Below are 90614 nucleotides of genomic sequence, written 5' to 3'. Positions count from 1 at the left end.
GCGTGCCTTTTGTAGAATGAACCGGCGAGTTACGTTCCCATGCAAGGTTAAGGTGAAGAGCCGGAGCCGCAGCGAAAGCGAGTCTGAATAGGGCGAATGAGTATGTGGACGTAGACCCGAAACCGTGTGATCTACCCCTGTCCAGGGTGAAGGTGCGGTAACACGCACTGGAGGCCCGAACCCACGAATGTTGAAAAATTCGGGGATGAGGTGGGGGTAGCGGAGAAATTCCAATCGAACTCGGAGATAGCTGGTTCTCCCCGAAATAGCTTTAGGGCTAGCCTCGGAATTGAGAGTCGTGGAGGTAGAGCACTGATTGGGTGCGGGGCCCGCCAAGGGTTACCAAGTCCAGTCAAACTCCGAATGCCATGTACTTATATCCGGGAGTCAGACAGTGAGTGCTAAGATCCATTGTCAAGAGGGAAACAGCCCAGACCATCAGCTAAGGTCCCCAAGTGTGTGTTAAGTGGGAAAGGATGTGGAGTTGCAAAGACAACCAGGATGTTGGCTTAGAAGCAGCCACCATTTAAAGAGTGCGTAATAGCTCACTGGTCGAGTGACTCTGCGCCGAAAATGTAACGGGGCTAAACACACCACCGAAGCTATGGCTTGATGCGTATGCATCAGGGGTAGGGGAGCGTCGTGTACAGACTGAAGTCAGACCGTAAGGACTGGTGGACCGTACACGAGTGAGAATGCCGGTATGAGTAACGAAAAGACAAGTGAGAATCTTGTCCGCCGTAAGACTAAGGATTCCTGAGGAAGGCTCGTCCGCTCAGGGTAAGTCGGGACCTAAGGCGAGGCCGAAAGGCGTAGTCGAAGGACAACAGGTTGATATTCCTGTACCACCGTAAGCCGTTACGAGCAATGGGGTGACGCAGAAGGATAGTGACGCGGACTGATGGATGTCCGTCCAAGCAGTGAGGCTGATGTGTAGGCAAATCCGCACATCGATAAGGCTGGGCTGTGATGGGGAGCGAAAATTGCAGTAGCGAAGGTCATGAGTTCAGGCTGCCAAGAAAAGCCTCTAGCCAGGTGAAGGTGCCCGTACCGCAAACCGACACAGGTAGTCGAGCAGAGTATGCTAAGGCGCTCGGAAGAACTCTCGTTAAGGAACTCGGCAAAATGACCCCGTAACTTCGGGAGAAGGGGTGCCTCGGTAGGGTGAATAGCCCGAGGGGGCCGCAGTGAAAAGGCCCAAGCGACTGTTTAGCAAAAACACAGGTCTGTGCGAAGCCGTAAGGCGAAGTATACGGGCTGACGCCTGCCCGGTGCTGGAAGGTTAAGGGGAGTGGTTAGCCGCAAGGCGAAGCTATGAACCGAAGCCCCAGTAAACGGCGGCCGTAACTATAACGGTCCTAAGGTAGCGAAATTCCTTGTCAGGTAAATTCTGACCCGCACGAATGGCGTAACGACTTGGGCGCTGTCTCAACGAGAGATCCGGTGAAATTTTAATACCTGTGAAGATGCAGGTTACCCGCGACAAGACGGAAAGACCCCATGGAGCTTTACTGCAGCTTGATATTGGACTTTGGTACGATCTGTACAGGATAGGTGGGAGCCTTGGAAATCGGAGCGCCAGCTTCGATGGAGGCATCGTTGGGATACCACCCTGATCGTATCGGAGTTCTAACCTGGTACCGTAATCCGGTACAGGGACCGTGTCAGGTGGGCAGTTTGACTGGGGCGGTCGCCTCCTAAAATGTAACGGAGGCGCCCAAAGGTTCCCTCAGAATGGTTGGAAATCATTCGTAGCGTGCAAAGGCATAAGGGAGCTTGACTGCGAGACCTACAAGTCGAGCAGGGACGAAAGTCGGGCTTAGTGATCCGGTGGTACCGCATGGAAGGGCCATCGCTCAACGGATAAAAGCTACCCTGGGGATAACAGGCTTATCTCCCCCAAGAGTCCACATCGACGGGGAGGTTTGGCACCTCGATGTCGGCTCATCGCATCCTGGGGCTGAAGTAGGTCCCAAGGGTTGGGCTGTTCGCCCATTAAAGCGGTACGCGAGCTGGGTTCAGAACGTCGTGAGACAGTTCGGTCCCTATCTGTCGTGGGCGTAGGAAATTTGAGAGGAGCTGTCCTTAGTACGAGAGGACCGGGATGGACGCACCGCTGGTGTACCAGTTGTTCCGCCAGGAGCATCGCTGGGTAGCCAAGTGCGGACGGGATAAGCGCTGAAAGCATCTAAGCGTGAAGCCCCCCTCAAGATGAGATTTCCCAGTATGTAAGACCCCTTGAAGACGACGAGGTTGATAGGTTCGAGGTGGAAGCGCAGCAATGCGTGGAGCTGACGAATACTAATCGGTCGAGGGCTTATCCAAGAACATCTCGTTTCAGCCAAGGTGAAACAAGGTTTACCGTCTTATGGCGGTAATACAAAGTTTCATTCCGGAGAATTCTAGGCTAACATAAGGTGAAACTTATGATTCCTAGAATTTAATGTAAGAAACCTTCGCAAAGGTTCGTATCCAGTTTTCAGGGTGTAACCCAACTGAGTAAAAGGAAAGGACATGATTTCTATCATGTCCTTTCCTTTTTTGCTTTTTAAAGTACAAAGCCGGTGGCTGAACGAGCAGAAAGAGAAGAACCGTAGTTGCTACGGTTCTTCTCTGCGTTATGGAGATATGGCCGATGCATGAGTTCAAGACTAGGCCAACATAATTTCAACCAGCACGCTGCTGCCTTTCGAATCGGCGCAATCCACCGTGTAGAACCCGGATTCACGTTGGACTTTCGCATGCTCGCCATTGATAAGGACGGCTGCAGGTTCCGTATCGCAGGCGAATCCGAGCAGGCCGCCTTCGCGCAGCGCAAGGACGGTTCGTCCGTTCGCTGACCAGCACGATTCAATCGCGGCAGGCGAGACGTATTTGTCGACGAGGCCGAAGCAGGCGATGCCGTCCCGATACGGAACGACTGCGAACAACGCAGGCTGCCCGCGTTCGACGGAGAAGGCATGTGAAGCTGTCTGGTCCAGATTGAACGCTTGGCGGTTGAAGTGATCCAGCACGGCATAACGTTCTTCCGCGAGACCCGGGACATCGCCGATCCGCAGCTTGCCGCTAACCGTTTCTGCCTCGCTATGAAGGTGGAAAGCCGCAAGCAGGCCGCAATCGCCGGAGCGATTCCAAACTTTGAGCGGCACGGGCTGTTCCACGGGGTTCGTGAACAGGCAGTCTTCAGTCGGGAGTCCCGGGCGGTCGGCGCGCAGGACGCGACCATTCGAATAGATGAGCGGCCGAAGCTTCGAGGCATCGGTCGTGCCGACGGGATCGCTGATATACACCGGACCGCCGCTGACGGCACGCAGCACGGCATGGCTCACGCTGTCATCATGCGACGTCCACCACATGTCCCAATCGCCCCAATACAACGTGCCGTGATAGACGGAATTGTAGGCGTTCTGCAGCGCATGCTCCCGGAACCAATCCGGCTTGCTCGGGTAGAAATCGTCACTGTTGCGCGAGATCGCCGTATTGCCGCGATTCCACACGTTCTCCTGGGCCATTCCCATGCAATTGATCAGACGTCCGTCGAAGAATAGGGCAGCTGATGCTTCGAGCGATTGATGCAGTCCCGCTGCCGCGCGCCCGAGCGGCAGTTGACCTTGAACGAATTGAACCAGCGAGCTCTGGCTGTCGACCTTGATCATATCGATACCTTGACGAGCAAGGCTTTCATGCCATGTTTTCCAGAAAGAGAGCCCCTTCGCCGGATCCGGGTGTGGAATCAAGCGCCCCGCGTGGTCGGCGAATAAAACATCTCGCATGTCGCTTGCCAATTCGCTCCCCGGCTCGATCCCATGCCAATAACCTGTAAAAGCATGCCAGACGCCGACCCATTTGACGCCATAATGATTCTTCAACGAGCGGACGGTTGCAAGCAGTCCATTCGGGAATTTCTCCGCGTTCGCACCGAGGGAAGATAACGTCTTGTCCTCCCGCACGGGGGACCAGCCGTCGTCAATCATTACCCAGCGGACGGGAACGTCCTTCTCCTGCAGCTCGGCGGCTTTAGCTTCGATGCCATGCTCCGAAACCTCGTGATAGAACGCGTCCCACGTGCACCAACCCAAATAGTCAAATGCTTCGGGATACGATTTGGACTCCCGCGTGCGGACAGGCTTGTCCATGGCATGCAGCATTGCCGCCGCCGCTTGCTCCGCCGCAATATACGACGCGTCGCTTTCGCTCAGCACGTAGAGCAGCTGGCGTCCGCTGCGAAATCCGCGCACAAGCGGGGAGACGACGATGTCGAACCCGTCCCCGTTGCCTTGGAGCGTCGTCTTGCACACATCTGAGCAGGCTGGGAACAATTGGGTGTAACGTCCGCCGGCCCGCCAAAGCAGCGTCTGCGTCTGTGCTGGCAAAGCGCTCGTTCCCTCCGCAATATAAGGGCGCGTCCACCATTTATAGTGGTTATAATGCGCCAGGATGCCTTCCGCACCGACGGGATCGCTGACCGAGAAGCGGAGACCGGCTTCTGGAGCAAGCGCATGCGTGACGCCGAAAACATCTTGCTTCAGCTGGACGGATACATAAGCGAGGACAGTGCTGGCGTAACATTTCAGCTCTAACGTGATTGAATCGCTTTCTTCCTCTCCGCGGAAGGCCAGCGTCCGTGTCCGGTAATCGCCGAGCGCATCCGTGCCGGAAGGCCCGTCACTCCAACCGCCGGCTTGAAACGAAGGCCGTTTGCCGTTATCCAGCGTAACGGACAGCGCAATCGGGTTCAGCAGGCCGAAACCATTCTTATCGTGAAAATCGTTCATATTCGTCAATGTTAGAAACTCCTTTCGGATCGTCGATGTGCCATGACAGATTCGCGCACCTTCATCATAGCGAATACAAGGTGAGGCCGCGAGATAATTCCGTCCGGCATTGGCGGAAAGAAGTACGTATTTTTGAGGATTGCGCGCGATAGGGGGAATTTCGTACGCTGGAGCCGACAGAAGGGTAGAAATTCGTCTTCTGCGCTTGCTCCATTCCTGAAAATGGATTCGAACGCGCCCGGATTGCAGACGAATTTCCGCGTCCTTCCTAGCGGTAAACGCTTTATAATGGATAGGAGGATGAACGCATCCTAAATTACCCACGCACTCGTCAGGAGGAGTTCGATGAACGGCATGCAACCTTGGCTGCAACTGATCGAGAAAGCTTCGCTTCAAATTTTGCAGCATGATCTTCACAGACGTTCGGAGCTGCAGCAGCGGAACCGCGTGCTTCCTTTTTACGTCGTGTCATTTATAAAAGAAGGATCCTGCCGGATGCGGCTTGGCGGACGCGATTATCACGCGAAGCAGGGCGACGTCCTCTTCGTTCCGCCGGATGCGCTGCATGATCACGTGAAGGATACGTCCGAAGAGACGGTTTTTATGTGGTGGCATTTTACGCTCAATATCGCGGACTGCATGGACGCGCTGCAGCTGTTTCATTTTCCGCCGGTCTTCCGGCTTCCCGATCCGGAACGCTTCGAGGAGGTCTTCTTGGAATACCGCCGCTGCGCGGAGCAGCCGGCTTCGCTCGCCGACAGCCTTATGAAGGGGGCCAAAGCGCTTGAACTTATCGCGATTCTCATCGATGCGGCGCTGCGGCAGCCGGACGTCCGGCTGAAGGCGGTGTACGCAGATTCGTTCACGACCATGCTGAACGAGCTGCTGGAAAATCCGGAAACCCGCGTCGATTTGGCCGAATTGGGAGAGCGCTACCATATGCATCCGACGTACATTTCCAACCAGTTCAAAAAGATATTCGGCATTACGCCGATGCAGCTTCAGCTCCAACTTCGGCTGCAGAAAGCCAAGCAGCTGCTGGAAACGGAGAAACGGCCGATCAGCGAAGTGGCCAAGCTGACCGGTTATGAGGACACGGACGATTTCTCCCGCTTTTTCAAAAGCAAAACCGGCATTTCACCGCTGAAGTACCGTAATGAGGGCAAGCAATGGACGGGGCTATAAACGAGCATACAGCTTAGCTGTTCGTCGACTGTCCGTCGACCGCCGCGATGGACCGCCTGCCTCCGCCTGTAGAAATCACAATAACGGCTGTAGACTTGTACTGTACGGCAGAATCCGTCAGCCATATAATGGACGTATTGTCTTCAGATTTGCTAACAGGCCGTTCATGGCCAATGTGATGGGATAACCTGCGGAGGTGCGGAAAGTGGAGAAACAGATTCGGGTCGGTATTATCGGACTAGGCGGTATGGGCCGCGCGCATGCGAAACATTTGAGAAGTTTGTCCGGGGTCGAGATTACGGCCGTATGCGGGCAATCGATGGAGAAGGCGGAAGCGTTCAATGCGGAGCATGCGGGCGGCACGGCAGCGGCGTATGATCGCTATGAAGATATGCTGGAGCAGGAGACGTTGGATGCGGTCTATGTGTGCATCCCGCCTTACGCGCATCGGGGCCAGGTGGAAGCCGCAGCCAAACGAGGCTGTGCCGTCTTCGTAGAGAAGCCGATCGCCTTGGATTCGGAAACGGCGGCTAGCATGGTTCTGGCAGTGGAGCAAGCGGGCGTTCTGTCCCAGGTGGGCTACCATAATCGCTTCGGCTCCGCGGTGCGGGAGCTGAAACGGATGATCGACGACGGCACGGCCGGCGTTCCCACGCTGTTCGACGGGCGTTACGACTGCAATTCGCTCCATTCGCCATGGTGGCGAGATCGCAGCCTCTCCGGCGGACAAGTGTTCGAGCAGGCGATACATACGTATGACCTGGCGATGCATCTGTTCGGCACCCCGACGCGCGTCAGCGGGTTGACGGGGAATCTGGCCCACCGCGAAATATCCGACTATACCGTCGAAGATACGAGCGCCGCGATCGTTCGTTTCGAATCCGGCGCGATGGCGTCGATCTGCGCCTCCAACTGCGCGGTGCCGATGGAATGGAACAGCTCCTTCACGGTCGTTTGCAGCAAGGCGACCGTTTACTTCATGGGGCCGAACAAGGCGGAATTCGTCCTGACGGGCGGTGCCGAGCCGGTTCGCCGGCTGTTCGAGGAAGAGGTCGACGTTTACTTGGAGGAGAACATCGCGTTCATCGCGGCGCTGCGCGGCGAAGGACCCGAGCTGTGTCCGATCGGCGATGGACTTGCGAGCCTTCGGCTCGTCGAGAAGGTCATGCAATCGGCCGAGCTGGACGGGACGATGCTGCAGTTCGAATAGTCGGCAGGTGAGCGAAATGCCGATTCAGCTGTCAGCTAACGAATGCGATACTCACACGGATTACGGTAGCGATAACTAAACCGACAGGTCGAATTTGCGCGGCATTTCGCCGCATTCATACCGCCGTAAAGCAAGCCGTTTGGGGGATTCTCCCTTGACGGCTTGTTTGTCTTTGGCGATGAAGCGCCGGACTCTGGTTTGACTCGGCTGGCTGCAACGTACCCGCGGCGCAATCTTGCAAGAGGATTAGCAGCGCGCGTGTGGAAATAGTGAATAGTGCAGGTACGAACGATCTGCGACGAGTTATTTTGCAAGCGCTTACTAAGGATTCGGACTTGATCGTCCGCTATGGTGCTGCATCTAATTCTATCGGACGGCAATTCAATGAAAGCCGGACTATGCGCCGCGGTTTCCATTCGTTACGATGCAATTAAGCACGATTGCGGCGCGGCCTTTGGGTCTGAACGATACTTTACAGAAGGCGAGCGTTGGAATTATGAGATGGACTTCGAGGCTGTTATCCCCGTTCCGATTCCGCAAAGTCAGAAGCCGCTTCATGGCGGCCATGGTCCTGCTGGCCGTGCCTCCGCTGTTCCTCCTCGGCTATATTTCGTTCAACATCGCCAAAGACACGCTGACGCGGACCATCTCGCAGACGAACCTCGATCATCTGGAGACTTCCAGCGAGGTAGCTGATTTGCTGTTCCGCAACATCATCAGCCTGAACCGTTCGATCGTCTTGAACGACGAGATCCGAGGCGACCTGCGGAGCAGCGAGATCAATACGAGCGTGCAGCAGAGCGAGATGAACGCCACCACCAGCAGCAGGCTGCAGTGGGTTATCAACAGCGATTCTTACGATTCGCGCTATGTCAATTCGCTCTGCGTGCTGGACCTCTATTACCAAACGTATTGTCTCGGCAAATCCGACGATGCGGGCATCTACGAGACGCCGACGAAGAAGCGGGACATCGAAGCGTCGGATTGGTACAAGCGCGCGGTCGACGCCAAGGGCAGGGTGGTGTTCTTCGACTATAACGTGCTCGGCGATGCGCCCAACACGTTCTCGACGGTCAAACTGTTCCGTGACTCCGGCGACCCGAACGGCCGAACGCTCGGCCTGCTGATCGTGAACCTATCGAAGACGATGTTCGGCAGCGTATTCAGCGAAAGCCATAATAATGGCCTGTTCATGGCGGTGGACTCCTCGCGGGACCAGCTTAAGGTGGTCTATCCCGAGGAGAGGCCGCCGGATCTGCCCAAGATGGCGGGCAGCTTGACCGATACGGAGAACGAGCTGCGCAAGCGGGGTTACCTGGTCAGCGAGTATCGGAACCAGTCGACGGGCTGGATGCTGCTGCACGTAATGAAGAAGAAGGAGCTGCTGAAGCAGTCGAACCGGATCGGTACGGCGACCACCTTGATCGCCTCGCTCATCGCGCTGGTGGCGCTGCTGCTCTCGGTGGTGATCTCCGGCACGATCACGAAGCCGCTCATTCAAATCAAGAAAATGATGGTCGATTGGAACAAGGGAGCGCGGGAATTCGGCGACAAGTTTCCGCAGGACGAGGTGGGCACGATCGGGGAGACGTTCAAGCGCATATCCTCGGAGAACGAGGAGCTGTCCGCGAGACTCGTCCATTCGGAGCTGAAGGAGAGGGAAGCCGAGCTGCGTGCGCTCCAGGCGCAGATCAAGCCTCATTTTCTGTATAACACGCTGGATTCGATCTATTGGATGGCCCGCTTGCAGAAGAATCAGGAGGCTGCCCAGATGGCGCTTTCGTTGTCCGAGAGCTTCAAGCTCAGCCTGAATAAGGGCAAAGAGACGATTCCCGTCTATAAGGAGCTTCAGCACATCGATCATTATATGACGATCCAGAACATTCGCTATAATAACCGGTTCACGTATCATGCGGACATCGACGAATCGATCATGAGCATCGAGATTCTGAAGCTGATCGTGCAGCCGCTCGTGGAGAATGCGATCTATCACGGTCTCGAGCCCAAGCTGGGAACGGGGAAGATCGAGGTAACGGGGAGAATGGAGGGCGAGTATCTCGTGTTCGTTGTCGAGGACGACGGGGTAGGCATCGTCGATATGTCGGTAGTCGATAAAGGGTACGGGCTCACCAATGTGAAGGACCGTATCGAGCTCTACTACGGGGCGACCAGCATCTTCCGAATGACAAGCGAAGCGGGCGCAGGCACCAAGGTAGAAGTAAGGTTCAAACCCTGTCGCGAGGAGGCGTAAACGATGCTTAAAGCCGTCGTATTTGACGATGAATATATCGTGATCGAAGCGCTGCGCATGCTCATCGATTGGACCGGCTTGGAGGTTGAGTTGGTGGGCACGGCCGGTGACGGGATTGCCGCCCTGGAGTTATTCAGGCAAGAGAGACCCGATATCGTGCTGACCGATATCCGGATGCCGGGCATGGACGGCCTGCAGCTGATTCGGGAGATCATGCGCGAAGCCGAGGATACTTGCTGTATCGTATTCAGCGGCTTCAACGAGTTCGAATACGTGAAGGAGGCGCTTCAGCTTGGCGTGACCGATTACTTGGAGAAGCCGATCACGGATGAGAGCGTGGAGCGTTCCCTGCGGAAGGCGGTGTCCAAAATCGGCAGTCAGCGCGAAACGACGGAAATTCGCCGAAAATGGGAAGAGAGTCAGCGGGAGCTGCTGGATAAGGCGCGTTTGGATGGCCAGGCGTTGGATGACGGGCTTGCACCGAAGACTTCCGCGGTCGGCCGGGCGCGTACCTATATCGTGCAGCACGTGAACCGCGATCTGTCGCTGCAGGAGGTAGCCGACCACGTTGGCATGAATGCGGCTTACTTAAGCGTATTGTTCAAGGAAGAGACGGGCGAGACCTATATCAAATTTCTGACCCGCTACCGGATGGAGCTTGCCAAGATGCTGCTTCGCAAGGGCTTGAAGGTGAACGAAGTAAGCGAACGGGTCGGCTACCATACGTACCGGCATTTCTCGGAGGTATTCAAGAAATGGACGGGGACCACCCCCGGCCATTACCGGGACCCCATCTAAAAAAAACGGACGCCGAACAATGAAATGACGCACTGAACGGCAGAGAGAGCTGCGTTTATAATGACGATATGGGTACCCGGGCCCTCTATCAACGATCGATCATCCTATAGGGGGAAACTGTTCATGACGATTGCGAGCGCAGGAAATACGAGAAAATACGTGGCGATCCTGTCGGGCGTGCTGTTGCTCGGAGGCTTGCTAGCCGGCTGCGGCAGTTCGAACGATAACGACAAGGCTTCATCTTCCGCGAATAACTCTTCTTCCGATAATCAGCCGTCCGCCGCGAATAATTCGTCGAACGCGAATACGAACGCGGATGCGAATGCGCCGTCGACGAACGATACCGACAAGCCGCAGGAGAAGGTCAAGCTCACCTTGCTTATCGATAACCAGCAAGACACGGTTAACGTGGCCAAAGCTTTGGTCGATGCCTTCCAAGCGAAGAACCCGAACATCACCATCGAGACGGAGACGCGTCCGGCCGGCAGCGAAGGCGACAACTTCGTGAAGACGCGCCTATCGACCGGCGATATGAACGATGTCTTCTTCTACAACTCCGGCTCGCTTATGCAAGCGCTTAACCCGGAGCAGAATATCCTGGACGTGACGGGCGAGCCTTGGGAAGGAGACGTCATCGACTCCTTCAAGCAAACCGTTACCTTCAATGGCAAGCAATACGGCGCTCCTTATAACTCGTCGATGGGAGGGGGCTGGTTCTACAACAAGAAGATCTACGCGCAGCTCGGGCTAAGCGTACCGAAGACGTGGGACGAATTGATGGCGAACACGAAGAAGATCAAGGAAGCAGGCATTACCGCCATCATCGGAACGTACAAGGATTCGTGGACGTCGCAGTTGATCATGCTGGCCGATTACTACAACGTGCAGGCCGAAGCGCCGACCTTCGCGGCCGACTATACCGCGAACAAAGCGAAGTATGCGACGACGCCCGCTGCGTTGAGAGGCTTCGAGAAGCTGCAAGAAACGGCAGGCTACATGAACAAGGATTATCTGGCTGCCAACCTGGATGCCGGACTCAAGATGCTGGCAGAAGGAAAAGGCGCGCAATATCCGATGCTTACCTTCGTCATCCCGACCATCGCGCAGAACAATCCCGATAACATCAACGATATCGGTTTCTTCGCTCAGCCGGGCGACAGCGCGGACAAGAACGGATTGACGGTTTGGATGCCGGGGGCGGCTTATATTTACAAGAACGGACAGCATCTCGACGAGGCCAAGAAGTTCGTAGCCTTCATTGCCTCCCCGGAAGGAATGGCGGTGGTCGGCACGGTGTCCAAACCGACCGGACCTTACGTGATTAAAGGCGCCGCGATTCCGGACGATGTCCCGCAGGTCGTCAAAGACATGCTTCCGTACTTCGATTCCGGCATGACGGCTCCGGCGCTCGAGTTCGTCTCTCCGGTCAAGGGGCCTAACCTCCCGCAGATCACGGTCGAAGTCGGCTCGGGCCATAAGAAGGCGGCGGACGCGGCTGCCGATTACGACAAGGACGTAGAGAAGCAAGCGCAGCAGCTTGGACTCGCCGGCTGGTAAACGGCTGGTAAAGCCAATAACGTCAAAAGGACATCTTGATGCTGTCCTTTTGACGTTTTATAGAGTCGATTCATAGGATCAACCGCAATCAACCATACCGACAAGGGGGATCGCAATGAACAAGGTTTGGAAAAGAACCTACTCCTATTACTTCCTGCTGCCTGCGGCGATCATCTACTTGGTCATCTTTATATTGCCGACGTTCATGTCCTTCTTCTTCAGCATGACACGTTGGACGCTGCAGGATTGGACCTATACCGGACTCGAGAATTTCAAGACGTTCTTCGAGGAGTCCTCGCTTAATATCGGCTTCAAGAACACGTTCGTCTACGCGGCCGTCACCTGCGTGCTGAAGGTAATATTCGGACTGCTGCTGGGCGTCTTCCTCACGTCGAAAATCAAGACCAAAAACTATCTCCGATCCGTCGTGTTCTTCCCGACCTTGGTGAGCACGATCGCCGTCGGCATCGCCTTCAGCACGCTCATGCATCCGACGGAGGGATTGATTAATACGACGCTGGCCCAGCTAGGGATATCGGGACCGGACTGGCTCGGCGATACGCGGTATGCGTTGTTGTCCGTCGCTTTCGTGGACGTCTGGAAAGGCGTAGGCTTCGCAACGGTCATCTATATCGCGGGCATCATGTCCATACCGGCGGAATATTACGAGGCGCTGCAGATCGATGGAGGCGGATCCTGGCACAAGTTCTGGAGCATCATCCTCCCGCTCAGCCGTCCAGCTACGAATACGGTTATTATTTTAGCGTTCATCGGCGGCTTGCGCAGCTTCGACATCCTATGGCCGATGACCGGGGGAGGACCCGGCTTCGCGACGGACGTCATTGCTTCCATTATCTATAAACAGTATCAGGCCGGCTTCTATGGGCTCGCGACAGCGGGCAACGTCATCCTGTTCTTATTCGTGTCCGTGCTTGCCTTCCCGCTATCGCTCTACTTGAACCGAAAAGAGGTGGACCTATGATCCGCCGCATCCGTCTATTCAGCATAGAAGCAGGAGCGGTGCTCGCTTCGGTCGTTATTTTCTGGATTCCGCTCTATTTCGTCCTGGTCAACGCCATGAAGGATGAGAAAGGCGCATCCCTGCGCAGCATGTCGTGGCCGGCCGCGAACCGGCTGTGGAGCAACGTCAAAGAGGTCATCCGGGCCCGTGATCACATGCTGCTTCACGCCTTCGTCAACAGCGCGACGCTGACCGTATTGTCGATCGCCGTTCTGCTGATCGTGTGTTCCATGGCCGGCTTCGTCATGCAGAGACGCTCCGATCGGTTTACGCCGTGGATCAGCTTCTTCGTGCTCGCGGGTTTGATTATTCCTCCGGCGATCGTGCCTACGATCTGGGTGCTGGAGAAGCTGCATTTGTTCAAAACGATGCTGGGACTCATTATGGTAGAAGTTGCCCTGGCGTTTCCGTTCGGCGTCTTGCTGTACCGCGGCTTCATGGGGGCGATTCCGAGAGAGATCGATGAAGCGTCCGTGGTCGACGGCTGCGGCGGGCTGCGGTTGTTTTTCCAAATTATTTTCCCTTTGCTGAAGCCCGTGAACGCGACGATCATCGTCACTTCATCGGTAGCGATCTTCAACGATTTCACCAATCCGCTCTACTTCTTCCCGGGCTCCAAGAACGCGACGGTGCAGCTCACGCTCTACAACTTCATGAGCCAGTTCATCTCGCAATACAATTTGCTCTATACGAACATCCTGCTGATCACGATTCCTCCGCTCGTGCTGTTCATCGTCTTCAACAAGAAGATCGTGTCAGGAATAACGGCGGGAGCCGTGAAGGGATAAGGATTAAGCCGGATAGACAATCGATGAATAAGCTAGTTGGATCCATCCATTGATCCGATTGGCTTTTTTGTCATGCAAGGAGAGAGGAGTTCGCGCGGGCCCTGCCAAACGTGTCGGGAATATCATCCAACTGCTGCCGATAAATATAGCTTTCCATGAATCGGATTATTTGTTATTTATAGAATAACTGGCCCGGCGGCGATCAAGGCGCGTGCCGCTAAGGTTCGTCGGGATGCCAAACAGGGGAGCTGGGGATGGAATGCATATCAGGGAAGCCAGGAAACAAGATGCCGCAGGTATCGCAAACGTTCACGTGGCGAGCTGGCAGACGACGTATCGCGGGTTGATGGCCGAATCGTATCTGGCCAATCTTTCCGTCGAGGGTCGGCTTCGGAGCTGGCTCTGGACGTTCGACAACTTGAAGAAGGACGAGATCATCTATGTAGCGGAAACCGGCGAGGGGAAGATCGTCGGTTTCTCCAGCGGCGGCCGAAGCCGTCATGACGACAGCCGTTACGAAGGCGAGCTGTACGCGATTTATTTATTGCAGGACTTCCAGGGGATGGGGCTAGGGAAGCGGCTTTTTCAACAAGTCTCATCGTCCTTGAAGGCAAGCGGCTGTTCGTCGATGATGTTATGGGTGCTTCGGGATAATCCGGCCGCGGCCTTCTACGCAGCTATGGGCGGCCGCGTATTCGATCGGAAAACGGAGACGATCGGCGAGAGCGATCTGGAAGAGCTGGCTGTCGGGTGGGAGCGGATGTAAGCTTCCAGGGCTCTTGCGTACCGCTGCGCAGCGCCGTCAGAATCGGACGTGCAGCTAACCCGAGTTATATCGTGCATGCGCGTAATACATCGCTTCGTATGCATTCATCTCAACGTCGAGCGACGGCAGGGGCATTTCGTCGATGCGGGCTTTCAGCCCGTTGATCATTGCGGGTCTGCGGAGGAGCAGCTTGAGCCGCGCCGCCAAATGACGGGCGTCCCCGACCCTGAATGTAAACCCGTTCAACCCGTCGGTGATCTTCTCGGCCATTCCGCCGATATTGGAGGCGATAACGGGTACGCGGGAGGCCAGCGCTTCATGGAGCGTCAGCGGATAATTCTCGTACCATACCGAAGGCACGATGGCGATGTCAGCCTCTTGATAGATTCGGGCGGTATCCGCTTCGGTGTACGTCCCCCGGAACGAGATGCGCTTGTCACGGTACGCTGCCCGGCGGAGCGATTCTGTATATTCAGGCGGGCCGGCTCCGTAGACATGAAGCCTGAGCCGGCGGGATGGTACCATGGCCATGGCGGCAAGCAGGACGTGGACGCCTTTATGCTCGCCGAGCGAGCCTCCGTACACGAGCGTGATCCGGTCGCCTGCCTGATAGGTTTTTCTATTCGGAGCGATCCACTCATAACGCATCCCATGCGGTACGACCTCGACGTTCAACGGGGGCATAACGCTCTTCATGTAAGCTGCCAGAAAAGCGGACGGGGCCGTGACGCATGCCGCCGTTTGAAGGAGAGGCATAAGCGCCTGCAGCCGTTCGCCAGCATACGGAATCTGGCAATGCGTCATGCATGCCGCTCCGCCTTCCGGTCCTGCGCATAGCTGACGATCATTACGGATTAAGGTGGATTTTGGACAAGCAAACCAATAATCGGTCAACGTCATTACGTACGGGATGCCGAGTTTACGGGCGGACTGCACGAACGCCGCGCCGTACATGGCATGCGCGACATGCAGCAGGTCGGGCTGCTCCCGCGTCAATAGTTCATCGGCGAAAGCGGACAGCCGGGGATCGCCGCCGTCAAAGGAGGATGACGATGCCGGATCCTCTTGCGAAGGGCTGCGATACGTGAGAACCGGGATGCCTTCATACATATATTCTTGGCTCGCAATTGCGGCGTTCTCGGCCGGCTGCTCTGGAATCCGACTGCTGCAGGCGATCACTTTCACGCGATGTCCGCGCTGCTGCATCGTGCGGGCTGCCTGCAGCACGAATTTCTCGGTGCCGGTGTAAGACTCCGGATAGAACGCATGTACGAGGTAGACAATGGCTAGCTTGGAGCCGGACGCCTGGCGGGCGCTGGGCTGCGGAGCATAATGCGATACGGCGGGCAGATTGAGAACAGGTACATGCAGCCCGGCAGTTTGCATGGTCTGTGTTGGGCTCGGGACGGCGCTACGCGTTTGTCGCCTGCGCCGCGCGCCATGCTTCCGGGAGCGCGGGCCGGAGCGCGCCGATGCTCTTGCATAACGCTTTCCGCGATGGAGACGCAGGGAGGAAGAGCTCCCGTTCTTGGCTGCCTGCCGCGTTCGTTTGACGAGCGCAGTTCCTCGTTTCCCGGTTGCTGAGCGTCGAAAGCGATTGCGAATTCTTATCAAGGGGGACACACCTCCCGAAGGGCTATGCGAAACGGTTGCTGCGTTTATCATATGTGCCGTCCATTCGGTTGTCCCGGGCGGGCAGGGGGATGCTGTCTGGCGGAAGTACGTCCGATCAGTCATTCGGACATCGAGTGTCATGGAATAGATAGACAGACCGCCCCGGTTAACGCTATACTATTGACCCTCGAGCTTCGGTGGAAGCTTGGTGCAGATCCCTTAACTAAAGGAGCGTGAAAATAATGCCTGCCGAGATGCGAGAAACCTTCAATGAAGTTGCGGCACTGTACGATCAAGTGCGCAATCATTATCCGGGCCAGCTGTTCGAGGATCTATTCGCGTGGACCGACTTGCCTGCCCGCGCCCGCGTATTGGAGATCGGTGCGGGAACCGGCATTGCAACCCTGCCGCTTGCCGAGCATGGCTGCCGCATCACGGCAATCGAGCTAGGCGCCGAGATGGCAGACATTGCAAGAGCTAAGCTGGCCGGGTTTCCGGACGTAGAGATCGTCACCGCCCCTTTCGAAACATGGGAGGCGCCCGAGGAACCGTATGATCTGGTTGTATCCGCAACCGCGATTCATTGGATAGATCCGGGCATGCGCTGGAAGAAACCTGCTGCCTTGCTTCGCCGCGGCGGGCATGTCGCCGTCCTTAATTACGTGCATGCGGAAGGCGGGGACCGGCTTTTTTTTGACCAGGTTCAGCGCTGCTACGACATGTTCATGCCCGCCGGCAAGCCTTCGAACAACAATCCTTATGGGCAGGAGATAGCCATGAGCGGTTATTATGACGAGCCGCGGGTTCAAGCTTACATGACGGAAGAAAGCTACGATCGAGAGGACTATATTCGGCTGATTTCAACTTATTCGAATCATCGGATGTTGGACGAAGCTGCTCGCGGGCAGCTGTTCGCCTGCATTGGATCGTTAATCGACAACGATTATAACGGAACGATTCGCAAGTGTTATCGGAATGAACTCATCGTAGCCCGGAAGAAGTAGGAGCTGATCGTCGTGAAGAGAAAATACGGGGACCGAGCGGATTGGCGGCGGGTCGTCGAGCGGAGATATGCGCAAGCATACCTGGAAACGGAAAACTTCAAAGGACATGTCACCCTGCTTGAATTAGGCAAAGTCACGGAACCGTTATGGGTCGACTACGCCGGCACGAAGGTGTGCATTGCGAATGACGGCTACACGTGGCTGCAGCAATTTCCGATCGGTCTGCATCATGCCGTGACGACCATGTTTGACGAGAAGGGACAGATCGTCCAATGGTACGTCGATATCTGTTATCGGAACGGCATCAGCGCGGAAAACGTGCCTTGGATGGACGATCTGTTCGTTGACATCGTCGTGCTGCCTTCGGGAGAAGTCGTCCATAAGGATGCGGATGAACTCGAAGATGCGCTGGCAAGCGGCATGATTGACCGATCGTTGTATCTGCTCGCCAAAGCAGAGGAGGAGCGGCTTCATGCGCTCATTGAAAATGGAAGTTTTCAGCTGCTGGGGCTTGCGGCGGCGCATCGCGAAAGGCTGCATAAGAAGCTTCAATGACTAGGCGAAAGGAGAGGGCGCAGATGAAATTCGCGGGGATTGACATTGGTACGACATCCATCGGTCTTGTCATCGTTTCGGCTGAACATGGCGAGACGGTAAGCGTAGATACGCAACCGAACGACGCCGTACTTCAGAGCGCCAGAAGCTGGGAACGGATTCAAGATCCGGAACGGATCGTCGAGATCGTCCGCGGGCTGATTGCGAGTTGTGCTCGCGATTGGGCAGAGGTATCCGCGATCGGCATCTCATGCCAGATGCACGGCATGCTATACGTAGATGCTGACGGACGCAGCATCGGTCCGCTGTATACTTGGCAGGACGGACGAGGCGATCTGCCGCAGCCGCATGGCGAAGGCGCCACTTACGCCGAACGGCTTAGCCAATTAACCGGCTATGCCGTGAGCAGCGGTTACGGCTTGGTGACGCATCATTACAACAGGCTGACCGGGGGAGTGCCAGACAATGCGGCCTCCATGTGCACGGTCGGCGATTATGTCGCCATGAAGCTTACGGGGGCTACGGCGCCTGTCATGGATGCATCCAATGCGGCCAGCTTCGGCTTGTTCTCGAATGGGGAGCGTGCTTTCGATGCGGCGGCTATCCGGCGCGCCGGGATGGCGTATTCCCTGCTGCCGCGGGTAATCGAGGCGGGCGGCATTGCGGGCTTGACGAGCGACGGGAAGCGGGTCGCCTGCGCCATCGGCGATAACCAAGCGAGCTTCATCGGCGCCGTGCCGCAATTGAAAGGGACGCTTCTCGCCAATATCGGCACGGGGTCGCAGCTGTCATTGTTCGCAGAGCAGTACGAGGAAATTCCGGGGCTTGAGACACGTCCGTTCCCGGGCGGCGGTTTCCTTCTCGTGGGCGCGCCGCTCAGCGGCGGCAAATCGTACGCGCTGCTGGCGCATTTCTTCAGAGCGGTCCGTGGTTCGTTCGGCGACGCGAAGATCGACGAAGCGGAGATGTACGAGCGGATGAACGCGATGGCCGAACAGGCACTGGACGGCGAGCAGGCGCAGCTCCGGTTCGGGACGCAGTTTTACGGCACGCGCCAAGATCCGCTCGTCCTTGGGAGCGTGGCTGGCCTCAGCCCTGACAATTTCACGCCAGGGCATTTCGCGGCGGGAGTGCTGGCCGGCATCGTCGATGAGCTGATCGGCTTCGCGCAGCTGCTGCCGGACAGGCTTCTGGGAGCAGTTACAAGTGCTGCGGGATCCGGCAACGGCATTCGCCGCAATCCCGTCATGCAGCGATTGCTGCGCGAACGGCTGCAGCTGCCGCTGCATCTGGCGGAGGCCAAGGAGGAGGCGGCCTTCGGCGCAGCTGTTTACGCCGCCGCGGCGACGGGGGCATTCCCGGATTTGGACGCGGCGATGGTTGCGATGAAGCGATGAAGCGAAGAGATGTGTCGCTTAAGCAATGATTTTCGTGCATGTGTTCCTGGTGCAAACTAAAAAAGCAGTGGCAGTCACGGACCTGAAATAAAGTCCTAGGCTGCTACTGCTTTTTTAGTTAACCCGTTAACTGGTGACTATGAGAGCAATCGAAAAAATGACTTGAATAAAAATTCACATATACGTATATTTATGATATTGGAAATTTCCGGAGGTGCTGTTTTTCATGTATCAAATTAGGAAAGCAACAATGAACGATACGGATATTATGCATCAACTGATTAATGCTTACGCTGACGAGGGCAAACTCCTTCATCGGACATATAGCTCTATTTATGAAAATCTCCAATGTTTTTATGTTGCTGAAAGCGACGGTGAAATTGTCGGGACTGCAAGTTTGCATATTTTAGATAAAGAACTCGCGGAAATACGTTCGCTGACTGTCTCGACAGATCATTTTGGAAACGGTATCGGAAAAAGACTTGTTCAAGTCGTCGTTGATGAAACTGAAATGCTGGGCGTTAAGTCTCTATTGTCGCTAACTTACCAGGTGGACTTCTTTAGAAAATGCGGTTTCAACCTCATCGATAAAAGTAAATTGCCGATGACGAAGATATGGAAAGATTGTAAACACTGTTCCAAATATGCGAATTGCGACGAGAATGCCATGATTATCGAGATTCATGAATGATGCCGGCATTCCCCTTTCAAAGCAGGCGTTCAAAGAAAGCGCGAAGCGGGTTCGTCATGCCGGATGAGGATTGTAAACGTTCGTGGACAGCGCGAAAATCCGTGTTGTCGCTGATTTGGTCTATGCCGCCGAACTTAAATGCAGCAAGCTTGCGCAGCGATGAATCCTCGATTTTAGAGACTAATGCTTCCGCGAAACGATCCCCGCGAATGACCGTGAACGGTCGATCGAAGAAGAGCGTTACTTTCGCTTCAATGGGTTCGGTCAATTGCAGTTCGTTATGCATCCGTGCGACGATTTGATAGGCTGCGGCCAGTGCTTGCTCTCGTTCTCGCCAATCTTCTGCGGTGTGCTCCGCTATCAGGACGGGCAATAACTCCTTGGCGCAAGCAAGTTGCCGAAAGGCGGTGCCGAACCATTTTGCGTAAGGGGCATAGCGCCGTTCGATCAGGAAACAAAGACTCATGATGTCCCTGACGAGTCGAGACGCAATCAGAGCCGCCCCCAGTTCATCCCCCGCGAAGCCTGCTCTGGGCATAAGATGCTCCTCTTGTCCGATCCGGTTCCAAATCGCTGCCATTAGAGAAAGCCATATATCCTGCGGGTAAAAACGGAGGTGGTTGCGGGCGCGTGTCAGCTCGCCGAGATCATCCCGGAAAACGGTTCCGCCCGTAAGCTCTGCCAATGTCTGAGACGGGATCGTCAGCCAGTCCAGCGGTTCCAACTCCTCGAACCATTCGGCGGGGGAGCGTCCTAATCGTCTGTTGAAATAAGCGGATACCGTGGTAACGATCGTCTGATCGACTTGAAGCGGAAAACCATAAAACGCTGCTGGCGCTGCCCTATGCAGAGCCTCGAAAATGGCTTCACGCTGAGAAAAGTCGGCTTCACGGACGAATAGCAGTACGCGCGGTCCCCAGTCGTGGTCGCGGGACATCGGCGTATCGAAACCAAGCACCTCGCTGCCCGGGCCGATAAGCGCGGATGCATACGCTAGAGCAGGCAGAGCAGACGATAGACGAGGCACGATATAATTGTCATGAAATTGTTGGCTTAATTGAACGCCTGAGCTTTGCTCGCTCACGATCTGCCACTCCTTTCGTCAAGAGGTTACCGGTAAATCTAGACTCAGATCCTCCATCTGAGCATAAAGCCTGAACTTCTAATCGTTGTATAGACGACAGAAGAACGGAATGGTTGCGTTTCGCCTGCCCGTCGAGGGAACGCGATTGGCTGCAACAGGGGATTGTTATCGAGGGGTTGAACGGATGAACGGTTCCTTTATAATGAAATGGGAGCGCTTATATTATCGGCTTGGCAGTCTTGGCAGTCTTTATTCATAGAGAGGGAGCGCAGACATGGAAAATAACTTGAATTGGGCCGGAAATTATCGGTACGGGGCCACGGAGCTTCTTGTTCCGGAGACGCTGGAGCAAGTGCAAGAAATGGTCGCCCGCGGCAGCCGGATGCGGGTGCTCGGCACGCGCCACTCATTTAACGGCATTGCCGATTCGGCGGAAAGCCTGCTATCGCTGCAGAAGCTGAACCAAGTAACGGAATTGGACCGGGTGAACAATACAGTGACGGTCGAAGCCGGCATCCGGTACGGCGAGCTGTGCAGCTATCTGCACGAGAACGGGTACGCGCTGCACAATTTGGCCTCGCTGCCGCACATTACCGTCGCGGGCGCGATCGCCACGGCGACGCATGGTTCCGGTGATCGCAACGGAAATCTGGCAACGGCGGTTCATGCACTGGAAATCGTCCGCGCGGACGGGGAGACGGCCGTCTTCTCCCGCGATCAGCAGGATGGAGACTTCGACGGAGCGGTCGTCGGCCTCGGAGGCTTGGGTGCCGTTACGAAAATCACGCTCGACGTGATTCCGGCTTTCCAAATGCGGCAGCATGTCTATGAGAACCTGCCGCTGTCGCAGCTTCGCGAGCGAGCCGAAGCTATTTTCTCCAGCGGCTACAGCGTCAGCTTGTTCACGGATTGGACAAGCGCGTCGATGAATCAGGTGTGGCTGAAGCAAGCTTGCACGGAAACAGCCTCTTCTGCGGATGGCGCTGCTGAAGCAGGGCCCGACTTTTACGGTGCGGCTCTGGCGACTGCGAAGCTGCATCCGGTACCGGGTCATGCGCCGGACAATTGCAGCGAACAGTTGGGTATTCCGGGGCCGTGGTACGAGCGAATGCCGCATTTTCGGATGGATTTCACGCCGAGCGCCGGAGAAGAGCTGCAGAGCGAATATTTTGTGCCCCGCCGGCACGCGTACGAAGCATTGCGCGCCATTGAACAGCTGCGGGAACGCATCGCGCCGCTGCTTTATATTTCCGAGGTGCGCACGATCGCGGCAGACAAGCTGTGGATGAGCATGTGTTACGAGCAAGACGCGGTTGCGATCCATTTTACGTGGAAACCGTATTGGGAGGCCGTGCGGCAGCTGCTGCCTGCTATTGAAGAGCAGCTTGCGCCGTTTCAGGCTAAGCCGCATTGGGCGAAGCTGTTCACGATGGAGCCCGATCGGGTGAAGTCGCTGTACGCGAAGCTGCCCGACTTTAAGCGGCTGCTTCTGCAATGCGATCCGAACGGCAAGTTCCGCAACGCCTTCTTGGATACTTACGTGATGTAGCACGGATTTGAGACAGCCGCCGCCGGCTGTCTTTTTTCTTGCCCGAGGAGGCGGCATTCGGGGCGGCGAGAAGGAAAATGGTCGGCCTCTTGCGCGGCGTGACAGACGTTGTCCGGGGGAAGTGCTTGCAATGATGGGGGGAATTGGAAGGATTGCCCCGCTCGCCGTCGAATAGTGGACATGGATGCAAGAGGACGCTGGATAAGGAGTGGTGACGATGGAACGGATTAAGGCGGTGTTGTTCGACCTGGACAATACGATTCTGGATCGTACGCGCATGTTTAGCGGGTTTGCGGGTTATTTCTTCGAGACCTACTTCGGGCATATCGCGGATCGCGGGGCGATGTTCGAACGCGTCATCGAGCTGGATCGGGACGGCTACAAGCCGCGGGAAACGCTGTTTGCCGAGCTCCTGGACGAGCTCCCTTGGGAGCGGAAGCCTTCGCACGAGGAGCTGGCGGAGTTCTACCGGGGCGCCTACTTGCGCCATGCCGTGCTGATGGAGCAGGCGCGCGAAGTGCTTGCGCATGCAGGGGCGAAGTACCGGACCGGGCTCATTACGAACGGCAGGATGGCGACCCAATACGGCAAAATCGATCTGCTGGGCATCCGGGACGCGTTCGAAATCATTCTGGTTTCGGAGGAAGCGGGCATCAAGAAACCGGACAAGCGGATCTTCGAGCTGGCGGCCGATAAGCTTGGGCTGCAGGCTGAGGAATGTTTATTTATCGGGGATCATCCCGTAAACGATGTGGAAGGGGCGGCCCGATTCGGCATGGCGACGATTTGGGTGCAGGCCAATCATGCATGGCCGGCAAGCAACGAAGCGAAGCCGCTGCATACGATTAACCGGCTGGGCGAGCTGCTGGCGTTAATTTAAGCTTGCGGCCGGGCGGCGCAAGGGCTGCTGCGGCGAAGGTGGCGAGGTGGCGAGGTGGCGGATTGGCGGACAACGGACGCTGTTTCTGTTCTGAGCGCGGCTTGGCCACGGAAGAAAGAACGGCCGGATGAACGCGTAGATCCGCGCCATCCGGCCGAGTTTGCGGTGAAGGAAAGGACCAGCTGCCCTGGCACGAGGGCAGCGGCTGGCCGCCGTTCGGGTCAACGCGTTGCGCGGCCGCACGCACGGGCGCTGAAACGCGCCCGAGGAGCTGCGCACGGCGCGAATCGGGATAAGGATCCGGTCCGCCTTCTTATTTCTCGCAGGCGATGCCGTCTTTATCGCGGTCGCTCTTGGCGTTGGCGTCGTACAGCGCTTGCGAGACGAACGGCTTGTATTTCGTCTTGCCGCCTTTGTTCTTGACGGAAGCGGAGCGGGCGACGCCGCCCTTGTAATCTTTGTTCAGTTCGGTGCAGTTGCGGTAGGTTTTGGCGGCGGCGCTTGCGGTTCCATGAACGGCGGAACCCGCGGCGAGGCTCAGCAGCAGCGTCAGCGCCAGCCCCAGCGAAATGGTTTTTGCTTTCATTATGGCGGCTCCTTCTCGATTCGTTTCGGCTTCGGCAAACGTTCGCCGGCCGATTCGGTCAGACTGCCTCTTATTTTAGCACACGATCCGGGAATGGGAATATCGCAAACAATGAAAAATATGTTGGCAATTATCTATTAAATTCGACAACCCACTGAAGGAATGGCGGCGCGGCCAACTCCGGGAAAGCGGCGGTTCAGAACGGCATTCGCCGTCTGGATCGCCGCTTTGTTGTTCCGCGGCGCGGGGAGCGTGGATGCAACCAGCAGCTTATACGAGCGGATTTTGTCGAATTATGGTCGATTTTGGCAGACTTCATCTGATAGAATAGAACCATAGGACTGATTTCAGAGGGAGTGTCTACATATGGGGAATAAGAAAGCGAGCGGGAAGCTTGGGCATAATCGTCTAGGCGTAGGCAAGAAAACATCCGCCTTGCTGCTCGCCGCGGCATTGGCAGTCGGGACGCCGGCGGGGATGACTGGGGAGGCGTCGAAAGCGTACGCCGACGTCGAAGCTTCGGTGACGGCAATCGGCGGAATCGGCAGCGTCACGATATCGGGTACGCCCGGAACGACGCTGAATCTGTATCGGATGCCTAATGTATACGTGACCAGTTACACGCTGGGCAGCGGAGGCGACAGCACGGAGAGCAGTCACGTCTTCGCCGGCCTGGATCCGGACGTATATTACGCGACGCAGACCAGCGGAGGGTACTTGTACGGGGCCAGCAATACCGTTGCCGCCAAGCCTTCGGCCGTGACGGTCGCCGTCGGCGTGGAGCAGATCGTCGTGAGCGGCGCGACGAGCGGTGCGACGATCAAGCTTTATGCTCCGGACGGAACGGAGGCGCAGCATGCGGAGCTAGACGACGGGGATACCGGTTATACGTTCTCGGACGTCCTGCCCGCTTGGAATTATTACGCCACGCAAACGGTCAACGGCATTGAGAGCCCGGAGTCGAATTATGCGCCCGCGCGGCCTTCGGCGGTAACGGCCGTCGCCGGCAATGGATACGTTGACGTCAGCGGCGCGTTTGCGTCGGCCGAATTGACGCTGCACAATGCGAACGGCACGGTGGCAGCAACGCATACGCTGGAAGCCGGGGAACATGACTATCGCTTCGCGGGCGTGGCCGGGATATTCTACGTCGTGCAGACGGTGAACGGTGTCGTGGGCATGGATTCTCCCCTGGTAACGGCCATGCCGCCGTTGTTAGCCATTAACGGAGGCAAGCGGACGGTGACCGTTACGAATCCGCTAGCAGGCGCGACGCTGCAGTTGTACACGTTCAACGGAACTCCGGTCGGCGCGCCGTATACGCTTGTTGCCGGTGAAACCAGCCACGTATTCAATAACGTCCCGCCGGGGATGAACTATTTCGCGGGGCAAACGGTGAACGGCATCGTAAATGAAGGCTCCAATCTCGTGACGGTCGCGCCTGTGGAAGTAACGGCGACGGGCGGCGTGAAGCAAGTCGCCGTGACCGGCGCAGAGCCAGGCGCGGAGCTGAAGCTGCATCGCGCTGACGGGACGGCGGCGGCCAGTTATCCGCTCGGTGCCGGCGAGACGGCCTACACGTTCGCTAACGTGGCGCCGGGAACGAATTACTACGTGACCCAGACCGTCGGGGGCGTCGAAAGCGAGGGCTCGGCGCCCGTAACCGCTGCTGCGGGGGAAGTAACGGCGACGGGCGGCGTGAAGCAGGTCGCCGTGACCGGCGCAGAGCCAGGCGCGGAGCTGAAGCTGCATCGCGCGGACGGGACGGCGGCGGACAGTTATCCGCTCGGTGCCGGCGAGACAGCCTATACATTCGCTAACGTGGCGCCGGGAACGAATTACTTCGTGACGCAGACCGTCGGGGGCGTGGACAGTATCGCTTCCGGTCTCGTTACCGTATCGCCTCCGGCGGCCGAGGCGAACGGCGCCGTCGGCAGCGTCGCCGTGACCGGCGCAGAGCCAGGCGCGGAGCTGAAGCTGTATGATGCCGGCAACCATGTCTTGGACACCCGCATCCTAAGCGGCGCGGAGACCGGTTATACGTTCGAAGGCGTACTTCCCGGACTTGGTTATTACGTCACGCAGACGGCAGGCGGCGTCGAGAGCTTGAATACGAATACGGTGACGTCCTCGCCGGAGAAAGTCACGGTTGAAGGCGCGGCAGGACAAGCCGCGGTAAGCGCGGCAACGGCAGGCGCGACCTTGCGTCTGTACGCCGCTGATGGCACGGAGGCCGCCACGGCGCATACGCTGGGCGCCGGCGAGACGAGCTATACGTTCACGGGCGTGACGCCGGGGACGAACTACTACGTCATCCAAACGGTGAACGGAGCGGATAGCGTTGGTTCGGTTCCATTCACGGTATCGCCGGCAGCGGTCATCGCGGATGGCGGAGCGGGAAGCGTGGCGGTGAGCGGAGCGACGCCCGGCGCCGTGCTGAAGCTGTATGCGGCAGACGGATCGTCGGCGCTGGATCCTTACTCGCTGACGGGATCCGACACGGCGCATACGTTCACCGGGCTGGCCCCGGGCATGAACTATTATGCCGTGCAGACCGTCGGCGGCGTGGACAGCATGGCTTCCAACCTCGTCTCCGTCGAACCCGAAGCGCCGGAGATTCGCGGAATAACGCGCAAGATCGAAGTCAAGGGCGCAACGGCGGGCGCGATTCTGACGCTCTACCGCAAGGATCTTTCCGTTGCGGATTCGTATACGCTGACCGGGGAAGAGACGAGCCACGTATTCACGCAACGGATCGTCACGGGAGCGGAATATTTCGCATCTCAGACGGTGAACGGCGTTGAAAGCGAATGGGCCGGTCCTGCCCGGGCTCATGCGCCGGCCGACGTTGTTGAAGAAACCCAAGATACTCAAGAGGCCGAAGGTAACAGCTTCGACGTGCTGGTGAACGGGAAGGCGGAAAGCATGGGCGCCGCCAAGAAATCCATGCGCGGTGAGCAACCGGCACTCACGGTAACCATGGATGAGAAGAAGCTGCTGGATAAGCTTGCTTCCGAGGGCCCGAACGCGGTCATTACGATCCCGTTCGGTCCGGGCTACGATATCGAGGCGGGCGAGTTGAACGGGCAGATGCTCAAGGAACTTGCGGGCAAGCAGGCGGTCATCGTCATCCGCACGCCGGACGGTTCTTATTCGCTTCCGGCGCAGCTGCTCGACATCGAGGACATCGAGAAGCGGCTTGACTCGGCTGCGCTGGAGGCCATTACGATTCGCATTGAAATGGCGAAGCCGGATGCCATGGCGGCGGCGCTTGCTGCACGCCGTGCTTCGGCGCTGCAAGGCGTTACCCTCGCGGCGCCTCCGCTGGTCTTCGCGGTGACGGCAGAAGCGGGCGGCAATACGATCGTGGTAAACCGATTGGGCGGATACGCAGAGCGAGCGTTCGCCATTCCGGCCGGCGTCGATTTGAGCCAGATTACGACGGGCGTCGCGATCGATGAGGATGGCACGGTAAGGCATGCGCCAACGCGAATCGAACAGATCGACGGCAAGGCATACGCGCTCGTTAGCAACGTGTCGAACGGCGTTTACGCGCTCGTTAGCCATCCTGTCGCTTTCCGTGACGCCGCAGGTCATTGGGCCAAGCAGGCGATCAATGATATGGGCGCGCGAATGGTGATCGAGGGCAATGGTACCGGACTATTCCAGCCGGATCGAAGCATTACGCGTGGAGAGTTCGCGGCGATTCTGGTACGGGCGCTTGGATTGAAGACGGACGGCGAGACGTCCAAGTTCTCTGACGTGAAAGCTTCGGACGGATTCGATGCGGTAATCCGCACGGCGGTCTCGTACGGGCTGATCGACGGGTTCGAGGACGGCACGTTCCGCCCGGCGGACCCGATTACGAGGGAGCAGGCGATGGCGATCATCGCGAAAGCGATGAAATGGACGGGGCTGTCCGCTGGTCTTTCCGAGGACGGAGCGGGACGCTCGCTCAGTTCGTTCAAGGATGAGGGCGACGCGGCCGGATGGGCTCGCGAAGCGATTGCGGATTGCCTGGAAGCCGGCGTGATCCAGGGCAAAACGTCGACGCGGCTTGCGCCGAAGGCCGCGATTACGCGGGCGGAAACGGCTGCCATCGTGCAGCGGCTGCTGCAGCGGTCGGCGCTGATTTAACGATATCGAACGACGGGAACCGCAAGCGATCTGCATGGATCGCTTGCGGTTTTTTGGTTGACTATGCGCGCGAAGTCCAGGCAACTTGTCATAGATAGACAGACAGCTCTTTGGGAGCGATAGAAATAATTCGATTGCATGAAGGTCAGCGCCAGGATCGGATCGAAAAGTAAAGAGAGACCAAAAAAAGCCCGAAGGAGCGAAGGAACAACAATGGAGCCTAGTCGCAAGGCGGTCAATTTACTTCCCGATTTCTCTGGCGAAGCGTGGCAATCGTGGGTGCCGCGTCCAGAGCTTGCGCCTGTATTCGACAAGCGATTCGACGGCGATCGGACGCAGTTGTGCATTTCAGGCGAAGGGCGTTTCGAGGCTTACGGTGCATGGTGGTGCGAAATTTCCGGCATCGAGGGCGGCGCTGCGTATAACCTAATGGCGGCATACGGGTCAGAAGGGACCGGCAGCCACGCGGTGAGCATCAATATGATCGTGACGTGGATGGATAACAACCGGAACTGGCTGCGGCGCGAATATGTCGATGACTATGCGGTACGCGAAGACGGGCTAAGCGAGCTGAACAAAACCGTTCAAGCCCCTTCGGGAGCGCACGCGGCGAAAGTTGAACTTGAATATCGCTGGTCGGCCGCGGGCAAGGTGTTCTGGCAGAAGGCAGCGATAACCGCAGGCCAAATGGCGCAGCGTAAGAAAGTGAAGATCGTGACGACTTATATTTCCCCCAATACGGAAAATCGGCACCAGCTGTCCGACAACCTGCAGTGCATGTTGGATACGATCGAGAGAGCCGGAGAACTCCAGCCTGATCTCATCTGTTTCTCGGAAACCATGTACGACCGCTGTTCGGGCTATCCGCCCACGGAAGTCGCCCAAGCGATTCCCGGCGAATTGACGCAGGCGATCGGCGGCAAAGCCAAGCAGGTCCGGTCCTACGTCGTGTTCAATATGCATGAAAGAGAAGGCGGCTGCGTTTACAATACCAGCATTTTATTCGATCGGAACGGCGACATCGCCGGAAAATACCGCAAAACCCATTTGCCTCTGTTCGAAGCGCAAGACGGGATCACGCCAGGGAACGACTATCCGGTATTCGATACGGATTTCGGTAAAGTCGGTCTGCTCGTCTGCTGGGATATTTCGTTCCCGGAACCTGCGCGCCTGCTCCGATTGAAAGGGGCGGAAATCGTCTGCCTGTCGACGGCCGGCGAAGGGCGGGCCCAGCAAATCGCCAGAGCGGTCGATAATGGCCTGTATCTGGTCGTATCCGGCATCAACGGAGCGATTATCGTGGACGGGAATGGCGAATCCATGAGCGATCCCGCCAGCAAACCAAGCCGGATCATCAATCCCGCAGGGGAAGTGCTTGAAGAAATCGGACGTCATGATAATGGGATTGCGTGCGCCGAGATTGATCTGAATCGAAGATTCGAGGAGTTCTGGATGTCCGTCGGACCCGCGTACGGGGAAGCGCGAAGTTTATTCGGCAGGGAACGCAGGCCGGACACGTACGCGATGTTAGCTCAAAGCCAGGCAACTAACGAATAGATAACGGAGGGAAAGAGAGATGGAGTTGACTTATCGGCAGAAGCAGCAATTGATCGAGCAGGGCTATGTGAAGATTCCGGGCGTCGTTCCGAAAATCATGGTTCGGGAAGCGATGAAGGCGATCAACCATGCCCTAGGCAAAGGCGTTCCGGACGGGCAGCACGGCGCGAATTATTGCAAGGAGCTTGAGAACAAGCCCTGCATCACGGACCTGTATAACCGCACGCCGGCCAAAGCGATCCTCGATTCGCTGGTCGGGGAGGATGAATACCATCCGATCGGCATGGGACAAATCGCGCTTCGATTCCCGAGCTACATGGATAACCCGCCGGATGATCTCGGGGCGCATCTGGACGGCGTTCTCCGCGTCAAGGATAGCATCGCGCAGAACTTCACGGCGCTTGTCGGCGTCGTTCTGTCCGATCAAAGCGAGCCGGATCACGGGAATTTCACGGTGTATCCGGGCACCCACAAGGCATACGAGCAATATTTCCAGGAGCATGGCGCGGAAGTGCTGTTCCGCGATGAAGGGTTTCGCACGATGCATCGCTCGGCGAACGTTCCGCTTCCGAAGCCGGTTCAATTGACGGGCGAGCCCGGGGACTTGATCATCACGCATTACCAATTGATCCATGCGGGCGGCATCAACCTGTCGGACCGGATCCGGTATTCGATTTATTTCCGGGTGGATCATAAGGAGCGCCGCAACGATTGGCAAACGCCGCTCGTCGACATGTGGCGCCACTGGCCCGGCATCCGGTAGGCGCTGACGGGACCGGAGGCGGTAGCCGGAAGGGATCGTACGGGGAGAATGCCGATCCGTTTCGTGAAATAATGACAACGCATTCATCATCGTTATGATGGTTCGAAATCGACAACTCCCTGCGCGCAAATTAGCCGTGCGACGACGCCAGCGGCGGTTCGGAACGAAGACAACGTTCTGAACCGCCGCTTTTTTGCCGTTCCCGGGCGGCTGCGGAAATCGGTACGAGCAGGGAGATTTTTCCCTTGCATTGGGAACGTACATTCGGTATATAATAAGAACATACGAACATATATTCGCTTTCTCGAGGGGGTTCATAGATGTCGAGGCAAATTTTCCTGATCGACGGACAGTCCTTCTACGCTTCTGTGGAGAAGGCGGCCCATCCGGAATATCGCGACAAACCGGTTGCCGTCGGAGACCCTGTAAGGATGAACGGCATCGTGCTCGCCGCATGTCCGATCGCCAAGTCGCGCGGCGTGACGACGGCGTCGCGCGTCGGGGAGGCAATGGCGCTATGCCCTGACCTTGTCGTCATTCGGCCCCGAATGGGGACGTATATCCAGATCTCTTTATTGATTACCCGCATCTTCGAATCATATACGGAGCTCGTGGAGCCGTACAGCATCGACGAACAGTTCTTGGACGTAACGGGTTCGCTCGCCTTCTTTGGCGGTTCGCCGAAGGAGCTGGCCGCGCGGATTCAGCAGCACGTGCTGCAATCGACCGGCGTCTGGTCGCGGGTCGGCATCGGGCCGACGAAGATTCTGGCGAAGATGGCGACCGACAACTATGCGAAGAAGAACGACGAGGGCGTGTTCGAGCTGTCCTACGACAAGCTGGAGTCTACGCTCTGGACGCTGCCTGTGCACCAGATGTTCATGGTCGCTTCCGCAATGACCAGGCACTTCACCCGGATGGGCTTATCTTGCATCGGCGACATCGCCCGGATGGATTTTGCTGAATTCAAGCGGCGCATGCGGCGCGAGATGGGCAAGCAGAGCGATATTCAAGCAGGGTACTACTGGCAGACCGCCCGAGGAATCGATCCAAGTCCCGTGGAACCCGGCATCCGGCGCCAGCTCAAGTCCGTCAGCCACGGCAAGGCGCTGCGCTGGAACCTCTACCGCGAGCTGAAGGATATCGAGGTCGTGCTGCTGGAACTGGTCGTGGAGGTGTGTCAGCGTACGCGGCGCAATCGCTTCCTGGGGTCGGTCGTATCCGTGGCCGCGGCGGAAACCGACGGCGTCCGCTCCTGCTGGTTCAGCCGGCAGGTGACGTTACAGCAGCCGACGTCCTTGAGCCACGAAGTGGCGTCCGCCGCGCTGACACTGTTCCGGGAGCATTGGCACGGGCTGCCGGTCAGCCGGCTCAGCATTGCCTTGTCGCAGCTGACGGATGACAACGTCATTCAGTTGACACTGTTCGAGGACCGCTCCCGCGCCTATTGCAAGGAGCGGACCATCGACGCCATTAAAGAACGGTATGGAAGCACGGCTATCATGCGCGCCTCGTCATTGTTGGAGTCCGGCGTGGCGCGGGAAAGGGCGGAACAAATTGGAGGACACTACAAATGAGCAGGCTGGACGGCAACGAGCGCTGGAAATCCAAAATGTTATTGACCGAGCACGTGGAGCGGTACGACGAGCATCACGCGGACGGGGACGCGCAGGGCGCCGTATCCGCCGTGCAGGAGCGCGCGCCTAGGGAACGGAACATCATTACGACAGAGGAGCGGGCGATGCTGCGCGACTTTATCCTGCTGCCCCATATGGAGAAGATGGTGGAGAAGAGCATTGCCGACGTGGAGAACGGCACGAATATTCTCAGGCGCGCGCATCTGATGGCCGGACAGAAGATTCTGGACCGGATCGTGAAGGACTTGTACGGCTTGCGGCGGGAGCTGAAGCAGCGGAACATCCGGATTTTGAACGAGGAGCATGCGGACCTTGTCGTCTATCACCGCTACTTCTGCCGCGGCTACGAGGATCGCTTCGGCATGACGCGGGACGTGATGCGCTCCGAGATCAGCGTGAGGCTGGCCCGGTATACCTCCGAGCTGGCGGCGCTGCTGAAGGAAGGCGCCATGAAGTAAGCTGCCTATAGTCGCTTGCAATCGCGTGCCTTACCCGAGGGAGCCTGTCCATGACGGGCTCCCTTTGTGCGTTTATTCGATCCATGCGCGGTTATCCGGCTTCCGCCGAAGAGGCAGCGAAGCCGCTCGCGGGTCGGGGGGATAATCGCGGTGCCGGGAGATTAAGATTGAACATGAAGGAAGAGGCATGTAAGATTAGAGGAGAGGCATGTAAGATTAGACATACCAACAGCAAGAAGAAAGGCGCACCATGTGGACCTATACCGTACAATTAGTTCGTGATTTATCGCCTGGCGTGAAGCGTTTCATCGCGACGGAAAGCTTATTCGGCATCGGGGCGGGAATATTGGGCTTGATTCTGAATTTGCATCTCTTGGAGCTGGGCTTCTCCAAGGCTTTCATTGGCCAGATTACGTCGCTGGGAGCGCTGACGGTCGGCTTGACCAGTCTGCCCGCCGGCTTGATCGTCAAACGCGTCGGGCGCAAAACGACGCTTGTGTCCGGAATGATGCTGGCTTTTGCCGCGCTGATCTTATTCGGAATCGGCACGACCGCGGAGACGGTCATCGCCGCGCAGCTGATTTGGTCGCTTGGCATCACGGCGGTCGTCAATTCGGAAATCCAGCTTATTTTCCAATATTGCCGCAGCAAGAAGGAAGAGACGAGCGCCTACTCCCTGCTGTTCGCCGTGTTTACGTTCTTCACCGGCGTCGGCACGTGGCTGGCCGGTTATTTGCCGGATTGGCTGCCGGGCCATACGACGCTATACCAGTATGCGTTCTTCGCGGCTGGCGCCTGTCTGGCAAGCGCGGGCATTCTGCGCGGACTGCTGCTTCCGTCGACGCATGCAAGGGCGGAAATCGCCGCGGGCGCAGAGGATAACGGCACCGGCCAGGCCAAGCCGCCAGTTCCATCGGAGCCGTCAGGAGCGCCCGGGCATTCCGGCCGGGCTTCGGAGGCAGCGAAGGCCGCAAAGCCGCAGAAAGCAAAAGGAAAAGCCTTCAATTTCCTGCTGCTGCTATCGCTGCTGATCTTCATCTCCGGCTTCATGTTCGGGCTGCTGAGCCCGTTCCTGAACGTCATTCTGAAGTTCAGGTACGACATGGAAGACAGCATGATTTCCGGCTTGCTCGCGCTGTCGGGTTTCTTCTTCTTCGTCGGCTCCATCACGATGCCGTACATCGTCGAGCGCTGGGGCAGCCGCAAGACGTTCGTCATCTTGTTCCTCTATAACGCGCTGATCGTGGCGCTGATGGCGATGGTCATGCCGGCTGCGCTGTTCGCGGTTCTGCTGCTCATTCGCGGGACGGGGTTTACGATGCTCAACAATTTGATGGACAGCGAATGCATGTCGGCTGTCAGCGAGGACGACCGCAACTTGTTCGCGGGAATGAGAACGGTATCGCGCAGTATCGGCAATACGATCGCGTCGTATTGGGCGGGCTATATTTTGGCGGGCGATCATTATTATTTGCCCTTCCTGTTGACGGCGGCATCCGTCCTCGCCGGCTATGCCGTGTATGCCAAGTTCGTGCAAGGGAAGCTGGATCACCATCATCAAGCGATGACTTGACGCGGCTGGACGGCTGTCGTTCATGCCCGCAGGAGGAGCGATGACCATGGATCGCAAGGTTCCGGAGACAATCACCCGCAGGGCGTTCTTGAGCACGACCGCCAAAGCAGTGATCGGCGCAGCCGGGCTGGCAGCCGGCAGTTCCGGATTGTTCTATTACGGGGCAGTGAAGCACCGGACGATCGGCAGCGACGCGCCTCCGAACAATATCGTGAAGCTCGGCGAGATAGCTGATCTGAAGCTGCTGCGCGGCGTGGCGAAAGTGGCTTACGAGGCAACGTACATCGATGCATGGTACACGAAACCGGTGAGCGGCTTCGTCTATGTCACGGTCGGCGAGAGCGGTCAGCTGCTCATTATGTCGCCCGCTTGCAGCCATTTGGGCTGTACGGTCGTGCCGGCGTCGGATGCGCAGCAGGACGGGAACAAGAACATGTTCTTCTGGTGCCCCTGCCATGGGGCGGGCTTTGACAGCGAGGGCGGCGCGGTTTATGCAGTTAAGCGGGGCTTGGATACGTATGAACCGATTATTTCGGACGGCAGCGTATATTTCGATATCATGAAGCCAATGCCAGGCGCAACGATCGATTAGTTATGGTGTAGTAGCAGCAGAAAACAGAAAATGAAAGCAGACGCAGGCGAAAAGAGCAAAAACAAATCATCGGCAAGGAGCGTGCGGCATGAACAGTAAAGAACGATTTTCCGATCGGGTGGATACCTACGTCAAATATCGTCCGAGCTATCCGGCGGAGGCGATTGATTATTTGTACGGCGAAGTCGGTTTGAATGCCGGATCGACAGTTGCGGATATCGGCGCAGGAACGGGAATCTTCTCCCGGCTGCTCCTTGAACGCGGAAGCGAAGTCATTGCGGTAGAGCCTAATGGCGAGATGCGCTCGGCCGCGGTCGAGGCGCTGTCGGAAGCGCCGAACTTTCATGCGGCAGCCGGTTCTGCCGAAGAGACGACGCTTGCGGAGCATGCCGTCGATTTCATCGTCTGCGCCCAGTCGTTCCATTGGTTCGACCGGACCGCGGCGCAGGCGGAATTCCACCGGATCTTGAAGCCCGGCGGCAAAGCGGCGCTGATCTGGAATTCACGGTTGACGCAAGGCACGCCGTTCAGGGAAGGGTACGACCTGCTCCTGAAGAATTACGGGACGGATTACGAGAAAATGACGCATAAGAACATTTCGTCGGCCGACCTGGCCGCATTCTTCAAGCCGGGCAACATGCGGGAAGCGCGCTTCACGATGAGCCAGTCGTTCGATTTCGAAGGCCTGAAAGGGCGGCTGCTGTCTTCCTCCTACTCGCCGATGCCGGGTCACCCGAACTATGAACCGTTGATCGCGGGGCTGCGGGAGCTGTTCGACAGGACGAGCGTAAACGGGGAAATCGATTTCGACTACGAGACGGAAGTGTATTGGGGCGAAGTTTAAATCCCGCGTCGGCCGCGAGCGGAGCTCGTTTGCCGGCGGCGACTCCTGCCCGAGGATGGCAACCGCCCGGGGAGAATACGAATTTTCGAAGGGGGGCCCGCATGGCGCCTATTTGGTTCGATCCCGCCGCCCTCACGGTCAGCTGCGGACCGGAAACCGCGACGCTGCTCGCCCAGGAGTATGCGCTGCTTAAATTCCTGTACGACCGGCGCGGACAGGTGTTCTCGCGCGAGCAGCTGCTCGACCGCGTCTGGCCGGACCGCTACCCGGACGAGCGGACCGTGGACGACCATATCTACCGTATCCGCCGGAAGCTCGTCCGCCTGCCGCAGCTCGAAGTCGTGACCGTGCGAGGCAGCGGCTACTGCCTGCGGATGGCAGAAGCGGCCGCGGCGCCGAACCCGTCCTTCATGGACGAGGAAATCCGTTCCTCCGTGCAGGGCCTCTTCCGCAAGTACCACCTTTTCGGCCAAGGGCGCTCCATGCTGACGCTGGCCGCGCAGCAGGATGCGCTCGGCATCGAGGTAGACGCTTTCTATGAGGTATACCTGCACTTCATCCGGGGCGACCTGACATGGTTTCTGCATACGGACGAGGTCCCGCGGGCCCATCGGCTGTATTGGGTGCTGCTGTTCTACGCCTACGCGGCGGACGCGCGCGAAAGCCTGGCGATGTTCGAGCGGGCATTGGAGCTGGACGTGCTCGATCCGGAGCAGAAGCGCGAGCTTTACATATTGAACATCGTCGATCTGTACGCCGACACGGGGCAGATCGCGAGGGCGGAGGCGAGGCTCGCCGTCGCCCATGACGTCGTGGACCGCGACTGTCTGACCGGCTTTGCGATGCCCGTGGCGCTTGCGGAGCTGTATGTCCGAATCGCCAAGGGCGACCGCGCCGCCGCCGCGAGCAGCATGCGGCAGTTGGAACGGATGCTGGCGGAGGCCCCGTACCTGCGGGAAATCGGCCGGTTCCACATGCTGCGGGCGATGCTGCTGCTGCACTCCGGCGAGACGAAGGAAGCGGCGCAAGCCGTCGATACGGGACTGCATGTCCTTCGGCAGTCGCAGAACGTCCCGCTCCTCCTGATGTCGGTCCGCCAGCTGCTGCTGTGCCTCGAACGGCCGCCGGCCGCAACGGCGGACGTCAAACGAGACGCGCGAAGGATTGCGCTTATGCGGAAGCTGGAGGCAGAACGGGCGGATCTCGAACGGGAGCATGGCTTCAGCCGGCTTCTCGGCAAGACGAGGGAGATGCTGGAGCAGGAGTTGAAGTAACGAACGCCGGTGCGGCGGGGTCGTCTGACAGTCCTCTGATCTTCCTCCGATACAATGACGTCGTAAGATGAACGACGACAACGGTATCGGAAGGGGAACGACAGGATGACCACGAACCCGGCGAGCGGGAGAAGCACGGACAGTATATGGAAAAATCGCGTTTTCACGAGAATGTTTGCCGCCTACGCCGGCGCGGCGATGGGGGAATGGTTCGACGGCATCGCCATACAGGTGCTGATCGTCTATCGATGGGGAGTCGGACCGGTGACGCTGTCCTGGATTCCGGTGGCCATGGCGCTTCCCGGCCTGCTGCTCGGCACGTTTGCGGGCGTCGCCGCCGATCGGTTGCCGCGCATCCGGCTGATGCTGCTGAGCGATCTGTTCACGGCGGCCGTCACGGCCGCGATTCTGCTGGCGCCGAACATCTACGCGCTGATCCCGCTGCTGGCGCTGCGCGCGGGCGCCGCCGCGTTCGTTCCGCCGGCCCAGCAGGCCATGATGCGGCATATCGTGCCGGAGGACCAGCTGTTTCGGGCGACAACGTTGAATGGCATGCTGCAGCAAGGCGCCAAAATCGCCGGACCGCTCGCCGGCGCGTTCGTCCTCGCGGTATTGTCGCCAAGCGCCTGCATCGTCGCCCATGCGGCCGCGCGGCTGCTATCGGCCGGGCTGCTCTGGACGGTCCGTTCGGCCGAATCGGGGGCTTCGCCTGACCGGGAGGCGGAGAAGCGCCGGTCGGTGGCGGCGGAATGGCGCGAGGGACTGCGGACGATCGTCCGCGTTAAGCCGGTGCTGCATACGCTGCTCTTCGGTTGTGTCGGGCTGATCGCCATTCTGATGGTCGATTTTCAGTTCGCCACGCTGTTGCGCGAGCTGGCTCCGGGCAGGCCGTCCTTGCTGGGCTGGCTCATCGCGGCGATCGGCGCAGGCTCGGTCGCGGTCATGCTGCTTCTGAACAAGCGGAAGCGCGCCTCGTCCCGCTGGGGATTGGGCGGCGGCTACGTCATGCTCGGCGCCGCGCTCGCGGGACTCGGCCTGCTGAGTCCCGGCGCGCCGAATGCGGCCGTGCTGGCGCTGGGCCTGCTGCTCGGCATCGGGAACGGGGCATGCATCGCGACCAAAACCTATCTGCTGCAGCGGGAAATGCCCGCGGCGCTGATCGGCCGCGTGTTCGGCGTCGATCAGGCGCTGACGAGCTTCGTCATGCTTGGCGCGCCGCTGACCGGCGGCCTGTTGATCGCAGCGCTGGGCGCGCGGCCGGTGTTTGCGATGTTCGGCTGGGCGACGGCAGCCATCGGTCTGGTCGGTATGATATGCGCGCCGGCGCTGTGGGGGCGAAGCGGCGAATTCGGAACCGGGTCCGCCCGGCAAAAGGTATGACATCGCATGTGAGAATAAGAGGAAGGAGCCGCGGCTGATGCTGCGGTTCCTTTCTTTTTATGCGGTTTGCGGCATCCGATTGTTCTTTCAAACGCGAATATTTTAATCCATAGACTAATAAATTTGGGTAAGACGTTCAATTGTGAAGGAAGTGTGGCTATATGGGGAGATATCGATGGAAAAAGTGGCGGAAAATTCTCCTCTGGCTGCTGGTGATCGTAGCGGTGATCTGGTACGTCGTTACCGGCGGATCTACGGTCCAGTCGGTTGCGATAGGGATCCTCAACCTGCTGCTGCAGCTGCTTTTTGCCATGATGTTCATGATCGTGCAGTTCGTCGCGCTCTTCTGGTTTCTGGCGAGGGGCCGAACGTACTGGGTCCTGCCCGGCGAGACGGGCGCCACTTGGGACGATTATCGGGGCAACCCTGAAATCGTGGACAACGCGAAGCGGATCGTAACCTTGCTCAGAGGCGTCAAGGATTTCAAGGAAATGGGCGGCGAGGCGATACGTGGCTTCCTGTTATGCGGTCCGCCAGGCACAGGGAAGTCCTATCTGGCCCAGGTTATAGCGAACGAGGCGCAGGTGCCGTTCGCCTATGCTTCGGCGCCGAGCTTCCAGAACATGTTCTTCGGCGTCGGCAACATGAAAGTCATGAGGCTGTACAAGAAGGCGCGCAATCTGGCGAACGTCTACGGGGCATGCATTATTTTCATCGACGAGATCGACGCGATCGGCATGAAGCGCAACGGCGGGGGCGGCGGGGCGATGATGGGCATGATGGGCATGGGCGGCGGCTCGGGCCTGCTCAATGAACTGCTGCTGCAGATGGATCCGCCGAACCTCGACAACGGCAAAATCGCGAAGCTGCTCCGGCAGCTCGGCTTGCGGCGCAAGAAGGCGGAGCGTCCCGCGGTGCTGACCGTGGCGGCGACGAATTTGCCCGAAGTGCTGGATTCGGCGCTGCTGCGGCCTGGACGGTTCGACCGGCAGCTGTGGGTCGATGCGCCGGACTATGACGGCCGGATCGATATCTTCCAGTATTACTTGAAGAAAGTGAAGAGCGACGACACGCTGACGCCGGAGAAAGCCGCACTCGATACGATCGGCTACAGCCCGGCGCAGATCAAGCATATCGTGAACGAATCGGTCATCATCGCGCATCAGCGGGGCGCTTCGCTCGCCAGCTATCTGGATTTCCGCGTCGCGATGGAAACCTACGAATGGGGATTGAAGCAGCCGCTCCGTTCCATGAGCGAGGACGAGAAGCGCAATGTCGCTTATCATGAAGCGGGCCATGCGGTCGCGCAATATTTGCTCAAGCCGCATGATCGGGTGTGGAAGGTCACGATCATCCGCCGCGGCAGCGCGCTCGGCCTTGCCGCAACGAAGCCGACGCACGAGCGGTACAATCGGAGCGACAGCGAAATGCTGGCTGCGATTCAGGTGTGCTTGGCCGCCCGGGCGGTGGAGGAAGAGTTTCTCGGGAAGAAGCTGAACGGCGTCACCTCCGATCTTCAGCAGGCGACCAACATGGCGGGGGCTTATCTAGGCGCGGTCGGGATGGGCGAGGAGCTGTTCAGTTTCCTGGCGGCGGGCTCGCATCAGGAAGCGCTGAAGACGCTGCGTCCGAAAATCAACGAATTGCTGAGGGATCAGATGCAGCAGGTGAAGAAGCTCGTGCGGGATCATGCCGAGTTCGTGCATATCATTGCTGAGGATCTTCTGAAGCAAGGTGATCTGACGGGCGAGGAGATCGAAGGGATCTATCTCTCTATCTATGGCCGGACCCGTCCGGAGCCGCCGAAGGTGACGACGCATGCCGTGAAGGAAGCGGAGCCTGCAGCGGTGCAGCAAGCGAAGCCCGGGCAAGAAGCGAAGCCGGAGCAGGAGGATGAGCCGAAATCCGACGCGGAAGCGACCGAAGAAAAGGCGGATGAACCGGAAGAGGCGGAGACGGAAGACGGGGATGGGGACGGGGATGTCCATGGTCCGGATGGCAACGGGGAGAAGGACTGAGCAAGCTGGCTGCGCGCGGTTGCGAACGTGAGCGTGCTTCCTTGGCCATAAGGCTCCCATGAGCCATCATACAAAGTCATAATGTGATCAAAATTTGAGGTCAAATGTGATGTCATAACGCGAAGAACCCGCCAATTTGGCGGGTTCTTCGTCATTCGAAGCGACTTATCGTTGACACCGAGGAGGGGCGCGAGCCGATTGCTTGCGCATACCGCCGATCGGTTATCCAGCGGTTACTCCTGCGTCAAAGCAACGGAGACGGCTTGACCCTGCAGCTTGAACCGTATCGCGTTTCCTTCGAGAGCGAACGACTCGATCCGGTCTTTCTTGCCGGTGGCGATATCGATCGCATACGCCTCGTATGAATAACTGCCATCCGCATTGCCAGGGTATTGGCTGACGGAAACGTAGATGCCTTCCGGCTCCAGGATGCCGTAACTGTACAAGTAGCCGCCGGAGACATGAAAGTCAAGCAGCGCCCGCGGGTGCGAAGGATCCGAGAGCTTCAACGCCCACGCCTGGTTGTGCCCGGATTGGGCCATGCCGATTCCCATCGCGTAAGTGAGATAGACGATGTAATCGCCTGCGCCGGCGACATCGGCAACGTAAACCCGGCCGGTGCCTTCTTCGAGCGGAAGGGCGTACAGCTCCTTGGCGCGAGCCGCGTCCAGGGTCGTTTGATCGGCGGGGCTCAAATAGAACGTGAACGGCTTCGAAGGCACGAAGACGGAAGCATCCGGACGGGCGGCATCGGCTTTGGGCACCGGCGACCATACGACGCCCGCGTTCGTAAGCACGGCATGATTAAAGTTGGAAAATTTCTTATTTTGAACCGGGAGCAGGTAAGTTTGACCGTCCAGAACGAACGGTACGGTTGGGGACGGGGGAGCGGCCGGCGGTTTCGTTGCAGCCGGTACTGCTGCTTGGGCGGCGTCGGGATGGAGAAGGCTTGTCGCTTCCGCATCGTTCCCCGCATGAGCATTGGAGCATCCGGCGGCGGCGAGCGAGACGGCCAAGAGCAAGGATTGAGAAGCCAGTAAGGTTCGGCGCTTCATCGGCGAGGAACTCCCTTCGATTAAGAAATCCATGGGCAATCATTCCAAATGGCAGTTATCATAGAAGACGCTGTGCGCGCGGCGTATGTTGCGCGCGCAATGAAAAAACCTCCGCTTGCGGCCGTGCGGCCGACATGCGGAGGCGATCCAGGACGATCGCTAACTAAGCAACAAAAGTCGTTAACGTTCGCAACGGGAACCGCTAGCTTTCATACAGAATCTCGCCCGTCCGGGAAAGGTCATAGCCGGATATCGCTTCGAGCTCCTGCTGAAACGCATCGGAGCGGAGGATGCGCAGCAGCGCCGGCAGCCAAGCGAGCGATGCGGGCGTCTTCATGACGACGAGATCGTACTGCTCTTGAATGAGCGGGACGAAGTCGATGCCGCCCACGAGGGAAGCGGCTTTCTCGCTGCCGACGCCGACGTCGGCGCTGCCGGAAGCCACTTGAGCCGCGACGCCGAGATGGTTCGTCTGCTCCTGCTCGTAGCCGAGCAGGCGGTCGGCCTTCATGCCGTGCAGCCTCAGCTGCTCGTCCAGCAGCACGCGGGCGCCCGATCCGCGTTCGCGGTTGACGATGCGAATGCCCGGACGGCCGAGGTCCGCCCAGCCGCGCAGCTGCAGCGGGTTGCCGCGCGCAACGTAAAGCCCCGCCTGCCGCGACAAGAGATTGACGACCATGAACGATGTCCCTACGAGCAGCTTGCGGATGTAGGGCAGATTATAATGGCCGGAATCGCCGTCGAGCAGATGCGTGCTTACGATATCGGCTTCGCCTTTATACATCGAGATGAGGCTGTCCATGCTGCCGACATGCGCGCGCAGCGGCCGTGTGCCGGGGAGCTGTTTCTCGAGGTGCTTAGCCAGAATGTCCAAGCTGACATCCTGCCCGGTGATCACGATCGGCCGCGCGCCGGCCGTTTGCGCCGAAGGCGAGAAGCGGGCCGTAAGCTCGGCGGCTGCCAGCGGCGAGCGCTCCGATGAAGCGAAGCCTTTCGCGCGCTGCTTGTATGCCTCGAGATCCGCGGCATCGACGCGCATTTGTTTGCCGACGCGGTAAGATGGAAGCTCGCCTTTTTTGATCAAGTCGTAGACGGTCAGTTTGGATATTTTAAGCAGCTTGGCGATCTCTTCGGTCGTGTAGGAAACGTCGCTGGCCATGATGAAGCTCCCCTTGCGGTTGGAATGGATAGGAATGGATTGCGTTCATTGTACCATATTGCGGCAGATCGGGGCGTGCTGGCCGTTGTCTAGTCCATCTGCAGACCGGATGAAAATCCGAATTATGGAAAACAATATAGAAAATTCCCTTCCTAAAGGTGCGTGAAGATGAATACGTTTAAAATTTCTCTCGTGCAGGCGTTTCTGCTGCTTACCATTACTTCGGCCGTCACGAATCAGACGACCCTCATTCCGCTAATCCTGAAGGTTTCGGGCAGAGACTCCTGGATCAGCGTCCTCATGGCCTTCGTGCCGGGCATCATCCTACTCCTCATGCTTCAATTTATTATGAATGCCACGATGAAGGAATCCATCATCCCTTGGGTTAAGCGTCATTTCGGCTCGTTCGCCAGTTGGATGATCGCGCTGCCGATTATGATCTACTTGCTGTCCGACAGCCTGATTACGTTGAAGGATACGACGAATTGGGTAGATACGACTTTTCTGCAGGAGACGCCGCGTTTCGTCATCGCGGCTTCGCTGACGCTGCTGTGCTACATGACGGCGCAAGCGGGCATCTGGTCGATCACATTATGTGCAGGCGTGCTGCTGCCGGTCTTCATCTTGCTGGAACTCTTCTTGTTGCTCGTCAATATGCAGTATAAGAACTACCAGTACGTGATGCCCGTATTAGAGCAAGGGTTGACCCCGGTGTGGCACGGGACGATATTCTCTACGCATACCGTGATGGAAGTCGTGATTGTGCTGTTCATCCAGCACCATATCCAAGCCAAAATTCGGCCTTCCTTCGTACTGCTCCTGATTGTCGTCCAGGTCGGACTCGTGCTCGGTACGCTGCTGGATATATTAACGAACTTCTCGCCGGGAGAAGTAGCCTTGCAGCGATACCCGACCTTCGAGCAGTGGGGACTGGTTACGTTAGGCAAAAACGTTGCCCACCTTGATTTTCTATCGATCTACGAATGGCTGAGCGGAGCCTTCATCCGCTTATCGCTTTGCATGTATATCATCATGGAGTTGTGCCAATTCAAGAGCAAGCGGTCTCGGACAACGGCGCTCCTCGCCTTGACCCTGTTTATGTTGATCACGTCGCTGTTTCCGATCGGCGATCCCCTGTTCGTCTGGTTTCTGCGGGAGAAATTTTATCCTTTCGCGTTGATTTTCGTTTTCGCCGTGCTTGGCCTGCTGCTAGTATTTGCCGTCATTGTTCGCATTAGAGAGAGGGGAGGCCATAGCCATGCAGTCGGATCAAACTCGACCTCTTGAATCCGATTTGCGGCAGCTGTTCGAGAAATGCGCCGATGTTAACTTCCAGCCTGTTCAGCTGATGAACGAGGAAAGCCGGTGGGGCATCCTGTTCGTCTATTGCGAAGGATTGATCGACGGCAAACGCATTGACCAGTCCATCATTCCGCAGTTGGAGAAGCTGACTGCCGATCAGGTGGAATCGGGCGAGCTAGGGAACCTGTCGTTCCAGCCGCTCGATAAGGACCAGCAAGCCATTATAGATGATGTATTCTCCGGGAAACTGCTGCTCGTCTTCGACCGTCTCGATAAGCTCTATACGTTGGATATATCGGACCCACCGCAGAGGCAACCGCAGGAATCCAATACGGAAGTGTCCGTGAAAGGGCCGCGCGACGGCTTCACGGAGCAGGTATCCATGAATATTGCCCTCATCCGTAAACGCCTTCGCACGAAAACCCTATGCTGCGAAAGCTACGTGATCGGCAGAAGGAGCCGCACCAAGGTAGCGCTTCTGTACGAGAGCGATATTATCGATCCGACATTGATCGAAACCGCCCGCAAGAGGATCGGAAAAATCGACGTGGATGCGCTCGTCAGCAGCGAGGAGCTGGCGGAGTACATCTCGGATTCTCCTTTTCGCCTATTTCCTTTAATCGATTATATCGGAAGGCCGGATTTTGCGGTTGAAGCGCTTCTACGGGGCCGATTCGTCATTATTGTCGACGGCACGCCGATGGTGCTTATTGCTCCGGCAACGTTGACGTCCTTGCTGAAGACGCCTGAAGACATTCATGCCTCCTATATCTTCGTGGCGTGCGAATCGCTCTTGCGGTATCTTGGACTCTTCATGGGTATTTTTATTCCCGGCTTCTATGTCGCGCTTACATCGTATCATCTGGACCAAATACCGATTACTACGTTGGCGACGGTCATTAATGTAAGCAAAGGATTGCCGATCCCCGCGCCTTTAGAAGCTTTTCTCATGCAGATCACGTTCGAGTTGTTCCGGGAAGCAGGGATCCGGCTGCCCAAAGGGGTCGGACAGACGGTTACTGTGGTCGGGGGGCTATTCATCGGTCAAGCGGCGATCGAGGCAGGCTTAACTTCCCCGGCTATGCTGGTGGTGACCGCCTTATCCATGGTGTCGACCTATACCTTGGTCAATCAATCGTTGAGCGGCTTGGTGACCTTGCTGCGGCTGTACATCTTGGCATGCGCGTCATTCCTTGGCATGTACGGCTTCTTCTGGGGCATGTTCGCTCTTCTTGTGTACCTGACCCGAATACAGTCCTTCGGAGTGCCGTATCTGGCGCCGATATCGCCGCCTGTCTTTAAAGATATGCTGATGGCGTTGCTCACGAAACCAAGAATCTCGATGCGGACAAGACCGCTCATTTATAAACCGGCCGATGTGGACCGAAAGGAGGGAGAAAAATGAAGAAAATAGTCGGTACCGCCGTTACGCTGTTCGCTGCCGGTCTTGTGATTACGGGATGCTGGGATGTCAAGACGGTATCCGACTATAACTTCGTGACCGCGATGGGGATCGATTATAATGCTGGCAAGTATACGATCTACGTGGAGTTGATGGATTTCGGCGACATGGGCAGCCAAGAGGAGACGTCGGCCGACGACAGGTCGAAGGTGTGGGTCGGTAAGAGCGAAGGCGAAACCTTGTACGAGGCTATTAACGAATTGTACAAAACGTCGCAGCAAAACTTATACTGGGACCATCTCATGGCCATCGTTTTTAGCGAAGGCGCGTTGAAAAACGAAATCAACGTCTTCTTTGACTCGATCCCGCGTTTTCCTCAGATTCGTTATAATACCTGGGTCTTCGGTACTCGCGAACCCATCGACGACCTGTTCAAGAATTCAACGTTTTTTAATCTTTCGCCGATTTCGAACCTCTTGCATAATCCGAAGGTGCTTCATAATCAACTGTCCTACATTTCGCCGATTCGGCTGAATACCGTCTTAGCCAACGCGGAAGAAAAGGGGGAAACCGATCTCATCCCGAGGTTGACGCTCAAGCCGAAGAGCTGGGAGAATGAGACGAAGTTTCAAACCGTCCTGAAGATGAGCGGCGCTTATGCGCTGAACAGCGGGAAAGCGGAACAGAAATTCAATGAAAAGCAGCTGGAAGGCATACGATGGGTGAATCTCAAGACGCGGCGGGCGGTTGTGCCGATCAGCAAGGACGGCAAGCGATTAGGGTCGTTATTGGTTATAAAGCCCAAGAAGAAAACGAAAATCGTTTTGCAAGCGGGGAAGCCCGTCATTTCCCTCCATATAAAATTTACCGGCGTGGTCGAGGAAGTATTAATGCCGTCGAAGGCCAAGCAGTTCAAGGAAATCGCAGAGAAGAAGATTGCGGAAGAGGTCCTCGAAACCTATCGGACAGGCATAACGAAGCATGCCGATGTCTACGACTTTCAACAATACTTGTACCGCCGTAAACCGAAAGCCTATCGAACGTTAACGGCCGCAAGCGCGAATGACGGACTGTTCTTAACCGAGGATTCGTTACGAAACGTGAAGGTTACCGTTAACATCGCCCATTCGAGCATGTACGATATGGAGCCTTAGCTGGCGGCGGATAGCGATCGATGGCTCGATTATCGCATACGCCTAATATCCAGGCTGACAACTTGTCCGGCGACGAATTCGAGTATGCGTCGACTTGGTATCGTTAATCGAGGATATTTATGTTAGATTATGGAGAAAAGAAGCGAAGGCAGGTACAACCACGATGACCGATCATTCGAAAATTATGGGGATCCCGGTGCCGAAACTAACGATGGCGGAGACTGTGGCCAGAGTGCAAGCCGTTATCCAAGCCAAGAAACAGAAGCTGTACCATATCGTTACGCTGAATCCGGAGATCGCGATGTCCTGTCAGCAGGACCAGGAGCTGCGCGGCATTATCGACGAAGCCGACTTGCTGACGGCGGACGGGATCGGCATCGTCATGGTCTCCCGCATGCGGCGGAATCCGCTTCCCGAACGCGTGACCGGGTGCGATCTGCTCTTCGAGCTGCTGGAAGCCGGCAACCGGCGCCAATGGTCGTTCTATTTGCTCGGCGGCAGCGAGGAAACCAACAAACGCGCGGCGGAAGTCATGCAAGCGCAGTATCCCCGCGCGGTCGTAGCCGGCCGGCAGCACGGCTTCTTCGATCCGTCGGAAGACGAGCGAATCGCGGCGGACATTACAGCCAAACGGCCGGACGTGCTCGTCGTCGCGCTGGGCGCGCCGAAAGCAGAACGCTGGATCCATGCCTACAAGGACAGGCTCGATGCCTCCATTGCCGTCGGTGTAGGAGGCAGCTTGGACATCGTTGCCGGAACGGTCAAGCGCGCCCCGCGAATCTGGCAGCGGCTGCACGCGGAATGGCTCTTTCGGCTGATCAATCAGCCGTCGCGCTGGCGCCGGCAGCTGATATTGCCGCGGTTTGCGCTGAAGGCGTTGTTCTACAAGGAACGCGGGGAATTATCCTGAGGCGTTAAGTATGGAAATGAATCCGTTTCGTATGCGATAATCAAGAACGGTTCATCCGAATGATGATGAAGCAGCCCGCGAGGCTGCTTTTTTAATGGCTAATTGCGGCTGTTCATGCATACCAGGCCGATTAAAAGGCTCCGGCAATGAACTTTTTGCGCTCCTGCATGCTCTTAACTATGAAAGGGGAGAGATCTTGATGGTAAGCCGTCTTGTCAGACAAGCCCAAAAAGGCAACAAAGAGGCTCTATTACAACTAATCATGGCCGACCGGGACGCTTATTATCGTCTTGCCTACACCTACATGGGGAACGAGCATGACGCGATGGATGCGATGGAGGATATGATTGTCACGCTCTATGAGAAGATCGGGCAATTGCAAAAGGGGGAAGCGTTCTATAGTTGGAGCAAAACCATTCTGGTCAATCGATGCAAAGCGCTGCTCCGCAAGAACGGGAAATTCCAGCCGTTGGAGGAAGAACTCGAAACGTCGGTGCCGGCACTAACGGAGGCCGATCCGTACCGGATTACGGAATCCGAAATGGATATGCAGACGCTGCTCGCCCACTTGAACGCGCAGCAGCGGGAGGCGATCGAGCTTCGTTACGTGCATGACTTTCCCTATCAGACGATCGCGGATATGACAGGCGTGCCGTTAGGCACGATCAAGTCGCGAATTTCGCAGGGCATGCAGAAATTGAGAGACATCGTCGGAGGTGAGCGCTATGAATACCATTGAAGAGAAATTCAATCAGCACAAAGAAAACTTGAATCAGATCAAAGCGCCAAGCGAAATGGAAGATCGCCTGCGGCAAGCGCTGCATCGCGTCCCGGCGAAGAAGCCAAAGCGGAAACGCGCATGGACATGGAGCCTGACGGCGGCCGCGGCGCTGATGCTGTTCGTCCTCGTGTATCAATATCCGGCCTTTGCTTATTACGGGGGCAAGCTGCTCAATCGGAACGATCTGTACTCGCTTAGCTTCTCCGAACTCGCCGAACAAGGGTATGGACAAACCGTCGGCAAAAGCAAAACGCTCAAGGACGGTACCGTCCTTACTATTAACGGCGTCATCGCGGACGATAATGCTTTTCTGATGTATTATACGATCGATCTCCCGGAGGGCCAGACGTTTAAGATCGAAGACGCCAGCCGGTTCGATATTTACAAAATAAAAGGTTTCCTGACGGATTCCCACTCGACAGAGGGCGGAAGCAATTTCAATAAAGATCGGACCCAACTGCAGGGTATTCAAAAATTCGAGCCGGTCAGCCCGTTCTCGCGGACGTTAACGGTCGAATTCAGCGAGTGGCTGGAAGCCGGTACAACGGAGAAAGCCGGCAAGAAGGCGACCTACCCGATCTCGTTCAAATTCGAGGCGAATAAGGCGATGAAGAGCATGATTCAAAAGGATCTGGCGATTTCCGTGCCCGTCGACCAAGGCAAGATCGTGTATGATTCGATCACAGCTTCGCCCACTGCAACGGTGATCAAAGGGCACTACGAGATGGACAATGGCGAACCGCCGAGATATCCGGGCACAACGAAGCTTACAGTGAATGGGGGCGAAGTGAATTCCGTAGGAATGAGGACCAAATTATTGCTGGATAAGATAACGGATTTCGAACTCGATTACGACGTGCTGCCGAGCGACAAAATTGAATCGATGGACATCGTACTCGAGAACTTCACCGGTTACCAGAAGGTGACGGAGCCGATCTCGCTGACATCGCCTTCGGATCGATCGATCCGAATCGGCACGGAGAAGGTATTCGTTCGAAGCGTGACCAAGACCGCGTCCGGCTACGATATCGACATCGCAAGGGCACAGTTTACGCAGTTAGACACCGACCACTTATTCGTACAGGCCGGCGGCAAGCAGGTGCCGATTGCATCGATATCGCAGGCGCGTCCATGGGATTTGGGAAACAATAACGTGTTCTGGGAGCAGACGTATGCCGTGAAGACGGCGGACAAGCCGGAATTGCTTCTGTTAACCGGCTTCCACTACATTAAGCCGTATAAGAAGACGGTATCGATTCCGATCGGCACCGACAAGTAGAACGCCGCAGTAAGGATGCAGAGCGACAGGCAGATAACGGAAACAACGGGAGCCGGTCATTTGACCGGCTCCCGTTGTTATTGGTTCTGATCGGTTTCGTTACGCGGCTACCAGCCGGAACGCATCATCAGATACGCGATCAAATAGGCGGCGGACGTCAGGCCGAACAGCGCGTAGATACCTGGCGTGCACGCCAGGTACAGACTGATCGGCAGCGACCAGATGAAGGAGGCGAGCAGCAGGTAGGGCTTGGCGAACCAGGAGGCGCCTGCCGCCAGCACGGCAGGAAGCAGCAGCGTCCAACACGTTCGAATCAATACCGCGTGCGCGTTATCTCCCGATTCGGCGTACAGGTTGGCGAAGTTGAATGACAACCACAGCAGGATGGACGCTGCGGCCGCGGTCAGCCCGAGAACGGCGGATTTGAGCATGCCGTTACGTTTAGTCGAGATGGTTTGCATCATTCTTGACAACCTCCTTCCGTGGCACCGTGTACCCGGCATCATTGCTAACCGTCCGTCTGTTCGTAACTTTATTCCGCTACGCGCACGTAGACTCGCTCGCCGTGCTTCTCCACCGCGACCGGCGATTCGAAGAATTCGCTCAGTCCATCTGAAGTAAGCACGTCCTCCGTAAGGCCGCTCCGCACGACCTCGCCGCCCCGGATGAGGAGCGCATGCGTAAACGCCGGCAATATCTCTTCCGTGTGATGGGTGACGTAAATCAAGGTCGGCGCGTCGGGACGCTCGGCCAGATACTTGATGCTTGCGAGCAGTCTTTCGCGGGAGAAGAGGTCCAGCCCGTTGCACGGTTCGTCCAGAATGAGCACGCGCGGCTGCGCCATCAGCGCGCGGGCGATGAGCAGCTTCTGCTTCTCGCCCTGCGAACAGGTGCGGAATTCGCGGTCCCACAGATGGGCGCAGCCCAATGTTTCCATCAGGGAGCGGGCGGTATCAAGATCCGCCTCCGAGACCTGGTCGTACAGCCCGATCGTCGCGTGCTTGCCGCTGATGACGATGTTCTGCGTCCGGTCCGTCGCGTACAGTTTCTCCTGCAGCGACGTGCTGACCCAGCCGATTTCTTTGCGCAGCACGCGCAGGTCGACTTCGCCGAAACGGTGGCCGAGGACGCTGACGGAGCCTTCCGACGGCCAGAAGTAGCCGTTCACCAAGTTCAGCAGCGTCGTTTTGCCGGAACCGTTCAGTCCGAGCAGCGCCCAATGCTGACCGGGAGATACTTGCCAGCTCACGTCTTTCAACAGCGTGAGCGGCCCATTGCGCCAAGTGACATGTTGAATATCGATAATCATATGAAGTCCGTCATGCTCCTTTCAAGATGCCTTGCCAGTATAAAGGATGAACATTGCTGCTTCCATTGTACGCCTGTCAGCCCGATTCCTCAATTATTAGCCCCTGTATTCGCTTCGACCGATTACGCGGCTTCCGTATGTCCCATCAGCTTGGAATCGCGCGGCAGCAAGAAAGCGCAGATGCCGAGCAGGGGCAGGAAGGAACAAAGTCCGATGACGAAATCGCCGCCCATTCGGTCCATGAGCGAGCCGAGCAGCACGGAACCGAGTCCTCCCATGCCGAAGGCGAGGCCGAAGAACAACCCGGAAACGGTACCGACATGACGCGGCATCAGCTCCTGCGCATAAACGATGATGACGGAGAAGCCGGACATGAGGATCAGTCCGATCGCGCAGCAGAGCAGCATGGCGGCAGCCGGGCTGACGTAAGGGAGCAGCAGCGAGAAAGGCGCCGTGACGGCGATGGAGATCCAGATCATCGTCTTGCGGCCGAACCGGTCGGCCAGCGGTCCGCCGATCAAAGTGCCGACCATGCCGGCGAACTGCAGCGCGAACAAGCAGATCTGAGCCCGGGATAAAGGCAAATGATAATGATCCATGAAGTAGAACGAGTAGAACCCCGTCATGCCGGCAATATAGACGAATTTGGAGAAAAGCAGCACGATCAGCAGCGCCATCGCGCCTGCGATGAACAGCTTCGAATGGACCGGACGATCCGTCCGGCCGGCGCCGGATGCGCCTTTCGGCTTGGCCGGAGCAGCGGCAAGCTGGCTGGCGTACCAGCGGCCGATGACAATCTGCACGGCGATGCCGATGACGGCCGCGATGGTAAACCATAGGAAGCCGGTTTGGCCGTGCGGCAGCAGCACGAAGGCGACGAGCAGAGGCGCAAGCGCTTGGCCGGTGTTGCCGCCGACCTGGAAGACCGATTGCGCCATGCCGCTCCCCCGGCCCGCTGCCATGCGGGCTACGCGCGACGATTCCGGGTGGAGCACGGAAGATCCGATGCCGATCAGCACCGCGGCACCAAGCAGCATCCAGAGGGAGCCGGCGTACGCGAAGCCGAGCACGCCGATCAGCGAGAAGAGCATGCCGAGCGGGAGCAGGTTCGGCATCGGCCTGCGATCGGACAGGTATCCGATGAACGGCTGAAGCAGGGAGGCCGTAATATTGAGCGTGAACGCCACCCAGCCGATCTGGGTATACGAAAGCTGCAGCGAAGATTGGAACAGCGGGAAAGCGGAAGGCACGGCGTTCTGCATCGCATCGTTGAGCAGATGGGCGAAGCTGACGCCGGCCAGCATCCAGACGGCGGGATTGCGCGGCGCGGCGATCGCGGCGGTTTGAGACATGGGTCATGACCCCTTTCGATTTTTCTACATTGTAGCGGAATCGAAGAAGGGGGTCGTTGCGAATAGTGCTGCCTAGCGAGCAATTTTTGCTATACTAGGTGCAGGTGAAGCCGATGGAGATGAAAGCAGAGACAGAATGGATCGAGTTGTGGCAGGGCAGCGAGGATTTCAAGAACGTTCCCCATGCGCATGAAGATTGGATGCAGGTGACGCTGCCGATCCAAGGAACCTGCCACTTTACGCAGGAGGCGCGCAGCTACGCGCTAGAGCAGGGCAGCGGTCTCATCCAGCCGCCTGGAACGAATCACCATTTTCAGATCGGCGCGCGCACGTCCGTCATCATTCTCAAGGTTCGCGAACGCGGGATTGGCGGCATGAACGCGATTCAGCCCCGTTTCGAGGCGGGTGCGCGGCAGGATATCCGGCAGTCGTTCGTTGCGGACGACATCGTGAGCCGGTTCCGGCAATGGATGCTTGCGCTGATTCAAGGCCAGGCATTGGCGGATCCGCTGGCCGTGCAGGAAGTGGAGATCGACGTCGTGCGTTATTTGGGCAGGTTAACGGGCGTGACGAGCGGCGTTCCATCCCCGGAATCAGGTTGGGGCGCAGCAGGGACAGCGGGGACCGCGCTGCCGATCGGAGGGATCGATCCCCACTTGCGGCGGGCGCTCGCATATATGCATGATTGTTACGAGAACGCGATCAGCATCGATGATTTGGCGGGAATCGCGCTGCAAAGCCGGTTTCATTTCATTCGTACCTTCCGCGAGACGATGGGGACGACGCCGTATCAATATCTATTGAAGCTGCGCATGGACGAAGCGATGAACCGGCTGCGGCGCTCGGACGCGACGGTCGGCCAGATCAGCGCGGATCTCGGGTTCTCCAGCACGAGCCAGTTTCACAGGGCTTTCCTGAAAATGACAGGGGTCACGCCGCAGGCCTTCCGCTTGCAGTGAGCGCGATCTCGCACGCTGGCCAGTGATTCATAGTAGTGCACGAATGCGACAAACGCCCGGGACGATATCGTCTCCGGGCGTTTGTGCGCGGTGCAAAGCCCCTCGCGTTTGAAATTTATACTGTTAGCTTTTTATAAGAAGTGATGAATGAATTGTTTGGTCCTTTGGTGTGGAGTCATTTGTATCAATGTAATCGATGTTTAAGAAAGATAACTTCTGTTTCCACAAATCTTCTTCTGACCCTGATTTAAATTCCGCATAACGATCAAATAAATAAGCAAAATAGGGAAATCTTAAATAGGTTCTTCCATCTTTGAAATAAGCCCAGCCATCCGGAAGCGTGATTTGATTACTATTAGGTTTGAAGTTTTCAGAAAAGGGGATCACGAGTTCCTTTCCATTGTTCTTTATAGCTACAAACTTAGCTTTGTTGTCCCAAACTACTTGATCACTAAATTTCTCAAACAGAGCTCGGATTCCTACATCATGTCCTTTAACTATTAACTTTTGTGCATTTTTTCCGCTCATCGCAATACTAATTTCAGTGAACTTGGTATCAGTGCTTATAGGTGGGATTTTGTTCTCAAATAAGATAGCTGACGATGCAAATGCATGTACGGCTAAAGTGCCATAAATTAACACTATTGCATACATACATAGAAGCAGCTTCCTCAAGTTTAGTCTTCTTAGCACGTTAACATCTCCTTTAGAGGACTTTTCCCCCTTTTAGACTCTATCTTTGTCAAAAATGTTGCATTTATTAATTAATTTGTATCGACTGTTTGGCTTTGAGTCGATATATCACCAGAGACTGGAGGTGAATAAGTTGCAGCGGAACTTGGCCAGTAAGCAGTTCCGTATATTTTATTATTGTACAGATTTGAATCTAGCAAACCAGTGCTATAATTTACATTCGTTGATCCATCTGTTTTAAGAAGAGTTGAACCTGCATAATTCAAAGAAATATAACCTAGTGCCTGAGTTCCGTCGTACCCGTCCTTGCCGATGGCTAGTACTCTTTTCGCTCTCATTTCAGCTAGTTGTGTACTTGTAAAGGATCTTGCATAGGTAAAGCTCAAGTTTTGAACTACATTATTTACATTTGTTCCATTCGAATAGTATTTTAGTTTTCCAGAAGCAATTTCGTAACGAAGATTACTTGTAAATGCAGTTCCGGCTTTATAACGAGGTGGAATACTGCCGGGAGGATTCGCGGCATCATCAGAGAGAATTAGGGAACCTCCATTTACTCTGATATAAGATGAAAAATTGTTATTGGCTTGACTTACCTGAATGCCTCCTTCCATGGAAAGGTAATCGGAAGGATGAGTATCAACTTTGTAATCTAATCCATTATAAATGTAAGCGACAGCACCCGACCCAGTAATATTAAAGTCACCCGAAATATTAGAAGGGAGAGTAAATTGAGTTTTGGAGCCGATATATCCTTTTACGCTAGTTTGTCTAATAAAGGCTCCAGAGTCATCGCCATTAATACGGGGATTGTTATAGGCAAAAGTAGTAAACGAATCTTCCTCATTTGCATTGGATGCAAGCGATTCGTCAGTTTTAGGAGTAATATCGATTTTATCATACAAGTTAGCGTTCCTGTCATAAACAGTTCCACTCTCATCCATAGATATATGATTGGTCAACCATTTCTTGCGCAACTTCCTCTAGTGTAGATTCGTTGTTCACCTCATTAGTGTTAATGCCCATTTCAGATAGAGTTTTGGCTTTCTGTGTATTACTCTGTTGCTTTAATTCTTGAAGGTAATATGCAGCATCTTCAATTTTAATTTTTTCAATTTCATTTTTAATATTCACTAGATTTGACGTACTTGAAACATCCTCTGCAGATACACTTGATAAAATACTACTTGAAATAACTAGACCACAGACAGTTGAGAGAATGAATAACTTATTTTTCATTTTCTTCCTCCGAATGGATAATTTAGTAACGTTAAAGATTATAACAGAATGATGTAATAGATCACGGGTAAAAAGAACCAGGAATTTATCATTTTTTTGTCGGTTACTGTCGACAATGCTGCTAGAGGTTCATGAAATAAGCGTGAAGCATTAATCGAATAATGCTGCGATTCAGTTTATCGGCGTGAAGTCAAATCGCATTCCGCCGGCAAGCCTGCGGCACGCGCTAGCCGTTCTCTTCTTTGGACGAGTGACGGCGCTTAGAGAGCTCATCTGACTCAAATCGTTCTCTAGTGCTATTGCTGGATTGGTCAAAACGATCATGAGCGATATTTGTAAGGGGACGGGGGAAGAGTAGGGCGTTCACCTGACGTTATGCAGATTGTAAAGGAAAACGGAGGAAAGTTTCTTCTGTCATCGTACTACTGCGCTCATTCAGACTCCTCCTATGCTGGGAGCATCGCCTACGTATGCTTGGCTTTGAGCGGCGGTGTCATCCTGAATCCTGATGAAGAATCGTGAAGAAACCGTTCAGAAGGAAAAAACTGAAGCCGATCGATTTGCTGGCATATGCCGAATTCGTAAAAAAGAACTTGGATATTATTGACCACAAAATAGTAATCTAGGCTCAAGGAGCGAACAAGGAATGGACGATATATTCGATAAAGCTATCGTTATATCAAAACTGTAATGGGGATCTGGACGCCAAATGCGCGGGTTATCTGTCATGGTAACACATTCCAGCGAGGATTAAACGAGACGCTAGTATTGACTGAAGCAGCAAAAGAAAACGAGTCTAATTTGATTTGTTCGGAAAATCGTGTCACTTTCTGCGATGACTGTAGAATGGTGATCCAGGTCGACGAATCTGTAGGTGCTGAACATAACCTCGTACTTTCACTGCAATCGATAGGTATTGAAGCTGCGATGCAGCAGACCAGTAGAATGAATAGTGCCTGTGGCGTAAATACAACGAGTGAAGGTTAATATCTCATTACATTTAATTTTGATGGTGATTGAATGTATGTAGGATATGAATATGGTGCTGTAGAGGCGGCCTTGCTGTTCACTCGCTTTGATTTTTGAAAACTTGCATGGAGACGTGATAAAGTGTCTCCTAGCTTTTCGAATTTGAATCGGTTAGGTTCGGATGAGAAGGATGCTGGATGCTGGATAGAAAGGAAGCTCTCGGGAAATGCAGCCCCGAGAGCTTCTTTTTAGCTGCGTAGGCGAAGGCTTTACGACCAATTGGATGCGTGATGTCATTTTCAATAAGAGGGCGCATTTTTTTAGGCATGCGATGGTCGGATACCTTATTAATTTCATTGATAAGCTTTTGGATCATCTCACGATTTGCTTCATTTCGCGTATGGATCTTTTTGTGCTTATTGCGCTTTGGCCGGCAAGCCGTTCGCCTCGCGCACGAGCGAGAAGTACTGGTCGGCTCTGACAGCCTGGTACTCGCTGCCAAGCGATGCGTTCAAAGCGGCGACATCGGAAGGCGTCATGCTCCATGCCAGCAGACCGAGCGAGACGAAGAGCGGGGACTTGCCGTCCCAATTCGCTTTGGCTTCGTCGAGAATGCGTTTGCCGTCCTGCACGGTGCTGATGCCTTGGATCGTCGATACCGGCAGCTTGCCGCCTTCGACCGAGATGCCGAAGCGGTCTTCCCAGCTCAGGAACAGGCCCGGCACATGGTATTCGTTCGTGTAGGCGTTGACTTTGGCTTCGCTCAGCGGCACGTTTTGGCCGTCGACGCGGTTAAGCACGTACGGAATCGTCATGCCGGTTTTCTTCATGTACGCATACGATTGTTTCAAATAAGGCGCGAACGTCTCGTCCGGCCATGCGTTCGGGTAGAAGTAGCCGGCGCCGGACGGTCCGGCGATCAGCTGGTCGTTCGGCGTAGCGGTGCTCAAGTAATGGTCGAGCATGACCGGCGCGCCGTCATACAGCAGCGGGCTCGACGTCCAGTTGATCGGCACCTTGCCGCGGCTCGGATCGTCCCACAGCACGCGCATCCGGTGCTGGTTATACTGGAAGTTGTCGCCTTCGCTGAAGGTGTAGGTGACGTAGATTTTATTGTCCAGCTTCGGCGTCTTCGCGGGAGCGGGCAGCTTCGCTTTCATGGACGTGCCGGAGAATACCGACATGTTGCTGAACCAATCCGCCGCCAGGACGTATACGCTGTGCTGCGACGTGATTTCGACGGAATTGAATTCCCCCTGCACGTCGTTGCTGAACCAGCCCAAGTACGGCGTGCCCGGCTTGACGTCGGAGAGGATGCGTTCGAACAACTCGCGCTGCTCCGGCACGTTCGCGTCGAGCCAGAACACCATCGCCTTGTTGGCGACCGCGTAATCCCGCAAGTAGCCGTAAGGCTCTTTCTGCTCCGAAGACAGCGGCTGATCGTTGCCGGCCGATACTTTGAATTGATTCCACATATCGACGGAGGCGGTCAATTGCTTCGTGCCTGCAGGCGGCGTGAACTTGTACACGAAGTAGCGGCCGTTATCGGCAAAACGGTGGCCGCCGTTGCCCGAAGAGACCTGCGAGCTCTGCGCGTCATACAAGAACGGCTTTTCTTCCGGAGTGCCGGGCACGAAATGGGCGATCGTCTGACCGTCTGCTTTCACGGTCACTTCATGCACGGCGGAGCCCCAGCCATCCTGCGTAAAAGCATCGTCGAAACGCAGATACACCGCGTCTTTGCCGACGAACGGCGACAGATCGAGATCGTAGACGCTGCGGTTCTTCCCGTCGCGTTCCTGCGTCGTATCCGCGGCGATCGTCTTGAAGGAAGCGGGGAGGCCGTCCGGAATGCGGATGGACGTATCCGGGCTCAGTCCGATCAGCATCCGGTGCGTCGTCTGATTCCAGAGATGCTCGTACTGCCAAGTGTAGGCGTCAAGCCGATCCTTGAACTTCCCGCGAAGATCGTCCAGCACCTTCAAGCCGTAAGGCGCGGCTGTCAGCTTCTCCGCCAGTTCGGGACTGGCGACGAGGGCATCCTGCAGGCCGGCCATCGTCGTAGCGACATTAATGGAGTCGGGCACGTTCGGATCGTACACGATGACGCCTTTCACTTCGCTCTTGAACGTCTGCAGGAGATCCCAGTAGTTATCGCGTACTTTATAAGGAACATCGATATCGTTCAGCCACGTGAATTTGCCTTCTTCTTTGCTCTCGAGCAAATACATGCGGGGCTGCTTGCGGTTGACGATGCCTTGCAGCGCGGCCAGCATGATCTTCACGTCGCCGGGCGCATCGTAAATATCCGCGACTTCAAGCTGTTTGACTTTGGCGAAACTAGGCAGCAATTGGTCGGAAGGCCACGTAATCGTGCTTTTATCCTTTGCGGCAGCAGGCTGCGCCGGGGTTTCCGCCGATGCGCCGATCGTAAAAGTCAGCGTGCAGGCGAGCGCCAGTCCCGCGGTCGTAAACTTTCGAATCATGAATCAAGCACCTCGTTCCATTAGTTTGATCAATCTGATTTCTGCATCCCTTGTCCTCAGCGGAGCTGCTTGCAGCTTGCAATCAATCCGTACTTGCCCTGCTTCTTGCTCAAGACGCATAGCCCGTCTATTTCCAGCCGGTCACCTCCTCGCATTCCAACATCGTCTGTTGCAAGCCATGTGTTTACCAACACAGTTTATATTTAATATATTGTATATAAAGATACAATACTTTCGACAAAACCTCTTATTATTCTCGGTGAAATTGTACATTATCTAGGTCGGAGGGGTTATTTTGCGATAAAAAAAGGGGTAATTGGCATAGAGAATCCTGCTTGCATAGCAGCAAGCAAAAATATATTATATATACTAATATGATACCGAGAATTGGTGGTGTGAAATGAGCACAGCTGACCGGATACCGCTATATCAGAAGATCCAAGATTACATCCGCGACTTAATCGAATCAGAAGGTTTGAAGGAAGGCGACCGGATTCCGACGGAGAAAGAGCTGATGGAGCAGTTCAACGTCAGCAAAATAACAGTCGTTAACGCGCTTTCCGGACTTGCGAACGAGAAATTCATCACGCGCGTGCCCGGACGGGGCAGCTTCGTGAGCGGGCGCGGGAAAGAAGCTTTGATCGAAACGAATCAGCAGCCCGCCTCGGCAAGCGCGCCGTCAGGAGCCTCGGCTTCGGAACAAGGCGAATTCGGAAGGCGGACCGGAGTCGTCGGTCTCGTAATGCCCTCGATTTACGATTTCTTCGCGATCCGGCTCGTCGAAGGGATTCGGCGCACGTTGGAAGAGAGGGGCTGCCGCTGCATCATACTGCTGTCCGGCGGCGAAATAAAGCAGGAAATCGAAGCGATCCGGACGCTGAAAGACATCGGTGTCGAAGGGCTGCTCATCTTCCCGGTCGATGAAGAACGCTACAATGAAGAGATACTGGCCATGAAGTTTTCGGGTTTTCCGTTCGTGCTGATCGACCGCTTCCTGCCTGGCGTCGAGACGAATTACATCGCTGCGGACGGAAGGATGGGGGCGAGTCTGGCAGTCGACCATCTGTGGGAGCTTGGCCACCGCGAAATCGCCATTTGCTCCGATTCCCCGCTGCAGACGATCACGGTGCAGGAACGGATCGAAGGCTATATGAACGCGCTCAAGAACAAGGGCGCGCTTATCAATCCGGCGCATATGATCACGGAATTCAGCATGGATGAAACCGATGATCCGGAACGGCATCCGTTGTATCGTTACATCCGCAACCGGATGGCGACGGCTTATATAACGCTGAACGGCAGACTCGGCATCGAAATATATCAAATGGCGCGGCAGGCGGGACTTAAAGTTCCGGGCGACGTGTCCATTGTCAGTTTCGACGATCCGACTTCGATGTCGGAGGATTTCAGCATCTTCACGCATGTCAAGCAATACGAGTACGACATGGGGTGCAGAGCGGCGGAGATGCTGCTGCAGATCATCCGCAATGGCAAAGGCGGCAAATATATGAAGACGCTCATCGAACCCGAGCTCGTTGTCCGTCAAACATCCGGTTCTCCCAACGCCAAATAGTGTTTCCGCCATGAAGCCCGGCTTCCTACGACTAGGAAGCCGGGCTTTTGCGTTGTGCCGGAAGAAGCGGATTCAAGCAGCCGGCCGGAGGTTAACAGTAAGGTGGATTAAACTTTTTATAAAATACAAAAAAACATATTGAATATATACAATAGATACTATATATTATTTGTAAGAAGTAGGAAGGGTACAGCCCGATTGAAACAAACGTGGTTCAAAGGACTGCGCCTACACCATTCGCAAGGAGGAAACGCGATATGACCGCATCATTGCTTTGGAAGCGCATTTGGCGGCACAAAATCTTTTATCTGTTCATGCTGCCTGGCGTCATCTGGTTTTTTCTGTTTTCTTACGTGCCGCTCTACGGCATCCAAGTCGCGTTCCGCGATTTCAGATTCACCGGTGGTTTCACCGGCAGCCCTTGGGCCGGCTTGAAGTATTTCCATCAATTTTTCGATTACTACCAATCCAAAGAAATCATACGCAATACGATCCTGATCAGCGGGATGAAGCTATGTATCGGATTCTTGACGCCGATCGTGCTCGCGATTCTGCTCAACGAGGTTCGCAACGTTGCTTTTAAGAAAACGGTGCAAACGCTTTCGTATTTGCCTTACTTCGTATCGTGGGTCGTCGTCGTCACGCTGATGCAGCGGCTGCTCTCCCAATACGGAGGTCCGGTCAACAACTTCCTGGAATCGATCGGCCTGGTGAATGAGCCGATTCAATTCCTGAACAACACGAGTTGGTTCTACCAAATGATCATCGGTTCGGATATATGGAAGAACATCGGCTGGAACTCGATCATCTACATCGCCGCGATTGCCGGCATCGACCAGCAGCAATACGAAGCCGCGAAGATCGACGGCGCGGGACGGTTCAAGCAAATCTGGCATATCACGCTGCCCGGCATTCGCAATATCGCCGTTATCTTGTTCATCCTCGCCACGGGAAGCTTGATGAGCGCGGGTTACGAACAGCTGCTCCTGTTGAACGGACCGGCCACGGCGTCGATCGGCAGCGTGCTCGACGTGCATGTTATTAACGCGGGTATCGGCTCCGGACGACTCAGTTACGCCGCCGCGGTAGGCTTGTTCCAAAGCGTCATCGCGCTCATCTTGATTTTGACGGTCAACCGCGTAGCGCGCAAAGTCAGCGATGTGTCCCTTTTCTAATTCCGCAGGAAGGAGTAACCGACATGAAGAAACGGCTTATCTCGCCATTTGATGTGCTTAATTATATCGTTCTGGCACTGCTCGGATTTTCCATGATCTATCCGTTCATTTACATTCTCGTCTACTCGCTCAACGACGGTAAGGATTCCATGATGGGCGCGCTCTACTTCTTTCCCCGGAAATTCACGTTCGATAACTACGCGCAGGTGTTCGACAATCCGAAGATATGGGCGGCTTACAAAATCACGCTCATGCGGACGCTGCTCGGGACGTTCCTCTCCGTGTTCCTAAGCACGATGATGGCGTACGCGCTGTCGAAGAAGACGCTGCCCGGACGGACGTTCTTCACCTTCTACATCTTTTTGCCGACGATCTTCAGCGCGGGATTCATCCCTTACTTCATCACGCTGCAGAAGCTGCATCTCATCAATACGTTCTGGGTGTACGTCATTCCGTCGCTGTTCAGCTTCATGCATATCGTCATTATTCGCACGTTCCTGCAGGGCATTCCGGAGGAGCTCGAAGAATCGGCGCGGATCGACGGATACGGCGATTTTCAAATTTTCACCCGCATCATCCTGCCGTTGTCGGGACCGGTGCTGGCGACGATCGGGCTGTTCGTCGGGGTCGCCCATTGGAATGACTGGTTTACGGGTGCGTATTACGTGTCGAATAAGGATCTGATTCCGGTTCAAACGCTGCTTCAGCAAATGTTGACGGAAGCGGAAGCGTTGTCGAACGCCGCGCAGCAGGCATCCCAGAATGGCGGGCAGACGATTAACGTCAATATGGCGGGCTCGACGCCGGAGTCGCTGCGAATGGCATTGCTCGTTATCGCGGTATTCCCGATTCTATGCGTATATCCGTTCCTGCAGCGTTTCTTCGTTAAAGGCACCATGATCGGTTCGGTCAAAGGCTGATCGCTCGTGAAAGAAATGAAGTTCGGATAACGGTTCTCGCTGCGCGATCCGGCGGTCGGTTCCCCGTTGAACCTTTCGGCTGCCGTCGCGGACGAAACTTTATCATATACCATAATCGAATAATTTGGAGGGGTTCGTATGTGGAACAAGAAGAGAACGACCGTTTCTTCGATGGTCGCATTGACATTGGTCGGCGGTATGCTCGCTGGCTGCAGCGACAACGGCAATAATGGGGGCAGCGCCGGCAACGCCGGCAACGGAGGCAATACGAGCACGAATAACGGCGGTTCGTCCGAAACGGCGAGCAACAAAGAGGTTACGATCAAAATCCTTCATAATTGGAACGGCTCGGGTGCGGGCGACGTCGACATGACGCCGATCGCGAATGCGATCAAAGAGAAAACAGGCGTTACCGTGAAATTCGATTATACGAAGGGCAGCGAGGTCGAGAAGGTGAACACGATCTTCGCAACGCAGGATTTGCCCGATGTTTATACCGGCCCGGCATGGGGCGGCGAACTCGACGGCATCATAAAAGCGGCTAACGAGGACCAGCTCGTCGACATTTCGGATAAACTGGACAAATACCCGAACCTGGCTAAAGAGATCGCGAAGGAGAACGTTCCTCCGGCTTTGTACGACAAAGCGATCGGCGCCTTCGGCGACAAGAAATATATGCTCTACCAGAACCAGCCGGCAAGCGAGAAGGACGCGAACGATTGGCTCTACGGCTTCTATGTACGGAAAGATATCGCGGGCAAAATCGGCATCGACCCGCAATCCGTTCATACGAAAGACGACTTGTACAATTTCCTCAAGAAAATCAAAGACGCTAATCTGCAAGAGAACGGAATGCCGGTATTCCCGCTTGGCGGCTTCTCCAACGGCTGGGCGGTCGGAATCGGCAACACGATGTTCTACGGATCCGATTATATCGACAAAGGCGACGGCACGCTCGAGCATACGTTCATGTCGAAGCAATACGAGGATTACACGCTCTACTACCGCAAGCTGATCTCCGAAGGACTGCTCGATCCGGAAACGTTCACACAGACGGATCCGATCGCCAAGGAGAAAATCAATCAAGGACGCATTGCTGTTCTGGCAGCGCACTATCCGGCCATTCTCGATGCATCCAAGGATTACGTGAAAGCGCATCCGGGCACCGATTTCGTTCCGGTAGGACCGCTGGAGCGCGCTGGCGCCGAAGAGAACCGTCCTGTCGATCTCGGCATCCAAGGCAACAACGTTACGGTTATCACGAAAAAGAACAAGAACGTGGACGCGTCGCTTAAACTGCTCGACTTCCTCGCTTCCGACGAAGGCTTCAAACTCGTGCATTACGGCGTAGAAGGCGTGCACTACGACATGGTGGACGGCAAACCGGTCGCGAAGAAAGATTTCTTCGATAAATTCAACGCGGACGCGACGGGCAAAGCGAAGAAGAACGAAGGCTTCGGCATCGGCTTCGAATCCATGACGGGTCTTGACCGCACGAACACGCTCGGCGGCGATATCTGGGCCGACCAAGAACGTATTGCCGCTATGGACAATGCGCGCAAAATCCTTCGTCCGAACGGAATTAGCGTAATCAGCGCTTACGCGCCTGGCGACGTGCTTGCGAAATCGCCTGAATACGAATCGCTCAAGCCGTCCATGGATCAAATCGGCGACGTATGGAAACAAGCGGTATTCGCGAAATCCGATGAAGCCGCATTGAAAATCATCAACGATCTGCGTAACCAAATGAAGAAAACGGGCTACGAGGACGCAATGAAATACACCAACGAAAACCTGAAAGGCAAAGAAGTCGTCACGCTTCAAATGCCAAACTAATTGAAGTTTGATGTCCACTCACAGCCTCGCCGGCGCAAGCCGGCAGGCTTTTTTAATCGACAATCAGCTATGGAACGGATAGGAGACGATGAGACATGGCACGCAGAATGAAGGCGAATCCCGAATGGACGGGGTTTCAGGAGTCGCGCCCGTATGGAACGAAGTATGATTTGCGCACCGATTTCGTGATGGTGTACGGCATCGGAAACGATCTGCCGGCACGTATCGAAGGCTGGAAGAAGGCGGGTTATACGATTCACTTGATGACGGGCGTTTCATGGGGCGAGTACCAGGATTATCTGTACGGTAAATTCGATGGCCGCGATCACTGGGACGAAGCGCAGACGGACCGTGCCGGGAATCATATCTTGCATGGCAAAGACGTGCCGTACATGGTGCCGACGATCTCGTTCTCGGAATATCTCGCTACCTATATCAAGAAGGCGATCGATTGCGGCATCGAAGCGATTCATATGGAAGAGCCGGAGTTCTGGGCGCAATCGGGCTATTCCGAGGCGTTCAAGCGCGAGTGGCTCACCTATTACGGGGAAGATTGGATTCCGCCGCATTCCTCGCCGGATGCGCAGTATCGGGCGTCCAAGCTGAAAGCGGCCATGTATTACCGGGCATTGGACCGGATTTGCAGTCAAATGAAGGAATACGCGCTCGTCACTTACGATCGGACCGTACGCTTCTACGTGCCGACGCACAGTCTCATCAACTATACGCAGTGGCGGATCGTCAGTCCCGAGGCGATGCTGGTATCGATGCCTGCGTGCGACGGCTTTATCGCCCAGATTTGGACGGGCACGGCGCGAACGGCGAATGTCTACAAAGGCGTTCGGCGCGAGCGTACGTTCGAAACGGCGTACCTGGAGTACGGCATCATGCAGGAGCTGACGCGCGGCACGGGCCGGGAGATGTGGTTTCTGCACGATCCGATCGAGGATAACCCGCGCTATACGTGGAGCGACTATCGTTTCAATTACCGGCAAACCGTCGTCGCATCGCTGCTTCATCCCGGCGTGAGCCAATACGAGGTATGCCCTTGGCCTTGGCGCGTGTTCTCGCTCAAGTATCCGACCGAAGACGGCACGGGCAAAGAGACGATTCCCGGCGAATACGCAACCGTTCTGCTGACGGTCATGAGCGTGCTGCGGGACATGCACAACCATGAGGAAGAAGCGGGCAGCGCTTCATACACGCGGGGCATCGGCCTTTGCCTGGCCAATTCGGCCATGTATCAGCGGGGCGATGTCATCGGCGAGGACGATGAACGCGAGGCATTCAAGTACGACGGCACCGATTCGGCCGATAACCTGACTGCGGAGCAGCGCGACCTGCTCGATTGGTCCGCGTTCTACGGACTGGCGCTGCCGCTCGTGAAGAAAGGCATTCCGCTTCGTCCCGTGCAGCTGGACAATATTCTGACGTTCCCGGGCTACGTCGACGATTATCGGGTCCTGCTGCTCAGCTACGAGTTTATGAAGCCGGAGCATCCCGGCATTCATCAAGCGCTGGGGCAGTGGGTGAGAGAAGGCGGCGTGCTTATCTATGCGGGAGACGGCTCCGATCCGTTCCATGACGTGCGGGAATGGTGGAACCGCGGCAACGGCAGCCGGAAGTATAATCGGGCCGAGGAGCATTTGTTCGAATCGCTGGGACTTGGCCGCGAGCCTGCGGAAGGCGAACACGAGGTAGGCAGCGGCGCGGTTATCTACCTGCGCGTCAATCCGGTCGTGCTGTCGCAGTCCGGCGAAGGCGCGGAGCTCGTAACGGACAGCGTCCGCCGCGCGTTGGACATTCGCGGGGAAGGGCTGGATTATTACGAGGACGGCATCCTGCAGATTCAACGCGGTCCGTATGTGATCGCGCAGGCGATGGATGAGACGGGCCCGGACGCCGGCGCGGTCATGCACGGTTCGTTCATCGATTTGTTCGAGGCTGACTTGCCGGTCCGCAGCAGCGTTGAACTGAAACCGGGCGATAACTGCTTGTTGTATGACTTGAGCTACACCGCGGGAGCGGCAGCTGACGCGGCTGCGGGGAACGAAGGCGGCGGAACTTCGGCAGACGGGGCAATCGCGGCATCGCCGTCGCCGATCCTCATCAGTTCATCGCGCGTTCGCGGCGAGACCGGCGAGGCGAACCGGTTCAGCTATGTGTCCGAATCGCCTTCGGACATGACGGTTCGTACGCGCATTCGCATCGCGGCGGCGCCGAAGCGGGTAACCGCGGGCGGAATGGAGATAGAATGTCAATACGATGCCTCGTCCGGTACGCTTCTTGTCAGTCATCCCGGGGTGCCGACCGGCGTGGAAGTCGCTATTGAATTGTAAAGCGCCGATCGTTGCGACGTAATCAGCGCGATGACCGGGCTCTGAGGATTCATTTCGTATGGATGCTGCTGCGCAAAGCAAAGCGGCTTCTGACCGGTTAAATAGAAACGACTATGATCTTGACTATAGCTGTAAAATTGACTGCTCTCAGGGACTGGGGGCGGTTTTTTTGTTTCCTGTAATCGTGTATGGAAACTTTGGAAATGACAGGTGGTATCCTTCGAGGTACCTGAGCACATTAATGTGCCTTCTTCACAACGGCGCGAAAAAGACGGATAATGAAAAAGTCTTAAAATGAAGATAAACGGAAAGGAAGTTAATCACAACATGGCAACTGTACTGTACATTACTGCACATCCTCACGACCATCAAGTTTCTTTCAGCATGGCGGTAGGAAAAGAATTCATTGATGCTTATCGCGAAGCCAACCCAACGGATGAAATCGTTCATCTGGACCTATACAACGAGAACATCCCGCATATCGATGCTGACGTATTCGCAGGCTGGGGCAAACTACAATCCGGCGCCGGTTTCGACCAACTGTCGGATGCCGAGAAAGCGAAAGTCGCGCGTCTTGGCCAGCTCGTCGATCAATTCGTCGCTGCGGACAAGTACGTGTTCGTATCGCCGATGTGGAACTTCTCGTTCCCTCCGGTTCTGAAAGCATACGTCGATTCCGTCGCGGTAGCGGGCAAAACGTTCAAATACACTTCCGAAGGTCCTGTAGGCTTGCTTACGGACAAAAAAGGACTGCACATCCAAGCGAGCGGCGGCGTGTATTCCGAAGGTCCGGCTGCGGCGTTCGAAAGCGGCTTTAGCTATCTGAAAAAAATCTCCATGTTCTTCGGCATCCCGTCCTTCGAACCGTTGTTCGTCGAAGGCGTAGCAGCTAACCCTGCAGCGGCGCCGGAAATCAAAGCCAACGCGATCGTGAAAGCGAAAGAGCTGGCGAAATCGTTTTAATCGAACCATTCATACATCCAACCGCGACTGACATCGCGCTCATAGACCGGGCAAGAAGGATTCCATCCTCTCTTGCCCGGTCTTTTTTGCATTCGGGCATGAAGCCGTTTTTTCGTAAATGCGCATCTGTTTCTGTGGTAAGATGAATAAGAATTTCAACAATTATGAAACAAGATCGACGATACCGCGTACAATTCATTACTATCGTTAATGGAGGTCGTAAATATGGGATTAATGGATTGGATCAGAGAAGGCATTACGGGTCAGAAAATATGCCCGATCGAGCATTTGGAAGCTTACAAGCGATTGGGCGAGCAAGTGTATTCGCTGCACGTGGAGCTGGCCGGGAGCCAATCGCCGCGCTCGCTCGCTTTCGTTCAAGCGGCAAGAAGCCTGCAGACGATGGCGGATGCCTTGATCGGAGACGCGCTGGACGGCAATCAACCGAAACCGGTGCCGATTATTACGCATGATCAAGCGGATGTATGGTACGGCGCGCTGCCGGATATTATGGTTGCCGCAAGGCAGGAAAGCGCGTTCGCGAACTCCGCGCGGATGGCTCTTCCCGTAACGCTCGGCAAGCAGCTTGAAGGACCGCAGCCTTGTCCGGAGCAGCATCTGGCCGGTCTGCGCCGCGCCGCGGGCGACATGGAAGAGCTGTTGAAGCTCGACATCGATCTGGCCCGCGCCGAGGGTGAGCGCTACAAGGAAGCCATACTGTTGTACGAAGAAGCGAGGACGCGCAGACAGGCGGGCGATTCCATCGTCGGCACGATTTCCAACGGGCGCCGCGTCTCCGCCGAGTCGCATGAAGAAGCGGAAGAGCAATATTGGATCGCATTGTCCAATTTCATTCTGATCGCGCAAGGATTGAAGGATCCTGAACTGTTGAAGCGGGGGCCGGGTAACTTGAACGCGAATCGCAACAGGCCTGCCAATAAGACCTGCAAGCTGGATTCCCGCGATATTTGGAAAGTGACCTCGGAGCTGGCGATTCGCGACATCAACCGTTCCGGCGAACGCGCCCAGGCGATCGAGGATCTGAACGAGCACTGGGAACTGTTCGTGGAGACGCCGGTCGAGCGCGAATACGAAACGACGGTGGAAGAGCTGCTGGCGAAGGGCATGATCAAGGAAGATTCCTATTGGTACTGCTGTCCGTTCCCTTCCGTTTACCGGGTCAACTCCCCGTACGTCCACGTGCTGGGCAGAGAGATCCCGCGCGGCCATGTGTTCGTCTACGAATACGGCGACGACGGCGAGCCGGGAAAATTCATCACGCAAGCGTCGTTCCAAGCGGCGGATTCGCGTAAATATTGCGAAGACTAAAGCGGCGGGAGCGATAATATGGGTTTACTAGGCCGAGTGAAAGGCTGGTTCCGAGCCGACGAGCCGGCCGGCAGCCGCGGCGAGCCGACGTTCGAAGCTTATCTGGAAGCTGCCGGCGAGAAGCTGCGCGAATTCGCCGTCGCCATCAGCAAGCTGGAATCCGAGCTGCTGAGCGTGAAGGAACGCATGCGCGGACTGGAACGGCAGGCGGCTGCTTGCCGCGGTCAGGCCGAGGCGTCGGCGGCGCGGAGTGACGCGGACGGGGCGAGATCCGCGCTGGAACGCGAACATCACTGCAAGCAGCAGCTGGCGGCCGTTCAGCGTTCCGCGTCGAGTATGGAAGAGAGTATCTTTCAGACAAAAACGCGCTACGCCCTCTTCAAGCAATCCGTTGACGAAGCGAGCGCGAAACACGATAAGCTGCTCATGAGAACGCTGGCTGCATCGGCCGAATGGGAAGCGGGCAAAGCGGTCGCGTCGAAGCAGCAGGAGGAGCGGCTTAAGCGGCTGTCGCATGAAACGTTGACGGCCGAGGCGCTGTCGGAGCTGCGGCAAGGCGGCGACGGAACGGATGCCATTGAAGAAGAAATTGCGAAGCTGCTGCGGGAACGGAAATCTTGATAAACGCAGCAGACAAGAAGAAGCAGTCCCTCCAGGGCAACCCGGAAGGACTGCTTCTTTGCGTTTCGGGACGAATCAGTACACATCCTTCGCATAACGCTTCGAGCGGGACAATTCCTTGACGAATGCGTCTGCTTCCGCCGCGTTCATGCCGCCGTGCTGCTGGATGATCGTTCTCAACGCGGCTTCAACTTCTTTCGCCATCGAACTCGCGTCGCCGCATACGTAGAAATGGGCGCCGTCCTTGATCCAGGACCAGAGCTCCGCGCCATGCTCCAGCATGCGATGCTGCACGTAAATCTTCTCCTCCTGATCTCGCGAGAACGCGGTCGTCAGCCGGTGCAGAAGGCCGCTTGCGCTCATGTCGTCCAACTCATCCTTGAAGTAGTAATCGTACGCTTCGCGCTGCTCGCCGAAGATGAGCCAGTTCCGTCCCGATGCCGCTTCGGCGCGACGTTCCTGCAGGAATCCGCGGAACGGTCCGATACCCGTTCCTGCGCCGACCATGATCATGGGGACGCTCGGGTCTGCCGGCGGACGGAAGTGAGGCGTCTTTTGGACGAAAATCGGCACCTCGCCGGCGTCGCCCGCCCGCTCGGCGAGATAGACGGAGCAGACGCCTTTGCGCGGCTTGCCGTTCTGCTCGTACCTGACGGTCGATACTGTGATGTGCACCTCGTCGGGATTGTGTTTGGCGCTCGAGGAGATGGAGTAGAGCCTCGGCTGCAGCGGCTTCAACGCGCCGATGAAGCCGCTGGCATCGACGGCGATCGGAATTTCCCGCAGCAGATCAGACAGCTGGCGCTCCCGAACCCACTGCTTCAGCTCTTGTTTGCGGTCATCCTGGAGCAAACGGGCCAACCATTCGCTGCCCGAACGCGCTTGGACGAACTGCAGCAGTCCCGGCGTGATCCGCGTAATGTCGAAATGCTTGGCCAGCGCAGCATCCAACGTCATCTCTTTGCCTTTGACGAATACGGGCGCGTCAGGCCGTTCTTGTATGGCGGCAATGATTTCGCGCACGGTATCCGGATCGTTCGTCGGCCATACGCCAAGCGCGTCGCCGGATTCGTAGCGGAGTCCGGTATGCCGCAAATCGAAGATATAATGGCGGGTGTCCTTCTCCGAGCCGGGCTGATTGAGCGGTTTCGAGGCTGCGAGTTTAGCCATGAGCGGATGATTGCGGTCATAAGATCGGATGTCGGCTGCCGCCGCTTCTTCGGCTCTAGCAAGCTGCGCTTCGCGGAACGCTTGGACTGCGCGTTCCATGGCCGGCTGCCATTGCTTCAGCTGTTCTTCGTGATCGGAGTCGCAGTCGGTGCGCGCGATCAGCCGCTTCGCTCCGAGCTGCTGCAGCCGTTCGTCCAGATTGCGCCCGAAGCCGCAAAACTGATCGTAACTGGAGTCCCCGAAGGCGAGGACGGCGTAATGAAGCTCTTCGAGCTTCGGAGCGGCAGCGCTCTGCAGAAGCTGCCAGAACGAAGCGCCGTTATCCGGCGGGTCTCCGGCGCCGAAGGTGCTTGCGATGAAGATGAGCAGGCGCTCGGAAGGAAGCTCGGCGAAAGGATAAGCGTCCATGTTCGCGAGCTGCACGTCGTTGCCTGCCGCTTGGAGCTGCTTGGCGCAGTCGATGGCCGCGCTCTCGGACGTGCCTGTCTGCGAAGCCCATAGAATGGTAAGGCCGGTTTTGGCGGCTGCCGTGCGATTCGCTTCTTGGGCCGGCGTGATTGCGGATGCAACCGCTGGTGTAATTAACGGTGTAATGGCTAGTGTATTGACCGGTGTAATGGCTGGTGTAATGGCTGGCGTGTCTGTTGGCATGACCGGCCCGGCGGAAGCGGTCGCGGCCGAAGCCGCGTTTGGCATGGCTTCGATCACAGCTGGAGCTACCGCAGCCGTTTCCGCGGCGCTTGCTCCGGCTTGTTTCGGCTGCGTGCTTGGATTCGGAAGGTACGTGCGGGAGAACATGCCGGCTAGAATGCCGTCCAGCCAGAAACGTTTGGACTGCTCGAGCGGCGCTGTCGGGGGGAGGACGGGGATTCCGGCGGCAGCCTTGGAATCGTCGGTGCGCAGACTGGCGATGAAGCCGGACAGATACATTTTCTCGTGATTGTCGAGCGACATGGGCGACGATGATTCGATGCCGAGCATGGTAGCCAGCGTATCGACTTTAGCCATGAATATCTCCTCCTTGTATAATGAATCGCCTTCCGATTGCGCTCCGGCATCGATTGTTTGATGAGTGCTGCCGGCTGTTTCTTCCGGCTTCCGGCTGTCGGCGGGAGCGAGCGCGAGCGAAACGGCGCAGAATTTCAATTCGGGTTGAAAGGATATCGGATCGACCGCGTCGTTCGTCAATTCGTTGATCGCAAGCTTGTCGCCGAAGAGATCATTCCAATGAAACGGCGCGAAGCAATTGCCCGGCAGGACCCGATCTGTCACGACGGCGGGCAGGATAGCCGTTCCTCGTCTTGAAGCGATCTCGACCGGGTCTTGATCGCGAATGCCCAGTTGGGCCGCATCCTCGGGATGGATTTCAATGAACGGCCCGGGGTTCAATTTGTTCAAGGTCGGGATTTTGCCCGTCTTCGTCAAGGTATGCCATTGATGCTGGACGCGGCCCGTATTCAAGATGAACGGATGCGACTGGTCCGGCATTTCGGCAGGCGGGAGGAAGGGGCGCGCCCAGAATACGGCTTTGCCGCTCTCGGTCGGGAACGCGATGCGCGGGATGGTTCCGTCGTCGTTGACTTTCAGTTTCTGGCTGCCGCCGCCGTTCAGGTAACGAATCGGATTGCGGTCATCGCCGTCCGCGGAAGCTGCCGGCCATTGCAGGGGCGTTTCGTGCAGCCGTTCGTAAGCGGCGCCTCGGATATCGTAACCCGTCTTCGGGTTCCAAGCCTGCTGCAGTTCTCGATAGACCTCGTCGGCCGAACCGTAGGCGAACGCTTCGGCGAACCCCATCTCGCAGGCGACCTGCGCGATGATCTGCCAATCCGGCATCGCCTCGCCCGGCGGATCGACCGCTTTGCGCATCAACGTCAAGTTGCGCTCGGAATTGATCATGACCCCTTCGCCCTCCGACCAAAGGGCGCCCGGAAGCATATAGTCCGCATAGGCGTTCGTCTCGGTCCCGAAGAAGGCGTCCTGCGTGATGACGAGCTTGGCGGCTTGCAAGCCGCCAATGACCGTTCGGCGGTTGGGGACGGTGGCGACGGGGTTGGTGCAGATGATCCAGCATGCTTCGATATCGCCCGCCGCCATGCTTTGGAACATGGACACGGTTCCTGTCCCGACCTCGGTCCGGATCGTCCCGCGCGGAACGTTCCACATGTCCTCGATGAAGTGCCGGTCTTCTTCGACGAGCACGGAACGCTGCCCGGGCAGGCCCGGGCCCATATAGCCCATTTCGCGGCCGCCCATCGCATTCGGCTGTCCGGTGAGGGAGAACGGCCCGCTGCCGGGGCGGCAGATGGCGCCGGTTGCCAGATGAAGATTGCAGATGGCGTTCGTGTGCCACGTCCCGTGCGTGCTCTGGTTCAAGCCCATCGTCCAGCAGCTGATCCAATTCGGAGCCTGGCCGATCCATTCCGCGGCGAGGCGGATGTCGGCTTCGGGAATGCCGGTCGCGCGCGCCACGCTCGCAGGATCATAAGCTTCCAAGAAGGCGGGCATATCCTCCCACCCTGATGTGAATTCCGCGATGAAAGGCGAATCGATCGCATTGTTCTTGACGAGCAAGTGCAGCAAGCCGTTCAGCAGCGCCAGATCGGTGCCCGGCGTGATTTGCATGAAGAGCGAGGCTTTATCCGCCGTTGCGCTTCGCCTGGGGTCGACGACGATAAGCTTGGCGCCGGCTTTGACGCGGTCCATCATGCGCAGGTAGAGAATAGGGTGGCAATCCGCCATGTTGGCGCCGATGACGAAAAATAAATCCGTCCGGTCCATGTCTTGATAAGAGCCGGGCGGACCGTCCGCACCGAGCGACAGCTTGTAGCCGCTGCCTGCGCTTGCCATGCATAGCCGCGAATTGGACTCGATGTTATTCGTCCTCACATAGCCTTTGGCCAGCTTATTGATGAGGTATTGCGCTTCGAGCGACATTTGTCCGGAGACGTAGAACGATAGAGCGTCCGGACCGCGTTCGTCGAGAATGGCGCGAAGCTTGCTGCCTGTTTCGCGTAAGGCTTCGCGAATGCCGATGCGGACGGGAGGTTCTTCGCGGCCGGTGCGCTTGTGAGCGTGCGTCAGCCGGCCATCCGCGGCGATCGCGGTCCCGCAGGTGCTTCCTTTCGTGCACAACCGGCCGAAGTTCGTTGGATGCGATTTATCCCCGGTGACTTTAACGACGCGGTTGTCCAACACCTGCATGACGATGCCGCAGCCGACGCCGCAGTATGGACATACGCTTTTGACTTGTTTCGTTGTCATGTGGGGTCACCTTGCCGGCGTAAACTGTTCGTAAGGACACGAAAGTATGTCGTGTTACGAACAACTCGCAGTTTTAATGTTAGTTTATATAACACAGATATCCTTGTCAATAAACATTGGATGGTTTATGTTAATAAATATAACATTAAGTGCTTTAGAACGCTTTCATTAAAGGAAGGGGCCGACAAGATGAGCAAGGAACGACTGCCTAAACCAATTTACGAACAGTTAGCTTACTTCCGCTACCAAATTCGCAAGTTTATCCGCTTCAGCGAAGAGGCCGCGCGCAGCAAAGGACTGACGCCGCAATATCACCAGCTGATGCTGTCGATCATGGGTTTCCCGGGGCGGGAGCATGCGACGCCGAAGGAGTTGGCGGAGCGGCTGCAAATTACGCCGAATGCCTGTATCGAGCTCATTCAGCGCTGCGAGGAGCTGAATCTGGTGCAGCGGTTCCCGAATCCGAACGACCGCCGCAGCATCTTCATCCGCTTGACCGATACTTCGAAGGATATATTGGAAGAGCTGTCGGAGATCCATATGGAGGAATTGAAACGGGCCGGCCTGTTGGAGTTTAAAGATGCTTTTTCAAGTGTAAAAGAGAAGGAAGCATAAGCAAAAAAAATTAATTCTTCATATTTGAACAAAAAGTGAACGACTCGTGACGAATTTGTGATATACTTAATTTACAAATTAGCAACGGGAGTGTTATTCGATGAACGATAACAAACAACGAGCAGGCACTGAAATGCAGATCCCATCGCAGGCAGAGAAGATTAAGACTTGGACGTCGCTTATGCCGAAGATCGGTTTGGCGCTTATGATTATCGGTTTCATAATGAGCGTATGCTTTTCTTATAAATTCGCGGATACGAATTTGGGCCTCATGATCGGATTCGGTTTCATCATCGGCGGCATTCAAGTGCTGCTGCTCGGATCGTTGTTCCACGCCCTTCAGCCGAAATTAGTCAAATCTACTGACATGACTGCACATCAACCATTGGAACATATTCAACATTAATGACAACGCGCTGATTTAAGCGCGCTTACACGCAAGAGAGGCAGCGATCATTCGCTGCCTCTCTTTTTTGTTGGGTTTGCCCGTCCGCGCGGATTGGGAGCGGCTGACTGTAGATCCCGGTAATGACAGTGAAAGCCCTTAACTACGCCATTCGTGAACGACTGTTGAACGAAAAGTGTCTGAAAAGAAACAGAACAATGACGGATTTGTTAACTGCGGTTCCAATTGCTTCGCCATCTGATATGCTAGCGTCAAAGGGCCATATAAGCACGCTTGGATGTGTTAGGAGATGAGTAGCAAATGAAGAAACGTTCCAAACTCCGCGGCTTGATGCTGCTGATTACCGGACTGCTGACGACCGTCCTCTTGTCGGGATGCGACGGCAAATTCGTCGTCTTCGATCCGCAAGGACCCGTCGCGCAGACGCAGTACCGGCTTATTATTTTGTCGGCGATTTTGTGCGCCATCGTCGTCATTCCCGTACTCGCGATAACGGTGTTCATCGTTTTGCGGTACCGCGACAAACCCGGCAACACGGCGCCGTATAAGCCGCATTGGGATGACAGCAAAGTACTCGAGATTCTGTGGTGGGGGATTCCGATCGTCATCATCGCGATCTTGGGCGGCTACACGGCCAGAGACACGTACGCATTGGCGAGAACGCCGAAGACCGCCGTCACGGACGTCAAGCCGATTGAAATTCAAGTTACTTCGCTCGACTGGAAATGGCTGTTCCAATATCCGGATCAGAATATCGCCACCGTCAATTACGTTCACATTCCGGCCGGCGTGCAGGTGCATTTCGAACTGACGAGCGACGCTCCGATGAACTCCTTCTGGATTCCGCAGCTGGGCGGCCAGGAATATACGATGCCGGGCATGGCCATGTCGCTGTGGCTGCAGGCCGACAAGACAGGCGAATATTATGGAACGGGCGCCAACTTCAGCGGTAAAGAATTTGCGCATATGCGCTTTAACGTCGTCTCCGAATCGCAGGCCGATTTCAATAAATGGGTCGATTCCGTCAAGAGCTCCTCGAACGAGCTTACCGAAGCCGGGTACAACGAGCTTGCGATACCGGGCAAATCGGATGAACAATCGTTCTCCTCTTATCCGCCTGAACTGTTCGATTCCATCGTGAAGAAGAACGGCGGCCATCATATGGACATGGATATGGACGAGAACAAGGATGACAAGGTCGACACGGACGAACAGAAGTCCGATGCCAAAGACAACACGCATAACATGGACGACATGAGCGACATGGATATGAGCAATATGGATATGACAAACGACAATTCAAGTGAAATGAATCACAATCATCAATAAGATGAGGGAGGAGCACAACCTATGTATGCCAGTATAAAATCTTTCGCCTCCTCATTTTTTGTGACGGGCGATCCGCTGATATACGGAGCGGACGTCTCCATCGCATTAACCTCCATCGCCATCTTGTTCGTCCTCTTCTATTTCAAGAAGTGGGGCTGGCTGTGGCGGGAATGGCTGACGACCGTCGATCACAAAAAAATCGGGATCATGTATTTAATCGCTTCCTTGCTCATGCTGTTCCGGGGCGGGGTGGATGCCTTGCTCATGCGGACGCAGCTCGCGCTCCCGAATGTGCATTTCCTGCAGGCGGATCACTATAACGAAGTATTTACCACGCACGGCACGATTATGATTCTCTTCATGGCGATGCCGATGATGTTCGGACTGTTCAACATGGTCGTGCCGCTGCAGATCGGCGCGCGCGACGTCGCGTATCCGTTCTTGAACTCCGTCAGCTTCTGGCTGTTCTTGTTCGGCGCCATGCTGTTCAACATCAGCTTCGTCATCGGCGGTTCGCCGGATGCGGGCTGGCTCAGCTATCCGCCTCTATCGGAGCTCTCAGGCAGCTCGGGGGTCGGAGAGAACTTCTATATATGGGGGATTCAGATATCCGGTATCGGGTCGCTCGCGACGGGGATCAACTTTATCGTCACGATCCTCAAGATGCGCGCGCCGGGCATGAAATTCATGAAAATGCCGATGTTCACGTGGTCGGTATTCTCCAGCAGCATCATTATTATTTTCGCTTTCCCGATCTTGACGGTGACGCTGGCTTTGCTCTTCATCGACCGTTATCTGGGCGGCCATCTCTTCACGATGGACGGCGGCGGGTTCCCGATGATGTACATCAACTTAATATGGATGTGGGGTCACCCCGAGGTGTATATCGTCGTCTTGCCGGCGTTCGGCATCTTCTCGGAGATCGTCGCCACGTTCTCGCGCAAACGGATATTCGGGTATAAATCGATGGTATTCGCACTTATGAGTATCAGCATTCTATCCTTCTTCACTTGGGTGCATCACTTCTTCACGATGGGCTCAGGCGCGGACGTTAACGTCGCCTTCGCGATCGCGACCATGGCGATCGGGATCCCGACGGGGGCAAAAGTGTTCAACTGGCTCTTCACGATGTTCCGCGGGCGAATACGCCTGGAGCAGCCGATGATGTGGACGCTCGCGTTCATTCCTTGTTTCGTCGTCGGGGGCGCAACGGGCGTTATGCTCGCGGTGGCGCCGGCGGATTATCAGTACCATAACAGCTACTTCCTGATCGCTCACTTCCATCAGGTGCTGATCGGGGGCGTCGTGTTCGGCTACCTCGCCGGCATTTACTACTGGTGGCCGAAGCTGTTCGGCTTCAAGCTGAACGAGCGTTTGGGCAAATACGCATTCTGGCTGTGGAACATCGGTTTCTACGTGTGCTTCATGCCGCAGTATGCGCTCGGCTTCATGGGCATGACGCGCCGCGTGTATACGTACGGCTGGGATATGGGCTGGGGCCCGCTTAACTTGGTTTCGACGATCGGCGCATTCCTGATGGGGATCGGCTTCGTGTTCCAAGTGTGGCAGATCCTGTACAGCGTTAAATACGGCGAACGCGACACGACGGGCGATCCGTGGAACGCGCGTACGCTGGAATGGTCGATTCCATCGCCTCCGCCGATGTACAACTTCGCGGTCGTGCCGGTCGTCGATGAACGCGATCCGTTCTGGGAAGAGAAGGAGCGCCGCGATTTCGCACCTGCAGAGCCGGTTCCGGTATCGAAGCTGGAATCGATTCATATGCCGAAGAACTCCGGCGTGCCGTTCGTCTTCGCCGCTTGCTGGTTCGTAGTCGGGTTCGGCTTCGTATTCGGCTGGAATTGGATGGCGTTCACGGGATTGGCCGGCGTAGGCATCTCGCTCCTCGTCCGTTCGTTCACGTATGATACGGATTATTACGTACCGCTAGAAGAAGTCATCGAGACCGAAAAAGCAGCAGGGAGGGCGGTTTAATATGCAGCATGCCATAGACAACGGCCATCCGCAGCACGCGGCCGGCTCGCATGATCACGGCCATCACGATCAAGAATCGATGAAAGTGCTCGGCTTCTGGATCTTCCTCGTCACCGACTGCTTGCTGTTCGGTACGTTGTTTGCCACCTACGTCGTGCTCAAGGGGCATACCGCCGGCGGTCCGACGGGGAAAGAATTGTTCGAAATTCCAGGTTTCGTCGCGGAAACCTTTATCCTGCTCACGAGCAGTTTTACAAGCGGTCTGGCCGTACTGGCCATGAACAAAGGGAAGGTCAACCAGCTGATCGGCTGGCTGATCGTCACCGCCGTGCTCGGCGCATCGTTCGTCGGCCTTGAGATCAACGAGTTCTTAAACATGGTCCACGAAGGCGCCAAAATTTCGACAAGCGCGTTCTTGACCGCATTCTTTACGCTCGTCGGCACGCACGGACTTCACGTATCGGTCGGCTTGATCTGGATGATCGGCCTTATGATTCAGTTGAAAATGCGGGGCATTACGCCGGTGACGCGCCGGAAAATTACGGTTATCAGCTTGTATTGGCATTTTCTCGACGTGGTGTGGATCTTCCTCTTCACGATCGTATACTTGATGGGGGTGATGTAATATGAGCCAGCATTCCGTTAACGCGGACGGACATGGCCAAAGCCATCATGACGAACACGACGATCACGGATCGTTGAAAGCATACGTCATCGGTTTCATCATTTCCATCGTCCTCACCGTCATTCCGCTTCTTGTCGTCTTCCAAACGAGCATGAACAAGACCGGAGTTATTATCACCATCATTACGATGGCCGTCATTCAGCTGGTCGTACAGCTCTTCTTCTTCATGCACATCCGCGAAGGAGACGGACCGAAATACAACGTAATGGCGCTCATCGTAGGGTTGTTCATCGTCGTCGTGATCGTCGCCGGATCCGTCTGGATCATGTCGTTCAACTCGGTTGTCCAATAATAAATAATCATGAAGCGCGGCTCACTTCCCAGGAAGGAGCCGCGCTTTTTGTCATTGGCGCGAATAGGCACCGATTTACAGGTTTGATCGTTCACTGGTATATTCATAGTGGTTATTGCGTTTAACTCTTGCAAGGAGCGTGAGGACATGTACCCGAAAGCCATTTTGTTAGATTTGGACGACACGATAATCGCCTATGACCATGGGCTCGACGTGGATGGATGCTGGAAGAAGGCTTGCCGTAATCATTTTCAATTCGAGGATGAACAATTAGCAGGGCTTATCGGACAATTCAAGCAGAAGGCCAACTGGTACTGGAGCGACCCTGAACGCCATCGCGCCGGACGCCAAGATCTCGATAAGGCGCGCGCGGAAATCATTTCGGCCGCGTTGGCGGAGGCGGGACACGATGATGCGCTCATTTCGCTTGCCGAGCAGGTGGCGATCGATTACGGACAGGAACGCGACCGCGCCATCGTCATCTATCCGGGAGCAGCCGAGACGATTCGCTACATCAGGCAGCTGGGCATCAAGCTAGCCATGATTACGAATGGCAGCGCTCGCGCGCAGAGGAGGAAGATTGACCGTTTCGAGCTGGCGCCATTGTTCGATATTATCCTTGTCGAGGGCGAATTCGGGGTGGGCAAGCCCGAGCAGGCGGTCTACTTGCACGCGCTGCAGCAGCTGAATGTCGAAGCCGGAGAGACTTGGATGGTGGGCGACAATTTCGAGTGGGAAATCGTCGCGCCGCAATCCTTGTCGATGAAGGGAATTTGGGTCAATCCGAAGCGGCAGGCGCCTCCGAACGATGTGACGCCGTATAGAACCATCGAGCGTCTAAGCGAGCTGCGCGGTCTGCTGGACGAGCTCGCGGTTTAACGCGCAGTTATATCGAAGCTGCTATTTCGTCGCTAGAATGGATAACCACTGCGGCAATGCCGCTTTCGGATTCAACTGCCAATTGCCCAGATCGTCGAGTTCCTGCTGGGAGCGCGGCGCAGTGTCTTCGTCATCGATCCAGAACGAGCTGTCCGCATACAGTTCTTCCAGTTGCCCGATTCGCAGGCCGGATGCGAGCATGGCGTTCGCCATGTCTTGAATCCGCCACAGGTATCTTGGCACGTCTTCGAACGGTCCCGTAAGATGATAAGGTTTGACGACTTCCAGCACGCCGCCTTCATTGCCGCCGAAGGGCCTCATGAACGGATGGATGTCGAACATGACGTACGAACCGCCGTCTTTCAGGATACGATGGATATTGCGGTACATGCCGTGCAGGTCGCTGATCCAGACATGGACGCCGTTCGAAGTGAAGACGAGATCGTATTCCCCGTCGGCAATGCTGCTCAGCTGCATGGTGTCCTCGCGGACGAATTCGATATCCCAGCCATGCTGCTCGGCGATCTGGGCGCTGTTAGCGATCTGATTCTCCGAGATATCGCAAGAGGTGACTTGGGCACCGAGGAGATGGAAGGCGAATACGGCGTGATTGTCGCCGCTCGAAGGGACGCAAATGCGTTTGCCCCGCAGATCGGGCAGCGCTTGCTTAATCATTTCGAACGTTGCCGGCGGGAAAGCGGATTCAGGCTTGGCGATGAGCTTGGCGATCACTTCTTCGGTGCGTTTGACGCGGTACCAGGTTTCGGACCATTCATTCCATTGGTTCTTCACGCTTGCGGTCGGTTGTTCCATAGAATCAGCCTCGTTTCAGTTCGATGATAAGATGGGCGAGTCATGATTCCGGCATCAAGCATCCGGCATGGAAACGCTTTCCTATCCCAAACTTTAATTGACAGGCCAGGTTCCGTCAATCAACATTTACAGGCGCCTATTGACGCATTCCCCAAAGTATGGCTATAATGACTACAAACTTCACATGAACCATGAAATTCGTTGACGAGAAAGAGTACGTCGTCCGTCTGATTCACAGAGAGTTGGGGCAGGTGCAAACCAACATTCAGGCGCTGACCGAAGCCATCTCCGAGAAGCCAGCTGAAATGAGAGTAAGCGGTGCCGCAGGTCCAGCGTTAACGGGACGCGTATTGTTGGATACGTGAATGAGTGCCGCTTTCTTTAACGGATCGCGGAACTAGGGTGGTAACACGGGTATAAACCCGTCCCTTTCAGGGACGGGTTTTTTTGCGTTTTCCAAGCCGGACTCATAGCAGAATCCAAGGTTATTCATATTCGCGGTGAACGTAAGAAGGAGGAGAAACGGATGATCGGAACAACATCGTTAACGGAGTTTTTGTCGCCGGCGGTTCGCGATATGCAGCCATCGGGCATACGGAGGTATTTTGATTACGCGGCGGGCCGGAAGGACATCATCTCGCTCGGCGTGGGCGAGCCGGACTTCGTAACGCCGAAGCCCGTTCGGGATGCCTGCATCGCGGCGCTGGAGAAAGGGCGGACGTCGTATACGCCGAATGCCGGCTTGCCGGAGCTTCGCGAAGCGATCGCGGACTATCTGGCTGGTTCGTTCGGGATGGCTTACGACCCTGCGGACGAAGTGCTCGTCACGAACGGCAGCAGCGAAGCGATCGATCTTGCGCTGCGGGCCTTGATTACGCCGGGGGACGAAATTCTGATACCGGAACCTTGCTTCATCGCGTATTCGCCGATTGCGGCCTTATTCGGCGGCGTGAATGTTCCGATCGAAACGAAGGCCGAGAACGGGTTCAAGCTGACCGCGGACGCGCTGCGGGAGAAGCTGACGCCAAGATCGAAGATCTTAATGGTCAGTTATCCGAGCAACCCGACCGGCGGGATCATGACGCGGGAAGATTGGCTGCCGATTGCCAAACTGGCCGAGGAGCATAATTTAGTTATTATCACGGATGAAATCTACGCCGAGCTGACCTATGGCCGCGTGCACGAGAGCCTCGCGGCGCTGCCCGGCATGAAGGAACGGACGCTGCTCGTCAGCGGCTTCTCGAAAGCTTTTGCCATGACGGGCTGGCGGGTCGGTTATACATGCGGCCCGAGCGAGCTGGTGTCGGCGATGCTCAAGATTCATCAATATACCGCGATGTGCGCGCCGATTATCGGTCAAATCGCCGCTCTGGAATCGCTCGTGAACGGGCTGGAGGAGAAGGACCGGATGGTGGAATCGTACGACAAGCGAAGACAGTTCTTCGTTGCCGGACTTCGCAAGATCGGTCTCCCTTGCCATGAACCGCTCGGATCGTTCTATGCTTTCCCGTCGATCGCGCGGACAGGACTGAGCTCGGATGAATTCGCGACCAGGCTGCTGGACGAAGTCGGCGTCGTCGCCGTGCCGGGACATGTGTTCGGCGTTGGCGGCGAAGGCTTCATTCGCTGCTGCTACGCTGCCGCGCAGTCGCAGCTGGAAGAGGCGCTCGAGCGGATCGATACGTTCGTGCAGACGTTATAACGTGTTCAACGATCTACTTGATGCTCTGCATGGGATTCTACATGGGGTTCGTATGGAAATAGTCGATGAAGTGCTGCGCCCGCTTGGACAGCAAATGATCTTTCAACCAGAGGATGCCGATGTCCGATTGGAAATTGGCATCCCGGATGGGAAGCATGGTCACATCGCCGTACGGGAAAGAAGACAAGATCGATTTCGGAAATACGGTGACTCCGATACCGGAAGCAATTAGGGACATAATAACAGTAACGCTTGAACATTCGCAGATGATGTTGGGCTCCAAGCCGTGCCTTCTGAACTCGTTCACGACTTGCTCGTGCATGCGGATCGTCTTGTCCGTCTTCAATGCGAGCAGCGGGTACTCCGCTAGTTCATTCATCGAGATGCCGGGTTCGCCATCGTCGGACTTCGGTACCCACGAGCTTGGGAAGACCGTCACGTACGGGTCGGAGGGCAGCGGCAAGGTCGACAGCTTGGCAGGCAGGATGCCGGTTTCGAAAGGAAGGCGGGATACGACGAGCTCGATCGCGCGCTTCTCCAACATTTCGCCGAGCAGAAAATGATCGCCTTCGGTAATTTTGAACGTGATTTGCGGATAGGCCGTGCGCAGCTGCTGAATGGGCTTCGGCAGAATCGACACGCAGGAGACGACGGCGCCGATCGAGAGCGTGCCGCGGACGCCTTCTTCCAGTTCCTTGACCTCCAGCATGGTTTCGTCGAGCTGCGCGAGCAGCGATTCGGCTTTGGAGCGTAGCAATTCGCCCGCAGCGGTCAGCGTCAGCTGTTTCCGGCCGCGTTCGAACAGCTTCGCGCCTAATTCCTCCTCCATCAGCATCAACTGGCGGCTCAGCGGCGGCTGTTCCATATGAAGCAGCTTGGCGGCGCGCGTTATTTGTTTCTCTTCCGCGATAGCGAGGAAGTATTTTAATTGTTTCAAGTCCATGGGATTCGCCTCTTACCATACCTTCAGGGTATGCAAAATGGATAAAATAGATATTATTAATATATCTACAGGCATAGTAAAATGCAATTAGGACTCAATCTGGCAATGAAAACAAGCGAAAGAAGGGATCTCCATGATCGCAGCCACACCGATTCAAATCGAACGCACCACGAACCCGAAAGTGAAACCAGATCAAGACAAACTGGGCTTCGGCGTTCATTTTACGGATCATATGTTCATTATGAATTACACGTCCGAGGAAGGCTGGCATCAAGCGCGCATCGTGCCTTACCAGCCCATCACGCTGGATCCGGCCGCGAAAGTGTTCCATTATGGACAAACCGTATTCGAAGGCTTGAAAGCGTACCGCACCGAAGACGGCCGCGTGCAGCTGTTCAGACCGGACATGAACTTCAAGCGGCTTAACCGTTCCAACGACCGCATGAGCATTCCGCCGATTCCGGAGGAGCTGGGGATCGAAGCGGTCAAGGAATTGACGAACATCGACCAGGATTGGATTCCGGACGGCGCGGGCAATTCGCTATACATCCGTCCGTTCGTCATCGCAACCGAACCATTGCTTGGCGTTCATCCTTCGCACGAGTACCAGTTCATCATCATCATGTCGCCGGTAGGGGCTTATTATCCGGAAGGCATTAACCCGGTCAAAATCTTCGTCGAATCCCGCTACGTGCGCGCCATGGTAGGCGGCGTCGGCGAAGCGAAGACGGCCGGCAACTACGCGGCAGGCCTTAAAGCGCAGGAAGCCGCGAACGAGCAAGGCTACACGCAAGTGCTCTGGCTCGACGGCGCAGAGCATAAATATATCGAAGAAGTCGGCAGCATGAACGTGTTCTTCAAAATCGACGGCACTGTCTATACGCCGGCGCTGAACGGCAGCATCCTGGACGGCATCACGCGCAACTCGACGATCCAGCTGCTGAAGCATTGGAACATCCCTGTCGTGGAGCGCGTGCTCTCGGTCGAAGAAATCTACGAAGCGGGCCGCAGCGGCAAGCTGGAAGAAGCATTCGGCACCGGAACGGCAGCCGTCATTTCCCCGGTCGGCGAGCTGAACTGGCTCGGCGAGAAGCTGGTTATCAACGGCGGCGCAACGGGCGAAGTTTCCGAGAAGCTGTACAATAACCTGACTGGCATTCAATACGGCAAGCAGGAAGATCCATTCAGCTGGATGGTTGAAGTCAAGTAAAGCGAAGTAAAACGAATTCTTGTGAACTAAAGCGAACTAAAGCGAACTAAAGCGAACTAAAGCGAAATACAACAAAGACCGCGCCGGGCGCGGTCCGAGTAAGCCGTGCAGGTCCGATGGGACCTGCGCGGCTTTTGTTTTATCTAGCGTCAGGGTAGCGGAAGTCGTTCATTGTCCCGCATATTGCTGGGCGTATTGAAACGTGAGCGTGCGGGGCTGTTCGGCGCCTTCATTCTTGCGCCACGTGAACGTTTGGACATCCGAGGTTAACGGCTGTCCTGTCGCTTGAATGAATGGTTCGGCGTTCTGGAAAATGACCTTGCCGAGCAGACCGAGCGCTTTCGTGCTGTAATGCATCGGAATGGCAACGGATGGCTTGAGCTGCCGGACGACTTGCGCCGCTTCCGCGCCGTTCAACGTCATTCTGCCGCCAACGGGAACGATAAGCACGTCCACGTGGCCGATTTCCGCAACCTGCTCCTCTGTCAGCAAGTGTCCAAGATCGCCGGCATGGCAGACGACTACGCCGTCCATTTCGATAAGGAAACAGATGTTGCCGCCGCGTTTCGCGCCATTATGTTTATCGTGGAAGGTACGGACGCCGCGGATCGAAACATCCTTGATCGTTTGCGCCTCGGGTTGATCGATCAGCTTGTAATTGCCGGAAGCCACTTTAATCTGATTGTGGTCTTTATGATTGTGCGTGACAACGACCAGATCGGCCTCGATCGCCTTCGGCATGCGGTAGCCGAGAAACTTGCCGTAAGGATCGATCAGCACGCGCGTACCGTTCTCGGAGGTCAGAAGAAAGCTGGAATGTCCGTACCAAATCATTTTCATCGTCGTGAGCCACCTTCTATTCTTATATGTGCAAATAATAGCACATTTAATTCATACTCGTAAAGGGCAAGATCGGAACGGTGTTGAAACCAAATACTTGCAGCATTCCGACTATTGGAAACTTAAAGGCATGAGATGGTTCTACTGCGGAAAAGGCGGTGGGCGCTGCTTCAATCAGCGTTTGGCGCTAACGAATCGTGGTGTTCTTAATAGGTCGAAGAGAGGTGGAATTTTATTCTAACGAATCTCAGCGGCCTTATGTGATACAGAATACGCGAAAACAGGCGGGAAAACGAGATTTTACAAGTTATAACGCTTGTAGGGTTCGTTAGAAATTCGTAATAACGAAATTGGGCTAAATAAGGTTATTAGGATTCGCTAGCCAGGCGCGGGTGCTCCGGCCTAATGCACCTCGAGCATCGGCATACGGTTCTGAGCCGCGGTATCGTCGGCGCCAGCTATGCCGCGCGTCAGCCGGCCGTTTCATGCGGCAAAAAAGGCCCTCTTCCCGTCCATTCAACGGGGAGAGGGCCTTTTGCTTGCCTGCTATGCGTCCGCGACAGTGCGTCCGCGACAGTACGTTTCCGCTCGGAGTCCGAAGCCCGGAGTCCGAAGCTCGAAGCTCTGAGCTCGGCGCCTTAGGAGACGGTTTCCGGATAGGGGAATAAATCGACGATCCGCGTGCTTTGCCCGCTTTCGTTCGTGAAGACGACATGCTCGCGCCGCAGCTCGCACGGGCTGTTCAAGCCGCATGCCGCGGCGAGCGAGAACAGGCCTTCGCGCATTTGCAGGATATAGTTCATGACGCGCCATTGTTTCTCCTCCGGCACCAGCGCTTCCTGGAATTTGTCATCCGTCGTCGTGATGCCCGTCGGACATTTGCCGGTATGGCACTGCATCGCCATGATGCAGCCGTTCGCCATCATGAAGCCGCGCGCCGAATTGACGGCATCGGCGCCGAGCGCCAGCGCGACGGCTACTTTATCGGGCGTAATCAGCTTGCCGGACGCGAACAGCTTGATCCGGTCGCGGACGCCGAATTTACGCGCGGCGTCATCGAGAATGAGCAGGCCCGCGAAGAGGGGCAGCCCCATGCCATCGGCCATCGCCTTGAAGGTCGCGCCGGAGCCGCCTTCGGAACCGTCGACCGTAATGAAGTCCGGATAGATGTCGAGCGCCAGCATCGCCAGGAAGAACGGCTCGAGGCGCTTGGGATCGCCGACGACGATTTTGACGCCGACAGGCTTGCCGCCCTCATCCTGCAGCGTGCGGATGAAACGAAGCGCTTCCTCGGGGTTCGTCAAGAACTCGAACCGATTCGGCGAGTTGACCGTCTTCCCGATGGGGACGAGACGGGCTTTCGCTACGGGTGCCGTCACTTTGGCGCCTTCCAAGTGGCCGCCGCGGATCTTGGCGCCTTGATGGAATTTGAGTTCGAACGCCTTAATGTTAGGAATGGCGGCTTTCTCCTTGAAGGCCGCAATCGAGAATTTGCCCTCGTGATCCCGGTAGCCGAACAGGCCGGGTCCGATCTGGGCGACGATGTCGGCTTTGGTGTCCACGTGCACGTCAGCGACGCCGCCCTCGCCGGTATTGATCCACGAACCGCCGGCCATGCGCGCGCCGCTGCCCGTAGATTGAATATAGTGCTCGCCGACCGCGCCGAATGAGGTCGCCGACGCGCCGAACATGCCTTTGAGCCGCCACGGTTCCCGCCGTCCGCCGCCGACTACGATGGCATCTTCCTCCGCCAGCAGCCAAGGCTTCACTTGTTCGTCCACGATTTTCTCCTGCCGGGTGAAGAGGCCTTCATTCGTAATGACGTATTTGCGCCCGGGACGGACGACTTCGTTATCGACGCGCAGCTCGGTCGTCAGCTTCGGGAACATCGCGTTGGATAGATAATAGCCGGGTTTCTCGTAATCGCGCCTGCCGCCGAAGGAGATGAGATCCGTACGGTACTTCGCCGCATAGACGAGCCCGACGAAATCGGCCCGCGAGAACGGTTTGCCCTCCGTATCGTTATCGAACCAATATTGACGGAATTCGGGGCCGAGCTTCTCGAGCAAGTAGCGAACCCAGCCAAGGAAAGGATGGGAACGGATAATAGAATGCTTCGGTTTCTTGGATAGCGCGAACATGTAGCCGAAGAACGCGAGGGGAGGGACGAGAACGATGATGAGCAGCACAACAAGAATAACCGTGAACAGCATGCAAGATGACCTCCATAGGACAGTTATGGCTTACGATGAACAGGTATATTCTACCACGATCCACTGTATTCATTCGTGGAGGAACGATGAATTATTCCCGGCAGCGAGCGGAAGCATCAATCTGAATCTATAACTCTATGAAAAACAGACATGCGCGTAATTCCTATCATTTGCGCACTGCATATGCTGAATGAAGACAACTCTTGCTCACCTTCATGCAAATTATAGTTGTCAAAGGATGATAGAATGCCGCGCACACCATTGGCCAGATTACTTCGAGAAATGTATGTCGTCGCAGGGGCATCGCAATACAACCAAGTATCGATTGAAAAAGTGATTAAGGAACGACAGGAGAAGCGCAAAATCATGCTGGAGCGGCTTGGTAACGGATCGGTAAGCAGCAAGGAAGAGCCTGAAGCCGCGGTTAAGGCGAACGAAGGCCTGCAGCCGGTTTCCCGCCAATTAAGCGCATCGCCGCCGCGCATCGTCATTGTCGGGGCGGGGCTCGCCGGATTAACATGCGCTTATCGGCTGAAACAAGCCGGATACGCGGCGATTATCTATGAAGCCGACGATAAACCGGCCGCGGGCCGCTGCAGTACGCGATACGGCGACTTTGACGAGGGGCAGGTCGCGGAACGCGGCGGCATGCTCATCGATACAGGCCATCGAGCCATTCGGCGGCTCGCAAGGGAGATGAGGTTGAAATTGACCGATCTGCTCGCGGCGGAACCGCCTGGAACGGAGCCCTGTTATTATTTCGACGGTCAGCCGTATACGTTCGCTGAAGCCGCGGAAGACTTCAAGGCCGTATTGCCGAAGCTGAACCGGGATTTGCAGCTCGCGGGCTTCCCGACGCTATATGATTGCCGCACGAAGCGGGCGTTTGAGCTGGATCATATGTCTGTCACCGACTGGATCGAAGCTTCCGTTCCCGGAGGGATGTCGTCCAAGTTCGGAAGGCTGGTCGATATCGCCTGCACGATTGAATACGGGGCGGAATCCAGTTCGCAGAGCGCGCTGAATTTTCTCTATTTGCACGGATTGCTGGAAGAAGCGGACGCCTTCCGCATGTTCGGTCTGTCCGACGAGCGGTTTCATATTCGCGGCGGCAACGAGCAGTTGATGCATCGGCTGGCCGAGAAGCTGGACGAGCAAAACATCGCACGGGGGCACAGGCTCGTAAGCATGACCGAGAACGCGGACGGCAGCTATAAGCTTGCTTTTCAACACGACGGGGCGATTGTCGACGTAGAAGCGGACAAGGTCGTAATGACCGTTCCATTCTCGATTCTGCGATCATCCGTCGATATTAGCCAAGCCGGATTCAAGCCGCTCAAGCTGGAGGCGATCCAAGAGCTCGGCATGGGAACGAACAGCAAGCTGCATCTTCAGTTCGCGGACCGGCACTGGCTGTCGCTCGGCTCGAACGGGGATACGATAGCCGATACCGGTTACCAGAATACATTCGACGTGGTCAGAGGACAGCCCGGAACGGCCGGCATGCTCGTCGATTACACGGGCGGCATCATTGGAGAAGGCATGATTACGGGGACGGCGGAGGAGCGGGCCATGCAGTTCCTGCAGCAGATCGAACCGGTCCTTCCGGGGCTGTCGGCGAAGTGGAACGGCAAGGCGGCGCGTGACTATTGGCTGGGCAATCCGTATTCGCTGGGTTCGTATTCGTACCGCAAGATCGGCCAGTATACGAAGTTTGGCGGCATCGAAGGCGCGCGCGAAGGGATTCGCGGCAGCTGCCATTTCGCCGGGGAACATACATCCATCGAGTTTCAGGGCTACATGAACGGTGCGGTGGAAAGCGGGGAGCGGGCGGCACAAGAGATTATTGGGGATTTGAAGAACGATTCGAGGCTTGATTTGAAGAACGAGCATCCATAAGACAAGGCGGTCCCAATGATTGGGCCGCCTTGTTTGCATCCTGCGCCATGTTATGCTTTGCACGCCGTACATCGACTTACACGACTTCGATCGCGAAAGAATACGTCGATTTGCCTTGATTCGACGTCCAATCGCAATGAATGCTGTAATGATAGACGCCCTTCGTGCCGGGTACGACATAAGGGTCGCCCGTAAACCCTTTGTCCTCATTGAGGAGCGTGCATGTCTTGGCGCCATCTGGCTGCTTAACGTCCAGCTTCGAACCTGCGGATGCGTGTGTCATGATTGCGGTGGCGATCGACAGCTCAATGGACGTGCAGCTTCCCTTGCCCTCCGGCGGACACCACGAGTAGCTGACGAGATCCATCTCGGCGGGCCGGCCGTTTATCGTCATTTCAGGCATAGGCGGATGTCGATCCGGCGTCCAGCTTACCGAGGTGACCGGGACTGCGGATTCGGGCGCCGGCGTGCCGTCGCGGCTCGTTGCAGACGAACAACCCGCGAGACCCAAGACGACCAAACATAGAAACAGAGGAAACCATACATGTCTGCGCATGCGTTCGACCTACTCTCTTGACGTTAGTATTGAGGAACCGATCTGATCTCCAGACGAGCCGATTCATCAAAATGTTTCCAGCCCGAAACAATTCGCGAAGCCGACGAGGTCCGCTCTATTAAAATTTCGAAGCATTTTTCCGCTTAAAGCTTGTTCAAGCAGGGCTGAAAATGTAATAATAAACAACGTAATGTTTTGCGGGCAACCGAAATCCAATGAAAGCGGGAATGAACCAAGATGGGTCGTAAATGGAATAATATCAAAGAGAAGAAAGCTTCGAAGGATGCCAATACGAGTCGTATTTATGCCAAGTTCGGTCTGGAGATCTATGTAGCCGCCAAGAAGGGCGAACCGGATCCGGAATCCAACCAATCCCTTAAATTCGTGCTTGAACGCGCGAAAACATACAACGTACCCCGGGCAATCATCGACCGCGCGATCGAGAAAGCGAAAGGCAGCTCGGACGAGAACTACGTGGAGCTGCGTTACGAGGGATTCGGTCCCAACGGTTCCATGGTCATCGTCGATGCGCTTACGAATAACGTCAACCGCACGGCGCCGGAAGTTCGTTCCGCCTTCACGAAATGCGGGGGCAGCATGGGCGTCAGCGGCTCCGTCTCGTATATGTTCAATGCCACTGCCGTCATCGGCGTGGAAGGCAAGAGCGTCGACGACGTGCTGGAGCTGATGATGGAGGCGGACGTCGACGTTCGCGACATCGTCGAAGAAGAAGGGGAAGATGGCGAAGGCGGAGTAATCGTGTACGCCGAACCGAATCAGTTCCAAGCGGTTCAGGAAGCGTTCAAGCAAGCGGGCATCACCGAATTCACGGTTGCCGAGCAAACGATGCTCGCGCAGAATTTCGTGACGATTCCCGAAGAATCGCAAGCGCAATTCGACCGTTTGATCGATATGCTGGAAGATCTAGAAGACGTTCAGCAGGTGTATCACAACGTGGAGTTCGAGGAATAGGCTCCGAATATCAAAATGATTACCGAGAGGAAGCCGCCGTTAAGCGGCTTTTTTTTCGTCTCGCGCACAGGTATCCTGCACCGAT

Annotated in this window: 70 protein-coding genes, 1 rRNA gene and 1 other annotated feature (1 of these 72 running past the window's edge); of the genes, 52 read left to right on the top strand and 19 right to left on the bottom strand. The window is 56.1% G+C overall.

The features are described 5' to 3' along the window. Positions 1-2325 (top strand): 23S ribosomal RNA (locus GZH47_RS03235) (it extends 603 nt beyond the left edge of the window). A 326-nt stretch (positions 2326-2651) separates the two neighbouring features. Here GZH47_RS03235 and GZH47_RS03230 read toward each other — a convergent pair. Continuing rightward, complete coding sequence (locus GZH47_RS03230) at positions 2652-4775, bottom strand: Sip1-related alpha-galactosidase (RefSeq protein ID WP_225446511.1); 2124 nt, start codon at positions 4773-4775, stop codon at positions 2652-2654. Positions 4776-5120: 345 nt separating this feature from the next. On the opposite strand from GZH47_RS03230, the gene GZH47_RS03225 reads away from it, so the two are divergent. From GZH47_RS03225 to GZH47_RS03190, 8 genes are all read left to right on the top strand, one after another. Further along, entirely contained in the window at positions 5121-5960 is an 840-nt protein-coding gene (locus tag GZH47_RS03225) for a helix-turn-helix domain-containing protein (RefSeq protein WP_162638513.1), read from the top strand. Between the two features lie 205 nt (positions 5961-6165). Continuing rightward, entirely contained in the window at positions 6166-7170 is a 1005-nt protein-coding gene (locus GZH47_RS03220) for a Gfo/Idh/MocA family protein (RefSeq protein ID WP_162638512.1), read from the top strand. A gap of 496 nt (positions 7171-7666) precedes the next feature. After that, entirely contained in the window at positions 7667-9421 is a 1755-nt protein-coding gene (locus GZH47_RS03215; protein ID WP_162638511.1) for a cache domain-containing sensor histidine kinase, read from the top strand. Positions 9422-9424: 3 nt separating this feature from the next. Continuing rightward, entirely contained in the window at positions 9425-10219 is a 795-nt protein-coding gene (locus GZH47_RS03210) for a response regulator transcription factor (RefSeq protein ID WP_162638510.1), read from the top strand. 123 nt (positions 10220-10342) lie between these two features. After that, positions 10343-11776, top strand: a complete 1434-nt coding sequence (locus tag GZH47_RS03205) for an ABC transporter substrate-binding protein (RefSeq protein WP_162638509.1) — start codon at positions 10343-10345, stop codon at positions 11774-11776. A 115-nt stretch (positions 11777-11891) separates the two neighbouring features. After that, complete coding sequence (locus GZH47_RS03200) at positions 11892-12758, top strand: carbohydrate ABC transporter permease (RefSeq protein ID WP_162638508.1); 867 nt, start codon at positions 11892-11894, stop codon at positions 12756-12758. Further along, positions 12755-13585 carry a carbohydrate ABC transporter permease gene (locus GZH47_RS03195; protein ID WP_162638507.1) on the top strand — a complete coding sequence of 277 codons (831 nt, stop codon included), beginning with the start codon at positions 12755-12757 and terminating at the stop codon, positions 13583-13585. Before GZH47_RS03200 ends, GZH47_RS03195 begins: the two co-directional genes overlap by 4 nt. Before the next feature lie 259 nt (positions 13586-13844). Continuing rightward, on the top strand, positions 13845-14351 hold the full coding sequence (locus tag GZH47_RS03190) for a GNAT family N-acetyltransferase (RefSeq protein ID WP_162638506.1): 507 nt from the start codon (positions 13845-13847) through the stop codon (positions 14349-14351). Positions 14352-14405: 54 nt separating this feature from the next. Here the strand turns inward: GZH47_RS03190 and GZH47_RS03185 are convergent, their stop codons facing one another. Continuing rightward, a complete protein-coding gene (locus GZH47_RS03185) occupies positions 14406-15737 on the bottom strand; it encodes a glycosyltransferase (RefSeq protein ID WP_162638505.1) in 1332 nt (443 codons plus the stop codon). A 470-nt stretch (positions 15738-16207) separates the two neighbouring features. Here GZH47_RS03185 and GZH47_RS03180 point away from each other — a divergent pair, with 470 nt between their 5' ends. From GZH47_RS03180 to GZH47_RS03165, 4 genes are all read left to right on the top strand, one after another. Then, the gene (locus GZH47_RS03180; RefSeq protein WP_162638504.1) at positions 16208-16969 is read left to right on the top strand and encodes a class I SAM-dependent methyltransferase; all 762 of its coding nucleotides are present in this window, start codon (positions 16208-16210) and stop codon (positions 16967-16969) included. A 12-nt stretch (positions 16970-16981) separates the two neighbouring features. Continuing rightward, a complete protein-coding gene (locus GZH47_RS03175) occupies positions 16982-17524 on the top strand; it encodes a ribonuclease FAU-1 family protein (RefSeq protein WP_318653409.1) in 543 nt (180 codons plus the stop codon). 23 nt (positions 17525-17547) lie between these two features. Then, positions 17548-18921 (top strand): sedoheptulokinase, encoded by a 1374-nt coding sequence (locus GZH47_RS03170; protein ID WP_162638503.1) that lies wholly within the window; start codon positions 17548-17550, stop codon positions 18919-18921. A 226-nt stretch (positions 18922-19147) separates the two neighbouring features. Then, positions 19148-19612, top strand: a complete 465-nt coding sequence (locus GZH47_RS03165; protein ID WP_162638502.1) for an N-acetyltransferase — start codon at positions 19148-19150, stop codon at positions 19610-19612. A gap of 16 nt (positions 19613-19628) precedes the next feature. Here GZH47_RS03165 and GZH47_RS03160 read toward each other — a convergent pair whose 3' ends face one another. Then, positions 19629-20696, bottom strand: coding sequence for a DUF4037 domain-containing protein (locus GZH47_RS03160; protein ID WP_162638501.1), 1068 nt, complete (start codon positions 20694-20696; stop codon positions 19629-19631). Between the two features lie 274 nt (positions 20697-20970). On the opposite strand from GZH47_RS03160, the gene GZH47_RS03155 reads away from it, so the two are divergent. Together GZH47_RS03155 and GZH47_RS03150 are read left to right on the top strand one after the other, a co-directional pair. Continuing rightward, positions 20971-22245, top strand: coding sequence for an FAD-binding protein (locus GZH47_RS03155; protein WP_162638500.1), 1275 nt, complete (start codon positions 20971-20973; stop codon positions 22243-22245). Positions 22246-22462: 217 nt separating this feature from the next. After that, positions 22463-23125 carry an HAD family hydrolase gene (locus tag GZH47_RS03150; RefSeq protein ID WP_162638499.1) on the top strand — a complete coding sequence of 221 codons (663 nt, stop codon included), beginning with the start codon at positions 22463-22465 and terminating at the stop codon, positions 23123-23125. A 313-nt stretch (positions 23126-23438) separates the two neighbouring features. Here GZH47_RS03150 and GZH47_RS03145 read toward each other — a convergent pair whose 3' ends face one another. Continuing rightward, a complete protein-coding gene (locus GZH47_RS03145; protein WP_162638498.1) occupies positions 23439-23711 on the bottom strand; it encodes an excalibur calcium-binding domain-containing protein in 273 nt (90 codons plus the stop codon). 366 nt (positions 23712-24077) lie between these two features. Here GZH47_RS03145 and GZH47_RS03140 point away from each other — a divergent pair, with 366 nt between their 5' ends. The 11 genes from GZH47_RS03140 (at position 24078) to GZH47_RS03090 (ending at position 39944) form a co-directional block, all read left to right on the top strand. Next, positions 24078-27848, top strand: a complete 3771-nt coding sequence (locus tag GZH47_RS03140) for an S-layer homology domain-containing protein (RefSeq protein WP_162638497.1) — start codon at positions 24078-24080, stop codon at positions 27846-27848. Between the two features lie 213 nt (positions 27849-28061). After that, entirely contained in the window at positions 28062-29405 is a 1344-nt protein-coding gene (locus GZH47_RS03135) for a carbon-nitrogen hydrolase family protein (protein ID WP_162638496.1), read from the top strand. Positions 29406-29424: 19 nt separating this feature from the next. Next, the gene (locus GZH47_RS03130; protein ID WP_162638495.1) at positions 29425-30168 is read left to right on the top strand and encodes a phytanoyl-CoA dioxygenase family protein; all 744 of its coding nucleotides are present in this window, start codon (positions 29425-29427) and stop codon (positions 30166-30168) included. 320 nt (positions 30169-30488) lie between these two features. Then, positions 30489-31745 carry a DNA polymerase IV gene (locus tag GZH47_RS03125; protein WP_162638494.1) on the top strand — a complete coding sequence of 419 codons (1257 nt, stop codon included), beginning with the start codon at positions 30489-30491 and terminating at the stop codon, positions 31743-31745. Next, the gene (locus GZH47_RS03120) at positions 31742-32263 is read left to right on the top strand and encodes a YhjD family protein (protein WP_162638493.1); all 522 of its coding nucleotides are present in this window, start codon (positions 31742-31744) and stop codon (positions 32261-32263) included. The genes GZH47_RS03125 and GZH47_RS03120 overlap by 4 nt, the downstream gene beginning before the upstream one ends. 250 nt (positions 32264-32513) lie before the next feature. Further along, positions 32514-33836, top strand: coding sequence for an MFS transporter (locus tag GZH47_RS03115; protein ID WP_162638492.1), 1323 nt, complete (start codon positions 32514-32516; stop codon positions 33834-33836). A gap of 46 nt (positions 33837-33882) precedes the next feature. Next, positions 33883-34428, top strand: coding sequence for a QcrA and Rieske domain-containing protein (locus tag GZH47_RS03110; protein ID WP_162638491.1), 546 nt, complete (start codon positions 33883-33885; stop codon positions 34426-34428). Positions 34429-34516: 88 nt separating this feature from the next. Further along, positions 34517-35272, top strand: coding sequence for a class I SAM-dependent methyltransferase (locus tag GZH47_RS03105; protein ID WP_162638490.1), 756 nt, complete (start codon positions 34517-34519; stop codon positions 35270-35272). Positions 35273-35373: 101 nt separating this feature from the next. After that, entirely contained in the window at positions 35374-36546 is a 1173-nt protein-coding gene (locus GZH47_RS03100; protein WP_162638489.1) for a winged helix-turn-helix domain-containing protein, read from the top strand. Between the two features lie 105 nt (positions 36547-36651). Next, positions 36652-37926 (top strand): MFS transporter, encoded by a 1275-nt coding sequence (locus tag GZH47_RS03095; protein ID WP_162638488.1) that lies wholly within the window; start codon positions 36652-36654, stop codon positions 37924-37926. A gap of 161 nt (positions 37927-38087) precedes the next feature. After that, the gene (locus GZH47_RS03090) at positions 38088-39944 is read left to right on the top strand and encodes an AAA family ATPase (protein WP_225446346.1); all 1857 of its coding nucleotides are present in this window, start codon (positions 38088-38090) and stop codon (positions 39942-39944) included. 233 nt (positions 39945-40177) lie between these two features. Here GZH47_RS03090 and GZH47_RS03085 read toward each other — a convergent pair whose 3' ends face one another. Then, positions 40178-40999: a hypothetical protein gene (locus GZH47_RS03085; protein ID WP_162638487.1), complete on the bottom strand. Its 822-nt coding sequence runs from the start codon at positions 40997-40999 to the stop codon at positions 40178-40180. A gap of 202 nt (positions 41000-41201) precedes the next feature. Next, positions 41202-42158 (bottom strand): helix-turn-helix transcriptional regulator, encoded by a 957-nt coding sequence (locus tag GZH47_RS03080; protein ID WP_162638486.1) that lies wholly within the window; start codon positions 42156-42158, stop codon positions 41202-41204. Between the two features lie 168 nt (positions 42159-42326). On the opposite strand from GZH47_RS03080, the gene GZH47_RS03075 reads away from it, so the two are divergent. From GZH47_RS03075 to GZH47_RS03050, 6 genes are all read left to right on the top strand, one after another. Continuing rightward, positions 42327-43445 (top strand): GerAB/ArcD/ProY family transporter, encoded by a 1119-nt coding sequence (locus GZH47_RS03075; protein WP_162638485.1) that lies wholly within the window; start codon positions 42327-42329, stop codon positions 43443-43445. Further along, positions 43417-44865: a spore germination protein gene (locus GZH47_RS03070; RefSeq protein WP_162638484.1), complete on the top strand. Its 1449-nt coding sequence runs from the start codon at positions 43417-43419 to the stop codon at positions 44863-44865. Before GZH47_RS03075 ends, GZH47_RS03070 begins: the two co-directional genes overlap by 29 nt. Then, entirely contained in the window at positions 44862-46016 is a 1155-nt protein-coding gene (locus GZH47_RS03065; protein ID WP_162638483.1) for a Ger(x)C family spore germination protein, read from the top strand. The genes GZH47_RS03070 and GZH47_RS03065 overlap by 4 nt, the downstream gene beginning before the upstream one ends. 163 nt (positions 46017-46179) lie before the next feature. Then, complete coding sequence (locus GZH47_RS03060) at positions 46180-46926, top strand: WecB/TagA/CpsF family glycosyltransferase (protein WP_162638482.1); 747 nt, start codon at positions 46180-46182, stop codon at positions 46924-46926. A 196-nt stretch (positions 46927-47122) separates the two neighbouring features. Continuing rightward, the gene (locus tag GZH47_RS03055; protein WP_162638481.1) at positions 47123-47665 is read left to right on the top strand and encodes an RNA polymerase sigma factor; all 543 of its coding nucleotides are present in this window, start codon (positions 47123-47125) and stop codon (positions 47663-47665) included. Then, the gene (locus tag GZH47_RS03050; protein WP_162638480.1) at positions 47652-48986 is read left to right on the top strand and encodes a DUF4179 domain-containing protein; all 1335 of its coding nucleotides are present in this window, start codon (positions 47652-47654) and stop codon (positions 48984-48986) included. The genes GZH47_RS03055 and GZH47_RS03050 overlap by 14 nt, the downstream gene beginning before the upstream one ends. Positions 48987-49093: 107 nt before the next feature. Here GZH47_RS03050 and GZH47_RS03045 read toward each other — a convergent pair whose 3' ends face one another. The 3 genes from GZH47_RS03045 to GZH47_RS03035 form a co-directional block, all read right to left on the bottom strand. Beyond that, positions 49094-49450 (bottom strand): hypothetical protein, encoded by a 357-nt coding sequence (locus GZH47_RS03045; protein WP_162638479.1) that lies wholly within the window; start codon positions 49448-49450, stop codon positions 49094-49096. Positions 49451-49518: 68 nt separating this feature from the next. Then, on the bottom strand, positions 49519-50295 hold the full coding sequence (locus GZH47_RS03040) for an ABC transporter ATP-binding protein (RefSeq protein WP_162638478.1): 777 nt from the start codon (positions 50293-50295) through the stop codon (positions 49519-49521). Between the two features lie 122 nt (positions 50296-50417). Beyond that, on the bottom strand, positions 50418-51647 hold the full coding sequence (locus GZH47_RS03035; protein ID WP_162638477.1) for an MFS transporter: 1230 nt from the start codon (positions 51645-51647) through the stop codon (positions 50418-50420). A 119-nt stretch (positions 51648-51766) separates the two neighbouring features. Between GZH47_RS03035 and GZH47_RS03030 the strand changes: the two genes are divergently transcribed. Further along, positions 51767-52606 carry an AraC family transcriptional regulator gene (locus tag GZH47_RS03030; protein ID WP_162638476.1) on the top strand — a complete coding sequence of 280 codons (840 nt, stop codon included), beginning with the start codon at positions 51767-51769 and terminating at the stop codon, positions 52604-52606. A 123-nt stretch (positions 52607-52729) separates the two neighbouring features. Here the strand turns inward: GZH47_RS03030 and GZH47_RS03025 are convergent, their stop codons facing one another. The 4 genes from GZH47_RS03025 to GZH47_RS03010 all read right to left on the bottom strand — a co-directional run bounded on the left by GZH47_RS03025 (position 52730) and on the right by GZH47_RS03010 (position 57993). Beyond that, entirely contained in the window at positions 52730-53260 is a 531-nt protein-coding gene (locus tag GZH47_RS03025) for a stalk domain-containing protein (RefSeq protein ID WP_162638475.1), read from the bottom strand. Positions 53261-53370: 110 nt separating this feature from the next. After that, positions 53371-54204 carry a hypothetical protein gene (locus GZH47_RS03020; RefSeq protein WP_162638474.1) on the bottom strand — a complete coding sequence of 278 codons (834 nt, stop codon included), beginning with the start codon at positions 54202-54204 and terminating at the stop codon, positions 53371-53373. A 31-nt stretch (positions 54205-54235) separates the two neighbouring features. Continuing rightward, entirely contained in the window at positions 54236-54538 is a 303-nt protein-coding gene (locus tag GZH47_RS03015) for a hypothetical protein (protein WP_162638473.1), read from the bottom strand. A 1385-nt stretch (positions 54539-55923) separates the two neighbouring features. Beyond that, positions 55924-57993, bottom strand: a complete 2070-nt coding sequence (locus GZH47_RS03010; RefSeq protein WP_162638472.1) for a GxGYxYP domain-containing protein — start codon at positions 57991-57993, stop codon at positions 55924-55926. Positions 57994-58393: 400 nt separating this feature from the next. Here GZH47_RS03010 and GZH47_RS03005 point away from each other — a divergent pair, with 400 nt between their 5' ends. The 8 genes from GZH47_RS03005 to GZH47_RS02970 all read left to right on the top strand — a co-directional run bounded on the left by GZH47_RS03005 (position 58394) and on the right by GZH47_RS02970 (position 68749). Further along, positions 58394-59566 (top strand): GntR family transcriptional regulator, encoded by a 1173-nt coding sequence (locus GZH47_RS03005; protein ID WP_162638471.1) that lies wholly within the window; start codon positions 58394-58396, stop codon positions 59564-59566. A 257-nt stretch (positions 59567-59823) separates the two neighbouring features. Beyond that, a complete protein-coding gene (locus GZH47_RS03000; protein ID WP_162638470.1) occupies positions 59824-60741 on the top strand; it encodes an ABC transporter permease in 918 nt (305 codons plus the stop codon). 23 nt (positions 60742-60764) lie between these two features. Beyond that, positions 60765-61661 carry a carbohydrate ABC transporter permease gene (locus GZH47_RS02995; protein WP_162638469.1) on the top strand — a complete coding sequence of 299 codons (897 nt, stop codon included), beginning with the start codon at positions 60765-60767 and terminating at the stop codon, positions 61659-61661. 138 nt (positions 61662-61799) lie between these two features. Beyond that, a complete protein-coding gene (locus GZH47_RS02990) occupies positions 61800-63497 on the top strand; it encodes a type 2 periplasmic-binding domain-containing protein (RefSeq protein ID WP_162638468.1) in 1698 nt (565 codons plus the stop codon). A gap of 95 nt (positions 63498-63592) precedes the next feature. Beyond that, positions 63593-65836, top strand: coding sequence for a hypothetical protein (locus GZH47_RS02985; RefSeq protein ID WP_162638467.1), 2244 nt, complete (start codon positions 63593-63595; stop codon positions 65834-65836). A 327-nt stretch (positions 65837-66163) separates the two neighbouring features. Continuing rightward, positions 66164-66799: an FMN-dependent NADH-azoreductase gene (locus GZH47_RS02980; protein WP_162638466.1), complete on the top strand. Its 636-nt coding sequence runs from the start codon at positions 66164-66166 to the stop codon at positions 66797-66799. Positions 66800-67024: 225 nt separating this feature from the next. Next, positions 67025-68128, top strand: coding sequence for a hypothetical protein (locus GZH47_RS02975; RefSeq protein ID WP_162638465.1), 1104 nt, complete (start codon positions 67025-67027; stop codon positions 68126-68128). Positions 68129-68146: 18 nt separating this feature from the next. Further along, a complete protein-coding gene (locus GZH47_RS02970) occupies positions 68147-68749 on the top strand; it encodes a hypothetical protein (RefSeq protein ID WP_162638464.1) in 603 nt (200 codons plus the stop codon). Positions 68750-68824: 75 nt separating this feature from the next. Here the strand turns inward: GZH47_RS02970 and GZH47_RS02965 are convergent, their stop codons facing one another. Beyond that, the gene (locus GZH47_RS02965; protein WP_162638463.1) at positions 68825-73180 is read right to left on the bottom strand and encodes a sulfite reductase subunit alpha; all 4356 of its coding nucleotides are present in this window, start codon (positions 73178-73180) and stop codon (positions 68825-68827) included. A gap of 189 nt (positions 73181-73369) precedes the next feature. Between GZH47_RS02965 and GZH47_RS02960 the strand changes: the two genes are divergently transcribed. From GZH47_RS02960 to GZH47_RS02930, 7 genes are all read left to right on the top strand, one after another. After that, positions 73370-73795 (top strand): MarR family winged helix-turn-helix transcriptional regulator, encoded by a 426-nt coding sequence (locus GZH47_RS02960; protein WP_162638462.1) that lies wholly within the window; start codon positions 73370-73372, stop codon positions 73793-73795. Between the two features lie 100 nt (positions 73796-73895). After that, positions 73896-74201 (top strand): hypothetical protein, encoded by a 306-nt coding sequence (locus GZH47_RS02955; RefSeq protein WP_162638461.1) that lies wholly within the window; start codon positions 73896-73898, stop codon positions 74199-74201. A gap of 300 nt (positions 74202-74501) precedes the next feature. Then, entirely contained in the window at positions 74502-75530 is a 1029-nt protein-coding gene (locus GZH47_RS02950) for a ubiquinol oxidase subunit II (RefSeq protein ID WP_162638460.1), read from the top strand. Between the two features lie 21 nt (positions 75531-75551). Then, positions 75552-77525 (top strand): cbb3-type cytochrome c oxidase subunit I, encoded by a 1974-nt coding sequence (locus tag GZH47_RS02945; RefSeq protein ID WP_162638459.1) that lies wholly within the window; start codon positions 75552-75554, stop codon positions 77523-77525. Between the two features lies 1 nt (position 77526). Next, entirely contained in the window at positions 77527-78150 is a 624-nt protein-coding gene (cyoC, locus tag GZH47_RS02940) for a cytochrome o ubiquinol oxidase subunit III (protein WP_162638458.1), read from the top strand. Position 78151: 1 nt separating this feature from the next. Further along, positions 78152-78502 carry a cytochrome o ubiquinol oxidase subunit IV gene (gene cyoD, locus GZH47_RS02935; RefSeq protein ID WP_162638457.1) on the top strand — a complete coding sequence of 117 codons (351 nt, stop codon included), beginning with the start codon at positions 78152-78154 and terminating at the stop codon, positions 78500-78502. A 147-nt stretch (positions 78503-78649) separates the two neighbouring features. Further along, complete coding sequence (locus GZH47_RS02930; protein WP_162638456.1) at positions 78650-79381, top strand: HAD family hydrolase; 732 nt, start codon at positions 78650-78652, stop codon at positions 79379-79381. 21 nt (positions 79382-79402) lie between these two features. Here GZH47_RS02930 and GZH47_RS02925 read toward each other — a convergent pair whose 3' ends face one another. Next, positions 79403-80194, bottom strand: coding sequence for a class I SAM-dependent methyltransferase (locus GZH47_RS02925; protein ID WP_162638455.1), 792 nt, complete (start codon positions 80192-80194; stop codon positions 79403-79405). Between the two features lie 192 nt (positions 80195-80386). Next, positions 80387-80627 (top strand) — a binding site (T-box leader). Between the two features lie 93 nt (positions 80628-80720). Between GZH47_RS02925 and GZH47_RS02920 the strand changes: the two genes are divergently transcribed. Further along, positions 80721-81896 carry an aminotransferase class I/II-fold pyridoxal phosphate-dependent enzyme gene (locus tag GZH47_RS02920; RefSeq protein WP_162638454.1) on the top strand — a complete coding sequence of 392 codons (1176 nt, stop codon included), beginning with the start codon at positions 80721-80723 and terminating at the stop codon, positions 81894-81896. 37 nt (positions 81897-81933) lie between these two features. On the opposite strand, the gene GZH47_RS02915 is transcribed toward GZH47_RS02920, so the two are convergent. Continuing rightward, positions 81934-82839 carry a LysR family transcriptional regulator gene (locus GZH47_RS02915; RefSeq protein ID WP_162638453.1) on the bottom strand — a complete coding sequence of 302 codons (906 nt, stop codon included), beginning with the start codon at positions 82837-82839 and terminating at the stop codon, positions 81934-81936. A gap of 133 nt (positions 82840-82972) precedes the next feature. Here GZH47_RS02915 and GZH47_RS02910 point away from each other — a divergent pair, with 133 nt between their 5' ends. Beyond that, the gene (locus GZH47_RS02910; protein WP_162638452.1) at positions 82973-84049 is read left to right on the top strand and encodes a branched-chain amino acid aminotransferase; all 1077 of its coding nucleotides are present in this window, start codon (positions 82973-82975) and stop codon (positions 84047-84049) included. A 168-nt stretch (positions 84050-84217) separates the two neighbouring features. On the opposite strand, the gene GZH47_RS02905 is transcribed toward GZH47_RS02910, so the two are convergent. Both GZH47_RS02905 and GZH47_RS02900 read right to left on the bottom strand, forming a co-directional pair. Next, on the bottom strand, positions 84218-84889 hold the full coding sequence (locus GZH47_RS02905) for an MBL fold metallo-hydrolase (protein ID WP_162638451.1): 672 nt from the start codon (positions 84887-84889) through the stop codon (positions 84218-84220). Between the two features lie 638 nt (positions 84890-85527). Then, positions 85528-87102, bottom strand: a complete 1575-nt coding sequence (locus GZH47_RS02900; RefSeq protein WP_225446345.1) for an FMN-binding glutamate synthase family protein — start codon at positions 87100-87102, stop codon at positions 85528-85530. Positions 87103-87348: 246 nt separating this feature from the next. On the opposite strand from GZH47_RS02900, the gene GZH47_RS02895 reads away from it, so the two are divergent. Further along, a complete protein-coding gene (locus tag GZH47_RS02895; RefSeq protein WP_162638450.1) occupies positions 87349-89001 on the top strand; it encodes a flavin monoamine oxidase family protein in 1653 nt (550 codons plus the stop codon). A gap of 76 nt (positions 89002-89077) precedes the next feature. Here GZH47_RS02895 and GZH47_RS02890 read toward each other — a convergent pair whose 3' ends face one another. After that, on the bottom strand, positions 89078-89557 hold the full coding sequence (locus tag GZH47_RS02890) for a hypothetical protein (RefSeq protein WP_162638449.1): 480 nt from the start codon (positions 89555-89557) through the stop codon (positions 89078-89080). Between the two features lie 237 nt (positions 89558-89794). Here GZH47_RS02890 and GZH47_RS02885 point away from each other — a divergent pair, with 237 nt between their 5' ends. After that, on the top strand, positions 89795-90529 hold the full coding sequence (locus tag GZH47_RS02885) for a YebC/PmpR family DNA-binding transcriptional regulator (protein WP_162638448.1): 735 nt from the start codon (positions 89795-89797) through the stop codon (positions 90527-90529). The last annotated feature ends 85 nt before the right edge of the window (positions 90530-90614 follow it).

This window comes from Paenibacillus rhizovicinus, assembly GCF_010365285.1.
Classification (GTDB): domain Bacteria; phylum Bacillota; class Bacilli; order Paenibacillales; family Paenibacillaceae; genus Paenibacillus_Z; species Paenibacillus_Z rhizovicinus.
This window is presented reverse-complemented; position numbering and strand designations above follow the sequence as displayed.

Bases quoted from the DNA above. Each gene is read 5' to 3' on its own strand.
- GZH47_RS03230 (WP_225446511.1), bottom strand. From the start codon at position 4,775: ATGAACGATTTTCACGATAAGAATGGTTTCGGCCTGCTGAACCCGATT.
- GZH47_RS03225 (WP_162638513.1), top strand. From the start codon at position 5,121: ATGAACGGCATGCAACCTTGGCTGCAACTGATCGAGAAAGCTTCGCTT.
- GZH47_RS03215 (WP_162638511.1), top strand. From the start codon at position 7,667: ATGAGATGGACTTCGAGGCTGTTATCCCCGTTCCGATTCCGCAAAGTC.
- GZH47_RS03210 (WP_162638510.1), top strand. From the start codon at position 9,425: ATGCTTAAAGCCGTCGTATTTGACGATGAATATATCGTGATCGAAGCG.
- GZH47_RS03205 (WP_162638509.1), top strand. From the start codon at position 10,343: ATGACGATTGCGAGCGCAGGAAATACGAGAAAATACGTGGCGATCCTG.
- GZH47_RS03200 (WP_162638508.1), top strand. From the start codon at position 11,892: ATGAACAAGGTTTGGAAAAGAACCTACTCCTATTACTTCCTGCTGCCT.
- GZH47_RS03195 (WP_162638507.1), top strand. From the start codon at position 12,755: ATGATCCGCCGCATCCGTCTATTCAGCATAGAAGCAGGAGCGGTGCTC.
- GZH47_RS03190 (WP_162638506.1), top strand. From the start codon at position 13,845: ATGCATATCAGGGAAGCCAGGAAACAAGATGCCGCAGGTATCGCAAAC.
- GZH47_RS03185 (WP_162638505.1), bottom strand. From the start codon at position 15,737: ATGCAAACTGCCGGGCTGCATGTACCTGTTCTCAATCTGCCCGCCGTA.
- GZH47_RS03180 (WP_162638504.1), top strand. From the start codon at position 16,208: ATGCCTGCCGAGATGCGAGAAACCTTCAATGAAGTTGCGGCACTGTAC.
- GZH47_RS03170 (WP_162638503.1), top strand. From the start codon at position 17,548: ATGAAATTCGCGGGGATTGACATTGGTACGACATCCATCGGTCTTGTC.
- GZH47_RS03165 (WP_162638502.1), top strand. From the start codon at position 19,148: ATGTATCAAATTAGGAAAGCAACAATGAACGATACGGATATTATGCAT.
- GZH47_RS03155 (WP_162638500.1), top strand. From the start codon at position 20,971: ATGGAAAATAACTTGAATTGGGCCGGAAATTATCGGTACGGGGCCACG.
- GZH47_RS03150 (WP_162638499.1), top strand. From the start codon at position 22,463: ATGGAACGGATTAAGGCGGTGTTGTTCGACCTGGACAATACGATTCTG.
- GZH47_RS03145 (WP_162638498.1), bottom strand. From the start codon at position 23,711: ATGAAAGCAAAAACCATTTCGCTGGGGCTGGCGCTGACGCTGCTGCTG.
- GZH47_RS03140 (WP_162638497.1), top strand. From the start codon at position 24,078: ATGGGGAATAAGAAAGCGAGCGGGAAGCTTGGGCATAATCGTCTAGGC.
- GZH47_RS03135 (WP_162638496.1), top strand. From the start codon at position 28,062: ATGGAGCCTAGTCGCAAGGCGGTCAATTTACTTCCCGATTTCTCTGGC.
- GZH47_RS03130 (WP_162638495.1), top strand. From the start codon at position 29,425: ATGGAGTTGACTTATCGGCAGAAGCAGCAATTGATCGAGCAGGGCTAT.
- GZH47_RS03125 (WP_162638494.1), top strand. From the start codon at position 30,489: ATGTCGAGGCAAATTTTCCTGATCGACGGACAGTCCTTCTACGCTTCT.
- GZH47_RS03120 (WP_162638493.1), top strand. From the start codon at position 31,742: ATGAGCAGGCTGGACGGCAACGAGCGCTGGAAATCCAAAATGTTATTG.
- GZH47_RS03115 (WP_162638492.1), top strand. From the start codon at position 32,514: ATGTGGACCTATACCGTACAATTAGTTCGTGATTTATCGCCTGGCGTG.
- GZH47_RS03110 (WP_162638491.1), top strand. From the start codon at position 33,883: ATGGATCGCAAGGTTCCGGAGACAATCACCCGCAGGGCGTTCTTGAGC.
- GZH47_RS03105 (WP_162638490.1), top strand. From the start codon at position 34,517: ATGAACAGTAAAGAACGATTTTCCGATCGGGTGGATACCTACGTCAAA.
- GZH47_RS03100 (WP_162638489.1), top strand. From the start codon at position 35,374: ATGGCGCCTATTTGGTTCGATCCCGCCGCCCTCACGGTCAGCTGCGGA.
- GZH47_RS03095 (WP_162638488.1), top strand. From the start codon at position 36,652: ATGACCACGAACCCGGCGAGCGGGAGAAGCACGGACAGTATATGGAAA.
- GZH47_RS03090 (WP_225446346.1), top strand. From the start codon at position 38,088: ATGGGGAGATATCGATGGAAAAAGTGGCGGAAAATTCTCCTCTGGCTG.
- GZH47_RS03085 (WP_162638487.1), bottom strand. From the start codon at position 40,999: ATGAAGCGCCGAACCTTACTGGCTTCTCAATCCTTGCTCTTGGCCGTC.
- GZH47_RS03080 (WP_162638486.1), bottom strand. From the start codon at position 42,158: ATGGCCAGCGACGTTTCCTACACGACCGAAGAGATCGCCAAGCTGCTT.
- GZH47_RS03075 (WP_162638485.1), top strand. From the start codon at position 42,327: ATGAATACGTTTAAAATTTCTCTCGTGCAGGCGTTTCTGCTGCTTACC.
- GZH47_RS03070 (WP_162638484.1), top strand. From the start codon at position 43,417: ATGCAGTCGGATCAAACTCGACCTCTTGAATCCGATTTGCGGCAGCTG.
- GZH47_RS03065 (WP_162638483.1), top strand. From the start codon at position 44,862: ATGAAGAAAATAGTCGGTACCGCCGTTACGCTGTTCGCTGCCGGTCTT.
- GZH47_RS03060 (WP_162638482.1), top strand. From the start codon at position 46,180: ATGACCGATCATTCGAAAATTATGGGGATCCCGGTGCCGAAACTAACG.
- GZH47_RS03050 (WP_162638480.1), top strand. From the start codon at position 47,652: ATGAATACCATTGAAGAGAAATTCAATCAGCACAAAGAAAACTTGAAT.
- GZH47_RS03045 (WP_162638479.1), bottom strand. From the start codon at position 49,450: ATGATGCAAACCATCTCGACTAAACGTAACGGCATGCTCAAATCCGCC.
- GZH47_RS03040 (WP_162638478.1), bottom strand. From the start codon at position 50,295: ATGATTATCGATATTCAACATGTCACTTGGCGCAATGGGCCGCTCACG.
- GZH47_RS03035 (WP_162638477.1), bottom strand. From the start codon at position 51,647: ATGTCTCAAACCGCCGCGATCGCCGCGCCGCGCAATCCCGCCGTCTGG.
- GZH47_RS03030 (WP_162638476.1), top strand. From the start codon at position 51,767: ATGAAAGCAGAGACAGAATGGATCGAGTTGTGGCAGGGCAGCGAGGAT.
- GZH47_RS03025 (WP_162638475.1), bottom strand. From the start codon at position 53,260: ATGTATGCAATAGTGTTAATTTATGGCACTTTAGCCGTACATGCATTT.
- GZH47_RS03015 (WP_162638473.1), bottom strand. From the start codon at position 54,538: ATGAAAAATAAGTTATTCATTCTCTCAACTGTCTGTGGTCTAGTTATT.
- GZH47_RS03010 (WP_162638472.1), bottom strand. From the start codon at position 57,993: ATGATTCGAAAGTTTACGACCGCGGGACTGGCGCTCGCCTGCACGCTG.
- GZH47_RS03005 (WP_162638471.1), top strand. From the start codon at position 58,394: ATGAGCACAGCTGACCGGATACCGCTATATCAGAAGATCCAAGATTAC.
- GZH47_RS03000 (WP_162638470.1), top strand. From the start codon at position 59,824: ATGACCGCATCATTGCTTTGGAAGCGCATTTGGCGGCACAAAATCTTT.
- GZH47_RS02995 (WP_162638469.1), top strand. From the start codon at position 60,765: ATGAAGAAACGGCTTATCTCGCCATTTGATGTGCTTAATTATATCGTT.
- GZH47_RS02990 (WP_162638468.1), top strand. From the start codon at position 61,800: ATGTGGAACAAGAAGAGAACGACCGTTTCTTCGATGGTCGCATTGACA.
- GZH47_RS02985 (WP_162638467.1), top strand. From the start codon at position 63,593: ATGGCACGCAGAATGAAGGCGAATCCCGAATGGACGGGGTTTCAGGAG.
- GZH47_RS02980 (WP_162638466.1), top strand. From the start codon at position 66,164: ATGGCAACTGTACTGTACATTACTGCACATCCTCACGACCATCAAGTT.
- GZH47_RS02975 (WP_162638465.1), top strand. From the start codon at position 67,025: ATGGGATTAATGGATTGGATCAGAGAAGGCATTACGGGTCAGAAAATA.
- GZH47_RS02970 (WP_162638464.1), top strand. From the start codon at position 68,147: ATGGGTTTACTAGGCCGAGTGAAAGGCTGGTTCCGAGCCGACGAGCCG.
- GZH47_RS02965 (WP_162638463.1), bottom strand. From the start codon at position 73,180: ATGACAACGAAACAAGTCAAAAGCGTATGTCCATACTGCGGCGTCGGC.
- GZH47_RS02960 (WP_162638462.1), top strand. From the start codon at position 73,370: ATGAGCAAGGAACGACTGCCTAAACCAATTTACGAACAGTTAGCTTAC.
- GZH47_RS02955 (WP_162638461.1), top strand. From the start codon at position 73,896: ATGAACGATAACAAACAACGAGCAGGCACTGAAATGCAGATCCCATCG.
- GZH47_RS02950 (WP_162638460.1), top strand. From the start codon at position 74,502: ATGAAGAAACGTTCCAAACTCCGCGGCTTGATGCTGCTGATTACCGGA.
- GZH47_RS02945 (WP_162638459.1), top strand. From the start codon at position 75,552: ATGTATGCCAGTATAAAATCTTTCGCCTCCTCATTTTTTGTGACGGGC.
- cyoC (WP_162638458.1), top strand. From the start codon at position 77,527: ATGCAGCATGCCATAGACAACGGCCATCCGCAGCACGCGGCCGGCTCG.
- cyoD (WP_162638457.1), top strand. From the start codon at position 78,152: ATGAGCCAGCATTCCGTTAACGCGGACGGACATGGCCAAAGCCATCAT.
- GZH47_RS02930 (WP_162638456.1), top strand. From the start codon at position 78,650: ATGTACCCGAAAGCCATTTTGTTAGATTTGGACGACACGATAATCGCC.
- GZH47_RS02925 (WP_162638455.1), bottom strand. From the start codon at position 80,194: ATGGAACAACCGACCGCAAGCGTGAAGAACCAATGGAATGAATGGTCC.
- GZH47_RS02920 (WP_162638454.1), top strand. From the start codon at position 80,721: ATGATCGGAACAACATCGTTAACGGAGTTTTTGTCGCCGGCGGTTCGC.
- GZH47_RS02915 (WP_162638453.1), bottom strand. From the start codon at position 82,839: ATGGACTTGAAACAATTAAAATACTTCCTCGCTATCGCGGAAGAGAAA.
- GZH47_RS02910 (WP_162638452.1), top strand. From the start codon at position 82,973: ATGATCGCAGCCACACCGATTCAAATCGAACGCACCACGAACCCGAAA.
- GZH47_RS02905 (WP_162638451.1), bottom strand. From the start codon at position 84,889: ATGAAAATGATTTGGTACGGACATTCCAGCTTTCTTCTGACCTCCGAG.
- GZH47_RS02900 (WP_225446345.1), bottom strand. From the start codon at position 87,102: ATGCTGTTCACGGTTATTCTTGTTGTGCTGCTCATCATCGTTCTCGTC.
- GZH47_RS02895 (WP_162638450.1), top strand. From the start codon at position 87,349: ATGCCGCGCACACCATTGGCCAGATTACTTCGAGAAATGTATGTCGTC.
- GZH47_RS02890 (WP_162638449.1), bottom strand. From the start codon at position 89,557: ATGCGCAGACATGTATGGTTTCCTCTGTTTCTATGTTTGGTCGTCTTG.
- GZH47_RS02885 (WP_162638448.1), top strand. From the start codon at position 89,795: ATGGGTCGTAAATGGAATAATATCAAAGAGAAGAAAGCTTCGAAGGAT.